Genomic DNA, 115,343 nt, shown 5'->3' on the forward strand with positions numbered 1-115,343 from the left:
ACCCGGTCGTTTGTTTCTCCGGATACAATGGTGGTTACAGAATTCCCTACTCCCAATAAGGTTACTTTTCCGTCAGTTCCTTCAATCAATGATTGAATCTCTTCCTTTGCTTCTTCAAAGTGAGATCGATTGTTCACCACTGCGTTCATAGAGGCAGAGGTGTCAAGTAAAATGACGAGATGATCTTTTTTGGCCATTTCGTTAAATGTGTAAGGCTTTACAAGGGCGATCATTAAGAAGAAAAGGATCAGTACTTGTAAAAAAAGTAAGAGATTTTTCTGTAATCTATGAAACCATGGGGAAGCTTGCCATTCCTTCATAACCTCTTCCCATAGGAGATTTGAAGGAACAACTTGATCTCTGTATTGTTTTCGAAAGAAATACATTAAAATAACGGCGGCTATAAAAAAAGATAATAAAAAAAAGATTGGATTCCCTATTCCCATCCTATCACCTCAGCGGATCCATCCATTTTCTTTGAAATCCTTAAAAAATATTTCGTTTAATGGTGGCAGACAACTTGTTTGGCTATAGCCAAACCCCCATTTATTGCATAAAGCTTCAATCTCTTTGTTGTGAATAAGTAATCGCTCCTGATAGAGCTCCACCATCCTCGGACTTATTGATACATTTGTTTCCTGGTGTTTTTCACTATCTAATAATTTGACATCACCTTGAAAGGGTGGCGTTAGTTCTTCTTCATCGAGAAGTTGGATTAAATATACCATTTCTCTTTTAATCGAAAGTTTTCTGAGAGCTTCCTCTATCACTGAGAGCGATTCGAGTCCATCAGAAAGAATAAAAGATACAGAGCTTTTTTTCCGTACTCCTTTTCCTACTTGCTCAAAAAAGGAGATTCCATCTTCCACTGTTCGGTCTATGGACAGCTCTTGAATGTCATGGAGAATCGCTTTTGCGTCCCGTGCCCCTTTTTTCATAAAACACTTTTGGTGATGAGCTCCCATGCAATGCAATGAAAGCCGATCATCATTAGAAAGAGCTAAAAATGATAGTGCTCCAGCTAATTCTTTCGCTCTCTTCCACTTTCTATCTTCTATTAACATGGAGTTTGAGCAATCAAGGTAAATATGAACCTTTATTTCTCTTTCATCCAGATACCTTTTGATATATACCTTTTCCGTTCTGGCATACACATTCCAGTCGATTTGCCTTACATCATCCCCAAGTTCATACATCTGATAATCCGAAAATTCCAGGGAACTCCCATGATGGGTTGCGAGACGGGAACCTTTATGATGACCGCTCTTTAATCGTTTACCGATGATCCTGTGTCTTTTCAATTGAGCTAGAAACTGGCTGTGCCAAAGTGTTTTCACCGACTATCACCTTTTTGAACGTAATCGATCATTTCAAGGATGAGCTCATCCGTTCCAACACTCATTGCTTCTCCTTCAAAATTCAGGATCATACGGTGCCGCAATACGAGGGGAGCCACCTTTTTCAGGTCTCCAATGGAAACATGGTACCTGCCTTGTGTCAATGCTCTCGCTTTGGCCATAAGGATGACATTTTGAAGCCCCCTTGGTCCACTCCCGAATTCAACATATTGTTTGATTCTTTTCGTTGTTCTTTCACTTTTAGGGTGTGTTGCATCAATAAGATCAATGGCAAAGTCAATCATTTCATCAGTGATCATGATTTCTCTCACCAGGTCCTGAATGCTTAATAGTTCAGCTTGATTCAGCCTTTTCTCAAGAAGGATGTCTGCGGTTCCTGTTGTACGCTGGATAATTTGTTTCAACTCTGCTTTAGTAGGATAGGAAACCAAGATTTTACACATGAACCGATCAACTTGGGCTTCAGGTAAAGGGTACGTTCCTTCCAGATCAATAGGATTCTGTGTGGCCAAGACAAAGAAGGGCTTCTCCAATGTCATCGTTTCGCCTACCACCGTGACCGTATTCTCTGCCATTGCCTCAAGAAGGGCACTTTGCGTCTTTGGGGTCGAACGGTTGATTTCATCCGCTAACACTAAGTGATGAAACAAAGGACCTTGATGGAAAACAAATGGGTGTTGATCGTCCCGTTTTTGTTTCATGACCATTGTTCCAGTGATGTCTGTAGGCATTAGATCCGGGGTAAACTGAATTCGTGAAAAACTAAGGTCCATAACATCTGCCAAGGTACGCACCAACATTGTTTTTCCTAATCCCGGTAAACCTTCCAAGAGAGTATGACCTCCCGCAAGGATGGACCAAAGCACACCCTCTACAATTTCCTCCTGCCCTACGATAAAGCGCTGAACCTCTTCCTTCACTTCTGTTATCTTTAAAGAAGCTTTCTGAAATTGTTGCTCCTTATCTTCAATGTTCACTCTACCAACTCCCCTGGATCAATTTCACTAAAATAGGATTGTACGATATTTTCTAAATCTTTTGGGATCGTGGATCGATCTGACGACTTCCGGTAAGAAGAATAGTAATCCTGATACACTTCTTCATATGGACGAAGGGTTCCCTTTTGTACCGGCCCATTGCTTTCAAACCGCTCTCCCTGTTCACCTTCACCTAATTTGCCTGTATCCCGTTCAATATGGTTTTGCCCTTCGATTTTTTCCGGGAAAGAAAGCATCTCTCTCGATCCCTGCCCCTTGCCGGCTCCGTTTCCTGCTCCAGTGGAAGAACCGTTACCAGTTCCGGCACCGTTTCCATTCCCTCCCTGTCCAGGTGAATTTGAAGTACTGTTGCCTGGCTGATTTCCATTTGCAGATGATGAAGGAGCCTGATTCCCCTTTGACTTACCGTTTGCCTGGTTGGAAGGTGCTTTACCGGAATTCTGTGACAATGAATCTGAACCAGTTGTATCACTCTGTCCGATCGCATTCTTTAGGAATTCGGCTTCATTTTGTAGTTCATCTTGAAGTTTAGAAAGTTGATCTAATTGTACTTCTGCGCTATTCGATTCTTTCATTGATTCTGATAATTCATCCAAGGAATCAATACCTTCTGATTTCAAAGCCATTAATAACTGATCTCTTTGTGCATTTGTCATCTGATTAAAAGCTCGCTGAAGTTTATCGCTATTTTTTTCCTGAAGCGCTTTGTTTACGTTCTCTACATTTATATCTGCTATCTTTTTCTTCACTTCCTGGAGCTTTTCATTCTGTTTCTCAATTGATTTATGCTGAAACTCGAGCTCTTTCACTTTTTTGATTATTTCATCATATCGTTTGGTCGCATCCTTTACTTTCTCGAGCTCTTCATTTTTCTTCAACAACTTTTGTTTAATAGATGCATTCTCTTTCTTTTTCGCCTTTTCCGCTATTCTTTTACTTGAATCCGCAATGATCTCCTTTTCTTTCTCAATCCGATTCGCTTCCTGAAAAGAGATATTCCATTGCGTGAAAATCAGAAAGGATAAAAGCATAAGAATTCCGCTTGATATCAGAAATGAGGGCTTAATTCTCTTCTTTCTATATTTCAATACTTCCGAATGAGCCCTTTTCATCTTCTTCAATGCATCATGCACAACCAATGAGGAAAGGGTATGGCCACTGTGAAGGCTACTATAAGCGGCACTTACATGATTGTCCTCTACGAACACATCATAGGTTAAGGCACTATCCTTCAAGGTGGCTCTTCTTCGATAAAACAAAATCGCAACACTCATGAAAATAGAGGCGCAGCCTACCCATAGGATTCTTTCCCAATATGGGATTACAACTAACGCTGCTATCGAAACGATGCATAGAGCAAAGACTCCTGCACAAACAAGCAGGAGCTGAGTGTAATACCATAATTGATTGATCCAGAGCTTTTTTCTAATTTGCCGAAGCAATTGAAGAAATTGTTGAGTATGTTCCATCTTCTCACCCTTTATTTAGCGCTCTTCACCTTCATGCTTGGTCGTAGCTTCATGATACTGAGGGACAGGGAAATCAATGCAAGAACAGTATAAATGATCAGGAATGAAATCCATAAAGGAAACGTCATGCCGCTGCGGGTGTATATCTCTTCAATCGCCATTGGTTCAAAATGCCCCATCATGACAATCCCCGGATTAAACATGGCGATTAGATACGGTGCTGGATTGGTCTGATTCTGGTAAGGACCGTTCCCTATTGCCATTGATAGCATAAAGAGGAATAACGTCCCCCCTGCAAGAAACAGAACCGTTGCATAGGTTGTGACCATGGACACGATTGTCTTTCGAATAATCGTTGAATATAATACTCCGACGGAACCAAATGCAAAAACCAGGAACAAACTGTACCCGAACACAAAAAGTAAATCCGTTGGGGAAACTCCCCCGAACAAGAACACAAAGCTGTATAGAGGCAAACTTGAGACGACGAGTAATAACAAATAAGAAACGGACGAGACCAGTTTACTCAGGATTATACTCATTGAGCTTTGCTCCGTCGTCAACAACATGCTTAACGTTTGTTTCTCTCTTTCTCCGCTGATGACACCGCCTGTTAACCCGGGTGTTATAAATAACACGAGAGCAAGCTGTAAGAATGAGAGAATCATAAACATTACACGGCTTTCTTCGGGACGGAAATAACCAGTATTTGAAAATCGCGTTTGCATATAGATGAAACCGATCACGACAATTCCTACGGCAATCAAGTAGCATAACATTCCGACAAATGCTTTAAAGGAACGAAAACGAAGTTTAAATTCTTTATTTAACATAGGGTTGATGAGTAACTGCTTCATGAAAGTGTCACTCCTTTCGTGATCTCCATAAAGACATCTTCTAAATTCGTTTCAGTCTCTTTGAAACTCACAATCTGGATGTCGTTTAAAACAGCTTTTCTCAATAGTTCTATTTGCTCCGTTTCTTCACCTTTATAAAGGAATTGAAACGTTCTATTCTCCTCATCCACTTCAACCTTTGAAACAAAGGGGTCGTCTTCAAAGAATGCCACAGCACTCTCCACCATTCCCCTAACCTTCACGACAATCAGTTTATCTGCCTGCAATTGAAATTGAATATCCTGAACAGAGCCATGAGCTACGAGTTTCCCATTATCAATCACGCCAATTTCATCACACATTTCTGCAAGCTCCGGAAGGATATGAGAGGAAATTAAAATCGTTTTCCCCATTTTCTTTAATTCTTTAAGAATTTCCCTCATTTCGATTCTTGCCCTCGGATCAAGCCCTGATGCCGGTTCATCGAGTATCAGCACTTCTGGATCATGGATGAGGCACCTTGCTAAACAAAGGCGCTGCTTCATCCCCCTGGATAAAAGGTCAACATAGGAATCTTTTTTATGAGATAGATTCACCAGTTCCAACAATTGTGGAATCAGTTTCTTTCTTTGCTCTGCAGGAATTTTATAGCTTGCACCATAAAAGTCCAGATACTCGTCAGCTTTTAATTGATCATACACTCCAAAGAAGTCAGGCATATAGCCGATTTGCCTCCTGACCAATTTTGGATCTTTACTTATATTGAATCCGTTCACTGTAGCCGTTCCTTCAGTAGGAGCTAAGAGAGTAGCCAAAATGGAAAATGTTGTCGATTTTCCTGCTCCATTTTGACCAACAAAGCCAAATACGGTTCCCTTTTCAATGGATAAGCTCAGATTATCAAGGGCCAGGAACGACCCATAGCGTTTAGATAAGTTTTGAATCTCGATCACGGTCGGACCTCTCCTTTCAACACAATATCAGGGAGACGAACAAACGGATCCCCTTGAGATCGTTTTTCAAACTCGAAAACGATTTCCCCATTGTCATTTATATAGTTATTCAATTTTTCTTTTACTTCTATTGAGTTCGTTGATGATTCAGAAAGCACCAGCCGTTCTTCTGTTTTTGGATCGACCAGAGAAAACTGAAGCGCTCCTCCTGTATGAAGAGTCATATTTAAAGAATGAAGCGTAACCTTCGATAATTCAATTTGATTAGGGAGGTGGATGGATAGCTCATATGTCCCGTCTTCGAGTCCCATCTCATCTGCACCATTATGTGAGTAATGCTCAATTACCTGTCCCTTAACAGGCAATACATCCAAATCAAGCTGTTCATTCCTAAGTGTAATGGCACCCTTATAATTTCCAAGTGAAGGAAAATGTTGATAGAGTAATGAGAAATTTTCAGACTTGGATTCTTTGTTCTTAATCTTCATATGGAATATCTCCGCATCTGTATATCCAAAAATGACCGGGGAATTATTGTCATTATCCGCAGAAATCATTTGGGATGCGAAGTTTTCCAACCGTTCTTTCTTTTGCTGCTTAATATTTTGCTGATTCGGTAATGGCGCTGACATATTCGGGGTCACACCAATAGGAGAAGATAAATAATTCGTTGAAAGCTTTTTATCAACTTCGAGGGTATCCCCGGCTTTCATATCCCCCAGACGATACATTCTGGACCCCGACCAAATATATACATCTGTAAAATCATATTGAAAATCATTTTGAATCGTACCGGATAAGGTTTGATCCTCTAACACTAATTCCGGTATAAACCTTCCTACTTCTTCCTTTTCGCTAGTACCGAGTAATGTCCTCGTGGACCAGTATTCTACATCCCGAAATGTAATGGATCGATTATCCTTCGTCATCTCTTCAACGGCAAACTTATACTGATTCACCCCCCCCGCACTATTCCTTACTCTTGCAGGTGTGATTTCTAAATTATGCTTATCTGAAACAAAATCATAGTCTCCCCCGGAGTTTGATAACGCGCTAAATGCTGAAATTCCGTGTACGCTCTTATCTTCCTCGACTTTTAAGACACTCATTTGATTCAAATGAGGCTTCGAGATTCTATCTTTAGCTCCGGTGATAAAGATCCCTGAGGAAACGAGGACCGAGATGGCAGGAATGATCCACCATGCTTGTTCACGCTTATCCACTTTTCTTAATAAGAAATACAGCAGAGGTACAAGGACAATCAAATAAATGATGAGAATGATGACTAAAGTACTTACTTTAAAATTGGTAGTCGGAAAGAGCTCATTGCTGTCTGCTACTTCATAATAAATCCTCTCCAGGAAACTTTGATCTCCGTTGGACTGGCCATGTAAAAAGTATGGCTCTGTTTTCGAAAGGACATTTGCAAACCATTCGTCATAGCTTTCCCATGAATTTAATACAGGGTCACCCAGTGAGAATGCTGTCTGCCACACTTCTCCTAAGCCTTCGGAACTTTTCACGACCAATGGGATCCCGTCTTGCTCAACCAGAACATCCGATTCTGGTTTAACAGTCCCTTTATAGATTGCTAATGAGGTAAAGGAAGCCTCTATATTCTTCTTCACATTAAAGGTGGAAGTGTCGGAGAGTGCCGATTCTTCCCCGAACGTAAGAGGAGCCATATCTGCTGCAGAGCCTAGAGTATCCTCCAAATGGGGACCCCCTCCTATAAATAACACACCACCTGTCTCAACCCAGCTTTTTAACGCGCTTTGTTGATCCTGGCTAAGTTCTGAAATATTGAATTGGTCAATGATAAGATAATCAAGCATTTGAAATCCGCTCTTCTCTTCAGGAATATTTTCCTTTGTGAGCGTTAACGTCTCTACCTGATTCCCTCCCATGTTAGCTCCTTTAATTCCCTTTAAACGGTCAGGGTTTTCACTCAATAAACCGATGGCCGTATAATTGCTATAGATGAAATTAGGAGTTAATCGTTTATCTCCTTTAAATTTTATTTCTTTTCCATTTTTCCAAGATCCTTGGAACAAATGAATGGTTTCCTGATTGGAATTATGCCTGATTTCATCATTGAATCCTGGAATGGATAATGAGTATGTACGTTTTGAATTTGCTGGCACATCAATGGATAAAGCTCTTGCCCCCCCGGTCTGATAGGAAGGAGCATAGTCAAACAATAGATCTCCCTTGAAATCAGGACCTGTATTTTCGACGGTTACTTTAAGGGGGAAACCTCTTCCCTCCTTCACTTTTCCATCGATTCCTTCTTCCACTGAAATTTTTATTTGCGCTTGTGCGAGTGTTGTATCTTCCATAAAAAGAAACATCAAGAACCCTAATGTCAGCACAAATATTGCTTTCGTCGATCTTTTCACATTCATTCCCCTCTTTCTTTCTCTCTACAAGATAGACGAAATCATTATGGGAAAAGTTTCTACTATTTTAAACTTTTTCCTCATTTCTCATCTTCCTTAAGTGTAATTTTACACTATTATCAACTCTTATCAAGACCGTTTTAGAAATTTATGTTAATTTCCCTTATATTAAAAGGCTCTTTTCGTAAAGATTGTTGCTTTTAACATAAGGGTCTGCTTGAGCTCTGCCAATAAGAATGTGCTGGATGGTGAGGGGAACTGCTCCGCTTGCAGCTAGCGTTCGGCCGAGCCTCCTCAGCTTCGCTTCCGGGGTCTCGGCACGCCCGTACTTCCTCAGGATTCTTCGCAGTTCCCCTCACCATCTTTTAAAAATTTTTTGTGACAGAGCTTCAACATGCGTAATTAAACCATGTAACTAGAAAGAATAATTCTTCTTTTATAAAGGGAAATAAATCTCTAATCTTAAGAAAAGGTTGTTTACTAAAATTCTTGTTTTTATTGATTTCCATTAAGGATACATGCTCAGAAAGTTGATTCTCGCTGCAGGATGATCGACTCCTGCAGGAATAGCTGGACAGTACGAAAAGCGGAGGGGCTTTGCCCAGGGGCGACAAGCATAAGACGAGTCTGCCGGAAAGGCGCTCTTTGCCTTTTTGGCAGACTCGGCTTATGACCTCGAGCCCCTAAGCCCCGTAGCTGGACAGGTGAGACCCAGGAGGCTCACCGCCAGCCCCGCGGAAAGCGAGCATCCTGGAGCGGAAATCAACTCCTACACTCTTCATTAAGATAACCACAAACTTTGCGAAAAGTGCCTATAAAAAAATCACGGAACGATATCCGAAGATAACGTTACGTGATTCACACTCATTATTATAATCCGCCAATAAAATCTGAGAGAAGGGAGATGGCAAAGTCTATCGCTTCCTCGTCAGGGTTTAATTTAGAATGATGCAGCCCATATTTAGAATTAACGCCAAGCCAAAACATGAAGCCTGGTATTTCCTCAAGCATATAACCAAAGTCTTCACCCGTCATAGCTTCTTTACAGATTACTAGGTTCCGATTCGTTTTTTGGAGGAAAGAAATGAATTGATTTGTCCACTCCGGATCATTATAGACCTGGCGATACATGCTGCCATAATCCACCTGAATATCACAATCATAACTGATTTTCATACCATCGATTAACGCTTCCAGCCGTTTTTTTACACTTTTCATCGAGTCGGCTGAAAGGGTACGGATGGTACCTTCCAATCTGGCTGTTTCAGCGATGATATTTTGCACCGTTCCACTTTCCATTTTTCCGACGGTGATGACCGCACTGTCTAGTGGGTCGACATTCCTTGATACGATTGACTGCATTTGTGTGACAAAGGAAGAGGCCACGACGATCATATCCTTGGTCTGGTGAGGATAGGCAGCATGGCCGCCTTTCCCTTTAAAATCAATAAATAACTCAGACGTATTGGCAAAAAGCAGTCCCTCTTTAACAGCCACTGTCCCCACTTCATATTCCGGTGCAATGTGAAGTGCGAATATACAATCCGGCCTCCATTCCTTCATGATTTCACTTTCAAGCATAGGCTTTGCTCCACCTGGTCCCTCCTCAGCGGGTTGAAATATGAACAGAAGATCATCTTCTATCGGGTGGTGAACGAAATGGGTTAAAACCCCCAGCTCAATCGACATATGAAAGTCATGGCCGCAGGCATGCATCCTCCCATCATGTGATGAAGGAAAATCCAATCCTGTTTCTTCCGTGATCGGCAGTCCATCAATGTCCCCACGGTAGCCAATCATTCTTGTAGGATTTGTGCCATGAACCTTAACAAAGAGCCCTGTTCTCCAGGTCTTAATCTCTAATCGGTCAGCAGGAAGGCTTGAAACATAATTTAATAGGTATTGCTGTGTTTTAAACTCTTGAAACCCAAGTTCAGGAATTTGATGAAGATCTCTCCTGATCGACTTAAAGTCTAAAGTAGACATGGGTATCCTCCTTACATGAATAATAGATGGATAGTTAGCGATAATGAGACCTTACAAGAAAAGAACAGACGCCAGCCGTCCGTTCTCTCCTTGATCATGCTATTGTTGAAATGATTACAGTTGACGTAATTCTTGTTTTATTTCGGTCTTGGATTTTGTCTTTTCATCAATATCTTTCAATTTCTTTGCAGGTGTACCTGCCACAACCGTGTATGGAGCTACATCATCCACGACAATCGCTCCAGCTGCAACGACAGCTCCTTTTCCGACTGTTACACCTTCAAGGACAACGGCATTGGCGCCAATGACTACATCGTCTTCGATGACGACGGGTTTTGCAGATGGCGGCTCAATGACCCCGGCAAGCACCGCACCAGCTCCAATATGACAATTCTTCCCTACTGTAGCACGGCCACCAAGTACAACATTCATATCGATCATCGTTCCTGCACCTACTACAGAACCGATATTGATCATTGCACCCATCATAATGACCGCATTGTCACCAATTTCCACTTGATCGCGAATGATGGCGCCTGGTTCAATACGCGCTTTAATCCCTTTTAGGTCAAGAAGAGGAATCGCAGAATTTCGGCGATCATTTTCTACTACATAGTCTTCGATTTTATCTTTATTTTCTTCAAGAATAGTAGAAAGCTCGCCCCACTCCCCGAATACGACACCGGAATTTCCTTGAAGGAAGGTTTGGGAAGATGAACCAAAGTCGATTCCCTCTATGTCACCTTTCACATAAACCTTCACAGGGGTTGACTTGGTACTATTTTGAATAAAAGATATAATTTCGTTTGCGTCCATCATTTTCATAAGAATACCCTCCGTAATTATGTATAAATTCAGAATTTGTTCCTTGAATTACTTTATCAAATGAAAGGATGTAAGACAACCCTAAACGTCAAAACTATGAATTTTCATGAATGAATTCATTTACCACTTCAACAAATGCTTCTACTTGTCTTAATTGAAAGGCGGATTCATAACCCAGTAACCACGTGTCCCTGTGTATAAGAGAATCATGTTCATCGATTAATGGGATTTTATAAATGTCTTCTTCCATCCCGTCTAATGTGATTGCGGGTAAAATGGCGTAGCCGATTCCGTTTAATGTCATCTGCTTACATGTTTCAATTTGATCTACAACGATGGTTCGCTTCGGAGTGGTCTGGAATTGCCGATGCCACCAGTCCTGAATTTCCTGATAATAATTCGAGTCACTTTTAAATTGGATAAACGGTCGATCCGTTTTCATGACTTCTTCAATCGATTGAATTTCTCTATCGACTAAATACAGTGTATCTTGAAAGAGATGGTGTTTGGGGCCCTTCCAATCGGGAGTGCCACGAATAATGCCGATATGTACTTCATTTTCATAAATCGCTTTAAGAATTTCACTGCTCCATCCTGTTATTAATGAGATTTTGGCATGAGGATAGGTTTCCACAAACCTTTTAAGTACTTTAGGAAGCCAATTCTGACCTACAATCGAGGCACATGCAATCTTCAAGGTTCCATGAACCTCGAACTCCAATGCTTGAATTCTTTCCTTCACACTTTCTTCCTTCAGCAGCATTTCTTCAGCCAACTTCACCACAAGCTCTCCGGCAGGTGTTAGGGCCAGACCTTTTTGTGAACGAAGAAATAATCTGGTCCCCCATTCCTTTTCAATCGTCTGGAGTCTTTGTGACAGTGCGGGCTGCGATACAAATAGCCGCTCTGCTGCTTTACGCATGTTCATCTCCTGAGCCAGTACGTGCAGTAATTGATATTCTGAGAACGCCATCATTTTCACCTTCATAAGTTTTTCTTATATTATATCTTAATTAATATAAAATTTCATTATTATCAAGAATGGAATAGACTGATAGTAGAAACATTGGGAGGTGCCTTAAAATGGAAGTGATTCTCTTTTTCACCGGCTTGGTGGTAGCACTCATTGGAACTTTGGCAGGAAGCGGTGGATTGATTGGTATGCCGGTGATGCTATTACTTGGTTTACCCATTCATACTGCCATCGCCACGGCCAAATTTTCAAATATTATAAGTTCTTTTTCAAGCTTTATTTATTTAATAAAAGATGGAAAGGTTACATGGAAAGAATGTTTACCTATTCTTCCAATTGCTCTTGCGGGAGGGTTGAGCGGGGCATTTTTCTCGGATAAAATACCTCCATCTTTACTTGAATGGATGGCCTTCTTCTTTCTGTTATTCGCCCTTTTTCTAAGTATCATAAAAGGATTCAAGCCCAAGAAAGTAAACCCGAAGCAATTTAGGGTTTATGGATTTTTGTACTTAATCAGTACGTATGACGGATTGTTCGGGCCGGGGCAGGCAACCATGCTCATGTACACTCATCTGTTACACGGGCTTTCATATTTAAAATCGGTAGCTCTCACCAGATTTCAGACTTTTGTAAGCTGCTTAGGAGCATTCACCGTCTATTTTTATAATGGCCACGTAGAATGGGGAGCTGCCATCCCTTTTGCACTTGGTGCACTAATCGGGGCTCAAGTGGCAGTAAGGGTAGCAGCCAACCTTTCTACGAAACATGTACAAATTTTATTAAACGTGCTTACTCTCATTCTTATATTACAGTTGGGGAAAAATCTATTTCTTTAGCGATTGGTCCCTGGGTAGAAATAAGATGCCGATGAAGCTAAACAGTGCAAAAAATAAAACGACTAGATAGACAGATTGCAAGGAACCTGTAAGTGCATTTTGTAGAAGCTCGAGCATACCGGAAGACAATTGCTCCCTCTCTTGTTGATTCAAGAGCATATTCACATCATTGATAGAATAATCATTACCGCTTGCTTCTAAGTAGCTATGCAGGCGGCTGTTCAAAATTCCTCCCAATAGCGCAGCTCCTATCGTCGTACCTAAATTCCTCATAAACATATTGGTGGCAGTCGCAATCCCTCTGACCTGCCACTCGACAGTAGACTGAATGGAAACGATAAAGGATGTAGAGCTTAGCCCCATCCCTACCCCTACAAAGAATGATCCAATTGCTGGCCATAATGGACCGTATGAGGGATCCATCAAGACAAAGATCGTTCCACCTGCTATAAGGGATATTCCCCCCATCAAGGAAGTTTTAAAGTAGCCGATCCTTAATAATAAGCGTCCGGCGATTGTAGCCGAAATCGGCCAGCCAATAGACATGGCGGTCAATGTAAACCCGGCCACAGTTGCACTCCGCTCCATGACACCTTGTACAAAAGCAGGGAGGAAGCTTGAGATGCCAATTAACATAACGCCTGTTGTTAGTGAAACAATATTGGCGACCAAAATGGAACGGACCTTCCATAGATCAAAAGGCATCATTGGTTCTGCCGTTCGTCGTTCGTGATAAAAAAACATAACAAATCCCAAGATAAAAAGGGTGATTAGAAATATCGCCTGCCAGGAGCCCCAAGGCAGGTGTACACCTCCTTCGACCAGGAGATACATTAAAGATGAGAGGGTTACAACTAATAGAAATGCACCACCATAGTCGATAACCGGTTTTTTCTTTTCAATGTTCTCGTGTAAGTACAGCCACAGTCCGATAATCGATATTATGCCGAGTGGGATATTGACCCAAAACACGTACCTCCAACTCGCATACTCAACCAACAAGCCCCCAACGAGAGGTCCGCTGACGGCGGAAATCCCCCATACACTTGATAAATACCCTTGTATTTTGGCACGTTCCTCCTTTGAATAAATATCTCCCACAATCGTAGTTGCCATAGGTAATACCGCTCCCGCACCAAGTCCCTGGATGAATCGGAATAGAATCAATTGCTCCATCGATTGGGCAAATCCGCATAAAGCGGACCCAATGAGAAAAATTATGATCCCGATTGAGATAATCGGTTTCCTGCCAAATAAATCAGATAGTTTACCGTAGATAAGAACGGTTACGGCATTCATTAAAAGATACGCTGAAAACACCCAACTATACAGAGAGAAGCCACCAAGATCACCTACGATGGCAGGCATGGCGGTAGAGACGATCGTTGCTTCAATGGCCCCCATGAACATAGCCAGCATCACAGCTATCAATACAAGCGGTTTTATCGTCCTTTTAATGGAACCCAATTCTAAACTGCTCATCTTGTTCTCCTTTGTATCGTCATCAATAAACAAAATAAAGAGGATGACAATTATGCCATCCTATATGATCTTACCGTTATGTAACCGTCATGAAGGGGTTAATCCCTTTTAAACAGTTGTCGTTGAAGTTGCTTTAACACAACTCTCCTTGTCATGATCCCTTCAAAGTATCCATCATCAGAAACCACACACAAGAATGGATGATCCACTAAAAGCTCAAGTGCTTTCTTAAAATCTGTTTCTAAGGAGACGCTGGGAAATTCAGTTGTCATGACTTCCTCTACCTTCTTTGCTTCAAGTTGTTCAAACTCAAAGCGTTCAAGACCAAGAATGGAATCTGTGATTAAACTGGAACTGATTAAGCCCTGAAAACGAAATGTCGGATCAAGCACAGGGATGGCTGAGTAACCACTCTTAGTGAGTAATAGTAACGCATGTTCCAAAGAATTACCCACTTGAACATGAGCCACCTTCTCAGAAGGAATAATGAAATCTTTAATATTCGTTTCTAATAACTCCTTGCTACTCAATGAAATCATGTATAACCCCTCATTTTTAAAAATAAGAATTTGCGTGCCAATCTATAAACAAAAGAATCAGACACTATCCATTTTAACATATTGGAAGAAAAATGTATGTTTTGACGATCGGTTTGAAGACTAAAAAAGATAACCGAATGGTTACCTCTTTAGTACATTAATCTTGTTGGGCTTCTTGTAGAAGTTCAAAAATTTCAATCGCTGTAATGTCTATGTTATCAAAAGGAAAGCTGTTTCCTTTTTCATTCATGACTTCAATTTCGAATGTATCTTGTTTTGGTAAATACTTTACCTCACAAATTTTCTTTCCATTGTATTCGAAAAATCGTTGTTGAGTTTCCCCTTGTTCACCTTGTTCTTGTAATGATTTTAATCTTTGTATAATTCCAAGAAGCTGAGACATAATCGGTCTCTCCTTTCCTGTTCTAATTCTTGGTCATAGCTTTTGCATTGTACCAGATTCTATCCTGTAAAATCTAATGTTTTGTCCTTTTTCTACATAAATTCCTTTATAATGAAAGGGTAGAAATATTTTCTCCCCGAAAGGATGGATCCGATGAGTATTTATCGTATAGATTCCCGAATATCGTTAGTTGATCTAATGGATTTGTCACTACAGGAACGTACAGGAAGTTATATTATAAACGAAGAGTCCCTTACCATTGTCGAAACATCTGCCAGTCCTTCTATACCTCATCTAAAAAAAGGTCTCTCTAAGTTAAACATTAATCTTGAAGATATTCAATACATAATTTTAACTCATATACATCTAGATCATGCTGGGGGAGCAGGTCTTTTCCTGAAAGAATGCCCCAATGCAAAGGTCATCCTACACCCGAAAGGACGTCGTCACCTTTCAGACCCTGCACGCTTGATTGCAGGAGCAAGAGCGGTATATGGAGAGAAATTCGATGACCTTTTCCACCCGATAGAGCCAATTCCAGAAGACCGGATGATTGTAATGGAGCATGAAGAAAAACTGAAACTGAGCGAAAACTGCACATTTACGTTTTACCACACCCCTGGTCATGCAAATCACCATTTAAGTATCTTTGATTCTGTGTCAAATGGGATGTTCACCGGGGACACATGCGGAATCCAGTATACGGTGGGGTCAAAGCACTTCTATATCCCTTCTACTTCCCCCAATCAATTTAGTCCTGAAAACATGAAGGATTCCATAAGCATGTATAAGGGACTGCAGCTTGATCGCTTGTATTTTGGGCACTACGGTGTCACTGAAGAAGTATCATTTGCATTAGGGGAGGTAGAAAGATGGCTTGATCTTTTCATGGAAAAAAGTAAGGAACAGTTCTCTTCCAAAAGAACAGGGGAAGAGAACGTAAAAGCGATATCTGCTGTACTCTTTGAACTTACAAAGAGTACAATGGTCCAAAAGGGGGTAGATCCAGACCACCCGATATTCAAATTAGTAACTCTGGATACGAATGTATCAGCAATGGGAATCGTAGATTATTTCGTAAAGCAAAGCAAAGGAGAAAAACCATCATGAAAAAAGTCACATTATACACTCAACCAGAATGTCCACCCTGTGAAATCGTCAAGATGTATTTGAAAGAACACAATGTGGAATACAAAGAAATCAATATCAAAGAAGATGAACAAGCGAGAGATTATCTTGTAAAAGAGCTGAAATCTTATTCCACTCCGACAATCACTGTGGACTCTGAAGTGATTTCAGGCTTCAATTTAGAAGCCCTAACGGGAGCATTAAACAAATAAACTTTAGGTTTTACAAAAAAAAGTTGGCCGATTCGCTTTTCACGGCCAACTTTTTTGTATTATTGGGATTGAATGTTTTCAGGTAACTCGTAGATAATGGATGAAACCTTCCACATACCTTCTTCTTCACTTAATACGATAGCTTCAACACCTGAAACCCGGGATACAGGACCTTCTTCCTCATCTGTACGTTCTTCCCACACGTACCACTTTCCATCTATGTATTTTACGTTGGTAGACTCATCATACTTTAAAAATGGAATATAGTGTGGTGCGAAGTCCGATCCAAATGTGATATAACCGCCTTCAACTTCATAAACATTTTCCTTTACAAAGCTTGCTGTTAGATCCTTTGTGAAATACTGTGACAACTTGTCATTAATCTGTTTCATCGATTGTGGTTTTTCACTTAATGATACTTGGGTACGAAAGGCATCTTCCACAAGAGATAATGCGTTATCTTCAGTAAATTCTGATGCCTGGGTTTGACTTACTTGTCCACATGCTGCTGTAACGAGACCTACCATAAGAAATAATAGCCATAATTTTTTCATTTCCATTTGCTTTCCCTCCCTTAAAAACTAGTTGAAATTATTGTAGCAATGGAAAATTGTCGATTGGTTATCATTTGTTCGTTAAATCCTAACAAGAACTGACATATATTTTGGTTTGGTTGTAAAATTCCCCCTATTGATGACAGTCAAACACGAAAATCAATGGTACATTTATCCAAAAAGGGTGCCGCATGATTTCATGCGGCACCCTTTTGATTATGATAAATAGCGAATGGACCAATATATAATAAACAATGTAATGAGAATGGTTGCAATTAGGATAGACAAGAAAATTGGATTTCTAATATAAGGATGCTCTTTCACAACATCCGGAATATCGGTATCATATTCACCCTTCAGCCGCTTTTCCTGCCCAGCCAGTTTAAAGGTATACACCAGCGAATAACCTGCTATCCCTATGACAATCAGGGAAAGCACGATCATATATATACTCATCATAGCCCCTCCTTACAAAATGTCCTTAAGAATAATTTGTCCCAATAGGAAAAGGCTATACAAGAAAAGCGGAAGGGCTTTGCCCAGAGGCGACAAGCATAAGAGGAAACTGACAAAAAGGCGCCTTTTGCCTTTATGTCAGTTTCCTCTTATGACCTCGAGCCTCTAAGCCCTGTAGCTGGACATCAAGAAAAGCGGAAGGGCTTAGGTAGCCTTTACACACCTCCCAAAAAGTTAATTCATAAGGAGTGGTAGGCTGAAAACAGAAACCGTTTCTTTCCGCTCCAGGCACTTGCTTTCCGCGGGGAGGAAGTCGAGCCTCCTCGACGTTCCGTCTGTGGGGTCTCGACCTTTCCTCTATCTCCCGCAGGAGTCAAGTGCCTTCCGCTACAATCCACTCTGTGCTTCTATAATATTGATTGCCTAATAACGGATGGAAAACACAAAAAAGCCCTATTGTAGATATGTAGAGCGCTTGTCTCTGAAAATAGTCTATCTACAAAGAAGTTTTAAAATCAGTTAGTACAGTTTATCGTTATTACCCACCATGGGGATTACTTGCCCTTTCCAATTAAAATTATAAAGCATTCAATTGGACATTTAATCAAAGGCTTTTGTGACAGCTAGATCGGATAAATGAGAATCGTATCCTGAGTTTGACGCCAAGATGTCCCCATTAGATTGGAGTCAACGGAACCTGTAACTGTCAACTAAATAGAAGAAAGTGAATTAGACACCACCAAAAAAATTTTAATATTGCGGGACATAGAAAACGTGAAAAATCCCTATATTTAGAAAATTAATGAGTATATGGCTTCAGTTTAAATACTTCTTTGAAATAGGTAAAAAAAAAATAAAATCATTTAGGATGAGGAAAAAGAATACTGATTTCTGGTTAGATTGATTTTAGACACCCTTTAGCTCTGTCACTAAAATCCTCTTCAAGATGGTGAGGGGAACTGCGGAGACTCCTGCGGAAGTACGGGCGTGCTGAGACCCCGGAAGCGAAGCTGAGGAGGCTCGGCCGAACGTCCGCGGAAAGCGGAGCAGTTCCCCTCACCATCCAGCATACACTAATTGACAGAGGCCAAGAAGATCATAAAATTATAAAAAATCTTTTCGAAAAAGCCTAATTAAAAGATCAAACCATCCTCCTCAAATAAAAATTCATACGAAAGATCCATAAATAAATATAATCCATTGCCAAATGGAAAGGAATAGGTCCGGATGGATTCTCCTGAATCAATATCGCTGTAAATGTCTGACAATAAACCTTTCTTATTGATTCTCATACGAATGATATTTTCCAGAAAGTACGGGCGCCAGCTCCAGTTCTTTCCTTTATACCTTGGTTCAATCTGCCACTTTTGATCCGTTTTTACTACGTTACTAGTCACTTGGAAGCCATTTTCATCACAAATGTATAAACGGAAGCATTTTTCGGTAAAATACTTCCCCAACTCAAAGAGTATGTCATCGAACTCAGTACTTTGTTTTTTTATCATCAGCAGCTTTTGACTGATTTCTTTATGTAGGACGTCTGCGAATTCATACCCTGCTTCAAGATGCTTCTTCTCATATCGAATATAGTCCTGACATTTCTCCTTCAATTTTTCTTTTAGGATATCCGGCTTCAAAAATGATTCTGACGGGTGCTGCAGGTAATACCCTTGATAATAACGGCCCCCGTTCAACCAGGCAAACTGCAGTTGAAAGTTGATTTCAATATTCTCAAATAAGAGGGATGCACCTATCTTTCTCGCAAGCATTGACAAACTGTACAATATATCTTTATAGACTTTATTCCCCGCATCATTTCTCAGTTGGTATAAATCCACCTTCAAAATATCAGGGGAAAATTGAGATAGCCGATCCAACTGACCGCTGTTACCGCCCACGTTATCAATCGCAATCTTAATTCCATAAGTTTTGTAATACAGAAGCAAATGAACAAGCTGATCGAAGTCCCCGACGAATGTTTTTTCAGAAAGCTCAATTACCGTCCGGCTCAAATCCAAACCCTTTTTTTCGTAGTCTTGAAGTAATTCCAGAAAGGATTCCCCATGGTCAAGCATCAATAGCCTTGCATCACGGTTTAAAAAGATATACCCCTCTTGCTCTTCACCTAAAAACTTACTTAGAGCCAGTCTGGTTACTCGATCATCCACTTCCATTTTATATTCATCCGGTATCTCTTCATCTCCAAAGAACGGTCCGAGACTCTCTATGACCCCTTCACCGACTTCCATTCTACCTAATACTTCGTAACCGATGATTTTATGTTCATCCGCACTGAAAATTGGTTGAAAGTACGGAATCACTTTTTCAATATTGGTCAATACTTCTAATGCGTCCATGCGCACTCCCCCACCATTACTCTTTTTTTCGCATAATTATAACACAACTATACAGTGGAATCGAAAAGACATAAACAAAAAAGCTTTCCCTGCACTGCCATTAGGACATATGCGGGAAAGCCATGATCTTTCGATCCTATTTTATCTTGTATTAGAACGGAAATTGATTTAGCCATTGCCCCCCGTCCATTGTGATGCACTCTCCGTTTATATACGCTGCTTGATCTGACGCAATAAAGTAAGCAAGCCCCGCGATCTCTTCCGGTGTTCCTAATCGTTTTAACGGGACACTATCAATCGTTCTTTTCGCTGCCTCATCAGAGATCCAAAGCTTCTCGGCCCCACCGGTTCTTTCAATTGGTCCAGGGGCGATGGCGTTTGTACGAATACCGTATTTATGGCCCCACTCTACGGCAAGTGTGCGGGTTAACGATAAGACTCCGGCTTTTGCAGCGGCAGAATGAGCCACACCTGCACCTGCATTCCAAGCGTATGTGGCAACCATATTAATAATTGACCCCTTTTGATTGTTCTCAATCCAATAATTCCCTACAGCATGTGAGCACAGAAACGTTCCATTTAGAACGATATCAATAACAGATTTCCAGCCATTAGGAGTGAGTTTTTCCGCCGGACAAATAAAATTTCCTGCCGCATTGTTTATGAGTACATCGATTTTGCCGAACTTCTCAGTCGTGAATTCAACCATGGCCTTTACGTGTTCCTGTTCCCTGACATCCATTTGAAAGACTTCAATCTTTCCATCAAGAGCTGAAAACTCTTCCTTCACCGATTGTAGTCTTTCTTCATTTCTACCTGTTACAACGACGCTTGCGCCAGACTCTACAAAGTGCTTCGCCATATACTTCCCCATACCATTCGATCCGCCTGTTACAATGACAACTTGTTTTTCTCCCATATGTATCTCCCCCTTATTCATGAATGAATGTTCACTCATAATTTTATCACATAGTGAGGCACTGCTACCATTTTAAATATAAAAAAAGACTGATTTTTAAGAAAATATCTTCTTCTTAAAAATCAGTCAAAAAATCAGCTATCTGGATTATTAACAATGGTATGGTGTAATTGTGCCAACGCTTTTATAATGGTTTTATTTCTTTTATATCCTTTTGCTTCAACAGAAACATTATTATATGAAACGACTACCTGACCTAAAGATCGAGGAGATTTAAAGCCATAGATATACGCTTTAATCGTTCCTCTATCGGTAGGGAGAAATAGGATTTCCATACGTTTTGTCTTTTTCATAATCCCTCTCCTTTATAAAGCATTCGGAACTTTGATTCACATGGATTTAAACCCTTATATGCCTATCTATGAATCTTTTACTCTCCTCACTTTAAAATAAGTCATAGGAATTACTCTGTCAAACATTTCATCGTTTTTCCAGACGTAAGTGAAAAAGAATGAATTAATACCTATCATCAAGTCTGCCACAAGAAGTGGGGGCAGGGCGTTACATCAGAACAAATTGCTGTTGCTCGATTTCCTTCGGGCAGATCGGTTTACTAAAGAAATAGCCTTGAGCTTTTTGGCAGTTCGCCTCTTTAAGAAAGTCGACTTGTCCCTCTCTTTCTACACCTTCTGCAATCACCTCAAGACCCAGACTATGTGCAAGATGGATAATGGTGGTCGTTATGGCAGAATCCTTCTGATTCATTCCAATCTCTTTTACAAACGATTGATCGATCTTCAATATGTCAATGGGGAATCGTTTCAAATAGTGTAGAGAGGAATATCCTGTTCCAAAATCATCCACAGAAATGTACACACCAAGATCTTTAAGCTTTCTCAGCATTTTTAATGTTTGTTGAGTATCCTGCATGGCTCCCTCTGTAATTTCAATTTCTATGCAGGAAGAAGGAAGATTATACGTTGATAAATAGAAATCAATGGTATCGACTAATTGCTCCTGAAGGAATTGCTTGGGAGAAATGTTGATGGCAACACGTACAGTCTTATATCCTTTCTTTAGCCACTTTTGCAGCTGCATACACACTTGCTCCAATACCCATTCACCGATTTGATGAATCAGTCCTGTTTCTTCTGCCAATGGAATGAACTGTGCAGGGGATACAAACCCAAATTTGCGGTTGTTCCAGCGGACTAACGCTTCGAAGCTATCAATGGTACCTGTAGCTAAGTTTACCTGTGGCTGATAGTGGACGTACAGCTCCCCCTTTTCTATGGCTTTTCTGAGATGAGATTCCATGATTATATAATTCGGAAAACTTGATTTCATATGCGTTTGGTAAAAACGATAATGGGCTCTTCCTTTTTCTTTCACTTCAAAGAGTGCTTGGGCAGCTTTTTGGATGAGTGAATTAGAATCATATCCATCTGCAGGATAACGGCTGATCCCAATCGAAGGAGAAATGTAAAATTCCTGCCCATCTATCGTAAAAGGATCTATGAACAAGGCCAATGTTTCCTTCGCTTTCGTCTTGGTATCATCAAAACCACTATTCTTCAACAGAAAAATAAATTCATCCCCTCCTTGTCTGTACAATAAACATTCTTCGTTCGTTAGGGTTACCAAACGCTCTGTGATTTTTTTGAGAAACCGGTCTCCACCCTTTAAACCAAGCGTATCATTTACAAATTTAAACCGATCTAGATCCAAGTATAAAAGCGAGAGCTCTATACCTCTTTCTTCCATATTATGAATGATCAAAGGGACATGATCATCCAGTGCTTTCCTGTTCCAAAGACCAGTTAATTGATCATGCAGTGCCATATAATGGATCATTTCATTCTGTTCATGATGCTTGGTTATATCCTTCACAATAATATAACAGCCGTCACACTTTTCTTTTACAACGATGGGAACCATTTTCAGCTGGGTTATTTTCTCCTCTCCGGATTCGTTAAGAAGAAGACTATAATCAATCGTAGAAGGAGTTCCCATTAGTGTTTGTATGAGTGATTCTGTCAAAAGCAACTCATTTTGAGAATGAAATAAATCATAGATTTTCATATTTACCAAGTTTTCTTTTGAATAGCCTGTTAATGAGCAGCCTGCTCCGTTAGATTCCTTGATGACACCTTGTCCGTCGAGAATGAATATGGCATCCAGATTATGCTCGATAATGGATTTATAGCGTTCTTTCGCTTTCACTAATTTCTTCTTCTCCAGAATGGACGATGTTATATCCCTCGTAATGGAAACAACGTACTCTACTTTTCCATATCCATCCTTGATGGGTGTCAGTATGGATTCGTTCACAACCCGATTTCCATTCGTATGAAAATAAGTATCCTGATAGGTAACGCTCTCACCCTTTTGAACCAGCTGGGAGTATTTCTCCTGTAAGTCAGTAGCCATCTCGAATGAAACCACTTCCTCCAATAAGCGCCCCATATCATCATGTTGAATGGATGTATACCTTTTGGCTGATTCATTTATGTATAGATACCTGAAAGAAGGTCCCTCTTCAACCTTCATAATAAAAATCATATCATGTATTTGATCTAAAATAAGTTCTTTCAATACAATGTCAAGGACCTGTTGATCTTGACCGTTGGTGTCCTTAATAGTAGTCCAGTTCATGGATTCGTCATCCTTTTAGCCTTCTGTCATTTTCTACATCATGCATCCTCCTTATATTTTACTAGTTAATCCAAGAATTTCCTACATTCTTATAAGAATATTCGTTATTTTCTTCGCTCTCCATTACTTTATACCTACATTCTACTCCTTACGTCTGCCTATTATAGGTGAGACAGGCGCGCAGTTCGAATGTGAACCATACACTAATGTGAATAGAGAGAGGAGGTTTATTGTATATGTATCAACACGCATATTACCCATATCACAGTAATCCACAGTTTAGAGGAGGAAATCAGCGCTTCTTCCCATTCTTTGGATTACCGTTTATAGCAGGTGGATTAGCCGGGTTGGCCATTAGTCCGTTCCTTTTCAACAGACCTTGCTACGGTCCTGCTTGCTATCCACCTTATCCGCCTTACGGAGGGTATCCTTACCCTGCTTACCAACAACCCTACGGTGGAAATAATATCCAATCTTCACCGTATAACTTTACAGAGAATATTAATATATACCCCCAAAGATAAACAAAAGGCTCACCTGAAAATGTAAGGTTTACATTCTTTAGGTAGAGCCTTTATGATGTTTACATTCAACAGCTTTTCAAGTCTTGGTACACCGTCTTATCCTCTTAAGGTTTACTCCTACTATAGAAATAGACCCATCAAAATATTACTAACTTTCAACAAGAAACTCCCCCGTACCTTTCCAATCCCATAAAAAGGAGGTATAATGGAGATTAATACAATGGAAAGGAGCCAATAACTTGAGGAATACTAGTAAATCTACCCCTTCTTCCACATCTGTAATCACCCTCTCTCAAGCTATTTTCACTGTCAATCGTCATGCGAAAACAGCAGGTAACCCAAAATACTTATATTCATTAAAAAAACGATCCTTAATGAAAATGATCCGGGAAGGTAAGGCGAAGAAAGTTGGACTTCACTTTTCCAACAACCCAAAGAATAGTCAACAACAATCTGATGTATTGATTGATTGCGGAGAATATACCTTTCATATCCCTCCAACAAAGGAAGATTTCAAAGAATTGCCCCATCTGGGTTCACTTGATCAATCGTTAAGAAATCCTAAATGTAAAATGGGACTTCAACAGGCTAAAGGCATTTTAGAACATTATACAGGGATGTCTGATCGTAATGAACAGCCACGTAAACCCGGGAAGAGCAGTTATCAAAAACCTGTTTTTAAAAAGTTGGGCGATAGCTTCTTTTAATGCTCAATGATTTTAGCTGATTAACGCATATATGTCATAAAGGGTTCAGACAAATGTCTGAACCCTTTATGATTATCCTCGATTTCATTGATTCTACAATATATGTTGATCGATTTTCAAAATCAGATCAGCAATTTCGGGTTTACTGATTTGATCCTCTGCTCCGACCATCTCACCTTTATGTTTTAAATCATTTGTAATCAGTGAAGAAAAAATGATGACTGGGAGTTTGTTGAGCTTGGAATGATTTTTGATTCTTTTGGTCAAATGATGCCCGTCCATTTGCGGCATTTCAATATCTGTAATGACAAGCTGAACTGACTGTTGAATATCGTGAGTTTCCTCAACAAGTGATTCCAGATAATTGAATGCATCGGCCCCATTCTCAAAAAACTCAACTTCTTCATATCCTGCTTCACTCAACGTATCGCTCAATAGCTTGCGTAGTAAAGGGGAGTCCTCTGCAGCAACAATCTTCTTATTCCTTCTCTGCCTTGGTCCTAACTTCTTCACTTGTTCCACCCGAATCCCCGTATCAGGATTGATTTCCAGCATGATACTCTCAAAATCCAATAACAATATCAGTGATTCGTTTCGCTTAATCACACCTATTATTCCGGAATGTACACCAGAATACATCTCTGAAGGTTTCTCTATTCGATTCCAGGAAATGCGATGAATTTGAGTAACGTTATGTACATGAAAAATGACTTTCTGTTGATTAAACTCAGCAACAATGTATTTTGAAGTGGATGTTTCCTCCTCTTCCACCCCCAGTACCCTTGCCATATCGATTACTGGAAGTACCTCTCCCCTCAATTGAATGAGTCCTTTCACGTGAGGATGAGAATGGGGAATAGGAATGACAGGAGTTGGTTGGATAATCTCCTTCACTTTGATCACATTAATACCAAATTTATTTTGATGAACTTCAAATTCAACAATTTCAAGTTCATTGGTCCCGCTTTCAAGAAGAATACTGTTTGATTGATTCAATTATTTTCGTCCTTCCATACAAACATGAGTATTTGCCTTACTCTTCTTATATCGAACATTTGATAAACATGTTTACAGGTAATCGTGAAAAAAGTTGTCAGATCCTTTTAAGAATCAGACTTTTTTAACCCTCATTTTTATACTATGACCGATTTGGTAATAGAAAGTGAATCCTTATACATACTAAGGGGAGGAGGTGTTTATATGACCGATCGAAGGGACTTAGAGAACCAGATCCTGCCTGACTTTGACGAAATAAGTGCCCACATCCTACCCTCACAAAACAATCTTCCCATTATTGCCATTGGGAAGAATGCTGATGGAATAGATGAACCCGATGAACTCTCTTATATCGAAGGACAAAGGAGAATAAATCAGGAGAACCGTGAAAATCCTCAGAAATAAAAGAAAAAGCGATTGAAGGCATCCCTTCAATCGCTTTTCCGTTTATACTCCTCGCTTGTTTCCCCATACTAAAGTATGCAGCTGTGGGAGCACACGCACATGGTTGAGTTCTTCCTTCTCACAAACCTTTTCAATGAGCGCTTCATAATCCAATAATAAATTTGACAAAAGCTTTGGTGTATCTTCTTCGGAAACAGTAGGGTTACCTGTCTGAATATAAAATGGAACGTCAGGATAGTGTTTATGAATCTTTGTGGCGTATTCCAGATCTTTATCATCAAACACTACAACTTTCAAGCTGAATTGTGAGCCATTTTGTATCAAACGGTGAACGATGAAATCCAACTTCTCAAAGTCCGTTTTCATTTTCGAACTTGGAGGCTTTGGCGAAAGTGTCAGGTCATCTATATCATAGAACCAATCCTGCCAGCGGCTTCCTTGAGTCTCTAAGGCCGACCTTATGCCATTCTCCTTTAAGATCTCGATAAGCTCCTTTAAATGAGCCAACAATGCAGGATTACCACCGGAAATGGTTACATGTGAGAACTTGTTTTCACCGACTTCTTTCAGCCTGTTCCACACTTCTTCAGCCGTCATAAGCTGAATATCGTCTTTCGCCGAACCATCCCACGTAAATGCAGAATCACACCATGAACAACTATAATCACATCCCGCAGTTCGGACAAACATCGTCTTTTGACCAATTACCATACCTTCCCCCTGAATGGTTGGACCAAATACTTCTAAAACGGGGATTTTCTTCATGATTGTCTCCCCTTTGGTCTGTAAATGACGTAACTTGTCGGTGTTTCTCTTAAAAATACTTGAAGGCACTTAGGTTGGTGGGGCAGTGTATCTAAATGAGCCTGAATGATTTCCCACATCACTTTCGCTACAACTTCAGTGGTCGGGAACATATTGCCGTTCTCTGCAGAAAACAATTCATCTTCGTTCATGACCTTATGATCAAAGCGCTTATGAATCAGCTTCTTGATGTGTTGGAAATTAATTAGAAACCCGGACTCATCAAGCTGATCCCCGCCAATCGTAATATTGGCAAAGTACGTATGACCATGGATATCCTGACAGCTTCCTGCATCTTCATGTGGAATATAATGGGCTGCCGCAAAATGCATATCTTTATTTAATTCAAATTCAAAAGTGTGGTCAGGAGTCGGGTAGATTTGTTGTATCATCTTCACTCTCCCCCTTTTTTTGCACTTTTATATTCTTCCAGCCCTTTTTGTCTAAGCTCACATGCAGGACACTCACCGCACCCACTGCCTTTTATCCCATTATAGCAAGTGAGTGTATTTTCCTGTACATAACGGAATGCACCTAAATCATCTGCCATTTCCCACGTTTGTGCCTTATTGATCCACATGAGAGGAGTATGGATCACAAACTGATCATCCATGGATAAATTGAGGGAAACATTCAAGGATTTGACAAAAATATCCCGGCAATCGGGATAGCCGCTAAAATCCGTTTCACATACACCTGTTACAATATGCCTCGCTCCGATTTGCTTGGCGAGTACGCCTGCAAATGACAGGAATAATAGATTTCTTCCTGGAACGAATGTAGATGGTAATTCACCATCCTGATGAGTGATTTCTTCATCTGCCCGTGTTAAAGCACTTGGTGCCAATTGATTTAATAAGCTCATATCTAATACATGGTGAGGGACTTTCAGATCCTGTGCAATCTCTTTTGCACAATCAAGCTCTGCTACATGCCTCTGACCATAGTTAAATGTCACCGCTTCTACTTCTTTAAATGCTTTCTTTGCCCAAAATAAACACGTTGTACTATCTTGACCTCCGCTGAATACGACTAACGCTTTCTCTGTGTTCATAAAAGGTTCTCCTTTCTCTTCTGCAGGCTCTTTTGCCATGAAAAGAAGAAAGAGATTCTTTGATACCCTATAACATTGGCTTTAAAGCCGTCATTAACAAAAAATAACGACACCTAAGGATGCCGTTTTCCTTAGTTTTTTATAGAGGGTTGTGCTAGAACCTCTCGAGACTTATCAATAATCCCAGTTCTTCTTCTTTTGTCCTCAACCAATATAACGTTTTTTTTCAAAAAAATCTACTGTTTAAGGGAATTTCATCGGAAATTTAATCACCATCTTGAAAGCCGATCGTTTGTCTGATACCTAGATAAAAAAGCAGAACTCCTCAATGGATTCACTGCTTTTTATGCTTAATTATTTTAAACGAAGGAGCCTCCTACGTTTTCTCCGTTTTTTCGTACTGAACCTGAGCCAACCGATTTTCATAAAGAAACCAAACATGATCAGTGCTATGATACCCATAATCCCGAGAACGATGAAATATCCGCTTCGCTCATCGAGTTCCGGCATATAGACAAAGTTCATCCCATACAGACCCGCAATAAATGTAAGAGGCATAAAAATCGTCGTAATGACGGTTAAGGTCATCATGATATTATTCATTTTATCTGAGTTAATGGATAAATAATTATCCCGGATATCTGATGAAAATTCACGATATGATTCAAGCATCTCGACAAGCTTAATTAAATGATCGTACACATCATTAAAATAGAGCTGCTCTTCTTTGAGTGCATTCAATCTGCCCGAATTGCTGATACGATATAATAAATCCCTCATGGGAACGAGGGTTCTTCTTAACTTTGACATATCATGACGGATATCGAATAGTTCATCCATCAGATCACTATCCGCCTCTTCATTCGTGTTATCCTCTATTTTATTGAGACGATCTTCTATACCATATACGAGGGGAAAATAATCGTCCACTAACCGGTCAACGATTCCATGCATGACTTTAAAAGGACTGAGCTGATCCCCTTCTTGCTGAACTTTTTCCCATACATTATTTAATTCCCTTACTGGTTGTTTATGGAAGGTAACGATAAAACTTGCGTTCACAAACATATTCACTTCGTGGGAATCCAGTGTTTTTTGATTAATGGCATGCAGAAGGACAAATATGTATTGATCATAAAAATCGAGCTTAGCCCGCTGACTGAAATCGTCCAGGCAATCCTCTATCGCAAGTGGATGGAATCGAAAATACAGCTTAAGTAACCGAATATCCTTACTGGTCGGCTCTGCAAAATCCACCCAATACCATTTAACACCCTTTTCTTTTATTCTGGATAATGGAACATTTTGTTCAATTTCTCCATTTTCCATAATAATACTCGTTCGAATCATACGGCTCTCCCTAACTGACATTTATTTATTTTATAACCTTTCCCTTTTTCTTCACCATTCAAACAAAATCACTACGTAAAAGCAGGAATTAATGATAAAATATGAAGCAAATTATTAAAGTAGGTGTACGTATTGGAACAGTATATTAACCCCCGGATCAAGGACATACAGATATCCGGTATTCGAAAGTTTTTTAATATGGTGGCAGGGATAGACGATATCATTTCCCTGACAATCGGTCAGCCGGATTTTCCTACCCCACAACATGTCAAAGACGCGGGTAAGGCTGCCATTGATGATGACTTTACTTCCTATACCCATAATGCAGGATTTCTCGAATTACGAGAAGCTGCGGCTTCGTATGTAAAAGAAAAATATAATGTACATTACAATCCTGTCAATGAGGTCATAGTCACAAACGGCGCTTCTCAGGGGATCGATGTGATCCTTCGTACTATCCTATGCGAGGGAGATGACTGCCTTATTCCGGGACCCGTTTATCCAGGTTATGAACCGATCATTAGACTATGCGGTGCTAATCCCGTACATATTGATATCACTCAAAATGAATTTAAGTTGGATGCTGCTCTTATTGAGGAGAGCTTAACTCCTTCTACAAAATGTGTCATATTGCCTTATCCATCCAATCCAACAGGCGTAAGCCTATCCAAAACAGAATTGAAAGAGATTGCCGACTTGCTTAGAAATAAAAATGTCTTTGTGTTGGCTGATGAGATTTATAGCGAGCTTACTTTCGATGATTCGCATTATTCCATTGCCGAATATTTAAGAGAACAAACCATCGTCGTCAATGGCCTGTCTAAATCACATAGTATGACCGGCTGGAGGATCGGGCTGGTATTCGCTCCAGAATCGATTTCTAAGCATCTTATAAAGGTTCACCAGTACAATGTATCCTGTGCTTCTTCCATTTCCCAGAAAGCTGCCTATGAAGCTCTTACATTCGGAAAAGATGATGCGGCAGATATGAAAAAAGAATATAAAAAACGAAGGGACTATGTATACAAACGATTACGTGAGATGGGATTTGAACGAATCGTCAAACCCGACGGAGCCTTCTACTTTTTCGTCAAAATACCAGACCGGATTCTTTTGAGTTCATTTGATTTCTCGTTAGCACTTGCCCAAGAGAAAAAGGTGGCTGTCGTGCCTGGAGATGCTTTTTCCCAGTTCGGCGAAGGATACTTCCGACTATCCTACGCCTGCTCCATGGAACAGCTTACAGAAGGGCTTGACCGTATCCAGTCCTTCATCCAAACCTGACAAGAGGGACGGACCTTGCTATGCAAGGTCCGTCCCTCTTCATGTTTACCCTTTAAATTCACCGTTATTTTTAGATGCTTTTTCTTTTTTGGCTTTGTCTTTGTGTATTTTGTTTGTTGCCGCACTTCCGATTTCGTGGGAAAATTCCGCATTGATCTTAGAAGAGTCGAATCCTTTTTTGTTCTTCTGTTGTGGATCATTCTTTTTTGTACGTTTCGCCATTGCTTTTACACCCCTTTTATCGATCATGCTTATCCTTCAATGGATCAGCATAGGATTATTATTCGCTTTCTTCTTTTTCACTATACGAATCAACTGCTGGCATAAAAAGAGCAAAAAAAAGAACCAACTCAGTTAACTGGGTTGGTTCAAAAAAAAGGAAAAGGGGGTGTTAGTGAGAAATTAATCTCCAATTTCATGCTTAATTATAGAATACCCGCTTTCCAGAATGGTAAACCACCCTTCTGAAAAAAATTCGATTTTTTTCAAAAGAAAAGTTATTTCAGTAAAACTCTTTAAAAAAGCGCTTTCATAACGTATAATAAACAAGTAAATTCTGAGGAGTGAGGTTCTGACATGTATATGAAAGAACAGTATGTTTTCAGAAACGATCAAATTCATAAAGCTGTTATCAGAAATTATTCCAAGGATGATTTCGATGACTTGATATCCGTTCAAAAAAGAGCATTCCCACCTCCCTTCCCAGCAGAATTATGGTGGAATAAAGACCAACTCGCACATCATTTGTCTCATTTCCCTCTTGGGGCCATGTGTGTGGAAGTTGATGGGAAGTTAGTTGGGAGTATGACCAGCCTAATCGTCGACTTTGATCCGATAGAGCCGCATCATACGTGGGAAGACATAACTGATGATGGATATATCCGTACTCACAATGAGAATGGAAATACATTATATGTGGTAGATCTATGTATCGACCCTGATTATAGGGGATTTAAACTTGGGAAAGTCTTGATGAATGCCATGTTTGAGATGGTCGTTCATTTAAATTTGGATCGCTTACTTGGAGGCGGTCGGATCCCTACCTATCATAAAGTGGCCAAAGATTTCAGGATTGATGATTATATACAGAAATTAACAAGTGGGGAATTCAAGGATCCCGTCATTACGTTTCTTCTGCAAACAGGGCGCACTCCATTAAAAGCGGTTAAAGGATACCTGAAGGATGAAGAATCATGTGACTATGGAGTTTTAATGGAATGGAAAAATCCTTTTAAAAGTTCAAAGTTATAGCGCATTTTGCAAAAATGTACTCCCTGAAAAATAAAAAGGGATTGAAAGAACAATACGTTCCTTCAATCCACAAGAAAGGGGGAAATGAGAATGAAAAGGCCCAAAGGGTGTGCCTTATTCTTCTCAGATATAATACCCTCATTTCCACCATCTAAACCTACATTTATTCCATTGATGTCGCTTTTTTCACAGCAGAAATAACAGCATCATTGGTGTCTAATTGTAGAGCTTGCTCTGCCAGTTCTTTCATTTCAGTACGATTCAACTGACGGATTTGAGAACGTGCGCGTAAGATCGATGTAGCACTCATAGAGAACTCATCCAAACCTAATCCCAGAAGGATTGGCACTGCAATTTCATCTCCGGCCATTTCACCACACATACCTGCCCATTTGCCTTCTTTATGAGCCGCATCAATCACCATTTTGACTAGACGTAAAATGGCAGGGTTATACGGTTGATATAAGTAGGAAACCCGCTCGTTCATGCGGTCGGCAGCCATTGTGTACTGAATCAGATCATTGGTTCCGATAGAGAAGAAATCTACTTCCTTGGCAAAAACATCCGCCATTACAGCAGTTGATGGAATTTCTACCATGATTCCTACTTCAATATGATCAGCTACGTTCGTACCATTCTCAAGAAGAGCTTTTTTCTCTTCTTCAAGGATGGCTTTCGCTTCTCTGAACTCTTGAAGATTTGAAATCATCGGGAACATGATTTTCAGATTTCCGAATGGGCTGGCCTTTAATAACGCTCTAAGCTGAGTACGGAAGATATCCTGTTCGTCCAGACAAAGTCGGATTGCACGATATCCCAGGAATGGATTCATTTCTTTTGGCAGATTTAAGTAAGGAAGCTCTTTATCTCCACCGATGTCAAGGGTACGAACCACTACAGGTTTCCCTTCCATACCTTCTAATACAGCCTTATAAGCTTCGTATTGCTCGTCTTCAGACGGTAATTCGTCACGACCCATATATAGGAATTCTGTACGATACAGACCTACACCTTCTCCGCCGTGGTTCTTCACCCCTTCAAGATCCTTTGGTGTCCCAATGTTAGCAGCAAGTTCAACATGCTCCCCATCCTTGGATACCGTTGGTTCATTGACAAGCTTTGCCCATTCAGCTTTTTGTTCTTCATATCGGGCATGCTCTTTCTTATACTCTTCGATGACTTCCGGAGTCGGATTAATATGTACTTCTCCATTTAATCCGTCAACGATGATCATGTCACCATTTTCAACAGAGGAAGTAATGGATTTCGTTCCCACTACAGCTGGAATCTCCATCGAACGGGCCATAATGGCCGAGTGAGATGTTCTTCCACCGATATCTGTTGTGAATCCTTTAACAAATTCACGGTTTAATTGTGCCGTATCAGAAGGTGTTAAATCCTCTGCGATTACAATCACTTCTTCTGTCACCATGCTTGGGTTCGCAATCTGTACGCCCAACAGGTGTGAAAGGACACGTTTCGTCACGTCACGGATATCCGCGGCACGTTCTTTCATGTATTCATTGTCCATGGATTCAAACATGGATACAAACATATCCGCTGTTTCTTTTAGGGCGAATTCAGCGTTTACATTTTCGGATTTCACTTTGTCTTCGATTGGTGTCAGTAGTTCTGGATCGCTTAGGACAAGAAGGTGCGCTTCAAAGATTTGAGCTTTATCTTCACCTAAATCAACTCTTGCTTTATCACGGATCGCTTCAAGCTCTGACTTGGACGTCGCAATGGCTTCCTGGAAGCGAGATACTTCCTGTTCAGCATTGTCTACGTTTTTCTTTTCAAAGCTTAGGTCGGGTTCAACTAAGCGATACGCTTTCGCTATGGCGATACCATTTGATGCCGCAATTCCTTTTAAAAGACTGGACATTACTCAGCTAAACCTTCTTTGTTCAACGTTTCCTGTAAGCTGTTTAACGCTTCTTCTTCGTCGCTACCTTCAGTAATGATTGTGATTTCTGCACCTTTACCAACACCTAAAGACATAACACCCATGATTGATTTCAAGTTTACTTTCTTTTCTTTGTATTCTAGATGTACATCGCTGTCGAATTTGCTTGCCGTTTGAACTAGTAGAGTTGCCGGACGAGCGTGAATTCCTGTTTCAGCTGTAACTGTAAATGTTTTTTGTGCCATGTAAATCGACTCCTTAATTTATCTTGTTTTTGGTTGCTTCATTAAAGTAATGGATTATGTAGAATACGTCAACTATTTCTAGTAAATAATCCATTCCTACTATAAAGCTGTTCAATAAAAAAGAATAGCATGCAATGAAGATATACACAATTGTAAAGCTTGATTTTTTTAGTATTTCATAAATTTGCCACTGTTATGAACCTATTTATGTAAAATCTCATGTTTATTTATCAAAAAAAAACTGACTCTTTCAATTCCCCTTCAATGTGTAAGAGGGAACCTTTAGTATGAGCCAGTTTAGGCAACATGATACTATTCTCTTTCTACCGCTTCAGATTTTGCTTTCATGATATTATAGCCGATTTTTGCTTTTATGACCGTGCCTTTCAGTGTCATTTCATGATCTTCAGAGGTGTTTGTATAAACGTTTACTAAGTCACATATGCACCGGGAGAATAATTCTGAGAGTTGTTTTAATTCCTGCACCCCATACTTTCCATCCTCTTTCATGAGTTCTTCTATGACATCGATTGCTAAACTTTTCACTCTTAGGGCCTGTTCTGTTTGGTAATTCATATAGCACTCTCCCCTTCCCTGCCATTCTTTCTCTATCATATGCAGGTGAAAACTAGATTAGAACAGGAGTGCTATATGGTATCTATACATTTAATTGGGCATCTTTCGTAAATAACTGCTTATATGCCATTAATATAAAGCTGATGACTGTTAAGGCTACACTCCCGACTATGCCTAAAAGTATGGCAATCTGATACTCGATGGCTACTAATGGACTAATCCCCGATAGGATCTGCCCTGTCATCATTCCAGGTAAAAAGATGATGCCCATCCCTAACATATTATTAAGAGTGGGAAGAATCGCTGCATCAAAGGCATTATCTACATATTTCTTGGAGGCTGCTTTAGGGGTTGCTCCAAGCATGAGGGCACCTTCTACCGTTTCTCTTTGATCCTTTAATCCCCCTAATAGGGTATTGATCCCCAAAGTAATACCCGTCATTGAATTCCCCACTATCATTCCGGCAATGGGTATGAAATATCTCGGTTCGTACCAAGGGGAGAAATGGATCACCACCATATTAAAGTAGAATAAGCTAATGAGAGTTCCAATAAGTAAAGATAAAGCCGCAATCCCTTTCAGTTTTTTATCCATTTCATATTTAACCTGTTTAAAGATATTCCTGATGGCGAAGGCTTCCATGACCAAAATGATAGCTAACGTAAGCCACGGACTTGGATTGTCAAAAATATAGGTTAGTATGTATCCTGCGATGATTAGCTGAATGGTCATTCGAAAGGAGGCCAGGATAATTTGCTTCTCCCTGGAAATCCCTCTCCACTTCACAATAACTAACAATAGAAGAACGAAGATGTATGCTGCTATAAATCTCCACAGCTCTATATCAATAATCCCTTTTTCCAATCCTACTCTCTCCTTCTTTTATTTTGATATGGTGATGATCTCTTCACCATATTGTTCGGCAATGTTGGTTGAATGGGTGACCATGATGATGGTTCCTCCATGACCCTTGGCCGTTTCGATAAAGCTTTTCATCACTTCACTTTCCGTTTCCTCATCAAGAGCTGACGTAGGCTCATCCAATAAATAGACAGGTGGTTTCATCAATAGCACCCTGCCAAGGGAAAGGCGCTGTCTTTCCCCTCCGGATAACCGTTCAGCAAGCCCATCCAAGGGTTTATCCAACTTTACGATTTCAAGTGTCTTCACGAGCTCCTCATGACTTGCAAGGGGCTTTTCTGAAAACATAAGACCCTTCTGCAAATTATCTTCTACCGTATCCCCGAACAATAAGGGGGTTTGTGAAATCATCACTACTTCTCTTCGAAGTTTTACGGAGTCAATTTCTTGTAAGGGAGTCTCGTTATAATAGACCTTTCCTTCATCTGGTATATTCATTTTATTCAGCAATTTTAGAAGAGTAGATTTTCCTGCACCGCTTTCACCCACCAAGCAGGTAGTCTTGTGTCCAGAAATGTCCATCTCCTGAATATGTAAAATATCTTTAAAGTGCACATCCTTTAATTCAAATAACATAGTCGACTCCTCCTCACATGTATCATACCCCATAGAAAAAAATTTAAAAAAGCTAGGGCAGGGGGACCACTCATGCCTGCACTAGCTTCTTTTAATAATCTTTCCTTTCTTTCAATTTAGCAATATGGACCTTTATTTGACTAGTGAAGTAATCGACTTCATCTTGACTTGGATCTTTCATTCCGTACCTGACCTTTTCATAAAGGGAAAAAAATTCCTCCTCTTCAATAATCCTCATTCTCATAAACCATGAACGAACATTTTCATTGAAATTTCTACCCAAATTAACCGTAGAAGCTTCTATTTCTAAAGTCTTCATTGACTTTCGGATGGTATTGCCTGCATCGGAATAATCAGCTTTTATGGGTTGTTTTCTTTCCTCGTTATGATTTGATGTAAATGTTGTCAAAGGTGAGATAGAATCCTCAACATCATTCGTTTCCAACGTGATCTGCCTCTTTTTCAATAAATAGCTGATTACGATTATTAGAAAAACCCCAATCAAAACCACCTTTAACCATGGTATTGTAATTCCTTCATAGAAGGCATTTTGCTGAATAGACTTCAAATCTGTCTTATCAAGCTTCATTCCCATTCCTTCCAAAGTATCACTTGAAATGAGGCTCATTACCCAATCTTTTAATTTGACTAACAGATGATAGATTGGATCAACCAAAAATGAAATGACCCAAAAAACCTTTTCCACAACCCAATAGAAACCCGTCCTCACGAATGGAATGATGAAAGACAGCACTCCTGCAGTGAAGATAACACCTAGCAAGATAACTATAGGCTTCAACAACTGCTTGTACATACCAGATTGTGAAGAGGAATCACTCATCACTCTTTGAATTGCCGTACCTAATGCAATGGAAGACAGCAGGGTAAGGAGCAGAAAGTAAATGACAGTCTCATTGCCCAAATCATTCACTAAATTGAATATTAAAGATACTGCGGAGAAAAAAATGAATGCCAGCACCACACCGCTATTAAGGTCAATATGAATCTCGTCACCCTGAAAATGGGTAACAAATCGCCAATGGAGATACAACAATATTATTGAAAAAAGCCACCAGGATACTGAAAAGATGAAGATTCCCAATATAAGGAGTGCAGACAAAAGACCATATAAAATAATTTGATTTATTTGTCCCCTCCTCACAAACATGATGATGCAAGGGAATAAGCAAACTGGCACAAGGCTGACAACCGGCAGATAATTCCCGAGGAAAGTCTCTCTTGACACGAAAAGAGTTACGACTAATAGAGAGAATAATAAGTCTATGACCAGCATCAATACCAGCTTAACGATTAGCCTCTGATAATATTTTGTTAGGAAGGAATTTTCGATGTTTGATTCCATATTGTTACAACTCCTTCTTCTTCATCAGATTTCAATATGAAGATTTCTGTTTCTTTCATGGAAATCTTCACCAACCGTTCTTTTTCCCTGGAGTTCATCATCCCCCCTACAATAAGGACAGGCGGAACAAGCTGCCTTATATGAAGGTGCTGTAAAACGATATGAAATGGAACGGTGAACTCATCCGTCGATAAAGTGGCCAACATTTCCAATCCTTTTTGCTGATGCGTTCTACCTGTTCCTGCAGGTAGGTAATAATAAGGCGTTATTCCCTGACTTCTAGAATTTAACACCAAGGAAAACGAAATATTTTTCTCTACAGCGAGATGCATCAAATAAGCTGTGTGTTTAATAATGGACTCTAACTGCCCGGTAATGGAATAACGATCTGAGAGATTAATAGCAATCATCCACTCTTTCTTTATGGATGGTGTATATACTTTTGTTTGCAACTGACCGGTTCTGGCAGAAGCCTTCCAGTTAATATCTTGAAAGCGATCTCCAGTAACATATTCTCTGGTACCTATGGGCTGGAAAACATCGAAGAATAGGGAGTGAGGGGAAGATAACTCCCCATTTCGATTCGAGTCCCTGTTTTTCAGAAGTCTCACTGGAGAAGGAGACGGAAAAACAATCATTGTCGATGGGACTGGCTTCTGTAAATCCATGATCACCTTCCCACTTCCAAACAGGTGTGGAATGACCAGTTGTATTTTCGATAAACGACAAAGACCTCTTCGTCTACCCTTAATCGGTAATCGGACCATGCCTTTCACTCCTTTTTTCATGGAGAACGGAATCGACACTTCAATCATGTTTCCATGATAGGACTCATAAGGATGAGAAGTCGGCACAACAATATCTTTAAAGGATAGTTTCAGGGTGGCTCCCCAAACCGGAAGCCCATGATTTTCAATATGAAAATCCCAGTACCCCTCCTCTTGACAATGAAGCCTCACTCGTTTTGACTTATTTACAAGTTTTACCCCCATCCCAATTTTCTCCAAATACCATTTATGAGCCCTGAAATATAGTAAACAGAAGAGAAAAACGGAAAGTCCTATATACAATTGAAAGATAAAGCATGCTCCAACGGCAATAATGAGAAGCATTTCACTCAATGAATTATAAGGATCTTCTATGATATCACGTCTCCAATCCACATCCACTACCTCGTTTCAACCGGAAGATTTACCATCTCTACTAATTGCTTCATTACTTCTTCATTCGTTTTTGTCAATGAGGCTTCTGCTGTTAATTGGACCCTGTGTTGCAATACATAGGGAGCTACTTGCATTACATCCTGAGGGCGAATAAAATCTCGCCCTTCGATAAACGCCTGTCCCTGAGATGCTTTTAGCAATGCCAAACTTGCTCTTGGACTCGCACCAGTCTCAATCCATTCGTGCTCCCGCGTCCCCCTTGTCATCTGTAAAATATATGTCTCTATGTCTGAGTCAGCATGTACTTGCTTCACTTGATTTGCCATTTCCTGTATTTCAGATAATGTAACCACTTTTTTGACTTCACTTAAAGGATGATTTATTTTAAATCGGGTTAAGATCATTCTCTCTTCTTCAAAATCAGGATATGTAAACGGAATCTTCAATAAAAACCTGTCCAGTTGTGCAGCAGGCAGTGGAAATGTCCCTTGCTGAGATTCAATGGGATTCTGAGTGGCCACCACTATAAATGGGGGCACTAATAAGACGGTTTCCCCGTCTATCGTGATTTGCTTTTCTTCCATGACTTCCAGTAAGCTCGCCTGTGTTCTCGGGGTCGCCCTGTTAATTTCATCCGCCAGTAAGACGTTCGTGACAACCGGTCCCGTTCTTATTTCGAATTCTTGTGTTTTTGGATTAAAAAATTGTATTCCTGTTACATCACTCGGTAACACGTCAGGAGTGAATTGAATTCTTTTAAATGCCCCATCAATACAATGACTGAATGTTTTGGCTAGCAGTGTTTTGCCTGTACCGGGCACACTTTCCAAAAGAACATGCCCTTCTTGAAGTAATGCAATCATTAATAGGTCTATCTCTTTGTCTTTCCCCACTAGCACTTTGTTCATTTCTCTTTTTATTGAATCTAATGGATTCATCTTATTCCCCCTCTTTACATTCAACAATATTAATTTCAGAAAAATACAACTTTTCTAATTCTACCATAATTTGTTGTTAAATTATCCCTTTCCATACATAAAGCCGACCACTTTCACCGTGTTGGTGTGTGATAGGCTCTTTTTCACCAGATTACAGTTGTTTACAAATCCTTATATTACTTTCTGAACTCATCCTATGTATTCAACATATTCTAGAATAAAAGAGAAAGGGAGTGTGAAACATGAGTTAGGAAAATCCCTTCATTTATCTGGATCAATTTAATGCTCATAGATCATCTTCCTTGTCATCCCACCATCCACCACTAAGTTTTCTCCTGTAATGAAATCATTATCAGGATGAGCAAGAAACAAGCACGCCCTTGCTATGTCTTCGGGTTTTCCGACTCTGCCAGAAGGATGCTGGTCATGGTCCCTGTCCCGTAATGAATCATAATTTTCGGTTTGAATCCAGCCAGGACTTATTGAATTCACCCGGATTCCAACATCACTCAGTGTGATGGCCATTGAATGAGTCAAACTCACAATGCCTCCTTTTGTTGCAGAGTAGGCTTCCGTATCCGGTTCAGACATGGAAGCTCTGGTAGAAGCCATGTTAATAATGCAACCACCTCGGTTCTTCATTAAAGCGGCCCCCTCCCTACTGCAATAGAAGACACTGCTTAAGTTTGACGATAGAATGCTGTCCCAGTCCTCGGCGTCCATCTCCCAAAAGGACACGAACTTGGAAACACCTGCATTGTTAATGAGTACGTCCACTACGCCATGATCTTCTTTTATCTTTGAAAAGACATCTTTTACCTGTTGATAGACTCCCACATTCACTTCATGAAACCGTGTTGAATAACCTTCTGAATTGAGCTGGAGGGATAATCCCTCCCCTTTATTCACATCCAAGTCCATAAATTCAACCACTGCGCCCTGCTTCGCAAATTCTTCAACCAACGTTTTACCGATCCCATTCGCTCCACCTGTTATGCAGACAATTTTATCTTTCAACCTTGTCATCTCCCTTTATCTCAGATATTCCCATTTGTGATTTTCTGTTCATTCTCCCTAAAAAGCATACCCTTTCCCCATACCCCTCAACCCTCACTGAGATATATAGAAAAGGATTAACCATTGGAAATGCAGGGGCAATCCAAGGTTAATCCTTTATTTATTGTATGATCTTATTTTTTGTCGTTTTATGAATATCATTACGCTGATGAATATTGATTAAAGCATCCAGCTCTTTACTAAGTTGAATGGTGGCTGGACTGCTAAGCCCAAAACGGACGCCTGACTGTATCATTTTCCATCTTACCGTTTCAATTCGAGTCACAATGGTCCCATTCACCAACATCACCTCTTTTTCTTTACTCTATTTTACTATTAATTTCACGTAGAGAAAAGTAAAAAGTATCCGAACGCTATTTTGATATTATATGAAATCCTGCTGAATGATTATTTTGCGAAGCGGTGTTTTCCAATGGTTAGCAATGTGTCTCTATTGGTAATCCAATCGCTTGTAGATGTAACTGGATTATAGAAGAAGAGGGAACCTTGTCCCTGACCTCTGAAAGCCAAAGCCTCTTGAACTGCGTCTCTCGCTTCCTGAGAAGGCGCACGGTTGATTTCTCCGTTTTGAACGGGTGAAAAGGCATAATGACCGTTTGCTACTTGGTAGATTACTTCTTTAATAGAACCGGGGAATTCAGTGGAATCCACTCGGTTTAAAACAACGGTTGCCACAGCCACTTTACCAGCATATGGCTCTCCTTTAGCTTCTGCATGAACCAGTTTTGCAAGTAACTCACGATCTTCATTCGTTACTACATTTTCTGGTATTGCTAACGTTTGACCTGGATGAATTTCATTCGATTTCAAATCGTTCTCTTTTTTTAGTTGAAGGACAGATACAGATTTCTCCTTACCTATATCCCAAAGAGATTCACCATTTTCTACAGTGTGAACTCCCTTAGCTGCAATAGTTTGAGTAGAGAATGAAACAATCGAAAGTGCTGCAATCCCCACTAGTAAGCTTTTCTTGATCATATTTCTACCTCCTAATTAGCGCTCCTCACTAAGATAACAACGAATATACTGAATTTCATCAGGTAATGGTTTCCACCGTCCGTACTTTCTAGCTTGGCCATACATTCTAAATTACCATAGTGCTGCATATATTGGATATGAACCAGAAAAAAGCGGGGGATCTCATCCCCCGCTTCTCCTAACTTCTTGGTGTATCTAAATAGTGATAAAGAATATTACCGCCATGCTGAGCCACTCCACGAAACTGTTTAAAATCCTCTTGTTTCACGAGCACAGATCGAAAGGTAAGAAAGTCTTCTTTCATCACTCTTATTTCTTCCAATTCTCTTGTACGCAATAATTGTAGTTGTTCAAGAATTTCCGTTTCACTCATATTCAAACCTCCATCCTGAATGTCTCTATTGTAGGTTTAAAAGGATGTAAACCTCAAGAATAATTTTTTTGATGAAATTTTTAGAAAACTCTTTACCTTTTCTTGAGTTTACGTCAAAATATTAGTAATTGTTTGTAGAATTTTGGCAAAAAGGGGCGACCTCTGATGAAAAAAGCAGAAATTGGAAATGTAATTGAATTTAGAGAAGGTTTAAAAGGCATTGTAGAGAAAGTAAATGAAAACTCAGTTATCGTTGATCTAACGTATATGAAAAATTATCGAGACCTTGAACTTGAAGAAAAAACAGTCGTTAATCATAAAAACTATAAAATAATTGAAGCATAGCACGATTTTTGAAAAGGTGGAGAACGAAACTCCACCTTTTTAAATTGAACTCCTAAACAAGAGAAAGGTTTACGGCAATGCCTTTAAGGATACTCTTATAGCATACTGTAGCGCAAGGTGGACCCCGTCATGAATTTAAATATTCACATTGTGAACAAAGCCAGGAAAAGTTTTTGGTTTGTACCATTTTTATTTTCAGTCATCTCATTAGTTCTTGCTCTCATCACCTTCTTTTTTGATTGGTGGTTGAGTCAGCATGATTATCCTTTGTTCCCTAAGGTACTGTTCTCCAATTTTGATTTATCCATAACCATCATCAGTACGATAGCGTCTTCGATCATGACCATGACCACGATTACCTTTTCAACGATTATGGTCGTGTTAACCACATTCTTATCCCAATATTCACCAAGGACCCTTCAGAACTTCATTAATGACCGTCCTACACAACGGGTTCTAGCCATTTTTGTGTCCGGTGTGGTGTACTGCATCACTTTGTTGGTTCTCCTTCAGGACGAGTCCGGACAAAAATTATATATTTCTTCTGCCTTTGCCGGTATAGTGGCTATTATTTGTTTATTTGTTTTTGTCTACTTTGTTCATCATGTTTCCAATTGGGTGAAGGTAAGTAATTTAATACATAATATAACAATCAAAACGAATCAAAAAATCGATAATAGTTATTTATATAGAAAGAATGCCATTAAGGAACAGCCTTCAACCTTTAATGAGGCGCTTTTTGACGATACGGAACCCATTTTGGTATATAGTGAACACTCGGGGTACTTACAACAGATTAATATTGAAGGTATGCTCAATAAAGCTACTAGTGATGAAGCAGTTATCCGCATGGTGAAAACACCTGGTGAATACTTACTTGAAGGAACTCCTGTCATGACAGCATGGACGACGAATAAAGATATAGATGTAGAAGATTACTTGGAATACCTCGTACTTGGGCCTGATAAAGAGCCGATGGAAGACATTGAACTCGGGATAAGAAAGCTGGTTGAAATTGCCTTGAGAGCCATTTCCCCCGCCATTAATGACCCAAATACAGCAAAAAACTGCATAGAAGAAATCGGGATCATTCTATCAAAGCTTGCTAAACACAAGCTGCCAAGCTCATATTTATCAGATGAAGAAAACAATGTTCGAATCATATTGGAACAACCGACCTTTGGTGATTATCTATACAAGAGCTTTTATCAATTAAGGCATTACGGGAAGCAGGACATATCTATAATTGCCGAAATTCTGCGTTCACTGAGAATGATAGGGGAAAACAATAGCGAAGAAACGAAGCGTATGGTCTGGACATTTAAAGACTATATTCTGGAAGGAATCGACTATGATAGCCTCCAAAATCTCGACATGCAGTACATCATGAGGCATCTGGATGAACTGGCTGCAGCTTGCATGCAAACAGATTGGGATAAGGATGAGGTGAGGAATAAATATTTTCCAGAACAATATAAGACAAGCGACTCTTACCATCATAAGAAAGAAGAGTAATTGGAACCAAGAAGAAACGGATGCCGGAAGCATCCGTTTTTTCTTATTCTTTTCCTTTTTTTCCTTCTGAAAGCTCCTTAAAGGATGAAACTTTGCCGTGAGGATGCTGCTCCTGTTTTCTTACATTCCACTTTCTTTCCTTTTCGTGTTTTGATTGCGTCATGTTCACCACTCCTTTTTTCATTTGTCTCTATTAACATGAGCAGCAAACCTGAATTTTACTCTCACCTTGATGATTATTTATTGGGTTTCATCCAAAGAAGAATGATGAATACCAAGCTCATATACCCAAAAAGTGGGTATAAGTACGACAAAAGTTCACTGTATTCAAAAAAGCTTAACGAATAGATCACCAAAAAGATACCCGAAAAAGTCATTAACGAAGAGCCCTTCCAGTAATTCGTTAGTTGTTTCTCAAGACCGAATACCCCTCCTATCACGGATGTGAAAATTTCACCATAAATGATGATGATATAAATAAAATAAAAGCCGGCTACAAATGATTTCATCACTACAGCCATTGGAATTTGGTATTGTGTCACATCCGGAATCAAGACCAAAGTAATATGACTGGAAATAAGGATCATTGTAAGGAAAAAACCGCCAAGGTATCCTCCATACTTAATGGTCTCCCGGTCTTTCACTTCTCCGGCAACGGGAACGAGCACAGCCTGAGCCATGGCTAGATTAAAGGCCACGTATGAAAAAGGCGCAACTACGGATTTCCATCCATCCTCTGCATGAGGTATCATAAGAAATACGTCTAAAAAAGCAGCGTTTCGAACAGAATAAACCATCAAGAAAAGATTAAAGACAATCATAAGAGGAACAACGAACGTATTGACTGCAAAAAGCCCTTTGATCCCCACCATCATCGTGATGAATCCTAGTCCGATCGTCAGCAGTATCCCTAGTTGCTTGGGTAGCAAAAGCTGCTCTTGAAAAACCGCCCCCGCTCCTGAAAGCATAACCGCAGAAACCCCGACCAGCATAATCATCATGACGATATTCATAAACTTAGAAAACCATCTTCCAAATAGATATTCATTAAATTCTTCAAAGGACTTTGCTTGAATATCATGGGACTTCAGCATAATCTTCGTTCCCATTGTAATAAATAAGTACCCGCTTAATAAAATCGCAATAAACCCTACAAAGCCAAACCGGGTGAAAAACTCTACAATTTCCCTTCCTGTTGCAAATCCGGCTCCTATAACGGTACCAACATAAACAGCAGCGATTTGAAACGACCCAGCTAATTTTTTCATCCCATCACCTCTGACAACCTTCTACTTCACCTTATGTACAAGCAGAGAAAATCAGAAGCAAAAGAACATATTTCTTCCGGAATTGTAGAAGAACCCAAACAAAAGAGGCAGCCAAAAAAATGCGGCTGCCCTTTTACTATAATGATTGATCATCTATTCCATTTAACCATTGTCTGATCGGTTCAATGACTTTCTCAACTGTCCCCTCCTGGAATGGAGAATCGAGTTTGGCTGCTTCTACAAGCCCTGTGAATGATAGGCTTCCCCCGAGTTTGCAAAGGTCAACATAGTCATTCCATGCTTCCTCACGATTGAGGTTCATTTTCTTCCAGAATTGGAATGCACAAATTTGAGCCAATGTGTAATCGATATAATAGAATGGAGAATTATAAATATGGGATTGACGCTGCCAGAATCCCCCATTTTCCAAATACGAAATATGATCGTAGTCCTTATGGGGAAGGTATACCTTTTCAATTTTTCTCCAAGCAGCATTTCGTTCAGACGGTGAAGCTTCAGGGTTCTCATACACAAAATGCTGGAACTCATCAACTGCCACGCCGTAAGGAAGAAATTGCAGTGCTTCACTTAAATGGGAAAATTGATACTTGTCTGTATCCTCTTCGAAGAAATAATTCATCCATGGCCACGTGAAGAACTCCATGCTCATGGAATGAATTTCACACGCTTCGTACGTTGGCCAAATATATTCCGGGATATCGAAGCCTCTGCTGGAGTATACCTGGAACGCATGACCTGCTTCATGAGTCAAAACATCAATATCCCCTGAGGTTCCATTGAAGTTCGAGAAAATGTATGGAGACTCATGGTTTGCAATATAGGTGCAGTAACCGCCTCCAGCTTTTCCTTTCTTTGCTTCCAGATCCATGAGATCATGCTCAATCATAAAATCAAAGAATTCCTTGGTTTCCTGAGACAGTTCTTCGTACATCTTTTTGCCATTATTAATGATCCATTGAGGACTTCCTTTAGGAACCGCGTTTCCGGAAGTGAACTTAAAGCCTTCGTCATAAAACTTCATCGAATCTATCCCAATGCGCTTTTCTTGTCTTTCTTTAAGTTCAGTAGCCAGAGGAACGATATGTTTCTTCACTTGATCGCGGAAAACCTTTACCATATCAGGCGTATAATCCGTTCTCGTCATGCGATAGTAACCCAGTTCAACAAAATTCTTATATCCTAAAGTAGTAGCAATCGTGTGACGCACCTTGACTAACTCATCAAATAGACGATCCAATTCTTCTTGATTCTCTTCAAAGAAAGCAACGGTCGCTTGAGCGGCCTCTCTTCTTGTTTCCCGATTGACTGATTGTGTGAATGGGCCCATCTGAGCCAATGTTCTTTCTTCCCCCTCAAACGGAATCTTTGCAGACGCCATCAGCTTTGTATACTGGGAAGATAGCTTATTTTCCTTCTGTAGTAGAGCCACGATGTCAGGAGAAAAAGTCTTCATTTCGCTTTCTGCCAGGGCGAATAGCTGCTTTCCCCACTTTTCTTCTAATTCTTTACGATAAGGAGAGTTTACGAGTTCCTTGTAATATTCCGTCACCATCCCGTGAACCTCAGGCATCATTTCATCGATATGATCCTGCTCTTTTTTGTAAAACTCATCATTGGTATCGATTGAATGCCGGATATAGCAAATATTTTGCATGGTATCAATGTTCAAACGTATATCATTCAGTTCCTTCATGGCATCCACCTGTTCTTGAACATTGGACGCAGACTTGAATTTTTCAAGTAATTGCTTGAAAACAGGTTTAATCTCTTCTAAATTTGGCCTTACATATGTAAACTGATCAAACTTCATACGATTGCCTCCTCTTAATATAATCCCGATTATAGTTATTCGACTTATGATAGAAAATCTCCTGTTTATTCTAATATCGATTTTCAAGAATTAGAAATAATGGAATCGATGGGAAGAGACGTGCTTTTAAGACAAAATAACCCCCCGTCTCGTGAAAGACTAACCCGTTCTTTTGAGAGAGAGAAACTAATAAATTGCAAGGTAATTCGCGGTACAATTTGCACTACCGCATAAATTTATGTGGTGTTGCAAATTGGTCTGCATTTTATATTACAAATTTGTCCGCGAGTCGTTATTGCCAGATACGAAAGATGGGAAGATAAAGAGTGAGTAACAAGTGATAGAAAAATAAGGGGAAATTTTACTGTTAGATGCAGATTAGACGTGGTTTTTGGGGAGAATAAGGGGATATTTTCCCTCTAAACAAAGCAAAGCTACCTATTTTCACGCTTATCGAGTCAAATAAGAGGAATTTCTCCCTCTATTTAAGCTATTTTCAGTACTATTTGCTAATTAAGTGGATTTTTTCCCTCTGTAAATCTCAATTAGCAGAGAACCTGGTTTCATTGTTTAAGACTGCAAAAGTTTAACGGGAAACCTGCTGTTCAACTATTCAGCGATATGGGGCTCTAATGAAATAACGCAAAATAGAAAAGAGGAGCTGCAATGTCGTTTGCAACTCCTTTTTTTTGTGCAATTTTTCATTCATCTTACACATCAAAACAGCCTGCAAAAGGCTTTGTTTTTTTCACCTGCAAAAACACCAGCAAATATGCTTTTTCTCCCTCTCAACCGAACGGGTTACGTGAAAGACGGGGGGACAGGTAGATCGATTCAATACGACAAGTCTTTAATCGATAATCCTAATTTCTTCAGCATTTCTATCGTTTCTTTCTTCTCATCAGGAGACAGAGCTGACATCAGTTCATGAATACGATTTTCATGATTGGGGAATATCTCATCAATTAACTTTCTGCCGCTTTCTGTTATTTGAGCATAGGTGACCCGACGGTCCTTAGGGCAAGCATTGCGCTTTAGGTAGCCCTTTTGTTCAAGCTTATCCACAACGTACGTTATGCTGCCGGAAGCTAATAGAATCTTACCGCCAATTTGTTGTAAAGGCTGATCTCCCTTATGATAAAGTAGCTCCAGGACGGCAAATTCAGTAGGGTTCAAACCGTTCTCCTGAATGTTTTTATTTATCTCTTCATTTAAGGCTTTGAAAGCTCTTGACAAGACAATGAAAAGCTTTAATGATTGTTTTGTATCCTGAGGTTCGTTCATGGCATTCATTCCTTTAAAAATTAAATATCTCAGTTTCAAAATATTATACAAATAAAAGCTGTTATTGTCAAACATGATAGACTCCTCAGTATTTAATAAACGAAGGACGGTTTGCATAATGCGAACCGTCCTTCGTTTATTAAATAACGACAAATTAAGTTGATTGTTTTGGTATACGTGTGGATATTGTTGGAGATTTGTTTTCTCTTGTAAACCTTGAATGGTGAGGGAAAAACTTGATGAATAGTCTCAAGAAGCAGTTCGTTTTAATAAGTTCTTAATGTATTGCCCAAATTCGTTTGATGTTTCTTGGAGGGTTAATGATACGATCTTATTTGTGCACTTTTCATAGTCGTTCAACAGCTGATCTAATTGCTGACTGCATTTGATTGTCTCCGCTGCACATAATCCTAAACTCTCTCCCAACCCAATCATTTCTGAACGTTTTTGATTAATTCTCATTAATAACCACTTCTGTTTTAATAGACGACCCATTTCTAATAAACTCCTTTTTTAGCTCCTAGCCTTTATTAAGTTAAATCGTTACTTGAGCATTATCGCAAGTATTATCAGAAAAGTAAATAGATTCGCAAAACAAGACAAAATAACTAGTAATGTTTCTTAATTAGACATTTTCCGTCAAATATCTCCCCTGATAATAACAAAAGGATAGACAATCGATTCTACTCTTTGTCTATCCCTTGAATACTATTTTAATAGATTGGTACCCAGCCCTCCTGTGTGACGAAAATACGGACGGCAACTACTTGCTTATCTTCACTTAATGTAAAATAATGGCGGATGTTTTCAGGGACTGAGATTAAGTCACCCGGGTTTAAATGCACTTCAAAAAAATCACCATCATTTCCTTGAATGACAAATACACCATGGCCGTTTACAATAAAGCGGACTTCATCATCTGTGTGATGATGCTCCTGTTGGAAATTCCTTAAAAGCTCTTCAAGATTTGGTGTGCGCTCGGAAAGGGAGATCACATCCCAAGCCTGATATCCTCTTCGCTCTGAAATATCTTCAATCTCCTCTTTAAAAGTTGACAGGATTTCCGCTTTATCATCTTCGGTTAATGCGTATTGATCCCTCAGTCCTTCTACCAACTTGTCGATATTCCAATGCTCATAAATGACTCCTTGTTCACTTAAATACTTCACTACTTCTTCCTGGTTATCAATCACTTGGTTATTCCCTTGGATTATGATTGTCGTCATAATCTTACTCCTCCTTTAGTAATTGTTCTCGTATTCGTTAAGGATAAAAGTGTGAGTTGATATTGAAATAAAAACTCACAAGCTTCCAATAGTTTCTTAGCTTCAAAACCGGTTCTTCCCCAGACCGTTATACCGTGGTTGCGAATGAGCACCGCCCCTTTGTCTGCTTTAATAAAGGATTGAAATTCCCGGGCAAGCATCGGGATATGTGCATGATTACGAATGATTGGAATGGATAAAGAATCATCTTCCCCCCATTTATCCCACGCTTTAATTAATTCTTGGTTTCTAAATGTGACGACACCCTCATCCCCATACAGTTCACTGATTACATTATTCGCCACAGTGTGGACATGTAGGCTGCATCCTGCTGAGCTTTCTGTGAAAACATGACTGTGCAGCAATGTTTCGGCCGATGGTCGTGCAGGTGTATCTTGGATGGCCTCACCTTGAGCATTTACGAGCAGGAAATCTTCATCGGTTTGCTTCCTTTTATCCTTTCCACTTGCCGTTACCAGGAAAGTAGCAGGTAATGAACTCACTCGTATGGCAAGATTCCCGCTCGTTCCCATAAACCAATCCCTCTCTGCCAATTCCCTTTTGATATCAGCTAGTTCTTCCCATTGAGATTGATAGGAATTCATATTTTCACTCCTTTTTCAATGACGTCCATGCAATCGTGAAAGGATTCAAACGGATGATAGGGGATTCCTTTTTCTTCGCATGTATGTGCCAAATAGTCTCTGGCAATCACAGTGTCTCCAAGCTTCGCCATTTCAATATCTGTGACAGAATCCCCTATCACAATGACCTCCGTATCTTCTGTTAAAGACAACAACCTCAAGATGGAAGGCTTGCAGCATCCACACCCTTTACTTTCACAGTGATCATCGCATGGATATGGCCAATGAATCGTTATGGTTGAGTCGTTAAAGCTAGCTTCATTACAATAAATCCCATTAAAAGGCCCATATTCATTTAGTAGAGGATACACAAAAAAATCAATTCCACCGCTAACGATATACAAAGGTATCTCATGTTCCTTTGTATAATCTACAAACTCCTTAAACCCTTTACGTATGACTGCTGTGTCTAATAGATACTGAATCATTTCCTCTTTCTTAGATGAAGGAATGAGTGAAAACAGCTTGCTGACTCCTTCTTTAATGGACAAAGACTGATTTAAGATGTCGTCTTTGACAGGTTCCCATTCTGCAGGAGCAAAGGTTTTCATCAATGAGATGATATTATCCGTTTCTGTAATCGTTCCATCAAAATCACAGAAAATGATCGGATGCTTCATTATACCTTTACCTCCTCTCCCCATAGGGATAGTGCTTTACGAAGCTCATCGTGGGAATCCGCTACAGCTGAGAGAGAATCTCCCCTTAAAACTCCTTCAATTGCTTGGACGAATGCCTTTCCCCCTCCAACTGCCCCATCTGGATGACCGTGAATGCCACCACCTGCATTAATGACACAATCTACACCAAAATCCTTCACCAAAAGTGGTACAAGCGCAGGGTGAATGCCTGCTGACGGTACAGGCAACGTTTTTCTTAGATGATCATCATCCTTCGTTAACTCATGGCTTACGGATAAAGCTTTGCTCTTCTCTAAGGCGACACTTCCGTATGGAGATGGAAATAAAGAAAAATCAGCTCCGGCCATTCGCAGGAATTTCCCTAACCATAAAGAATAGCTCACACCATATACAGGGGATGAGGCAACGGCACCTGCGAATGCAGGATGTGCCATAATCGGCAAACTGATCTCAGGATCCTCCCTCAATTCCTGTAGAACATCCAGTCCATAAGAAAATACATTGAATAAAAGGGCATGTGCTCCAAGATCACGTGCTTTTTTTGCTTTATCACGTAATTCTGAAGTTCTTCCTGTGAGGTTTACAGCATACAGCGTTTTCTTACCAGTCTCTTCAAACACCTCGTGTAACACTTTTTTCCCTATACTGATCCTCTCAGTGAAAGGTGTCAGTGAATTATCAAAGAGAATTTCATCGTCTTTTACTACGTCGACTCCCCCGAGAACCTGTGCCCTTAATTGGGTTTCAAGGTAGGTAAGGTTCCTGCCGATTACACCTTTAAAGATGCTCATTAACAAGGGTCTGTCGTGTACACCCGTTAGCTCCCTGATTCCTTCTATTCCAAAACGTGGTCCAGGGTAGGCTTTTTTTAAGTCGCTGGAAAACTCTACATCTACTAATTTCACTTCACCATCAAGGGAAAGCTTGCCGAATACCGTAGTAAGGATGGCTGGGATATCATTTGAATAATTATCACCGGGATAGCCAATTTGCACCTTACCTCTGGGGCCATCTTTGCCTTCCCACTCTTTCACGGAAACGACCCTCCCCTTGTACTTGCGCAATTGATCCTGTTCCAGGAGCGGTAAGTCCGTCCATGAACCGACAGTCAATCCCAAGGCGATCCCCTCTGCCTTTTTATCGAATGAACCACTCTTTCCCTTTATTTCATATGTGGCTATCACTTCACTCATTGTTGTCCTTCCTCCTTGAACATGCTATTTTTAGCCGCAAGTTATTTTAGCCTGGGCAAACAAAAAACCTCTTCCAAATAAGAAGAGGTTTAATAAAGTCACTCTTTCTTATCTGTCAGCTTTTTTAGCTGCAAGAATTAGCACCGTGCTTGAATAAGTCGGTTGCCGGGCTTCATAGGGCTGGTCCCTCCGCCTGCTCTTGATAAGAATTTCATTATTCATTATTTCAGTTGGATTATTGCACCAATTTCAATTTCTGTCAATCCCTTTTGTGGAATAATTCTAAATTTTCTATACGGGAAATCGCTTCTTTTATCCGCTCATTTGTGGTTAATAGTCCTACACGTACGTACCCTTCTCCATATTCTCCAAAGCCTACACCCGGGGCTACAGCAACTTTGATTTTTTCAAGTAAATAAGTAGAGAACTCTACAGATGTGAAACCCTCAGGTACTTTTAGCCAGGCAAAGAAGGAACCTTGTGGAGCTTTTACATCCCACCCTATTTCCTGAAGTCCGGAGATTAATAGTTTTCTTCTTTCTTCGTAGGTTGAAACCAGTGCATGTACACATTCCTGGGAACTTAAAAGGGCAGTGGCAGCCGCTTCTTGAATAGCACCGAACAGACTTACATATAAGTGATCTTGCAGGAGGTTGATCGCTTCTATGGCACTCTTATTCCCGACGGCAAACCCTACTCTCCAGCCAGCCATATTGTACGTTTTCGATAATGTATAAATCTCAATCCCGACATCCTTTGCTCCATCGGTTTCCAAAAAACTTATTGGCTTATTTCCATCAAATCCTATGGCTCCATAGGCAAAATCATGTACAACACAAATATCATGCTGATTGGCAAGAGTGACTGTTTCTTCAAAGAATGATTGTGTGGCGATTGCTCCGGTAGGGTTATTAGGGTAGTTCAGAAACATTAATTTCGCACTTTCCAGCTCATTACGGGAGTGTTCACTATAATCAGGCAGAAATCCATTCTCCTCTCGCAGTGGCATTTTAATCATACGTGCCTCTGCCAACGCTACCCCTGATAAATAATCCGGATAACCGGGATCGGGCACCAATACCCCATCACCAGGATTCAATAAACATTGAGGGATTTCAACTAACCCGGCCTTTCCTCCGAATAGCACAGCTACCTCTGTTTCCGGATCTAACTCCACACCATATTCACGCAGGTAAAAGGCAGCAATCGCCTCTTTAAAGGACGAAAACCCGCGAAATGGAGGATACTTATGATTGGACGGCGAAGCTGCTGCTTCTGTCAGTTTTTCCACAATATGTTGAGGAGTCGGTTGATCCGGATTTCCCTGGCCCAAATTAATGACATCATGTCCCTCTTTGACCACGGCATTCACTGTTTTGGCGAGGGATGCGAAAAATTGTTCAGGTAATAAATCTAATCGTTTTGCTTTACTAAAGGTTTTCATTACACTCACCCACTACATTTTTTTGAAAATTAATTACTTTCAAATTCTAGTCACAAATGATATAACGGAAAATAAAGAATGTAAAGGAATAAATTCCAAAAAGTCCTTAATGAGGTGAAAGAAATGATTCAAAAGATAGGTCTTGCACAAATCGATATTGTGTTCGGGAGTCCCGAAAAAAACAAGCAAATAGTAGAAGAATGGATTAAAAAAGCTAGTGACGACGGCTGTGATACAGTTGTGCTCCCTGAGCTGTGGACGACTGGGTATGACCTTACAAGAATGGATGAAATCGCTGATGAAGGAGCAAAAGACTCTTCCTCCTTCCTGTCTGCACTATCAAAGAAATATTCCATTCACATTGTAGGTGGTTCTGTTGCGCAGAAATCGCAGGAGGGGGTGTCCAATACTCTTCTAGTTACGAATTCAAAAGGCGAGCTGGTGAAAAAGTATTCGAAGCTCCACTTGTTTAAGCTAATGGATGAACATCATTATTTACTTCCCGGGCATGAAGATGGCATCTTCACCCTTCAAGACACAGTAATGGCCGGATTGATTTGTTACGACATCCGTTTCCCTGAATGGTTCAGAAAACAAGTTCTACTAGGTGCCAAGGTTGTTTTTGTCGTAGCAGAGTGGCCAGCAGCACGAATTGATCATTGGCAGACCCTCTTAAAGGCAAGAGCGATTGAAAACCAATGCTTCGTGATTGCCTGCAACCGGGTTGGAAATGACCCGAACAATGAATTTGGCGGTTGTTCCCTCATCATCGATCCATGGGGAGAAATTCTTTCAAAAGGAACACAAACGGAAGAATTGGTTACAGCTGAAATCAATCTACAGGAAGTAGAAAAGGTCCGAAAGAAGATTCCGATATTCCAAGATCGAAGACCTGATTTTTATTAGAAAGGTTATTATTCAAAAAAAACGTTGACATGGAAAATACTTCGATGGTACTATTCAAATCAAATGAAACATTCTGAAAGTTTAATTAAATAGTTAACGCAACTCTTATCAAGAGCTGGCTGAGGGATTTGGCCCTATGAAGCCCAGCAACCGACCATAATACCGTTGTAAAACGGGGCGCAGCATGCGCCGGATTGAATGATCCAGTAAGGCACGGTGCTAATTCCAACAGAAAGATAGTCTTTCTGAGAGATAAGAGGCGACGAAGATACCTTCTTCAAGCCTCTTTCGACCATGAAAGAGGCTTTTCTTATGCCACGGAAAAGCCTCCACAACACAGTCTTTCATAAGTCTGTACGATAAGGAGGAACGATGATGGCAATGACGAAACTCAATGTATATCAACCACTAACTGAACAGGCGGCAATTGCACTGGCGATTGGCTTAAGAATCTTTGAGGACGGCACTCTCTTAACGTGTGAAGAAATTGGAGACGGGAATTTAAATCTGGTCTTTCGAGTATTAGATCAGGAAACAGGTAAAGGAATCATCATTAAACAAGCCCTTCCATATGCAAAAGTTGTAGGCGAAAGCTGGCCATTGACAATCGAACGGGCAAGAATAGAAGCTAGTGCCCTTAAGCTTCAGCAATCATTTGTAGGGGACCTGGTTCCTGAAGTGTACTACTCTGATCCCACGCTTGCAATTACAGTCATGGAAGATTTGAGCGCGCTTACCATTGCCCGGACTGGTCTTATAAATGGGGAAACGTATCCACGGCTTTCCCATGACATTGGAACATTTTTAGCAAATACCTTATATTTCACCTCTGATTATGCCCTTCATCCTTTTAAGAAAAAGGAGTACGTGAAAGAATTTTCAAATCCTGAGTTGTGCAAAATCACTGAGGACCTTGTATTCACGGATCCTTTTTTCAACAGTGAAACCAATGAATTCGAAGAAGAGCTTTCCCGGGACGTCCAGCATTTATGGGATGATTTCACCTTGAAACTTGAAGTGGCCAAATTGAAAAAGAGCTTTCTAACTGAAGGAGAGGCACTTCTTCATGGAGATCTTCATACGGGGAGTATCTTTGTAGATAAGAAGCAAACAAAAGTGATTGATCCAGAGTTTGCCTTTTATGGACCGATTGGCTTTGATATTGGACAGTTCATTGCCAACCTTATCTTCCTGGCCGTTTCTAAACCTGAAGAGAAAGAAACGATTCTCTATCACATTGAGAATACCTGGAACGTTTTCTCCATTGCGTTCTCTAAGCATTGGAAGGAAAGCGGAGACGCCTACACGAAAGTGAACGGCTACCTTGAATATGTATTGGAGAAGAGTTTTCAAGACAGCATCGGTTTTGCAGGATGTGAATGCATCAGAAGAACGATCGGCCTCGCTCATGTAGAAGATCTGGATGGCATCCCGGATAAAGAACGAAGATTACAGGCAAAACGGACCTGCTTGACACTCGGTAAGGAACTGATAATAAAACGAAAACAGATCCATTCAATCGAAGAGCTTCTGTCCGTATTAAATTCTCATTCTGAATAACCAAAAGGAGATTATCATGACACAAACATTGACCATTCCAACTTCACTAGAGTGGCATGAAGATTATTTACTGATCCTTAACCAACAGAAACTGCCTAACATAGTGGAGTACATTAAATTGACGACCATTGAAGAGTATTATGATGCGATTATCACACTAAAAGTGAGAGGTGCACCTGCCATTGGCATCACGGCCGCTTACGGTTTAGCCCGGTCTGCAAGTCAGTATGAAGTGAAAACGCTTGAAGAATTCATCGAGCTGTTTCAACGTGACAAAAAATATCTCGCCGATTCACGACCTACAGCAGTCAACCTGGTTTGGGCTTTGATCCGGTTAGAAAAGGCACTAGAGAATGTTTCTTCTGTTAATGAAGCTAAAACCAAATTACTCCATACTGCCATCCAGCTTCATGCACAAGACGAGGCAGTGTGCCGTCAAATAGGGGAAAATGGTTTGAGTGTATTGAAGGATAAACAAGTCGTGATGACCATCTGTAATGCAGGGTCCATTGCAACGAGTAAATACGGTACCGCACTGGCCCCTTTTCATTTAGGAAGAGAAAGAGGCAAAGCGTTTCAGGTTTTTGCATGTGAGACAAGGCCCGTTCTGCAAGGAGCCCGCCTGACATCTTGGGAGTTACAGCAATCAGGAGTATATGTCACTCTCATCACAGATAGCATGGCTGCCCATACCATGAAAGAAAAAGGTGTAGAAGCCGTAATTGTCGGGGCTGACCGGATTTCTGCCAACGGGGATACTGCAAATAAAATCGGAACGTCCATGCTTGCAATATTGTGTAAACATTTCAATATACCTTTTTATGTCGCTGCTCCTTCTTCCACTTTCGATTTATCCAGCTCAAATGGAAACGATATTCCCATTGAAGAGCGAAACAGGGAAGAGATTACAACGGTCGGCGGGACGTTGATTGCTCCAGAAAACGTTTCTATTTATAACCCTGCATTTGACGTTACTTCTCATGAACTGATTACCGCCATCATCACGGAAAAAGGTGTCCTGTACCCTCGCTTCGAGGAAAGTATTCTACAAACCATAGGTATTAAACAATAGCCAAAAGAAGAGCTTCCTCCCGCTCTTTTTTTGGCTTTCACCTTATTCCCCTAATAACTTTGTCGACGCCCACATTTCCCTCGGATTCACTTCATAAATGCTATTTTCCCGGTACATGAACTGATGAATGATAAATTCTCTTCTTAAGGTTGCAAAGTCCTCATGAAACTGCTGAATATATTCATTCAATTCTTTTTCCTTATATTTTTCTCCCACCTTTAATCCTTCCACCATATGTTCCAATATAAATAACTTCTTCTTTTGTTGAGAAGGAATCGTTTTGATCCGTCCATTCTTCTCCAGGAAATTATTCATCACCTTTTGTTTTTCTTTCAATAACTTTTCTGACATCACACTTTCCCCTTCCTCTCCCTGAGCAAACTGATGAAGGACATTTCCATGATGACTCAGGACTTTTTTATTCAAATAGTAGTAAATCGTGTTCTTCTCTCTTCGTGAATAAACAAGATTGCACTCTTTGAGTTTTGTTAGGTGATGGGAAATTGTCGGAGCTGTGAGTCCCAGCTTCCCCGCAATGGCTCCTACATGCAAGCTTTCTGATGCCAGCAAGTAGACAATCTTTATCCGCGTCGGATCCCCCATCGTTTTATGGAATGCCACCTGTTTACTTAATTGCAACATGCCTCCCCCTCTCTAATTAGATTATTATCTAATTAGATAATAATCTAATTAGATGTAGGAATCAATCACTAATTAAAAAAACAGGCATCCTCCCTAGGAAGAATGCCTGTTCTTCATTTTATTTTTCTAATAACAATAAGGTTTCTTTCTTATCCACCTGCTTACCGGCATAGCCTGTAAGTGTATTATTCTTTCCAATGACACGGTGACATGGGATGATGATGGGAAATCGGTTGGCTTTATTCGCTTGCCCTACTGCCCTGACAGCTTTAGGTCTTTGAATCGCTTCGGCAACATCTTGATATGACCTGGTTTCACCAAATGGAATCTGTTGCAGGGTGTTCCATACGTCCTTCTGAAAAGACGTTCCCTCTATTTTTAGGGGGAGATCAAATTCTCTTCTCTCCCCCTTAAAGAATTCTGTGATCTGTTCTTGTGCTCTTAGTAATATTGGATTCTCGGTGTAAAAATCAGCTCGTGAATCATTTTCTAAAAACTGCACCAAAATGAGATGGCTCTGATCCGCTTGAAGTTCTAACATTCCAATCGGACTCTCCATTACAATAGAATCATATGACATTATCAGGACTCCTTTACGATTTAGGAAGATAAATGTGGAAGATGGTTCCTTCCCCGACGATACTCTCAACCTGAACGCTTCCTTTATGCTCTTTAATGATTTTAAAGCTTACCATCAATCCAAGTCCAGTTCCCCGTTCCTTTGTTGTGTAAAAAGGTTCACCAAGCTTTTTAATCTTATCCTTTGATATCCCGCCACCCTGGTCTTTTATGCAAATATGAATCATTTCATCATCCGTCTCTTGAATCCGTATAGAAATGAATCCACCGTCCGTCATGACTTCAATTGCATTCTTGATGACATTAATGAACACCTGCTTTAACTGATTGGGCTCTGCAATGATGGTTGGGAGGTTCGCTTGGTAATTCTCCTCGTACTGTACATTATGCATGACTGCCTGAGCACTTAGTAGTTCAACAGTATCTTTCATGATCCTGATTAAATTCGTTTCTTGATATTGAATCGCCTGTGGCTTTGCTAATACAAGGAATTCTGTAATAATGGATTCAATTCGCTGAAACTCAGAAGTAATCACATTAAAGTACATCTCATGATCTTGACCCACACTATTTTCCAACAATTGAATAAAGCCTTTAAGGGCGGTCATTGGATTTCTGATTTCATGTGCAATCCCTGCAGCAAGCTCCCCTACGACACTCAATGTATCTGACTTTCTCAACTGCTCCTGCATTTCAATTTGTTCTGTTATGTCACGAATGATCGTTAAATTTAAATTAGAGAGTAAATTGTATTTGGATGACAGCTCGATGTATTGAACCTTCTCCCTTTGAGAAGTCATCGTTTGTAAAAACGTCGCCTGCCCCTCTTCTTTCAATTGTTGTAAGTATTCATCGTATGATTCTTCACCGGGTTCTATATTCAATATTTCACGTACATCTTTACCGATTAAGTGATCTTTCTCGATATCAATGATCCTACTCACTTCAGGATTTGCGTCTACGACAACATAATTATGATTGGTAAGAATCAGGCCGTCCAGTGAGCCTTCAAAAATCTTCCTGAACCTCTCCTCGCTTTCCCGTAGTTCTTTTTCCATTTGATAACGCTCACTGACATTCCGGAAGATCGTCATGTTATAGCCATCAACGGAATGAAGTTTAGACGTGAATTCCAAATGTTTCAACTGATTGTTTGGCATTAGAAACAGCACTTCATCCCTTACTGCACCGCTCCTGTTTAACTGTTCCATGACTAAATCAAACTTTTGGCTTTCAAGAGGATATACAAAGTCCCGTATCCTCTTCGAAAGAAGCTCTGAAAGGGAGCATTCAAAGATCTTCAGGGCAGAAGAGTTGGCTTTAAGTACTCTCCCATCCTGATCCCATAGGACGATCGCATCAATCGCTTCTTCAAATAACCCTTTAAACAACTCTTCGTTTCGTTTTAATTGTATCTCCATCTGCCTCTTCTCTGTAACATCCCTAAGGATGGCCATATGAAGCTTGTGATGCACATACGGACTTGTCGTAAATTCCACAATCGAAATGCTGTGTGATTTTTTTATTGGAATTTCTCCACGGGCTTTTTTGTTTTGAGAAATCAGTTCTTTTATCTTTTCAACCTTATAATGCGCACTTTCAGGAATAAATGAGCTTATGTTCCTGTTTGTGATTTCATCCTTTTCCAATCCGACTTGTGAACTGAACGCCTGATTCACGTCGTTAATATTTCCTTCTATATCAAAGAGAACGATTCCTTCTGATGCATTTTGAAAAATATTCGATAACAAATGGACATTCATATGGTCTTTCCGCTCTTTTTCCTTTAGTGCCGTTACATCTTTGAAATACAAATAGGCATTAGGAGAAATGGTCGATTTTTTAAGCAATAGTTCAATATGGATGATTTTCTTATCACTAATATTCATTATGGTTTCATCTTCAAGGTTCTTTCCGGTTTCCATTACTTCCTTATAATGAGCCACAATCGGGGCAGGAACAGAAGAAAAAAAGTTACTGAACAGTGTCCCTGCAATCCTTTCTTTCGTAGTCTGCAGCGTTTCACATGCTTCTCCATTGGCAAAGACAATTTTCAACTCTTTATTGATCACGAACATCGGCATGGGTGATGCTAAGCAAATTTCCCTATCGACGGGATGACATTCTTCCTTATTCAACTCTTTCTGCAATTTACTACTATTAGTCATTTCCTCATCCCCCTACTATTTTAAAAGACAACTATTGGCTCAAATCATTATAGAGTTCGCATAGCTTCCCATACTTTTGGTGATAATTAACAGTGAAATTCATGTTTTACTCGTTGTATCCTAGGGTAAGAATGAATTAGGATAAATCTATTCTAAGAGATGGTGAAGATATGAAACAGCGTGACTATTACTTCGACAATGCCAAATTCATTTTGATCTTCCTGGTTGTATTTGGACATTTGATCCGGTCCTATATAGAAAGCGATCCATTTATCCTTTCTCTGTACAAAACGATTTACACCTTCCACATGCCAGCCTTTATTCTTGTGGCAGGGTTTTTCGCAAAAGGATTTTATAAAAAGGGATACATTCAAAAACTGGCGAAAAAATTAATACTTCCTTACATTGTGTTTCAATTGATCTACACGGTGTATTACTATTTTCTTTATCAAAAATCAACATTTGAAGTCGATCCCCTTAATCCGCACTGGTCATTATGGTTCCTCATCAGCTTATTCTGTTGGAACGCATTATTGTATGTTTTCATCAAGTGGTTTAAGTTCAAGCCCGGCATCGGATTGACCATCGCTTTTTCCATTGGGCTGCTTGTAGGATTTGCTGATGTGATTTCAAACTATCTGAGCCTGTCCAGAACATTTGTTTTCTTTCCGATATTCCTGATGGGCTATTATTTGGAGAAGGAGCACTTCGAATATTTTAAAACGAGTAAAGCACGTATAGTGGCGGGTACATTATTTATTCTCGTATTTTTAGGAATGTATTTCATCCCTGAATTCTCCGATAAATGGTTACTTGGCTCTAAGCCCTATGGAGACTTCGAAGGGAACAACGCCATAAGTTTAGCTGTCAGGGCGTTTGTTTACATGCTGAACGTAGTGATGATCTTTAGCTTCTTTACCTTTGTGCCTACGAAAAGACAGTTCTTCACTAAATGGGGCAAAAATACGCTATACGTATACTTGCTGCACGGCTTTCTTATCCGTTTATTCCGGGAAAGCCAGCTGAAGGATACAATTGATCCCACTACGAGTTTATTAATCTTGCTCGGTGTATCATTGGTCCTGACAATGATTTTCTCGACAAAGTTTTTCACAAGCATAACGCAACCGATAGTGGAGTTTAAGTCAACTAAACTACAGAAACTTCTTTCAAAAAGAGAAATGAAAACAAGATGAACCTCACTAGAAAGGGCTGACCCAATAGCAGACACGGGTCAGTCCCTTTTCATGAGTATCTATTCTCTTAAGGTATATATTGGTCATCTTCTACACAATTTTCAATAAACTATTTATTTTATTATACTATTCGTAACTTTTCCTTAAAATCCTTCTAATACTTACAATAAATTTAAATTCATTCTAGACAAACATTGAGCTTTCCCTCTTCCTTAGATAAAATGATAATCAGTACGGTTTGGATTAGATGTACGAACAACTCGTATATGTTGGAAAATATGGTTTACAATGGTTCACATGATCAAACAGGTGAGCTTAGTATAAAAGGAGCTTATTTATGAAGAAAGTCGTTTTAAGTACGTTAAATGCAAAATATATTCACACCAATCTGGCCATTCGTTGTCTGAAGGCCTTTGCAGAGCCTGATCATGAGATAGAATTGGCTGAATACACCATTAAGGATCCCACCCTTAACATCGCTAGTGACTTGTTCTCGAAAAAACCTGATATTATCGGATTCAGCTGTTACATTTGGAATATTGAAGAGACGATCAACGTGATCAAGATCCTTCGAAAAATACTGCCTGAAGTAACCATCGTCCTGGGAGGGCCAGAAGTCACATATGATGTTCCCTATTGGCTGGAGCGGCTGGAAGAGGTTGACTTTATCGTTATCGGTGAAGGGGAAGAATCCTTTAAGCAGTTATTGGATGAACTGAATGGTGATCGGGACTTTTCAAAGGTCCATGGAGTGGCTTACTTAGCAGATGGAAAGCCGGTCATCAAGCCACAGCAGAATAAAATTGATTTAAGAGAAGTACCCTCACCGTTCCGCTTTCAAGAAGACCTGCCTCAATTGGGTAAAAGGGTAACGTATATCGAGACAAGCAGAGGTTGTCCATTCCGTTGTCAATTCTGTCTCTCTTCGATCGAAGTAGGTGTTCGTTACTTTGACAGAGAAAAAGTAAAAGATGACATTCGATTCTTAATGAAAAATGGAGCAAAAACAATTAAATTCGTGGATCGTACGTTCAATATCAGCCGAAGCTATGCCATGGAAATGTTTCAATTCCTAATCGACGAACACTTGCCCGGAACTGTCTTTCAATTTGAAATCACAGCAGACATCATGAGACCGGAAGTCATTGAATTTCTGAACGAAAATGCCCCAGCAGGATTATTTCGCTTTGAAATTGGAATCCAATCAACAAATGACGAAACGAATGACCTTGTGATGAGAAAACAAAATTACTCCAAACTAACGAGAACGGTTACGATGGTTAAGGATGGAGGAAAGATCGATCAGCATCTGGATTTGATTGCCGGTCTGCCTGAAGAGGATTACAATTCATTCCGGAAAACTTTCAATGATGTATTTGAACTGCGTCCAGAGGAACTTCAATTAGGGTTTCTTAAGATGCTTCGCGGTACGGGCTTAAGGATTCGTGCCAACGACCATCAATATACGTACATGGACCATTCACCCTATGAGATCCTTGGAAACAATGTATTATCCTTTGATGATATCGTTAGAATCAAACAGGTTGAAGATGTATTAGAAAAATATTGGAACGATCATCGTATGGATCGGACGATCGAATATCTGGTCACCGAATGCTTTGAAACACCATTTGATTTCTTCCAACTATTCGGCTCCTACTGGGAAAACCGTGGTTGGTCAAGAATAGGACATCAACTGGAGGATTTGTTTAAAAGACTGCATGAGTTTTTATATACAGAGACAAGCTACAACATCTCGATTATTGAAGGTCTAATGAAACTGGATTATTTAGAGAATCAGAAGTACAAACCAAGAAAGCCTTGGTGGACACATGAACTGACGAAAGAAGAAAGGTCTGCTATCTACCAAACCTTGCTGGCACAACCATCCATTGCAGGTGAAGCTTTCGCTCGGCTTCACTTAAATGAAAAAGAATTGTATAAGCATACACTCCTTGAAACGATTCATTCGAAGGATGGACAAGATCAGTATGTATTGGCTTACTTTGAACCTGCCACAGGCCAATCTACCGTATTTGAGTTTGGCAAAAAATCTGTTTCACTATAGACAAAAAAATGTTAAGCGATTCGCTTAACATTTTTTCTTGTCATTTTTTGCTTTCGGCTGTTTTTGTGTCACTTCCAGAATCTTGGCTGCATTAACATCTCCAAATTCCTGACCAAACTCTTCACGAAAAGATTGTTTTTTATTCTTCATCAACTTCTCCCCTTCATACCTTTAGAAGAGTTTCTATTCTTTCCCTTAGCAGGATCTTCTCCTTGAGAGAATTCAGCGGAAAATTCTGCCTCTTGCTTATTCTTTAGAGGTGTTTGATTATTCTTTTCAGCAGCATTATACTGAGCTTTTCGCTTCATCATGTAACTCATCTCCTTTGTAACCTTACTTTCCCCACTCGATTCTCTTTCCATTCCAAAAGACATATGATTTTTCGCTGCGAAACGTATTCCAATACTAGAAGAAAAAGTCTGAATAAATGAAGCATTTAATCAGAAACTAAGCAAAAATGCTAAATGAGGATATGCAATGATACTTGTCTTCTTACTTTGTTATGCTCTACTTGGATGGAGATTCGGAAATTGGAAGGATTTTTACAGCTATTATCCAACATTATTATTTTTTATTATTGGGGATTTACTCTCCCAGTATCTTCTATATGACTATTCCATGTGGCAGTTCCAGACAGTTACGTCATTTGGAGACCACATCAACCTGAATCATACGGTCATCTCTTTGAGTAAAATGGTTGTTCAATACACGGCAACCATTGCGATTTTTATCGGCAGATTGCCTTCGACTTTTCGGGGGAATGTCCTCTGGGTTATGTTATGGACGGCCATTTACGGAGTGACTGAAGGCCTTTCTCATTTCTTTGGAATGATGACTTATCACAATGGCTGGCATTTTGGCTGGGACATCCTATTTAATATCATGATGTTAACTGTCCTCATCATCCATCATAAGAATCCAATTATAGGATGGATCGTATCTCTCCCCATCATTTTCTTCCTGTGGATCTATTTCGATGTTCCCTATTCTGTACTCAAATAAAAAAACGATGCGGGTTTAGCATCGTTTTTTTTTATCTATCCAATGATGACTCTTTCCTTAGGATAATGATATTTGGTAGTTTTCTCTTTTCCTCCTATCATAAACAGGAAGGAAAGAATTCCTACACGACCGATAAACATCAAGGCTATGATAACGCATTTCCCGATAGATGATAGATCTGATGTAATCCCTAAAGATAAACCTGTTGTTCCAAAGGCAGAAGCAACTTCAAAAATGATTTCCATAAGACCGTGATCTTCTGTAATCGTTAAGATAACAACTGAAACAAAGCACATAAGAACAGCCACCATCGTGACAACAAGCGATTTAATGATGTCCTGTTCGTGAACCTCTCTTCTAAAAACCTTGATCGTTTGGTTTCCTCTAGCGAAGTGAAATAAAAACAGGATATTTAATGCAAAGGTAGTAGTCCTTATTCCCCCACCTACTGAACTTGGGGATGCTCCAATGAACATCAAAGCACTCATCACCATGAGAGTAGGAGTAGAAAATTCCGCAACATTCATAGTGGCAAGCCCACCACTCCTGGTTGAAGTAGACTGAAAAAAGGAATAGAAAAATGACTCATGCCATGTCATACCAGCGAAGAATTGATCATATTCAAACAACCAAATAATCAAAGTACCAAATAGTAAGAGTAATCCAAATGTAATGGTAGTTATTTTAGTAAACAAGGAAAAATGATGTTTACTTCTTTGTTTATTCAATAAATAATCCTTTGTTTCAATTAAGACAGGAAATCCAATTGCACCCAATGTAATTAAAATGATAGTAATGAACTGAACAAAATAGTCATTCTTATAAGGAATGAGTGACTGGCCTGTAATATCAAAGCCGGCGTTTGTTGTTGCACTAACTGAGGCAAAGAGCCCATGAATGAAGGCTTCCTGCCAGCTGGGAAAATAACTAAGAAAATAAACCCCTAATATAAACGCACCAATTAATTCAATTATGATGATAAGGAATAAAATTTGTTTTAAAAGGTGAACAAGGCCGGACAGATTGGTTTGATTTTGATCCGTCATGATTAGCCGCCGTTCTTTCAAGCCTATTTTCTTACCTACTAAAAGCCAGAAAAAAGTTCCCAGGGTCATGATACCAATACCACCGAACTGTAAAACAAATATCAATAAGAAAATTCCTGCAGTGTTAAATGTATCCGCCGTACTTACAACGGTTAAACCGGTGACACTTACAGCACTAACAGAAGTAAAAATAGCATCAATGAAACTCCACTCCGCCCCCGGTTTATGGGCAAATGGTAAGCTCAAAAGAATCGTTGCCACTGTTACAGCGATAAGATAGAAGGACACAATGACTTGAGCTGGCGTCAATTTATTTAAATTTAATCTAAGTTTATACCACATATATGTATTTCCCTTTCAAGGTTATTTCCTTCTCTATCTTAATGAATATGTACAAAGAATGAAAGGAAAAATGGATAATTTCCTATATGTTTATTCTTTCTTTAAGGAAAGCAGATTAAACCACAAAGTCTCAGTGATTCATTCCCTCCCATACAAACTATACAATTTCGGCGAAATATTACCATTCATGTTCGAAAAAATAAGACAAATAATAGTACTACAGAAACATCATTGTTTCAAGTCTACTACTAAGGAGGAAACAACCATGGCTAGAAGCAGTAATAAATTGCTCGTTCCTGGTGTTGAACAATACCTTGATCAAGTGAAATATGAAATCGCTCAAGAGTTTGGTGTGACACTCGGATCAGATACAGTAGCTCGCTCTAACGGATCTGTTGGTGGCGAAATTACAAAACGTCTGGTAAAACAAGCACAATCCCAACTTACAGGACAACAAACTAAATAATATTGGCTTGGGGTAGCTGGTTTTTACCAGCTACCCCTCATAATTGAGAACGACCCATTTTGGGTAAATGGGCCGCAGTTTTTTAATCTTCTTCTTTATTATTTTTATTATCTTTTCGTTCTCGATGATCCCTTTTCTTTTCATCTTTCCTGTCGTGATGATCTTGTTTCTTTTCTTCATTCCAATCATTATGATTTTGTTTCTTTTCTTCTTTTCTGTCTTGATCTCGTTCATTTTCTTCTTTATTATTTTTAGGATTATGCCATTTTGCATTTCCTCTATAATTGTCTTTATCACGATTAGAATGATCATTGGAGTCCCGATGCTTATTATGTGAAGAATTGTTTTTCCGTTCAGGCTGCACAGACTTTTCTGGGTCCTTTTTTTGATTTGAATGGTTTTTATCATTTTTTTGAAGTTTCTCATTACCCTCTCGTTTCTGCTTCTTCTCCACAGAAGGTAATTCCACCTTTTGATTCTCCACCTTATAACTCTTCTCTTTCTTTATTCCTTCTTTGAGGACGTCTTCGTCTTTTATTTCTCTTTTTGTATCCTCGAGTGGTTTAGGTGTTTCAGCTTTTTCAGTTTCTCGTAATAAAGACCCTGCAGTCATTCCTTTATCAGAAGCTTCTTCTCTCATTTCCTGGGATGTTTCTTTCACGGTGATGTTCATGTTGTGATCTGTGCTATATTCTAGAACAAACTTATTTATTTCAGCTACCAAATCATCTTCCAGCTGATCATTTGAATCCTCAATAAATGAAGAGGTGATGAGAACAGTTTGATTCTCTTTTAAATATCCCATTTCTTCACATAAAAGGAAGATTTCCTCTGTCACTTCACTTACATCCATGTTTCCCCAGCCATCCAACTTTTCTAGAAGCACTTCGGCATCTTGATTGTAAGGTGTAATCTTTATCACCTGTTGTTTTTCATTCAATGTCAATTCCATACTTGGGTTGATATCGACAGACACATAGGCATATGCCTGATTACTCTGTAAGAAACCACTTGAAAACAAGGTAAGGATGATGATGATGGCTGTTAATATTGCACTCGATACTTTCCAATTCCATTTAAAAGATGGCTTGGTCATAGCAAGTTCATGATGCAAAGGAAAGAAAGGAATTTCTTCTCCTATTGAATAATGTTGATTGGGCTGTTTTCTTCCCGTCAGAAATTCCCCTTCTGGCGTCATCATAACGAGGATATCACGCTTGATTTCCATAATGATCCCTTTTTTCATATCTCTAACCGCCCTTTTAAGTAATCCCGTAAATACACATAATCTCCTATAAGAATAAGAGTAATGGCAATAATATATTTTCTATTTCTTTCAATTGTTTTTCTGCTAACGTTTACCTGTTTCTCTAATTTTTTTATGGGTAATCGTTTCTTTTCAAGGAGATAATCCAATAATTCTTTGGAGTTCACTACCGTTTTAGCAATGTCAATGGCATTCAGTCTGGCATCTTCATGCTTAGGTGATTGTTCGACCAACTCATGGAAGGATAATTTGAATTGAGAAAGATGTTCTTGGAATGAGATGATCTCTTCCCGCCTCTTCTTTCCTTCTTGTTGCTTCCCATATTCTTCAACAGAAACGATTTGCTCGATTGTTAAATTTGGGTTCACTTCATCATCCTCAACCAGACTCAAGTCGATGCTCACATCCTGAAATTTACCGTTTTTTCTGATGTAATCAATTACCTTCCGTTTGATGATTACTTCAGAAAAACTGATGATGGATGACCCTCGCTGATGATTATATTTAAAGATAGCGTCATGAAAGGCAATTAGACCGATGCTAAATTCATCATCACTTTCATAGATATATCGTTTACAGACTGAAGATACCGTCTTTTTAACGAATGGTTTATAGACTTCGAGGACTTCGTTCAGTAATTGCTCATCCCCGCTTTGTATTTGAATCGCCATATTCTCTAAAGTTTTTTTCTTTTTGGCTATCAAAAATAGTAATACATTTAGCATCAATCTCACTCCATCCTGCACACTATTATACTCATTAGAAGTTAATATTAAAAGATAATAGAGAGGAGGAGTACCACCAAAAGATATAAAGGTAGTATTTAAACCTGTTCAGACACCGAAATTTGGACAGCAAAAATTGTTTTAATTGATATTTGTCATATATACACCTCCGAAGTCATTTTATTGTTTGGCCGAGCGATCGCCTTATTAAAGGAGTTACGTTATAAATTCTTATTTTGAGGGGGTTTACACATATTAAAATTCAAAAAGATGATGGGGAGTCAAAATACTGTCGGAATGAACAAATCAAAAAAGCTAACGTGTGAAATCCACGTTAGCTTTACATTTATCACTATTCAGCTTTTGCTTTTGCTTCTTCTTTGGTTTCTTCTTGTTTTGCTCTTTTTCTGGATAATAAATATCCTCCTACCGATAAAAGGATTAAAACGGTCCAGAAGACGAGCTTCCATGGTTTTGATTCAGGGAAATGATGATCCAGGATCGCCACATCTGGATGAGCGAGTGTAAACACAGCAAGCTTTACCCCGACCCAACCGACGATTAAAAACGCCGCTGATTCCAATGTAGGATATTTCTCCAATAGTTTCACAAACCATGTTGCAGCAAATCGCATGATCACCAGGCCGATGACTCCACCAAGGAACATGACGATAAACTGACCGCCGTCAATTCCACCGACATCAAACCATCCGGTTGGCTGTAAAGTAACCGCTAAAGCTACCGCGGCTAACATGGAGTCCACTGCAAAGGCGATGTCTGCAAGTTCCACTTTTAATACCGTCGTCCAGAAACCTGAGCCCTTGTTAGACTCTGACTCAACAATTCCCGTGCCTTTCCTCTTTTTAACGAAATGATGAATCGACACATAGAATAAATAGATTGCACCGATGGCTTGAACCTGCCATACATTCACTAAGAAAGAGATGAGAAATAGTGCAGCAAATCTAAATACAAATGCTCCTAACAGACCATAAAAAAGTGCTTTCTTTCTTTGTTCTACCGGCAGATGTTTAACCATGACTGCCATAACAACTGCATTATCAGCAGCCAGAATTCCTTCAAGACCGACTAGGATGAGCAGTACCCAACCATATTCCAATAACATTGAAGCATCCATTAATGTAAGTCCCTCCTATTTACACAGTTAGTTTTCCAATAGGCAAGGATTTTTATAAAATAAAAAGACCCTTGCCTAAATAAGGCAAAGGTCTTGCTTAGCATAATCATTATGCCAACAAAGCCGATGGAATCATCCATGAACTGACGACTTTGTTTAGGTATGTCACCTATAGCTACTCCCCTTTGACAGGTAGAAAACGTTTAAGTTGTATAGCCATATCTTACCTCATGAATGACGTTTCGTAAAGAGATAAAACTTAGTTCCTGATGAGGATAGATCGGATGATCAGCCCAAGTACCACTCCGGGAATCACAAACAACATCGGTAAAAAGATAGGTCCGATAAATTCACCAAATAAATATACCTTCGGAGAGTACATCAAGCCAACGGTCACCATATAAGCAGACATGACAAATGGTAAAAATATATAAGGTTCTTCTTTTGTTTGAGCAAGCTTATAAGCATCCCACATGGCAAACATATAAAGACACGGATAAAACATCAACCATTGATAATCGATTACAGAAGCTGCTTTATGGGTTTCCCCTAAAAAACTATACATAATTCCTTGATTGAAGTTACTTTGGACATTGATGATGATCTCAAGAAGCACAAATAACGTTCCCTTAAACCAAAGTCCAACCAGTAATTGTGGAAAACCAGGAAGAGCAATGCTCCATAGAATTCCTTCTAATTTTGTAATAGAAGTTTTCATGGGCATCCCAGCAATTGGTGATGAAGTGAATGTACTATATGATGTATGTACCGGGTCGGCTCTTGCTTAAGGGAAAATGACATCTCGAGAATCCTCCTATTGATGCTTCTCCCATTATTTTTACCATTTCCCTCCCAATTATTACGATGATTAAAAACCCAACCTAACAATCCTCATGAAAACATCCTTAATTAATCTTCACATGTAATTTTTCGTTGGAAGAATGTTCAAGATAAAATTCGACCATTTTTTCAATTTGGCTTGAGAGCGTTGGGCATTGAATATGTGATCCTCTTAAGTCTTCTTGAGCATATTGACAATTGAACCTCCCTTCAAGTGTAAAATAATCAAGCGCTTCACGTTCAACCTTCAAATATCTGCGCACAAACCGAAAGCCCAGTGCCCAATTGGACAGAGATAGTGGAATTCTTCCCCGGGGCTGTTTCTTGTACATATGCCATAAAATCTGTTCATACACTTCCTTCACCGTCATGGCTTGTGGATCGGTAAGATGATAGGTTTTTCCTTTTCCGATCGCTTCGTGGCCGAGGTATACAGAAGCTCGGACGACATATTCAATGGGAACGATATTGATGAGGGCATTTCCTTCTCCGAGAAAGGGTATCCAAGGTAAAAACGATAATCGTTTAAACATATTCATAATAAAATACGGACCATCAAACTTAACTGTCTCACCCGTCTTTGAACTTCCTTTAACGATACCGGGACGGATGATCGTAATCGGCAGGACTTCCTTCAGTTCTTCAACGGATACCTCTGCTTCATACTTTGTCTGTTCGTAAAAATTATTAAAGCTTTCAGGATACTCAAGCTCATTTTCATACACCTCTCCTTTACGTGTACCGGCCACAAACGCAGTAGAGAAATAAACATATCTCTTTAATTGGTAAATTGTTTTACAGAAAGAATTAACGTGTCGTGTTCCCTCGACATTTACTTCATATGCAAGATTTTCAGGCACGGCAAGATCATAGATGGCAGCCAAGTGCCAGACATACTCCACTGTTTCTCGTATTTCACTTAATTTTTCTTCTGATATTCCAAGGTCAGGTTGTGTAATATCTCCCTTCACTAAAATGAAGTCGGTTCCTTTGTTTTCTGCAAGCTTCCCGGCTAATTCCTCTGCTTCTTTAGTCATAGAGTCTAAATGAAGCAAGTAGATCGATGATGCCATCTCTTGACTGATTAGTTCCTCCACAATATTAAGACTCAAAAACCCCGGAAATCCTGTAATTAAATATATCCCTTTTTTCATATCTCTCCCCCCGCCAATGACTTCATTAAAGATGGATAAAAAAAGCTAACCTGCAGTCTAAGGTACCTGCTCGATTTAAGGAGGTGACTACTTAGCTGTAAGGTTAGCTCGTTTGACTTTGACTATTCTTTATTACCGTATGCTTCACGATTTCTCTTCATTCTTCTCGTTTCTTTATCAAAGAAACTATATACAATCGGAATGACATAAATCGTTAACAGTGTACTGCTTATTAACCCACCAATGACGGCTATACCCATCGGCTGATTGATCTCTGTACCTTCGCCGAGTCCCAGGGCAAGAGGTAACAAGCCAAGTATAGTCGTCAATGCGGTCATTAATATCGGCCGTGCCCGGTCTTGAACCGCTTCAACAATACTATCAAAGCTATTGATTCCTGATTCTTTACGCTGGTTGATGTAGTCAACGATCACAATCGCATTGTTTACAACAATGCCTGCCAGTACAATGACACCTATAATCGCTGAAATGCTTATAGGTGTTTGAGTTACCGCCAGCGCTATTGCGACCCCGATGACTATGAGCGGCACTGTAAACATAATGACAAATGGATACTTAAATGATTCAAACTGTGCAGCCATGACCATATAGACAAGAACAATGGCGAGTCCAAGTGCAAGTGCCATATCGTCAATGGAGTCTTCCAGTAACTCCCTGTCACCACTGAATGAAACCAAAGTCTCATTCGGTAGTTCCAAAGATTCTATCTTCTCATCCACAGCTTTCGAGATAGCTCCGAGATTGGTGGACGATGAATACTTCAAAGTGAATTGAACTGCGTGCTGCTGATCGATTCTTTGTATACTGACAGGACCATCTTCTATCGAGAAATCTACTACAGAATTTAATTGAATATACTTTCCTTGTCCGTTAGGAATAAGTAGTTTTTTCAGAGAGTCCAGATTCTCCGTAATATTACGGTCATATTGTACAAGTACATTTATGACATCCGACGATTCTGTAACCATTTGTGTCGCCAATACTCCTCGAGTAACATCCTGTACAAGGGTGCCTATCTGAGCTGGTGCCAACCCTTGTTCGAGTGCTTTGTCACGATTCACTTTCATTTGTACTTCCTTGACCGTTTCCATTTGATCCGTCGTGACTTCTGATACGTTTTTCATACTCTTCAATGAATTGAATAATGCATCGACTGACTGATCCAACCGTTTTGGATCTGTATCCCTTAAATTGAACGTCAGGGTTTGAGGACTGGAGCCTGATGTTGACTGAAGGTTAAAAGATATTTCCGATGAATCATTTACCTTTTTCGCGGCTTTTTCTATCTCTGGTTTTACTTCATCTGCAAAAGTGAATATGGATCTCCCACGATCTTCTAAAGGCTTCATTTTTACATACACTTCAGCAATATTCCCTTTTGAGCTTCCTCTAAAGGACTCTTCCTGAGTTGTACCGACCAGGCTGACAAAAACATCAACTTCTTTTTCCTTTTCCAGCCTATCTTCAATTGCATTTACAACTTTATTCGTCTCTTCCACGGATGCTCCATTATCTAATTCGACTCTCATATTGAAAAACCCTTCATCGGTAGGAGGTAAAAACTGTGTCCCTACTGTCGTTAAGCCGAAACCGCCTGCGACGAGAGTGAGAGCTGTAATAAACAGAACGATGAATCGATGACGAAGAGCCCACTTAACAGACCTGGCAAATGTTTTTCTGCTCTTTGAGCGTCTGCGCTTCGCTTCAAGATTTCCTTTAGGCTTCTTCAATAATCTGCTTGCTAACATAGGGATGACCGTTAAGGCTACAACGAGCGATGCTAATAAGCTAAAGGAAATGGTCAGGGCAAATTCGGTAAATAATTCACCAAGCAAACCTGAAATAAAGACAACAGGTAAAAACACTGCAACTGTTGTTAAAGTAGATGCCGTAATGGCTCCACCCACTTCTTTGGCTCCGATACTCGCAGCCTCTCTAGGTGTTTTCCCAAGAGAAAGGTGACGATAAATATTTTCAATTACAACAATGGCATTATCCACAAGCATTCCAATTCCGAGGGCAAGTGCTCCGAGAGTCATGATATTCAAAGCAAAATCAGCAAAGAACATTAAGACAAATGTAACGATGACAGAGTATGGTATCGCCACACCAATGATTAACGGACTCTTTACATTCTTCAAGAATAGAAATAGAACAAGCATGGCAAAAGCCCCACCAATGATTAGGGAGTTTGCAATGTTTCCTATCGCTTGGGTAATATAGTCCCCCTGATCAAAGAGAATGTCTGCTTTGATCGATTTGTATTGGTCTTGTTGAAGTAGACGATCCAGCTCATCTTGGAATGCTTTTGAAACAGAAGCCGTATTTGCATCGGATTGTTGTAACACACTAAATAGGATGGCAGATTCCTGATTGGCTCGAGTGATCGTATTGGTGTCCTGCTGCTTCTTCTCAACAGCCGCCACTTGCCCAAGGGTAATCTTTTTACCATTTTGAGGATTCACTTGAAGCACCAATTTTTCCAGTTCATCAACTGACTTTAATTCACTCATAACCCGTGTGGTTAAGGTTTGCCCATCAGTTTCTATGGTATCCCCAGGTGATGTTACATTATTTGCTCTGATCGTGTTGATAACGTCAGATTGACTTAGACGATTATCTTTCAGCGCTTGTTGATTTAATTCAATGACCACTTCATCCTGGAGGGAACCAGAAACGTTTACATTGGCCACTCCTTCAACCCGGGTTAATTCCAATTTCAAATTCTCGGATAGCGTCTTTAACTTACTTTCCTTCCCCTCTTCACGTAACGAGAATTGAATAATTGGAAATTGGGCCGGATCGAATTTTAGAAACCTGGGGTTATCCGCCCCATCTGGAAGTGGAGTTTGATCGATTCTTTGAAGTACATCATTTTCTATTTCATCAATGGAAGTTGTCCATGAAAATTCAAGGAGAATGAAGTTTGAGCCTTCCCTGGAAGTAGATTGGATGTTTTTCATTCCTGGTAAAGTTGACAAACTTTCTTCAAGTGGCTTTGTCAACTTTTCCACCACTTCTTCAGGACTTGCGCCCGGATAATTGGTCACGACGACCCCAACTGGTGGATTTAGATCAGGAATGAGCTTTAATGGGATTCGGAGAAGGGACACTCCTCCAAGAATAAGAATGAGTAGCATTGTGACAATGGTGAATACAGGACGGCGTATGGAAAAATCACTGATTTTCAAACGGGCGCTCCCCTTTCTATATCTATATTGTTCACTACGGTTCGGAAGCAGTTCATGTTAACTATAGTCTCTTCAGGAAAATCCTTCAATATTAAAGCTTCTACAAGAGAAATTGTTCACAAATAATTCACCTTGATAAATAAATACACCTAATCTGTAAACACTATTTTTATACTGAAACGTTAGGAGCATCAGCATGGCGAATTGGGTTCCATTTGTATCCCTTAGTCTTATCAGCATTATCCTGTTGGTCATAATTGTCGTTAAGAACCGTCATATGTCTGCTCGGATTTTATTATTTTGGCTTTTCATTTCCGGTTTAGCTTATGTATTCGAATATATCATCTTTGTTTTATTTAACAGCTATGCGTATCATCCCCATATTTTATCAAATAATTACAATGACAGTGTGTTGGGATCAATTAGTTCCCAGGCCTTTTCAGTGCCAATCGCGCTCACGTATATTGTTGTTTATCATTTAAGAGCAACAAGGATTGCCTTGATCATTAGTTTATTCTTTCTCATTGAAACATGGTTCACCTATTCAAATTTGTACGATCACCATTGGTGGCAATCGTATTATACATCATTTTTCTTAATCCTTTCTGTCATACTGTCTAAAGTGTGGTGGAAGCTGCTTGAAAATGATCCTAATCACTATGTACTATTCATTACCTTGTTCTTTGCCTTGTCGACCGTCTCCCTTTCATTTGCCTGGATTCTTTCTTCCCTTTTGGAACTATATATCATCCCATTGCATCATTTCTCTAATCCTACACGTGACTTGATTGCGGGAAATGCGTTATACATTTGGTTTACAACCTACTTTTATACACTGGTGATCTTCTTTAGAAATAAGGATAAGCAATATGCACTGTTGACCATCCTTTTCCTGTTAACCATAGAAGTATTCATGGTCCAAGAAGGTGTGTTGCTATTAAAGAATCCAATCATGATGATGGTTCTTCCTCTTTTTCATTTTTCAGTGATTGCAATAGGCGGATATTATTACAATCATCATTTCCCAAATTACGTTGAAATCACACGAAAAGGACTGCCCTCAGGATAATTCATCTTTTTTAATAAAATGCGATGAATGATGAGGACAGTCCTTTTTTATGTGCTCTTTTGTTCAAGATTTGTATTTTAGATGAGTGTAGGAAGAATTATGGTCCGTTCCTTTCCGCGGGGAGGAAGTCGAGCCTCCTCGACGTTCCGTCTGTGGGGTCTCGACCTTTCCTCTATTTCCCGCAGGAGTCAAGTGCCTTCCGCTACAATCCACTCTGTGCTTCTACATTTCGAATCCTTAATAACGGATAGACAAACAAAAATCTCCAATTGCAGATAGGTTGAGCGTTTGTTCGCTAAAACAAACCTATCTACAAAGGAGTATAAAATTAACCTGATTATAATAACTGAAATTAGTTATTATTCAATGTTTATCGATATCACCCACCGAGGATTCAGCTTGTTTTTTTGACACTTTTTAGCTCTGTCACGAAAAACCTCTTAAAGATGGTGAGGGGACTGCGTAGACTCCTGCGGAAGTACGGGCGTGCCGAGACCCCGGAAGCGAAGCTGAGGAGGCTCGGCCGAACGTCCGCGGAAAGCGGAGCAGTTCCCCTCACCATCCAACTCACACTAATTGACAGAGCCCAAGCAGACCTTATGTTATTAAACAACAACCTTTGTGAAAAGAACTTCTTATAAAATATTAGCTTGAAGCAATTGGATTCGTTTCAGTTTGTTCTTTTTCAATGGTCCAGCCGGTAAATCCATAAAGAATCGTTATGACGGGAGATATGAGACAAAAGATTGCAAACGGTAAATACTCTACCGTGGCGACACCTAATACATCAGTTAAGAATATACCACATACACTCCATGGTACTAACGGGTTAATGACCGTTCCAGCATCTTCTAACGTACGTGATAAGTTCTTGGGATGTAACCCAAGTTTCTTATATTGGGATTGAAAGGCCTCTCCCGTTAATAGGATGGACAGGTACTGCTCCCCTACAACCAGATTTATACCAATGGCCGACAGAGCCGTTGAAAGAATTGTTCTTCTTCCTGATTGAAGGATCGTTGAAACTTTATGAAGCAACACAGGAATTATACCAAGTTTAAATAATAATCCACCGAGGCTTAATGAGAGAATGACAAGAGAAATCGTAAACATCATACTGTTCACTCCACCTCTAGTTAAAAGTGAGTCGATGGATTCCACCCCTGTTTTGGATTCAAATCCTGAAAATAACACTTGAAACAGTTCATTCAGCTTCAAAGATCCATGTAAGAAAGAAAGGCCGATTGAAACAACAATATTGATCGCAAGTGTTAGTAGTGCAGGGGTCTTACATACGATGAGAACAATTAGAACTATTACAGGAACGAGACTGTACCAATGAACCAGCCCTGTTTGATTCAAGCCATTCTGTAACGATTTCAGCTGTGTCAAATTGACATCACTTGTTTCCGGTGATAAAAATCCAAAAACGATGAGTGTAATAATGAATGCAGGGACAGTTGTCCAGGCCATATTACGAATATGAGTAAATAAATCTACCTTCACAATAGAAGAAGCAAGGTTTGTTGTGTCTGATAATGGTGACATCTTATCTCCAAAAAAAGCTCCTGAAACAATCGCACCTGCTGTAATACTCATTGACAGTCCCATCGCCTCACCGATTCCGATAAGTGCCACACCTATGGTTGCCGCAGTCGTCAATGAACTTCCAATCACGATGCCGCTCAAGGAAGTAAGCAAAAAGGCAATCGCATAAAAATTATTGGGGGATACAATTTCAAATCCATAAAACATCAAAGTGGGAATGGTTCCACTGAGTAACCAACTGCTCACAAGAAGTCCAATAAAGAAAAAGAGTAATATAGCTCCTAATCCTCCTTGTGCCCCAGCAATCATCCCTTGTTCAATCTCTTTGAATGTCACTTTACGACTTAGCCCATACACCATCAAAAAGAAGAGCGAAATGATGATGGGAATATGAGGGACCGATTCGAGCCCAATAATACTACCACTAATAATCCCCAGTACAGCGAGCAATATCACTGATGCTTCTATGACGTTTGGTTTGTTTACGCTTTGGATGTTTAACATAGTAACACTTCCTTCTCTAAGTTGAAATTGATGAATTGGAATAGAAAGAACAACAAAAAGAACTCTCCATCCCGACTAGGGACGAAGAGTTCTCCGCGTTACCACCCTAATTGGAATAAACCCATTGTCATACATTCCCACTATTCATTCACTGCTATTCATGAATAGTTGACAATTAGTTTATTCCCACTTCATAAAGGTTTGTCCCTGGATAAAGCCTCATTTACTTAGAGGATTTATAAGCAATGTAATTCAGTAATAGTGGACCTGGGCTTTCACCTGCCGCCTAGTCTCTGATTGCTGTCCATCTATTTCCTACTGCGTTGCTCAAGACAAAGATATTTAATCTAATCGCTAAGAGCTCAAGGGCATCAAGTTCTTTCGCTCTTAAACGCTTTTAAGCACTAAAGTAATTATAGTAGTATTTTATCATCGTATTGAAATATGTCAATGGTTTTTATTTTAAAATGACCCTCTTTGTAAGAAAAGAGGTCATTTCAGCTATACAAATAGTGATTGGGCGAATGGTTCTTTTGCTTCAAGAGCCGGCTTTCCTATGAAGTAACCTTGTGCATAATGAACGCCTATTTCTTTACAGAATAGCAATTCTTCTTTCCTCTCAATCCCTTCTGCCAATACAAGGATGTTCAACTCCGTTGCAATCTTCATGACCTGATGTAAGAACTCTTGATTTTCTGGAACACTATCACAATGATTGATAAAAGAACGGTCAATTTTCACATAGTCAGGCTTAAGAAGAGTCAGCATTTCGACAGTGGCAAAACCGGATCCAACATCATCAAGGGCGACTTTCATTCCTTCACGCTTATATACATCAAGAACGGACTTTAAATGCTCCACATCCCCTATTTTCTCTGTCTCCACCACTTCGAATACAAGATCCTCAGGATTTAAACCTAATTCGTTTACGATTTGAAAGGTATGACGTAAACAAAATTCAGGATTATAAATCGTAGAAGGAAGAAAATTTATGAAGCTTTTAATACCGGGATTCACCTGGCCTACACGGCATTCAATCGCCGATTTCCTCGCTTTCTGGTCTAACATGGAATGAAAGCCTGTGATGGCAGCAACTTCAAATAATTGTCCGGGATTAATCTTTTTTGATGATTCTTCTGTCCGTAAAAGAGATTCATAACCCAAGAGGCTATAATCGTTTAAATCAATGATCGGCTGAAGATGACTGATGAATTTCCCATTCTGAATTATTTCTACCATTTCTCTATGTTTCATTAATAAAATGAAGTTGCCTACTTCCATGAACGATCCGGGATGGTCGATACAATTAATGCTGCAAGTCCATCCATCGTCTTCCAAAAACTCTTCTACTCTAACAAGCTTTTCATATAGTGCATGCAGATTTTCATATGGAAAAACATATGTACCATCTTCTAATTGCGAAGAATATCCTTTCAACGGAACGGTTTGATGTTGATTCTTATGTAAAAAAAAGTACCCTGCATCAAGATACTCCATGGTTACTGTACAATTTGCACAAGCGATGTTCATTTTCCATTCTCTCCCCTACTATCAAAATATCCCCTATCTGTATATACTAAGACTTTTCACCTAACGAATGCCACTAATATACATTTATGCTAGGATAAATTCACTTAATAATGGTAAAAAGTTCAATTCTATGATTACACCCTTCATTCCGACTACAAAAAACACCCCTCCAAGTCCAATTCTAGAGGGGTGTTCACGTTCATTACATTAAACTATATAATCGAATATCCGGATTTTTATCGTTGAACCATCTCATGGCAAAATCATTTTCAAACAAAAATACCAGATTATCATGACGGTCTTTCACCAGCATGCTTCGGGAACTTGACATTGTTTCCTTAACATCTTCTTCGTTTTCAATCCATCTAGCTATTTTTGATCCAATCGGTTCCATTTTCACATCAACGTTGTACTCATTTTTCATTCTGTGCTCGAATACTTCAAACTGAAGCTGCCCGACTGCACCCAGGATAATATCTTCCGTGCGGGTCTTATAGTATTGGATGGCACCTTCTTGAACCAGTTGAAGAATCCCTTTTTGAAAATGCTTTTGTTTCATTACGTTCTTCGCTGTAACACGAACAAAAAGTTCAGGTGTAAATTGAGGGAGCTTTTCATATTGGAAGCTTTGCTTTCCTTGAACAAGCGTATCACCGATTTGATACGTACCCGTGTCATAAACCCCGATAATATCCCCACTTACTGCCTCGTTTACAGTGCTTCGATCGTCTGCAAGAAATTGTGTTGATTGAGCAAGCTTAATCGATTTACCTGTGCGGGAAAGATTAACCGTCATCCCTCTCTCGAATTGCCCAGAACAGATGCGGAGAAATGCAATCCGGTCACGGTGAGCTGGATTCATATTGGCTTGGATCTTGAACACGAAACCAGAAAACTCCTCTGCCGTCGGCTCAATTTCACCAGCGTCGGAATTCCTTGGCTGAGGAGATGGTGCAAATTGCAAATACGTTTCAAGAAACGTTTGAACACCGAAATTCGTTAATGCACTACCGAAGAAAACGGGAGAAAGCTCTCCATTCGCTATTCTCTCACGTGAAAACTGATTTCCCGCTTCGTTCAGGAGCAACACATCTTCAAGGGTCTGATCATATAGATTGCTTTCCTTCAGTGGGTGTTCCCCCTCGATTTCACCTTCATCGTTTAAAGGAATGAAACGATCTTCATCCTCCACGCGGAATTGCTCAATTCGATTATGGAAGCGATCATAGATGCCTAAGAATTCTTTCCCCATTCCTATCGGCCAATTCATCGGATAAGATTGAATTCCAAGTACTTCTTCAAGCTCTTCCAATAATTCCAATGGTTCACGGCCTTGACGGTCAAGCTTATTAATGAATGTGAAGATCGGTATGCCTCTCATTCGGCAAACTTTGAAAAGCTTTAAGGTTTGTGCTTCGATCCCTTTGGCAGAATCGATGATCATAACTGCACTATCAACAGCCATCAATGTTCTATAAGTATCTTCAGAAAAGTCCTGGTGGCCAGGTGTATCCAGGATATTCACCCGATAATCATCATAGTCGAAAGCCATAACAGAAGAAGTGACCGAAATCCCTCTCTGCTTCTCAATTTCCATCCAATCAGATGTAGCAAACTTTCCAGATTTCTTACCTTTTACAGTTCCAGCTGCCCGAATCGCCCCTCCAAAGAGTAGAAGTTGCTCAGTTAATGTTGTTTTCCCGGCATCTGGGTGGGAAATAATAGCGAAAGTCCGTCTTGATTGAACTTCCTGTATAAAGTCTATTTTCATTCATAAAATCCTTTCTCGTCATTCTCACTTTCTCATCATATTCGTTCTAAAGTGACAATGCAACAAAGAATCAACGCCTAGGTAAATCAGGCATGTTTCACACATCATTTCCTATTGGTATGAATGTGCATTTTGACTATCACGCAGTATTCAACAAAATGGCTCTAAGGACACTTACATTTCACTTGTCCACTGAACAATCCGGAAACTTAAAGTTTCTGCTGTTTCTTTTGAAACTCTTCCTTGTAACGACTCCTGTAATTTAGGTTGTATATTATCTTCACCATAGGTGAAAGAATAAGACCATCGAATATCCGGGATTGCAATCAATATGAACTCATCTTTCTTGTTTTCATAGATAAATACTTTTTGTTCCAAGCCTTCCAAAAAATTTTTTCTGATCTTCAAAATGTGTATCCCCTTTCATGAAAACGCTTTATTGGCGCATACTAATGACGATGTTGTCCGTACAACTTTAAGAAAATCGTGTAATTGTAGGTTGTCAGACGTCTGAAAGAATTGTAAAATAAAAAACCGAAAGCATCAAGTTACAAACTTAAATTTCGAAGAGGTGAAAGAAGTGCAATATTTATGGGGTATCATGGGTATCATTGTCGTTCTGGGAATTGCTTTTGCATTTTCTACGAACAAAAAGCGTATTAATTTCAGAACCGTCCTTGGAGGACTAGCCATACAGTTATTTTTCGCTTTTATCGTGTTGGAAACTTCTTGGGGTCAGAGTTCTCTTAAAGGGTTGACTCAAGTTGTAAACGCTATTATCAATTATTCAAATGAAGGGATCACCTTCCTTTTCGGTGGTCTTTATACGGAAGAATCCAATATAGCGTTTATTTTTGCGTTTAATGTCCTTCCTGTCGTTATTTTCTTTTCTGCTTTAATTTCAGTCCTTTACTACCTTAAAATCATGCAATTTTTCATCAAAATTTTAGGTGGCGGATTGGCAAAGCTATTAGGAACAAGAAAGGCGGAGTCACTTTCTGCAGCAGCGAATATTTTCGTCGGACAAACTGAGGCTCCGTTAGTAGTAAGACCTTATCTATCCAGAATGACTGAATCGGAACTTTTCGCAGTCATGACGGGTGGACTTGCTTCTGTAGCAGGGTCAGTATTAGTTGGATATTCCTTATTAGGGGTTCCTTTGGAATACTTACTGGCAGCAAGCTTCATGGCTGCCCCTGCAGGACTCGTTTTGGCAAAGTTATTTGTACCTGAGACTGATAATACACCTGAACCAAAAGAGCTTGATATGGAAGCGGATTCTGATTCGGCAAATGTGATCGATGCAGCTGCAAAAGGTGCCAGCGTCGGGCTTCAATTAGCTTTAAATATCGGTGCAATGCTACTCGCATTCATCGCACTTGTTGCGATGATCAATGGATTGCTTGGCTTAGTAGGCGGGTTGTTCGGTATGGACAGCCTTTCACTGGAACTTATCCTTGGTTACGCCTTTGCTCCACTTGCTTTTGCCATTGGTGTTCCTTGGAGTGAAGCAGTCATCGCCGGAAACTTCATTGGACAAAAGCTTGTCATCAACGAATTCGTTGCTTATTCGGCGTTTGCTCCTGAAATCGGGAACTTATCAGATAAAGCGGTAGCCATCATCTCCTTCGCTCTATGTGGATTTGCGAACCTTTCTTCATTAGGTATTTTACTTGGTGGACTAGGTAACCTTGCTCCTGACCGCAGAGGAGATATCGCCCGCTTAGGATTAAAAGCCGTCATTGCCGGTGCACTCGCTTCGTTACTAAGTGCCGCAATTGCAGGTATGTTCGTATAATAAAAATGATTAATAAAAGAAGCTGTCCACATATGGACAGCTTCTTTTCATTTCTAGGATACTGTTGGAATGTAAAGCTCATCATTTGCAATCGGGTCATTGGTTTCCGTTGTTCCAGCCTGTCTGAAACTCATTGAAATCTCAGTAGGTGCCAGAGTTTCCAATCTGTCATATACGTCCTATAAAAACAGACCAATACTTGTGATATTGGTCTGTTGCTTCTGAGAAGATTATTCAGTTACACCATACTTCAACTTGCTTTCTTCTATCGCAATATTCTTGTCACTATGAGGATATTTCGTATTTTCGATGATTTGATAATCCTCATGACCTTTACCGGCAAAGATGATAATATCCCCCGGTTCACTTACCTCCACTGCATGCTTAACCGCTTCGGCACGATCCCCAATTAAAGCGTATTGTTCATGTTGCATTCCTTTTTCAAGATCTTTTAGAATGCTATCGTATTCTTCATATCGCGGGTCATCTGTTGTTAAGATGACATAGTCTGCAAGTGATGCCTTTTCTGCCATGGTAGGACGTTTTGTCTTATCACGATTTCCACCTGTACCAACGAGGAAAATGATCTTGTTTTCTTTAAAAGGCAGGACGGATTGAATCGCATTTTCAATTGCATCAGGCGTATGTGCATAATCGATGTAAACGGATAGAGGTGCTTCCATTTCAACCTTCTCCATTCTCCCGCTTACAGGTGGGAGATCGCGTACAATTTCCACCAGTCTGGATACTTCCATCCCCTTCGCATACAAACATGCCATGGCTGTCAGTACATTGTAAACATTGAACTTCCCTAATAACTTCATTTCTACCTCAAAGCTCCCTTGAGGAGAAACAAGCGTAAACTTCGTTAAATCATTAAAGTATTCTACATTTTCCGCTTTGAAGTCTGCGTACCCTTCAAGTCCATAGCTGATGACTTCATGAGGAGTCATATAGCTGTAGCGCTCATACCATTCATCATCTGCATTTAGAACAGCGTACTTTGGATTTTGAAGGTCCTGACCTAATTGAGAAAACAATAATCCTTTGGCATAGCCATAGTGTTCCATCGTACCGTGGTAATCCAAATGATCATGACTTAAGTTGGTGAAAGCCACAACATCAAAGTCGATTCCCCAAAGCCTACCCAATGCGAGTCCGTGTGAAGAAACTTCAAGGGTGAAATTCTGAATATCGCGATTTATCGCTCTTTGCAGCATGTGCTGGTTCGTTAAGTTGTCACAGGTTGTGTTTTCACTCGGGAGTAACTCTCCGTCTAAATTAAAGCCGATTGTACCGGATAATGCCGAACTCCTGCTGTCTTTTTTCAGGATGGAGTGGATCAGGTTACTCACTGTAGTCTTTCCATTGGTTCCCGTTACGCCGAAAACCGTTAACTTCTTGGACGGGTAATCATAGTACTTATTGGATAATTGAGCCAAGGCCTTGAATGAGTCTTTAACTACGACTAATGCTGCTTTATTTAAATCAATGTCTAATTGTTTTTCTGCTACGATCAGGTTGGCTCCTTTTTCAACGGCCATCTGGGCATAATCATGTCCATCCACTGTGTATCCTCTTGTACACACAAACATGCTGCCTTCTGTCACTTTTCTGGAATCGACATGAATTTCATTTATTTCTGAAGGCAATTCACCGTAAATGGTTTTTAATTTAATGCTGTCTAATAGATTATATGTAATCATTTGCTTACCTCTTTTGTATTAATATTGTATCCATTTTATCTTATCATCTTCGCTTTGATAAGAGAAATACCTCCTAAAATCAAAACAAACTTTTCTCACACAAATGTCACCATACCCCCATTCACAATGATTAAAACAAAAAAGTCTTTGATCACACCCATAGCAAGGGTGACCAAAGACTTCATATTTACTCCACAACCATCTTTGATTGAACATAATGCCAAAGTAATTTTTCCGTATTGAGGATCGAGGATTCATGCGTTCGCTCATAGGCATGAGATGCATCGATTCCTGCACCGATCAGTCCATGAACAATATCAAATCCTGCACGGATCGCTGCTGATGCATCGGAACCGTAGTAAGGATAAATATCAACTTTATATTCGATTCCGTTTTCTTCAGCTAATGAGACTAAGTGTTTACGCAATTCGTAATGATAGGGACCACTCGAGTCCTTCGCACAAATAGAAACGGTGTATTCATCCGTTGATTGTCCATCACCGATTGCTCCCATATCCACCGCCAGGTATTCAATGGTTTCGTCAGGAATATTAGAATTCCCCCCGTATCCGATTTCTTCATTATTGGATATTAAGAAGTGGGTCGTATAAGGAAGAGTGATCCCTTCAGATTTGATTTGGTGAATCAAACGTAGAAGCATACCCACACTTGCCTTATCATCTAAGTGGCGGGACTTAATAAACCCGCTTTCTGTAATTTCAGCACGCGGATCAAAGGAAACAAAGTCACCAACCTCTATGCCAAGTTCCCTAACTTCCTTTGCATTTTGGACTTTTTCATCAATGCGGACTTCTATATTTGTTTCGTCCCTTTTCGCCTCACCCGCATTTTTGTATACATGTACGGATGTTTGATGCATGAGAATGGTTCCACTGTAAGTTCTGCCCGAAGAGGTTTCGATCTGACAATACTCCCCTTCGACTGCATTCCATCTGAATCCACCTATCATGGATAAACGCAAACGTCCGTCACCCTTGATTTCCTTGACCATGGCGCCAAGGGCATCCACATGGGCCGTCAGCATACGCTGCCTTTCTGCATCTTCTCCAGGCAGCGTAACGATCAGTGCCCCTTTTCGGTTTCTTTTCATTTCTACATTTAGATCTGAAAGATAATCCTCAACAAAATTCATTATCTTATTCGTGTTTCCTGAAGGACTTGGAATTTCAACAAGCTCCTTAATTATTTCAAGTGTTTTCTTCGTATCTGGATATGTATTCAATTGACTCCCTCCCTTATCGTATTATACCGTCAATTGGAAGCTTACTACAAATGTTGTTTACCGAATATTCCACCTAATACGCTTAGATTTATTAATCGCTTCTCTTTCAAAGTTCTTTCTTTTCTCTTTTTGAAACGGATGAAGATACCCACAGTTCTCACAGCAGTAAAAGCCAACATTTCCTCTAATCTTTTGTCCATGAGGCAAAATCATAAGCCCATCACTGTATTCTTCTCTCAAGAATAACTCACTTTCCGTCAAATCCGGGTGACCACAATATAAACAACCATTAAACCCCATAATTTCCACCGCCCCTTTTTGTACATGCCTATGAAGGGAAAGGGAATACTATGAATGGATTCGTAGGAAGTTTACTGTAGCCCCTAATCAGTACACATTAAAAAACATAAAAGAAACAGGAGTGATATAGTGAACTCTTCAACACTGGACAATTTACCTCAAGGTAAGAAACATCCGAAAGGGTTATATCTCTTATTCTTCACAGAATTATGGGAACGGTACAGTTACTATGGCATGAGGGCTCTTCTTGTCCTCTATCTAACAACTGCATATGTAAGCGGGGGATTGGGTGTGGACCCTGCCAAGGCATTATCCATCTATGGAATTTATACAGGAAGTGTATATTTCACACCAATATTCGGAGGATGGATGACAGACCGCTATATAGGGTTGAGAAAAGCGATTACCATTGGGGGCATCACAATGGCATGCGGAGATTTTTTAATCTTCCTTACCCACTCCCAAACTGGTCTATATGCAGGATTAGCTCTACTAGTGATCGGAAATGGATTCTTCAAACCGAATATCTCAACCCTGGTTGGTGAGCTCTATCCACGACATGATAAACGAAAGGATGCAGCCTTTACGATCTTTTATATGGGAATTAACCTGGGAGCGTTATTCGCACCGCTTATTGCAGGTTTCCTCGCAGAGGATTTATTTCTCAAAACACTTGCGGATGGTACGATGCACTATGGATTTAAATGGGCTTTCCTTGCATCCTCCATCGGAATGGTCACTGGACAGATCATCTTTAGTACATTAAATAATAAGTATCTCGGAAACGTTGGATTAAAGCCCAATAAAGCATTGGCAGAAGAAGCGAACGAGAACCAGAATGTTCCTCTGACGAAGAAAGAAAAGCAGCGGACAAGAGCCATTCTAATCCTGGCCTGCTTTGTCGTTTTCTTCTGGGCTGGCTTTGAACAGGCAGGAAGCTCGTTCACTCTGTATACGAAAAACTTCATCGATCGAGAAGTGTTCGGCTACACTATACCTGTCGCCTGGTTCCAATCTGTTAACCCCCTGTTCATTGTAATTCTGGCACCTATTCTATCAAGTGTCTGGTTAAAGCTTTCAAGATCAAATAGAGGGGACCTGAACATGACGACAAAAATGGGAATCGGAATGATTCTCCTTGGACTTGGATTTATGATCCTCGTTCCCGCAGTCATGCAAACGGGTTCGGATGAACAGAATATCACCATAAAGGCAAACTTACTGTTTATCGTCTTTACTTACCTTCTGCATACTTTGGGAGAACTCTTTTTATCGCCTGTCGGTTTGTCTCTGGTCAGTAAAGTTGCACCTGTTAAAATCGCATCCTTGCTGATGGGTGTTTGGATGGCTGCCATAGGGGTGGCGAGTCTTCTAGCCGGACAGTTAGCCTCCCTGACAGCCACACTGGGATATTTGGAAATCTTCGCTGTCATCGGTGCCACCGCCATCATCCTGGGTTTCGTCTTACTTGCCATTTCGAAAAAGCTTGTACTAATGATGAGGGAAGAAAACCAAACGTAATAGAAATAGGAAAACCGCTGGGATTAAGCCAAGCGGTTTTCCTATTTTACCTTCTTCTCAGCTGCACTCCCGTTCAGTAATCCACCAATCAATAAAATCGTGGAGGAAATGTAAAACCATACAACTAACGTAATGACGCTGCCCAGCTGACCATAAAACTGGGAATAGTCATTCAATTTAACATAGGTACCATATAACCAGGAAACCCCTTGCCAGCCAAAGGTGGCAAATAGTGCACCGGGAATGACATGTAAGAAAGAAATTCGTTTACTTGGAACAACCATATAAAGAAACAGGAAGAGTATGAACATAAAGATCGAACTTAAACCCCATTTTCCAATAACCCATGCTTGACTCCATTCTCCGTTAATCTTCCCTTCAGCGAACCTTGCATGACGGATATATTCCTCAACCACTGGTACAATAAGAGAAAATGAAATAAGGAACATAAAACCGACTGTCAATAATAGATCATACAATAACGCAACCAGAAAGGGTTTCTTCCTCTCGATTTTATACGCTTTATTCAATGATCTCACCATTGATTGAACAGCCATGGAGGAAACCCAGAAGGTAAAGAAGATGGAAATGGACAACACATCCCCCCGTTGGTCATACAAAATACGATCTATATTATTTTGAATGATGGCATACGATTTATCAGGTGCAAAAGGCTTAATCAAAAGCAATACATTGGTTTCCGAAATGGGAAGATAACTAATCAACGAAAAAACAAAAATTAAAAACGGAAAAATCGATAACAACAAATAGTACGCCAACTGTGCAGAATGATCGAAGAAACGTTCCTTGAAGAATCGAACCGTCACATTCTTAGAATGATGTAAGATATTCATGATTTTAAACTCCTAATTAGGAAAAGATACTCTTATTTTCCCCTTACATGCACAATTCAATCATTTTTGAACAGCTTTGCATTATCATATGTCCTTTCTTAGCCTCATTCTACACCCCATTTTTCCACTCATCTTTTAATAAACCAAAAAGCAGGGAGTCTCTCCACCCATTTTTCATTTTCAAGGCATGACGGATTCTTCCTTCTAACGTCATACCAATTTTTGTTAACACTTTCTGAGAGGAAATATTTTGAGGGTCACATGTCGCTGAGATCTTATGCATATTCAACTCAGAAAATCCTCTCTCCACTAACGCATTTCCAAGGAGAGTTCCGATTCCCTTCCCCCAGTAATCAGGATGTAGAATATATCCAATCTCCCCAGACTGATGAACGAAGCTTTTGATTATTATTTCACCTGCACCAATCACACGACCTTTTTTCTCATCGACCAAGGCATGGACATACCTTGTTTGTGGAACCACCTTTTCTGCTTTCAGTACATCCTCCACATACGCTAATGTTTCCACTTCCGAATTCGGGCCCCATGCCTGATACTGAGAAACAGTTTCTTGTGACGCATAAAGATGAACGTCCTTCCAATCTTCTTTCTTTAACCTGCGTAAATATAAATGAGAAGAAAGATAAATCTCTTCCATGTCATTCACCTCACATGCATTATAAATTGTTCTAATATTAACATAATTTTCTAGATTTGAAATAAATTCTTTCTAAATGAATGCCACTATTGAACGAATAGAAAAGGGAATTCAAAAACAAGAATCAAAATTCACGAAAATACCCGAAACTAATAAAGGATTTCTCCCTCCCGTTCAAGAAATCAATAATAGAAAGAAAATTTCTTGCACCACTGTATGTAGCAGACGAAAGGAAAGGGAGAATTGAAATGGTAAACAAAAAGGAAACAATGGGGAATGAAGATGTATACACCGACTTTATTAATAAAATGACCTATGGTGAATATCTTGGCCTGGATACACTACTCCATAGTCAGAAACGGTTATCCGGTCACCATGATGAAATGTTATTCATTATCATTCATCAAGTAAGCGAGTTATGGATGAAATTGATTCTGCATGAAATCAAAGCCAGTATCACTTCCATTCAAAAAGGTGAACTTTCCCCTGCATTTAAAATGTTGGCACGTGTTTCAAAGATTCAATCACAAATCATTCATGCCTGGGATGTACTATCCACACTTACACCATCAGAATACATTCAATTCAGGGACAGCCTGGGACAAGCCTCAGGATTTCAATCCTACCAATATAGAATGATCGAATTTGCCCTGGGCTACAAAACGAAACATGTATTGGAGATTTACAAGAAGGATCCAGAGTTATTAGTCCAGCTTGAAGAGGCACACGAAGCCCCTTCCCTATATGATGTTTCTATCCTTGCCCTAGCTAATACAGGGTTACCCATTCATGATGATGTACTCCTTCGGGATTATAAGAAGCCTTATACGGAAGATCAGTCTGTTTTGGATGCATGGACAGAAGTCTATAAGCATCCCGATCAGTATTGGGATTTATACGAATTAGCCGAAAAATTGATCGATATTGAGGATTGGCTTCAGCAATGGCGCTTCAGACATATGAAAACCGTGGAACGGATCATCGGTCATAAAATGGGGACGGGAGGATCAAGCGGCGTAGGCTATCTAAAAAAGGTTCTGGATCATCGGTTCTTTCCTGAATTGTGGAATGTCCGTACGAACCTCTAAACCCTTTGCATTATGTACTTTTTGAAAGGATCAAATAGTAAATGTGAAATTCACACATTTTTCTGCCTATTTTTAATTCCTTCATTTATAAGGGTTGCCTTTTAAATCGTTACCTGATATTATGTAAGAGAATTATTTTTGTTCGGAATGGAAGGATAGACAAAGTTTTTAAAGCTTTTCGCCTTGAAGTTACATGAGCAAGAATAGTAATACAATTGTGTGGAGAACACACGAGGAGGTAACATTATGTTAGAAGGTACAGTTAAATGGTTTAACGCAGAAAAAGGTTTCGGATTCATCGAGCGCGAAGGTGGAGACGACGTGTTCGTACACTTCTCAGCTATTCAAGGCGAAGGATTCAAAACTTTAGAAGAAGGTCAAAAAGTTTCTTTCGAAATCGTTCAAGGAAACCGTGGCGACCAAGCTGCTAACGTTACTAAAGCATAATCCATGCTAATTCGAAAGACTCTACTTTGTAGAGTCTTTTTTCTTTGCCATCACATAAAAAAGTGGATACAATAAGCTTACCATGCTTATTAGGAGGTTCATTTGAATGGCTAGACACTCTTTTCATATATCTACTGATTGGCCGGGGTTGCGAAATGATACAGGTACTTTAAGCTCTGAAAATTTTCATACGAAAATATCCATTCCAACTGAAATGGATGGGCCTGGAATAGGAACAAACCCTGATGAAATGCTTCTTGGAGCAGCAGCTACGTGTTACATCATCACTCTGGCAGCGATGCTTGAACGAAGCCATATTGAGAAAACGGACTTATCAATGACATCTGAAGGAATTGTGGAAGTTCAAAAAGGGATTATTACATATAAAGAAATCATTCACCGCCCTGTGCTGACATTGGCTCCCTCCACTACTGAAAAAGACATAACCCTTACGAAGAAATTGTTGACGAAAGCAGAGCAGTCTTGCATGATCACCCGTGCTATCAAAGGGAATGTCACGGTAAAGGTAGACCCGGAAATACATATGTAAAAAAAGCATAATCAAAGGGGCATCCACTCAAGATGCCCGAATTTTTTAGGATTCAGCGTGAACAAGCTTCACTAACATATGGGCAAGCATATGCTGCTCTTCCTTGTTACCTGCTTTCCATAATTCATATAATAACTTTTCTTCCCTATTCTTCGGTTCCTCATGAGCCGCAAGATAATCCCCAACCTTCTGGGCTGCCTTTGCCTGCTGCTCTTCACTCATCCCTAACTTATCCGCCAAGGAAACTTTATTACCTAAGTATTGTTTAAAATGATCAAAGTTAGATAATATATCCTCTTTTTTGTCCTGGGACATATTATCTAACGTTTTGTCCACCTTTGACTCCATTTTTTCTTCTGTAGAATGATTTGCCATGTAAAACCTCTCCTCTCATTCAATCTAGTATGTATATTCCCACCACTGGGAGAGTTAAACATTTATTTTCATATTACTGGTAACGGAAGCTCAAACTCTCTGCTTCTTGTTTAAGAGCTTTCTCCAGAGTGTAAACAATAGAGTGGACACTGAATAATGAGGAGGACTAATCATGAATACACAATTTGATAAACTGTTTATTAATGGAGAATGGGTAAAAGGAAGCAGTGAAAATATAATTCCTAATAAAAACCCATTCAATCATATAGAACTTGGTTCCATTAAAGCTGCCAGTAAGGAGGATCTCGACACCGCTTATAAATCAGCACAACAAGCTCAAGAAAGCTGGGCGAAGGAACTTCCTCAAGTAAAAAGAGAAGTGATGGAAAAAGCCGTTCGGGTAGTCGAGAACAATCAGGAATTGATCATTGATTGGCTGATTAAAGAGTCTGGCAGCACATACATGAAAGCGGCGGGTGAAGTGAAGGTCTCCATAAATAGTATGAAGGAAGCGGCTACCTACCCTTACAGAATGGAAGGGAAAATCCTGCCTTCTCAAGTGCCCGGCAAAGAAAACCGTGTCTATAGAGAACCGCTCGGAGTTGTGGGAGTAATCAGTCCCTGGAACTTCCCCTTCCATTTAGCAGTCCGATCAATTGCAACGGCTTTAGCAACGGGAAACGGTGTTGTTGTTAAACCAGCTACTCACACTCCGGTGACAGGTGGTCTATTATTTGCAAGTATCTTTGAAGAAGCCGGACTGCCGAAGGGATTGCTAAATGTAGTCGTTGGAAAGGGATCAGAAATTGGTGATGATATCGTCACTCACCCGATTCCACGTTTAATCTCCTTTACAGGTTCCACTGAGGTGGGACGCCGGATAGGTGAGCTTGCAGGTAAGAACCTAAAGAAGACAGCTCTTGAATTAGGTGGGAATAACGTCTTTATCGTCTTGGATGATGCAGATCTTGATCAGGCGGTTGAATCTGCCCTATTCGGAAAGTTCTATCATCAAGGACAAATATGCATGTCCATCAATCGGATCATGGTTCATAAAGGGATGTACGATAAATTTGTTGAAGCTTTTGTATCTCGTGTAAGAGAACTAAATACAGGAGACCCTTCAGATAAAACGACCCATATCGGACCCTTAATTGATGAAAATCAAGTAGATCGCATTCTGAAGGATATTGAAGAAAGCAAGGAACAAGGCGCGGAATTGGTAGTAGGAGGCAACGCTGATGAAAATTTATTGAACCCTACAGTAATGACTCATGTCACTAACTCAATGCCGATTGCGAAAAATGAAATCTTCGGACCTGTAGCAGCCATCATCCCGTTTGAAGATGATGATGAGGTGATCCGCTTGGCCAATGAACATCCATACGGCCTAAGTGGAGCAGTACATTCTTCCTCCATAGAGAGAGCGACAAATTTGGCTCACCAAGTAAAGACCGGGATGATTCATATTAATGATGAACCTGTGAATGATGAGCCGCATATGCCATTCGGAGGAGAAATGGATTCTGGACTTGGCCGCTTTAACGGAGAATGGGCCTTGGAAGAGTTCACAACCGTCAAATGGGTTGGTGTTCAGCATAAAAGAAGAGATTATGGACCTTTTATTAAGAAGAAATAAGTCAAAAAGCGAGTCGTGATGACTCGCTTTCCTTATGGGCTGATTGTTATGATGTCGTATAAACATATCTGGATCTCTGATCAAATGTACCACAGCCCTAATTTTTACAGTTCATCAAACCCATTAGCATCCGATGTCTTCGTATATTGCCTTGATTTCTGTTCAAAGAAATCGGTTTTCCCTCTATCCACTTCCTGATAGGCGATGATCCATTTTAATGGGTTGGTCTTATATCCCTCAAATGGTTCTTCAAAACCCAGCTGTTTGGCTCTTTTATTCGCCATGAATTTAATATAATCTTCAAGGTCGCTCATTAGCAGCCCTTCAACTTGAGACCCGATGATCTCCCTTCCCCACTCTATTTCAAGGTAAGCTGCCTGTTTGAAAGCATCTTGTCCAAAGTCACGGAGCTCATCCGTTTGATAAGCCGGATTCTCGTTAAGGACTTCTTTATATATTTTTTCAAATAAGCCTACATGCAGCTGTTCATCCCGATTGATATAATTAATCATCGTCGATGTCGCCACCATCTTTTGATTTCTGGCCAGATTGTAGAAGAAGGCAAAACCGGAGTAAAAGAATAACCCTTCCAGAATAACATCATAGATGATTGATTTTAATAGATTCTCAATGGTGGGGGATTCTACAAATCCTTTATATCCATTCGTTATAAATTCGTTCCGCTTCATCAAGATCGGATCGTTCTTCCAGAAATCAAACACTTCATCCTGCTTCTTTTTTGACACGATACTGGATAACACGTAACTGTACGAGTGGTTATGGACGACCTCCTGCTGTGCCAAGATGATCATTAGTGCATTCAGGCTGGAATCCGTGAGGTAGTCCGCCACTTTGCCCGCGTAATCTGTCTGCACACTATCTAGGAGAGCCAGAAGGCCGATGATTTTCAAAAAGGACTCCTGCTCCCTTGATGAAAGAGTAGGGAACTGCTTGATATCCTTTGCCATATTGATCTCAAAAGGCGTCCAGAAATTCCCCAGCATTCTCTTATACTTTGGATAGGCCCATGAGAACCTGACATCATCCCAGTTTAATATATTCGAACTTTGTCCATTTACAATACCAGTAGATTTATTTGGTGCCTCAGAATCTATTAAGACTCGCTGCTTTAATCCATTCATGTTATCATTTTCCTCCCAGTCAGCTATGGCAGCTTTCACATTCATCAAAATTTGATACAGATGTCGATCTTACATAGTAGGTCGTTTTCAATCCTGACTTCCATGCATCTAAATGAAGAGACAGCAACTCTATCGCCTTGATGTCATTCCGCACATACAAATTAAACGATATTCCTTGATCTATATGTCGCTGTCTTTTCTCATTCTGTTTAATACTCCAGTGTTGATCTACGTTATATGCCGTTTTGTAATACCAGGTCGTCTTTGGTGATAAATCAGGTGCTGTAACAGGAATCTTATAATCTTTCTTTTCTTCCGAGTACTCTAATCTGAATAAAGGATCAATACTTGCTGTAGAACCGGCTATGATCGAAGTGGAGGAATTTGGCGCAACGGCCATTAAATATCCGTTTCTGATTCCTCCTGAAGAAACATCATCCCTGAGCGAATCCCATCTCGATCCGGAATATCCTTTCTTTGAAAAATACTCTCCAGTCGACCAGTCGGACCCACTGAAATATGGATAGGAACCCTTTTCTATGGCTAATTCATGACTTGCTTTGATCGTGTAATAAGCAACATCCCCGTATAGTGAATCACAATATTCAACTGCTTCATCGCTCTCCCATTTCAAGCCTTTTAATGCAAGGAGGTGATGCCAGCCAAAGGTTCCTAATCCAATCCCTCTATAGCGCTTGTTTGTCAGTTGGGCTTGCAGGACTGGAAGTTTATTAATATCTATGACATTATCAAGTAATCTCACTCCTATGGACACGACTCTCTCCAACTCATCATCCATGATTGTTTTGGCTAAAGAAACAGATGCCAGATTACAGACGACATAATCACCTGGAGATTTATAGGTAATGATTTTCCCGTCCTTGATAACCTCTTCTTCCATGACGGTCGCACTCATATTCTGGGCGATTTCCGTACATAAATTACTACAGTAGATCATCCCCTTATGCCCATTGGCATTTAGCCGATTGACTGTATCACGGTAAAACATATATGGCGTTCCCGTTTCGAGCTGGGAAATCATGATCCGCTTAAAAATTTCAATTGCTGGAACCTTTTCCCTGGAAAGATCAGGACATTCTACGCACTCCCAATACTTATCCCTGAACGAACCTTCTCCATCATACTCATCATAGTAATCTTCCAGGGAATACCCCATTACCATCTTCACTTCATGAGGATCAAATAAATACCAATCCCCTCTATTTTCCACTTGTTCCATAAATAAATCCGGTAAGCTGACCCCAGTGAAAAGATCATGAGTTCGCTGCCTTTCATCTCCATTGTTCAAACGTGTATCTAGGAAAGGAAATATATCCTTATGCCATACATCCAAATAAACAGCGATCGCTCCTTGACGTTGACCTAATTGGTCAACGGATACGGCTGTGTTATTTAATTGCTTCATCCATGGGATAACACCTGAACTTACTCCCTTGAAGCCCTTAATATTACTTCCCCTGCTCCGGACCTTCCCCAGGTAGATTCCGAGACCTCCACCGTTTTTACTTAGTGTGGAAACATCTGTATTGCTGTCATAAATACTTCTTAAATCATCGGCTACCGTATCAATAAAACAGCTCGACAGCTGACCATGGCTTTTGCCGGCGTTGGCAAACGTAGGAGTTGCAACCGTCATATACAAATTAGACAGGGCCCAATAAGCTTCTTCAATAAGCGACAGTCGTTTATCACGGGGTTCGTTCATAAAGAGTGTCATGGCAATGATCAGAAATCGCTCCTGAGGTAATTCAAGGATTTCCCCATCATGGGACTTAGTTAAATACCGCTCAGACAATGTGACGATTCCTATGTACGTAAACAGATGGTCTTTAGATGCGTCCATGATCCTCCCCAAAGAGTCAATTTCATCTTTGCTATATGATTCCAATAGTGCGGGCGTATATAGCTTCCTATCAGTCAATTCTTGAATTAATTCATAAAAGGAACTGTATAGCACGCTTTCCTCAACTCTCCTTGAATAGGCGATCGTACGATAGAGTTTCATTAAATATAATTCTGCAGCCACATACGTCCAATCAGGTTCATGTGCAGAGATTCGCTCGACTGCCGCGAGTATCATGAAATGATAAAGCTTTTCTTTGCTCAATTCAGATTGACCTTCTACATACTTAAAAGTCTTTTCATCGAATTCTTGAAAATGTAGTTGTTGAAAGCGACTGTGGAGATTTGTAAGAATCGCTTTTGCTTCCATCGTGATCCTTTGATCCTGCGATACGATTGACATCATTATTCCTCCCAAATTTATACAGTGTGGGAAGGATTCAAAAAAAGCCCATCCTTCTATGCGGATGGGCTTTATGTACGAAAGATATATGAATAGAAAATGCCTATTCCAATCCTCGCTTTATCCTCCCAATTCCCGAAGAAGATAACACGTGATAAACAAGGTAGGTCTCCTGACTCGTGCTTCACCCTACTCTAAGGCCTTCCCATCGTATATGACAGTGGCAGTTCCTTATTTCGTCAGCACTTACAGTTGCGGGGACAGTTCCGGATTCACACCGGATTCCCTTTTAAGTCCATTCAGACACCTTATTCACAGGTTATAATCAATATATAGTTTAATTAATCAAACAGAACACAAAATGTTGTGTTCTGTTTCATCATAAACGATTAAAAATGAATTTACAAGTGAAACTATTTATTTTGTTTAGATGTTGAAATCTGTTAATAGTATCACTCTATTACCCTTTTAAAGTCAAGAGATCTAACATGTTGAACGTATGGAAGGAAACCCCTCCCTTTGAAATATGCTTATAATTATTATTTTCCATGAAAAGTATAGTAGAAGATTGAATACTGCCTTCAAAAGGACACTAGTCAGCTGACACCTTCCTAAATGTTAGTTGAAGAAAATATAGCCAGTCTCTATAATTCAAATAGAAGGTTGTTTGACAGTATTCTTTGGTCCCCAATATTTTTTTATAGGCTGTTTAAATGGAGGAAAAAATCTCGATTTAAACAGCCTCTTTTTTAGCAACCAGGTCCAAGTCTTCTTACATTTTCATTTCTGCCCTGCAGTTGACGGACAGATGTAATCGCATACATTATAGTGAAAGAGGGACTATATTAGTAATGCACTGTATTTCAACCTCATTACAATCTATATTTTTCAGCTTAAATACTTTCTTTTTACGGGCTTTTCCTTTAAAATGCGCATTAAGTGATTTTTTTCGAAATCACACCTTACTTCTGAAAGGAGTCTATTATGAAAAAATTATTAACGACTTTACTATTGACATTATTAACGATTGGACTAGCCGCTTGCGGTTCGAATGAGGAGAGCCAAAAACAAGCTGACGATAAAGCGAAAACAGAAGAAAAAAGTGATGGACAGGCTCAGGAAGAACAAGCGAAGCAAATGGAAGAAATGCAGAAAAAAATGGATGAACAAAAGATTGAAAAAGATAAAATCGTTGCCATTGTAAACGACGAAAAAATTAAAGGTGAAGATTTCAATAACGTATTGACTCAATCACAAATGCAATATCAACAGATGGGGCAAGACCCAACAAGTAAAGATGCAGCAAAGAAAATCAAGGAACAAACAATTGATAGCCTGGTTGGACAAACACTCCTAATGCAGCAAGCTGATCAAAAAGGATATAAGGCATCAGAAGATGAAATCAATAAGCAACTGGAAGAAGTTAAAAAGCAGTACGGTGATGAAAAGAAGTTTGAAGATGCAATGAAAAAAGCCGGATTCACGATGGATGAGTTAAAAACTCAAATCGCTGAAAACATCAAATACACAAACTACGTTGAGAAAGAAATCAAAGTAGAAGAAGTCTCTGAAGATGAAATGAAGAAATTTTACGATCAGTACGCAAGTCAGCAAGGTCAGGGTGAATCAAAGGAAGCACCAAAATTTGAAGAAGTTAAACCTCAAATCAAGACTCAATTAGAACAACAGAAAAAACAAGAAAAGCTTGTTCAACATGTAGAAGATTTAAAGAAAAATGCAAAAGTTGATATTAAAATCTAAAGCTCCACCAAAGAAAGCCACCTGCAGATCGGTGGCTTTCTTATTTTCTATCCCCAATGTTTTAGTCTGCTCACAAAGGGTATGGTACAACAACGAATCATTAAGGGAGGATGATAGATAATGACGAAGAGGACCAATGACAATCCTGAACAAATCAATAGAGATCATGACGGCATTCTCGATCAGCATGAAAGTGAACAAAACGTGGATCCAATTCCCCTCGATGACTTAAAAAAAGAGCAGCGGGACGAGAAGAATAAGCATCATACGAAAGATGACTCATCAAGCAAAGAATAATAAGGTAATCAAAAGCCCTGTGGGATTCCCACAGGGCTTTCGTTCTTCTTATTTAGATAACCAATCCGTATGGAATGTCCCTTCCTTATCCACACGCTGATACGTATGTGCTCCAAAGTAATCACGTTGGGCTTGAAGGAGGTTAGCAGGAAGTGACTCTGAGCGATAGCTGTCATAATACGCTAAAGCACTCGCAAGACCTGGTACAGGTATACCTAATTTAATGGCTGTAGCCACCACTTCTCTCGCTTCCTCCTGATAGTTTTCAACGATTTCCTTGAAATATGGATCAAGTAGTAGATTCGTCAATCCCGGTTCACGATCATAGGCTTTCTTGATTTCTTCCAGGAAGCCTGCACGGATGATGCATCCACCTCTGAAGATCATGGAAATTTCGCCGGGCTTCAGGTTCCAGTTATACTGATCCGAAGCAGATTGAAGCTGGGCGAAACCCTGTGCATATGAGCATATTTTACTTAAATATAACGCTTTACGAATCATTTCTATAAACTCTTCTTTGTTACCGGAGAACTCCTTGTTTCTCGGTCCACTTAAGATTTTACTTGCCTTCACTCTTTCTTCCTTCATGGCAGAGATGAAACGGGCAAATACAGATTCAGTAATGATCGATAAAGGTACACCTAATTCCAGTGCAGAAATACTCGTCCATTTCCCTGTTCCTTTCTGCCCTGCTGTATCAAGGATTACGTCAACAAGGGGTTTTCCTGTTTCTTCATCCACCTTTGTGAAAATATCCGCCGTGATTTCAATCAGGTAGCTGTCGAGCTCCCCAGCGTTCCATTCTTTGAATATCTCATGCAGCTCTGTTGCGCTTAAACCCAATAGATTTTTCATAAGATAATACGCTTCACAGATAAGCTGCATATCACTGTACTCAATTCCATTATGGACCATTTTCACATAATGGCCAGATCCGTCCGGACCGATATATGTACTGCATGCATCGCCCTTTACCTTTGCCGCGATTGCTGTCAGGAAAGGCTCAACTAAATCGTATGCTTCCTTCTGACCGCTCGGCATGATAGCAGGACCGTATAAAGCGCCTTCTTCTCCACCTGAGACACCTGCACCGATGAAGTTGATTCCTTTTTCACCAAGTTCCTTATTTCGGCGAATCGTATCTTCAAAGTACGTGTTTCCTCCATCAATCAGAATATCTCCCTGATCTAAATGAGGAAGCAATGATTCAATCGCTTTATCGGTTATATTACCGGCTGGAACCATAATCAATATTTTTCGTGGTGTTTCCAATGACTGGACGAACTCTTTTACATCGTGAGTGCCTACCATTTTCCTCTCTGGATGCTCGTCAAGAACTTCTCTTACCTTCTCATCAGACACATCATAAATGGAAACGGTATAACCTCTGCTTTCGAAATTCAAAGCCAGACTCTTTCCCATCACTCCGACACCAGCAACCCCTATTTGTTGTTTATTCATATATTTATCATTCCTTTCACTTCGAGTAATAATATTTTCACCGTATATATTATAATACGAAATAATTTTCCGTGGTGGAATTTTATGAAATAATATTTTTTTATTTTATGAAGTAGGTTAAAATTATTTTCATGAAGTTTTCGTTTAGAGGAGGTTTCCCTTGCATGAATGAGGAAAAAGTACAGCATTGTTTACCTCGTATCCGTTCTTATTACTCTCAATTCAGTGAAAAAGAAAAGATGATTGCAGATTTTATTATTGCTAATCCAGAAAAAATTATCCACTCCACCATCAGTGGTGTAGCAGAAGAACTGAACGTTGCAGATGCTACAGTCTTCCGATTCTGTAAACGTCTGGGCTTTAAAGGCTACCAGGCTATGAAGATTTCCCTTGCATCCGACCTGGTGACACCTATAAAAGATATTCATGAAACAATCAATGAAGAGGACTCTGAAGGCGTTATTGCCCAAAAAGTGTTCAGGTCCAATATCAGGACATTAGAGGATTCTTTAAGCATGCTAAACGAGGAAATGTTTACGAAAGCTATTCGAGGGATGATAAGTGCGAGAAGAATAGAATTTTATGGTACAGGTGGATCGGGGTTTGTTGCCATGGACGCGCATCATAAGTTCCTCAGAACAGGCATGACCACTACTGCGTACAACGATTCCCATATGCAGCTGATCTCCGCTTCACAATTGACCGATGATGATGTGATCGTCTTTATCTCTCATTCAGGATCAAACAAAGATTTATTGGAAGTATTGGACGTTGCGAAGAAAAATCGGGTAACGACCATTGCCATTACTCACTTTGCCAAATCCCCTCTAAGCAACGGGGTCGACATTCCTCTTTTTACGGTATCTCAAGAAACCGAATTTCGATCTGAAGCACTTGCTTCAAGAATCAGTCAGCTTAGTATTGTCGATGCCCTTTACGTCAACACCATGATGAAGAGAAAAGATCTATCCAAATTTTCCCTGCAAAAAATGCGTGAAGCGATTTCCATTAAGAAAATATAGTTGCATGGTAAAGCACGGCAAAAGTAAAGGGACGGACCTTATCAAGAGCTCCGTCCCTTTACTTTACTTCGGATACTTCAGTGCATTCTTTTCCAACTTCTCATATACTTCTTTTTCTAAGTCGATATCCATTTTATCAGCCAGCTGAACTAAATAAATCAGGACATCAGCCATTTCTTCTTTAATATTTTGACGTGTCGCTCCCACTGCTTCCCGGCTTGTTTTCCATTGGAAATTTTCCAGGAGTTCATTTGCCTCTAATGAAATGGAAATGGCAAGATCCTTTTCATTATGATTGGCATCCCAATTTCGTTCATCCCTGAATTCAATGACTTTATCATATATTTGTTTCATCTACTCTCTCCCATTTCCCTTTGATCATTTACCGCTACTTTACTATATCACGGGTGGAAAATGGAATGCACAGTAATCTTTTGATTTCAGTCTTTCAAGGCGGAAAGGATGTATCTCACCAAGTATGTTTCTTTCCCATTCTTACCAAGGATAAGGATGATTCACATGCAAAGAATAAGAATGTACTGAGAGCTTACAAATGGGAGGAACAACGATGACAAATAAAAATGATAATCGTGAACGAAAGAACAAATACCCAAACAACAAAAAAAGCGATACTGAATTCTCAAAAGAACTCAATATTCGCAGTGAAATGACGAAGAAAGATTTAGGAAAATAAATGATTGAGAATGTGAAAGCTGCTTTTTATTGCGGACGATTTAACTTAAATATCTCCATAAAAAAACAGACTCACGAATGAGTCTGTTTTTGGAGTTGTAAAGTTAGATTATGCTTTACGTACGTTAGCTGCTTGTGGTCCACGAGCACCTTGTTCAACGTCGAAAGATACTTCTTGACCTTCGTCAAGAGATTTGAAACCTTCACCTTGGATCGCTGAGAAGTGTACGAATACGTCGTCTCCACCTTCTACTTCGATGAATCCGAAACCTTTTTCTGCGTTAAACCATTTTACTTTACCATTTTCCATGTTTGTTGCCTCCTAAAGTGCTTTACACACAATGTATTACTATTCTTGCGATATCAGGTGAAAAATCAAATCTTGTTCTTCCCTCGTATACCGGACAAAAATAATTCTTCTATAGAATAACAGTAATGAAACAAATAAGCAAGTTCTTCAAGGAGAAGTTTTGAAAGTCAGACCTCTGACACAACCTTCCCTCATCAAATGGTCTATTGTTATGTTATGATTACTGCCTTAATGTCTGTTAAAGCGCTACCATTATTTTTATCAAGATTTATCACTAATGGGACTCTAAAATGAAGGGTAAACTGTGGTATAATGAGAGAATATGAAAGGGAGTGCCCAATGAAATCCACAAAAAATCGGTTTAGTAATGGCGCAATGGTTACGATAAAGGAAACTGGAGAAACTGTGACTATATTGAAATGGCAATACGTTAAAAATATGAAGCGGTTCTCATATATCGTAAAAGAACATCCTGGCACGTTTTATTTTGAGGAAGAATTATTAGAAGTCAATTAATAGTAGTGATCATACTTAATATGTTTTTGACAAGGACTCTTACTTGATTTCCAACGGAGTCCTTTTTACTTTTAAGGACAAGTCGGCGATGGCTGTTTAACTCTTAGAATCCTCATAAAGATTGAACTACTAATAAAAAGAAAAAAGCCTGCATCTTTTAAATAAGATGCAGGCTTTCTTTATGTATGACCTGTGAGGGATTCGAACCCACGACCCCTTCCCTGTCAAGGAAGTGCTCTCCCACTGAGCTAACAAGTCGCAATGGAAGGTATATATTATATTATAGTCATTATGAGAAAAATGTCAATCATTTTTTTATCTCCTGGTAAATCATGTATAAAAGAACGTTCGTTCGCATATACTGTGAGTACACTTCCAGGAGAGGAGCTCACAAATGAATACAGTATTACAGCGCTCATTCATGTACCAGCGCCCCATTGAAATCATCTATATGACTCCTGAGTCCATTTGTACGAAAAGAAAAATCATCGTTAAAAAAATCGATGGGGATATGATTATGGCCTATTGCTTATTACGAAAAGATTTTCGCAGATTCAGACTTCATGATATTTTGGCCGCTCATCCCCTTCTTCCTTATAAGAATCGAACCATATCCTAGTTGGAAACTAAAATACGTGAGGCTGACCTAATAAACGGTCAGCCTCACGTATCTTTGTTTATGCTGTTGCTTTCTTTGGTGTTTTGTCTTCTCTTTTGATGAAGAATTGTAAAGCCAGCATAACAGCAAATAATACTAAACCAATGATGTCTGTGCTTCCCTCCGGATAGATCAGCATTAAACCGGCTGCTACACAAAGGAAACGTTCTATCACATACACTCTTCTGTACCAATACCCGATCATCCCTGCCCCTATGGCCATCATTCCGGTTATTGCCGTAAAGACAACCCATAGTAATCTCGGGATTGTTGTATCAATCATCAGCAACTCAGGGGACAGGACGAACATATACGGAATAATAAAGGCTGCAATCGCTAATTTAGCAGAATTGACCCCGGTCCGTATCGGCTCACCCCCTGACACCCCGGCTGCGGCAAATGCTGCAAGCGCCACTGGCGGTGTGATATCTGCAATGATACCAAAGTAAAAGACAAATAAATGAGCTGCCAACTCAGGTGCACCTAACAGGATTATCGCAGGTGCAGCGATTGTGGATGTGATTACGTAGTTGGCCGTTGTTGGTGATCCCATACCTAGTACAATCGATGCAATCATTGTAAATACCAGAGTCAGGATTAATTTACCTTCTGATGAATTTGTTAAATCAGCAGCAAGATCAACTAAACCATTCGCAAGTGTCAGTCCTAACCCCGTTTTCGTCACAACGCCGACAATCATCCCTGCAGCCGCAGTTGCTACCGCTACGGAAAGCGCAGTACGTGCACCGTCTACAAGTGCGTCGACTGCATCTTTAAAGCCAATCCTTGTCTCTTTTCGAATCGCGCTAATCACGATCGTAGCAACAATTGACCAAAGTGCTGCACGCATAACACTCATACCGCTGACTAATAAAATAATGACCGTAAGAATCGGCATTAATAAGTAGATTTTCTTTAAAACTTCTTTACGATTAGGCATTTCTTCGTCCGAAAGACCGCGAAGACCGATTCGCTTCGCTTCAAAATGAGTCATAATCCAAATTCCTGTAAAATACAAAAGAGCAGGAATGGTGGCAGCCTTTGCGATATCCCAGTAAGAGATGCCACCGATGAATTCAACCATTAAGAATGCTGCAGCTCCCATGATAGGAGGCATTAACTGACCACCCGTTGAAGCTGCTGCCTCTACTCCACCTGCAAACTCTTTACGATAACCAAGTTTTTTCATCATTGGAATGGTAAAGGAACCAGATGTTACAACGTTCGCTACAGAGCTACCGCTGATCGTTCCTTGAAGGGCACTCGAGAAGATTGCAACCTTAGCAGGACCACCAGTGCGTTTTCCGGCAATGGCCACAGCTAAATCATTAAAATATTGCCCAACGCCTGTTTTGACGAGGAAGGCCCCGAACAATAAGAATAGGAAGATGAAGGTTGCTGAAACATATAGTGGAGTTCCAAGAATCCCTTCACTTGTAAAGAACATCGTCTTAACGATATCATCCCAATCATATCCCCTGTGGGCAAGGAATCCAGGCATCAATCGACCATAATACATATAGAGTATGAAAGTAGAGGCGATGATCGTGATGGGTAAACCCACTGCACGACGGGTTGCCTCTAATACTAAGATCATCGCAGCAAAACCAACATAAAAATCAAGTGATGTCATAATGCCTACTCTGCTGACAATGTCATCTTGCATAATCGGCCAGTATGCACCAATTCCTACAGATATGACAGAGAGTACGACGTCATACCATGCCACTTTATCTTTTCGCAGATTCTTTTTCCTGGCAGGAAAAAGAAGAAAGACAAGTGACAAAGCAAATCCTAGATGAATGGATAATAATAATTGTCTAGGGATAAATTGAAAGATCGATGCGACTAATTGAAATAATGAAAATGCTAATAACCCATAGAAAATCACCCATTTAAACAGTCCATGATGAAGCTTTCTTGTTGATGATTCAGGATCATATTTTTCTAATAATTCTTGTTGTTGTTCGGATGTTAATGATTCGAATTCTTTATCTTTTTCCAACAACGGTCACTCCTTTCCACTGATCATATAGTGTTTGTTTCTTCAATTGCATTCTGACGACAGACCCTTTATCGAAATATTCAGCTAAAGGATAGGCTTCACCATCCAATACGAGACGTTGATTGGCTACCACCTGTCCAATGCGAATATCAATGTATGGAAACTCTTTATTCATATTTGAAATTAAGTATTTTCCTTCTTCTGTCCTCTCGAAGGTTTCATTTCCTTCTGCATTTGCAGGCATACCAATTGCAGTATCCTCATAAAGCAACTTTGTCTGTTGAATGTGGTTTGTAGATTGGCGATAAAACTCTTCTACTTCTGAGAGATGAATAGAATGTGTATAACGAACCGAAAATGTGTGATCTTCAGGAAGTCTGAAAAGGACAGGATCACCCTCATGACTCCTCGGTTCAATTACCAGATATGTTTGAAAGGGAATAAAGATGATGAGTAAAAGACCAAGAATAATGAGAATTGTTCCTATGAATGAAATTTTCTTCATAACAAAGTTCCCACCATTCCATTTATTTCTGTTGTACTTAACATTTATTTAGCCTATACCAAAACAAAAGAATAGACCGTATTACGCGGCCTATCCCTTCGTCCATCTGTTGGTGTGGATCTATTCCATTGAAACGCCTTTTTCATCAAAGTATTTCTTTGCACCAGGATGTAATTCAATTCCCATACCCTTTAAACCATCTTCAGCCTTGATTAACTCACCTTTGGCATGAGTGATTGCATCTGTGTTTTCAAAGATGGCTTTTGTAACATCATAGATTACATCTTCGGAAATATCAGCATTTGTCACTAGCATTGCACGAACCGCAACGGTTGTAACTGCCTCATCGACTTTACTGTACGTCCCTGAAGGAATTTCATCCTCAGAATAGTATGGATATTTCTCGATAAGTTCACTGATCGTACCGGATTCAACCGGTACGATTGTGATATCTTCCGTTGCAGCCAATCCTTCAACCGCTCCGGTTGGAGTACCTGAAGTAATGAACGCCGCATCGATTGTACCATCCTGGATACCAGTAGTTGAATCATCAAATGATAGATTGCGTGCTTCTAAATCTTCTAACGTAATTCCGTGAACCTCAAGGATTTGTTTCGCGTTCAGTAAAGTTCCAGAGCCCGCTTCACCTACAGAAACAACTTTCCCTTTCAGGTCTTCAACGGACTTGATACCGGAATCTTTTGTTGTAACGATTTGAATCGTTTCAGGATATAGAGTGGCAATTCCTCTTGCATTTTCTACTTTATTATCGCTGAACATTTCAGTTCCTTCAGATGCATAAGATGCGATATCGGTTTGTGTAAAAGCGATTTCAGTTTTACCATCTTTAATGGCCGCCATATTTTCAGCAGATGCCCCTGAAGTAGAAGCCGAGGATTTGATTCCTGTTTCATCTTCAATGATCTTAGCGAATGTTCCGCCTAACGGGTAATATGTACCCCCTGTTCCACCTGTAGCAATCCCAATGAAGTCAACCTCTTTGTTACCTTCACCCTCAGATGATCCTCCACCTGATCCGCCGCCACATGCAGCGAGAATGACAGATAGAACTAGAAGTAGTGCAGTGCTTAGATAAAAACTGCGTTTTTTCATATTCTAATTCCCCCCTATTAAATTTCTACTTTACCGAAATAATTGTAACACAGTCTGTAACAATCTTGTCAAATCAAATACATAAAATTTTAACAATTTTTATAAAAAAACCATTCATCATCCATTACATACTGATTGACATCCGATATACGGCTTGTTCTTGTCATGTCAATTATTTTACAGATGTATACATAATGTATAAAGCGATTTCATCCCCCCCACCCTTTTTCTTCCCCGACGCATGTTTGTCCACAGGAAAAAGACTGAAGAGGTACTCTTCCTCTCCAGTCAATCTGTTATATATCAGATAATGATCTAGCCAATCAATTCCTCATCCTCAAATTTCATCTTATCTTCTTCTGAAATATTTTCTTCGCGGTCCCTCAGGCTATGTGCAATCCTCGAAGAAGCATTTGCCGCAATACTTGCGACGATGTCATCTAAAAAGGTATGGACACCCTTTCCATTCTTCGTATCCAGGTCACGAATGATACCGATTTTATTTTTATCCAGATGACCAAAAGTGGTTACAGCGATGCTTCCATATCCTAATGCTGCACCTAAAGCAATGGTCTCATCTACTCCAAATAACCCTTCATCTGATTCTACAATCGATTGAAGTGGTTCGGAAAGCTTCTTCTCTTCAGCAAGTTGATCCAACTCTACCCCTACAAGAATCGCATGCTGAATCTCTCTCTTTAACAATACTTTCTTCACACTTTCAATACAATCTTCCATATTTAACTCAAGATTATATGGATACTGCATTTCATAGACGATTTCAGCAATATCTTCTATTGATACGCCTCTATCTTTCAGCCTCTGTAATGCAGCTTTCGTTACATCCCTTGAATGTACAGGTTTATTCATTGAAATACCCCTTTCTGGACTGCCCATTAACTTACATGAATTATATCATTCTTTTGAATTTTCGTATTGCAATCCGCTTTAGGGAATTATCGAGAAGAATATGATACAATCTTTCTGTAAACGTTCACACTGATTATAGGAGGCTATCGTCATGACAACCGCAAGAGGAACTGTAACCGAATTAAACCTCTTTAGTAAAGAACTGAATGAAGAGATTAAGATGCTCGTATACCTTCCAGCTACTTTTTCTCCCCTTTATAAATATTCTCTACTGATCACCCAGGATGGTAAGGACTATTTCCAGCTAGGAAGGATTCCTCGCCTGGCTGATGAACTTCTCGAAAATAGGGAAATAGAAAACATGATTATCGTGGGGGTTCCATATAAAGATGTTGAGGACCGGAGAAGAAAATACCATCCACATGGTGAAGAAAATGATGCTTACATTCGCTTTTTAGCACACGAATTGGTCCCGTATCTGGACGAGCATTACCCAACTTATCATATGGGAATGGGACGTGCCCTGGTTGGTGATTCATTAGGAGCGACAGTCTCATTGATGACTGCATTAAAATACCCAAATACATTTGGCAAGGTTCTCCTGCAGTCACCTTTCGTCAACGAGAAAGTGTTGGAGGCCGTAGAAAACTTCTTACAACCTCATTTGTTAAGCATTTACCATATCATCGGTAAACAGGAAACAGAGGTGAAAACGACGGACGGCAAAGTAAAAGACTTCTTAACGCCAAACCGCAAGCTTCACGAGACATTCGATCAAAAAGGATTCTCTTCCTTTTACGATGAGTTTGACGGAGATCATACGTGGAAACATTGGCAACCGGACTTGAGACGTGCTTTGAAAATGATGTTTAACTAAACCCCGATTAGGCAAGGGACCCCCCTTGCCTCTCTTTACATGAATGCAGGGAGCTGATCGAATCACTTTTGATAAAAGGAGATCCTATCCCATCGCCCTATATTAAATTTTTGAAAAATTTGCTATACTATACATAATACAAAGATAGTTAAATAGAGGAGGATTGAAGAAAATGAATTATGGTATAGTCATTTTCCCATCGAAAAAGCTGCAAGATATCGCAAACTCTTATAGGAAACGTTATGATCCTCATTATGCATTGGTTCCACCACATTTGACATTAAAGAATGTCTTTAGTGCAGATGATGATCAAATCAAAGATATCGCTAATAAATTAAATGTTATTTCTAAGAAATACGATCCCTTCAATTTAAAAGTGTACAAAGTAAGTTCTTTTCAGCCTGTGAACAATGTAATCTATTTCAAGGTGAACTCCACTCCTGAACTGCAAGGGTTACACGATGACATGCATAGTCAAAACTTCATGGGTGACGAGCCGGAATTCGCTTTCGTTCCTCACATAACTGTCGCCCAAAAGCTTTCAAATGATGAACACTCCGATATTTTCGGATCACTGCGTATGCTAGGAATCGATCATGAAGAAACCATTGACCGATTCCACTTGTTGTATCAATTAGAAAACGGCTCTTGGACAGTTTACGAAACCTTCCGTTTAGGAAAGGAAGAGTAAGAGTTGAAAGTCGAAGTTGCTAAAACAGAAGATCAGATCCAAGAGGTATTCAACATAAGAAAGACAGTGTTTGTGGAAGAACAAAAGGTTCCACTCCAAGAAGAAATCGATGAATTCGAAAACGATTCCACTCATTTTGTCCTTTACGACCAAACTCATGCTGTAGGTGCAGGCCGTTTCCGTATTCTTGATGGACTTGGGAAAGTTGAAAGAATATGCGTTTTAGAATCCGTCAGGGGTAAAGGAGCCGGGCGTGAAATCATGCTTGCCATTGAAAAATATGCAAAGCAAGAGCACTTATCCCAATTAAAATTAAATGCACAGACATACGCAATCCCTTTTTATGAAGGCTTAGGCTACAAAGTTACATCTGATGAATTTCTGGACGCAGGAATCCCTCATAGAACTATGAAAAAAGATATTTAAAAGGAACAAGTAATTAAGCAGGACTGCTTAATTACTTGTTCTTTTTTTTGCTTCCTGCAATCCATATTATGAAGTATATTACAATATCAACTCGTCGATAATGGGAAAGTGTATGGGAAGGGGGATCCTTATGGGAATCACATCGATTGCTATCGAGTTAATAGTAGGATATTTTGCCCTATTGATTCTTACAAAAATACTTGGTAAAACTCAAATCACTCAAATATCTGCCTTTGATTTCATTTCAGCTTTAATTCTTGGTGAACTTGTAGGGAACTCCCTTTATGATGGAAAGATCACTGTACTTCCAATTCTTGCTGCCATTTTTATTTGGGGGAGTTTGATCTTTTTTACAGAGTATTTCACCCAGAAATCCCGAAGATTTCGTCATATGATGGAAGGTACGCCTGCCTTAATCATTAATAAAGGAAAGATCAACTTCGATGAGCTGAAGAAAAATCACTTAGATCTGAACCAACTGCAGCATCTGCTTCGTGCAAAAGACATTTTCTCAGTAAGGGAATGTGAATTTGCGCTTTTGGAGTCTGACGGTACGCTGAGTGTGATTCGAAAACCGCTTTATGAAATCGTACAGCGTCAAGACCTTAATATACCGGCAAAAAATGCTTCTCTCCCACTTTCTTTAATAGTGGATGGAGAAATCGTTTACGATAATTTAAAGCTGGCCGACCAAAGGGAGGATTGGCTTTTAAGTGAAATAAAAAAACAAGGCTTCCTCTCCTCCAAGGACGTTATGTATGCTGAATGGGAAGAAGGAGAAAGCCTTTTAGTGCAAGGGTATTAATGGGGTTTAATGATGAGTTCATTGTTACTGATCGTGAACGATAGGAGTTTCTTTCGTTCGAGACTGGTAAGATAAGCTGTTACCGAAGTTCTGAACAATAGCCATTGCCCCACATTTGATACAGCTATTTTGTGTAAATTCAAATACTCTTTTATGATCTTTTCAAAAGCAAAGCCTTCTTTACTACTATTTACTAGAGTCAGAAGAGAGCTCATACGTTCTTCATGAAGATCGATATTCTCCTGAACTGTTTTCACAAAGTTTTCTTCAAAGTCCCCGTGACCCGGAATCGCTCCTTTGCATGGTATGCGAAGGAGCTTTTCTAATGAATCCAATGTTTGATCCGCATCAATGATAAACGGAATCACATGCTTTTCCAACGTATCCCTGCCAAAATAACTGTCCGCTGCATATAAAACATCATCAACAAGCAGACCTACCTGACCATACGAATGACCCGGTAAGTCGATTACTTCAAAAGTGAAAGGACCAATACTATTTTCACCATTCTTCAACTCATCATCAATGACCACTGATTGTCCTTCAAGAAACTTATTTCTCAAATCATTTATGGGATTAGCTCCATTAAAAAGATAAATCGGCTCCAGGATCGAATTCTCCATGATTGCTTTTTCAAGTTTTGGAGCAAACAATGGAGTACCTTGTTTTTTCTTCACGAAGTGAGCTCCTCCAAAATGATCTGCGTGAGCGTGGGTGATGACACAAAAATCCAAGGGCAGTCCTTCATTGGATAAAGTTTTGATCACTTTCTTCATGGAAGAATCATCCAAACCACTGTCAATAAGAAGACCTTTTCCTTCTTTCATGCAGTATCCAATGGTAACGCTCCCTGTAAAAGCATAGCAATGCTCGGAAAGTTTTTGTAATTTCAAGTGATTACCTCCAGATATGTATAGAACTGATATCAACAGTTAATTAAAAGATCCCATAAGGAATGCACCTTTTGGGATCTTTCAAAGTGCCTAAAAAAAAGCCCCTTAAACTTCCTTATACATATTCGTTAAAATGCTTTCCTTTTCCTGTTAACTGAGCTAATAATGTTGTGGGGATGGATGATTTAGAGAGTACTTCATATGAAGTTTTGCGTTGGTTTGATTGAAATACATGATAGGACGATTCTGCTTCTTCAGTGTTTGCTTGAGTTTTATTCTTCATGGGCTTTACAGGTTGCACGGGGAGAAAGGTAAACGGATGTTTTTCAACTTTTATTTCTCGTTCCTGATATTGTTTATACTGATGATGAGGAATTGGAGCAATGTAACCCATTTTCATTACCTCCTTGGTATTAGTTACCCATATAGGGTTGAACCTTAAACTTTAATTGGGCTGTATAGATTCTGTTGATATATGTACCATGTCTGGATGAATAATCTCATCACTTTTACACACTGGTCAAAGAATAAATAGGAGAATTAACATAAAGTACGTATTGAAACACACCTTTATGTCCATTCTCCTTTATTTTTTATACCTTTTATTTCTTCCCCTTGTTTAACATATTTGAGATGGTCCCAAAATCTAATTGCTTTCCATCATTCACAATCGATTGTACGATCTTATTTTCCATTTCCTTGTTTACTGGTTTATTGGCAATTTTAGATACTCGTTTAATGACGCTTCTAACGGTTGCTTCATCTTTGAAGTTTGCATTTTGTAATGAGTTCGCAAGCTCTAACACTTCGTTCATGTTTACGCCTGTCTTTTTCTCTAAATTCTTAAAAAAGTTATTATTCATTTCCATCACGCCTCCTTTTAACTATAAGCATCATATGTTAAAAACCCAGGAGCGTGATTAAGAATTTCCCGAATAAAACAAAAAGACAAAATCTCTCTAATGAGGATTCTGCCTTTTGTACCCCTTTCTAACAGAAACTTGCTCCGACGATAATCAAGAGAATGAAAAGCACAACGATCAATACAAATGTTGAGCCATAACCGCCGCCGCCATATCCACAGCCACCGTATCCATATCCATACATATAATTTCACCTCTCTTTTACCTTTAGTCTCTTATAACATATGTATAGAGAGGACGATACGTATGGGCTTTTGGATAATTTATTGTGTGTTTGTCCAATTGTAGAGGTCGAAGGTGAGGTTTCCTTCGCGGTCAAGTTGGGCAAGGAAAATGGATTCAACTTGCAATTGTCTTTTGGCCAGCTCTTTTTGTAACCAGGGCAGGGGAAATCCTACTTCTCGCAGAGCCTCTTGATCTATTTCCCCATCCGAAATGACTGCTTGTGGAGGAGTGGTCTTTTGTGAAGTATTAAATACATCTTCTCGAACAAGCGGCCTTTTCTCCCTTTTGAGCAAAACACTTAGATCTCCGTTTGTATCCAATGAAGCGAATTCCACATCTGCAGCTCTGAAAACGTCTTTCTTTCTCAATTGCTCCAGCAGTTCATCAACGGAATACTGTTCCTTCTTTAAAGCCTTCTCATCAATATTTCCATCCTTTATGAAAACAGTCGGTTTCCCCTCGGCAAATCGTCTAAATCGAACGCTTTTTAGAGAAAGAAAGGAGAAAATGAGTGGAAATGAAAACCATAATAAGATGCTCATCAGTCCTTCACTTAAAGGGAGGCTAAGATCCATGGAAAGTGTCCCTGCAATGCTCCCAACCGTGATTCCTGTAATGTATTCAAAAAAAGAAAGTTTAGATAACTGTTTCTTCCCAAGTAACTTGGTTATTGCAAATAAGGAAAGTAAGATAAAAATACTGCGTAACGCCACCTCTAAGTATTCAGGCATCATTCTTCACCTCTATCATCCTTTAGGTTTAAAAAGGAGTGCCCCAATGAAACCGAATATGATTGCCGACGAGATCCCTGAGCTTGTGACTTCAAACATCCCGGTAAGGACTCCCACTATCCCATGTTCCTGTGATTCCTGCATGGCACCATTGACAAGGGCGTTACCGAAACTTGTGATGGGGATGGTCGCTCCTGCACCGGCAAAATCAATGAGAGGCTCATACAAGCCAAATCCTGAAAAAACCGCCCCTGCCACAACCAGTAAGCTTAGTGTATGGGCTGGAGTTAATTTAGCCACATCAAACAGTAATTGACCAATCACACAAATGATCCCGCCTATTGTAAAAGCCCAAAAAAACATCGCTAACACTTCGTTTCCTCCTTTCCTTCACATATATTCAATGGAAACCGCATGAGCAATACAGGGTATTGTTTCTCCTTGCTGAAATGTCAATGGTGATAACAAGGCTCCCGTCGCCACAACTAAGATGCGTTTATATGTTCCTTTTTTCATTTCATTTAATAGGTGACCGTACAGGACTGTAGCAGAACAGCCTGGTCCGCTCGCTCCGGATTGTACCGGCTGATTTTCCCCATAAATCAGTAATCCACAATCTTTAAACTGATGATCCGAGAAGTTGTATCCTTTTTCTTTCAGCATTTCAACTGCTGTCCGCCTGCCGATCTTAGCCAGATCACCTGTGATGATCAAATCGTAGTATGACGGGTCTCTCCCCAAATCTTGAAAATGACCTGCAATCGTATCAGCAGCGGCTGGTGCCATGGCCCCTCCCATGTTAAAAGGATCTTTCAACCCCATATCCATCACCTTGCCGATGGTTGCAGATGTAACTCTCGGTGCAGGGGTTGTAACTGACTTTCCTTCTCCTATTACTGCAAAACCTGCACCTGTTACAGTCCACTGAGCTGTTGGAGGCTTTTGCCCCCCGTATTCAGTCGGGTACCGGAATTGTCTCTCAGTTGCGGCATTATGGCTGGATGCCCCTGTCACCACATTCTGAGCTCCATGATAGTTAACCAAGAACGCAGATAATGCCAAACCCTCCATCGATGTTGAGCATGCTCCGAATAATCCGAAGTATGGGATTCCATTGGTCCTGGCAGCAAAACTTGATGGGGTGATTTGATTAATAAGATCTCCCGCTAAGAAAAACTGTATATCGCTTTTTTGAAGAGACTGTTTTTCCAACGCAATCTGAACCGCATCTTCAATGAGAGTTCGATTGGCTTTTTCGTATGTGTCCTGTCCCATCCACAGATCATCGTAAAACTGATCAAAATCGGCTGTTAAGTTCCCCTTTTTTTCAAAAGGGCCGCCGACCACACCGGTTGACAGGATGGCAGGATGTGTAGGAAATACCCATGACCTTGAACCCTGAAGCATTAAATCACCCCCAGTTGAATTAAGATTGTCTTGATTAATGCAACGATGAAAGCTGAAAACACTCCGAATACAATTACGGAACCTGCCAGCTTAAAAATATTACCTCCAACTCCTAAAACAAACCCTTCCGTTTTATGCTCAATGGCTGCTGCAATGACAGAGTTACCAAATCCTGTTACAGGGACTGCACTACCTGCACCTGCAAACTGACCGATATGATCATACACGCCAAATCCCGTCAGAAGCATTGATATAAATACCATCGTGGCAACAGTTGGATTTCCTGCCGTCTGTTCAGTAAAATTAAAGAAATATATAAATATATACGTGATGGCCTGACCGACTAAGCAGAAGAATCCCCCCACAAAGAAAGCCTTTAGTACATTTTTAAGTAGTGGCCTCTTTGTTTCATATTGTTTTTCCAACTGTTCGTATTTTTTCTGTTCGGGTGTTTTTGGTGATTTCCCCACAAAACATTCCTCCTACGTCTTTTCCTTTTGAA

120 protein-coding genes, 1 tRNA gene and 5 riboswitches (2 of these 126 running past the window's edge) are annotated in these 115,343 nt (G+C 39.8%); of the genes, 33 read left to right on the forward strand and 88 right to left on the reverse strand.

Translation table 11 applies throughout. From position 1 onward, the window contains the following. From ACXAF2_RS19300 to ACXAF2_RS19345, 10 genes are all read right to left on the reverse strand, one after another. Positions 1-446: the beginning of a vWA domain-containing protein gene (locus ACXAF2_RS19300; protein ID WP_475141060.1), read on the reverse strand. Its footprint begins 1,315 nt before the window's first position; the window shows 446 of its 1,761 coding nt (coding positions 1-446); it begins with the start codon at positions 444-446; its stop codon lies off the left edge, out of view. A gap of 9 nt (positions 447-455) precedes the next feature. Beyond that, positions 456-1,337 (reverse strand): DUF58 domain-containing protein, encoded by an 882-nt coding sequence (locus tag ACXAF2_RS19305; protein WP_475141062.1) that lies wholly within the window; start codon positions 1,335-1,337, stop codon positions 456-458. After that, the gene (locus tag ACXAF2_RS19310) at positions 1,334-2,335 is read right to left on the reverse strand and encodes an AAA family ATPase (protein ID WP_475141064.1); all 1,002 of its coding nucleotides are present in this window, start codon (positions 2,333-2,335) and stop codon (positions 1,334-1,336) included. Before ACXAF2_RS19310 ends, ACXAF2_RS19305 begins: the two co-directional genes overlap by 4 nt. Beyond that, positions 2,332-3,825: a hypothetical protein gene (locus ACXAF2_RS19315; RefSeq protein ID WP_475141065.1), complete on the reverse strand. Its 1,494-nt coding sequence runs from the start codon at positions 3,823-3,825 to the stop codon at positions 2,332-2,334. Before ACXAF2_RS19315 ends, ACXAF2_RS19310 begins: the two co-directional genes overlap by 4 nt. Positions 3,826-3,836: 11 nt before the next feature. Continuing rightward, positions 3,837-4,682 carry an ABC transporter permease gene (locus ACXAF2_RS19320; protein ID WP_475141067.1) on the reverse strand — a complete coding sequence of 282 codons (846 nt, stop codon included), beginning with the start codon at positions 4,680-4,682 and terminating at the stop codon, positions 3,837-3,839. Next, the gene (locus tag ACXAF2_RS19325; protein ID WP_475141068.1) at positions 4,679-5,614 is read right to left on the reverse strand and encodes an ABC transporter ATP-binding protein; all 936 of its coding nucleotides are present in this window, start codon (positions 5,612-5,614) and stop codon (positions 4,679-4,681) included. The genes ACXAF2_RS19320 and ACXAF2_RS19325 overlap by 4 nt, the downstream gene beginning before the upstream one ends. Further along, on the reverse strand, positions 5,611-8,013 hold the full coding sequence (locus ACXAF2_RS19330) for a hypothetical protein (RefSeq protein WP_475141070.1): 2,403 nt from the start codon (positions 8,011-8,013) through the stop codon (positions 5,611-5,613). The genes ACXAF2_RS19325 and ACXAF2_RS19330 overlap by 4 nt, the downstream gene beginning before the upstream one ends. 870 nt (positions 8,014-8,883) lie before the next feature. After that, positions 8,884-9,999, reverse strand: coding sequence for an N-acetyldiaminopimelate deacetylase (locus ACXAF2_RS19335; RefSeq protein ID WP_475141071.1), 1,116 nt, complete (start codon positions 9,997-9,999; stop codon positions 8,884-8,886). A gap of 114 nt (positions 10,000-10,113) precedes the next feature. Continuing rightward, the gene (gene dapD / locus ACXAF2_RS19340) at positions 10,114-10,824 is read right to left on the reverse strand and encodes a 2,3,4,5-tetrahydropyridine-2,6-dicarboxylate N-acetyltransferase (RefSeq protein ID WP_475141073.1); all 711 of its coding nucleotides are present in this window, start codon (positions 10,822-10,824) and stop codon (positions 10,114-10,116) included. Between the two features lie 94 nt (positions 10,825-10,918). Continuing rightward, positions 10,919-11,797: a LysR family transcriptional regulator gene (locus ACXAF2_RS19345; protein ID WP_475141074.1), complete on the reverse strand. Its 879-nt coding sequence runs from the start codon at positions 11,795-11,797 to the stop codon at positions 10,919-10,921. Between the two features lie 110 nt (positions 11,798-11,907). Here ACXAF2_RS19345 and ACXAF2_RS19350 point away from each other — a divergent pair, with 110 nt between their 5' ends. Next, entirely contained in the window at positions 11,908-12,633 is a 726-nt protein-coding gene (locus ACXAF2_RS19350) for a sulfite exporter TauE/SafE family protein (RefSeq protein WP_475141076.1), read from the forward strand. Here the strand turns inward: ACXAF2_RS19350 and ACXAF2_RS19355 are convergent. From ACXAF2_RS19355 to ACXAF2_RS19365, 3 genes are all read right to left on the reverse strand, one after another. Next, entirely contained in the window at positions 12,622-14,115 is a 1,494-nt protein-coding gene (locus ACXAF2_RS19355) for an MDR family MFS transporter (RefSeq protein ID WP_475141077.1), read from the reverse strand. The genes ACXAF2_RS19350 and ACXAF2_RS19355 overlap by 12 nt on opposite strands. A gap of 98 nt (positions 14,116-14,213) precedes the next feature. Next, complete coding sequence (gene cbpB / locus ACXAF2_RS19360; RefSeq protein ID WP_148968573.1) at positions 14,214-14,654, reverse strand: cyclic-di-AMP-binding protein CbpB; 441 nt, start codon at positions 14,652-14,654, stop codon at positions 14,214-14,216. A 157-nt stretch (positions 14,655-14,811) separates the two neighbouring features. After that, a complete protein-coding gene (locus tag ACXAF2_RS19365) occupies positions 14,812-15,057 on the reverse strand; it encodes a YkuJ family protein (RefSeq protein WP_034756109.1) in 246 nt (81 codons plus the stop codon). A gap of 153 nt (positions 15,058-15,210) precedes the next feature. Between ACXAF2_RS19365 and ACXAF2_RS19370 the strand changes: the two genes are divergently transcribed. Together ACXAF2_RS19370 and ACXAF2_RS19375 are read left to right on the forward strand one after the other, a co-directional pair. Continuing rightward, positions 15,211-16,167 (forward strand): MBL fold metallo-hydrolase, encoded by a 957-nt coding sequence (locus ACXAF2_RS19370; RefSeq protein WP_475141079.1) that lies wholly within the window; start codon positions 15,211-15,213, stop codon positions 16,165-16,167. Then, the gene (locus ACXAF2_RS19375; protein ID WP_475141081.1) at positions 16,164-16,397 is read left to right on the forward strand and encodes a glutaredoxin domain-containing protein; all 234 of its coding nucleotides are present in this window, start codon (positions 16,164-16,166) and stop codon (positions 16,395-16,397) included. The genes ACXAF2_RS19370 and ACXAF2_RS19375 overlap by 4 nt, the downstream gene beginning before the upstream one ends. Positions 16,398-16,456: 59 nt before the next feature. On the opposite strand, the gene ACXAF2_RS19380 is transcribed toward ACXAF2_RS19375, so the two are convergent. From ACXAF2_RS19380 to ACXAF2_RS19405, 6 genes are all read right to left on the reverse strand, one after another. After that, on the reverse strand, positions 16,457-16,957 hold the full coding sequence (locus ACXAF2_RS19380; protein ID WP_475141082.1) for a DUF3993 domain-containing protein: 501 nt from the start codon (positions 16,955-16,957) through the stop codon (positions 16,457-16,459). 210 nt (positions 16,958-17,167) lie between these two features. Next, positions 17,168-17,407 (reverse strand): hypothetical protein, encoded by a 240-nt coding sequence (locus tag ACXAF2_RS19385; protein ID WP_262371617.1) that lies wholly within the window; start codon positions 17,405-17,407, stop codon positions 17,168-17,170. A gap of 1,133 nt (positions 17,408-18,540) precedes the next feature. Continuing rightward, positions 18,541-19,764, reverse strand: coding sequence for an EAL domain-containing protein (locus ACXAF2_RS19390; RefSeq protein ID WP_475141084.1), 1,224 nt, complete (start codon positions 19,762-19,764; stop codon positions 18,541-18,543). A 151-nt stretch (positions 19,765-19,915) separates the two neighbouring features. After that, positions 19,916-20,683 carry a 2,4-dienoyl-CoA reductase gene (gene fadH / locus ACXAF2_RS19395; protein ID WP_475141085.1) on the reverse strand — a complete coding sequence of 256 codons (768 nt, stop codon included), beginning with the start codon at positions 20,681-20,683 and terminating at the stop codon, positions 19,916-19,918. 134 nt (positions 20,684-20,817) lie between these two features. Continuing rightward, positions 20,818-21,036, reverse strand: coding sequence for a hypothetical protein (locus ACXAF2_RS19400; protein ID WP_475141087.1), 219 nt, complete (start codon positions 21,034-21,036; stop codon positions 20,818-20,820). A 208-nt stretch (positions 21,037-21,244) separates the two neighbouring features. Then, on the reverse strand, positions 21,245-23,338 hold the full coding sequence (locus ACXAF2_RS19405) for a sensor domain-containing protein (RefSeq protein ID WP_475141088.1): 2,094 nt from the start codon (positions 23,336-23,338) through the stop codon (positions 21,245-21,247). A gap of 236 nt (positions 23,339-23,574) precedes the next feature. Between ACXAF2_RS19405 and ACXAF2_RS19410 the strand changes: the two genes are divergently transcribed. Together ACXAF2_RS19410 and ACXAF2_RS19415 are read left to right on the forward strand one after the other, a co-directional pair. Then, a complete protein-coding gene (locus ACXAF2_RS19410; protein ID WP_475141089.1) occupies positions 23,575-23,862 on the forward strand; it encodes a hypothetical protein in 288 nt (95 codons plus the stop codon). A gap of 239 nt (positions 23,863-24,101) precedes the next feature. Beyond that, entirely contained in the window at positions 24,102-24,569 is a 468-nt protein-coding gene (locus ACXAF2_RS19415; protein ID WP_475141091.1) for a YkyB family protein, read from the forward strand. Between the two features lie 93 nt (positions 24,570-24,662). On the opposite strand, the gene ACXAF2_RS19420 is transcribed toward ACXAF2_RS19415, so the two are convergent. Next, positions 24,663-25,565 carry a chemotaxis protein gene (locus tag ACXAF2_RS19420; RefSeq protein WP_475141092.1) on the reverse strand — a complete coding sequence of 301 codons (903 nt, stop codon included), beginning with the start codon at positions 25,563-25,565 and terminating at the stop codon, positions 24,663-24,665. A gap of 204 nt (positions 25,566-25,769) precedes the next feature. Here ACXAF2_RS19420 and ACXAF2_RS19425 point away from each other — a divergent pair, with 204 nt between their 5' ends. After that, positions 25,770-25,970 (forward strand): hypothetical protein, encoded by a 201-nt coding sequence (locus tag ACXAF2_RS19425; protein WP_148993474.1) that lies wholly within the window; start codon positions 25,770-25,772, stop codon positions 25,968-25,970. A gap of 42 nt (positions 25,971-26,012) precedes the next feature. Here ACXAF2_RS19425 and queE read toward each other — a convergent pair whose 3' ends face one another. From queE to corA, 4 genes are all read right to left on the reverse strand, one after another. Continuing rightward, on the reverse strand, positions 26,013-26,738 hold the full coding sequence (gene queE / locus ACXAF2_RS19430; RefSeq protein WP_475141301.1) for a 7-carboxy-7-deazaguanine synthase QueE: 726 nt from the start codon (positions 26,736-26,738) through the stop codon (positions 26,013-26,015). Beyond that, positions 26,732-27,166 (reverse strand): 6-carboxytetrahydropterin synthase, encoded by a 435-nt coding sequence (locus ACXAF2_RS19435; protein ID WP_475141093.1) that lies wholly within the window; start codon positions 27,164-27,166, stop codon positions 26,732-26,734. The genes queE and ACXAF2_RS19435 overlap by 7 nt, the downstream gene beginning before the upstream one ends. A gap of 2 nt (positions 27,167-27,168) precedes the next feature. Next, a complete protein-coding gene (gene queC / locus ACXAF2_RS19440) occupies positions 27,169-27,828 on the reverse strand; it encodes a 7-cyano-7-deazaguanine synthase QueC (RefSeq protein ID WP_475141095.1) in 660 nt (219 codons plus the stop codon). Between the two features lie 125 nt (positions 27,829-27,953). Beyond that, a riboswitch (PreQ1 riboswitch) is annotated at positions 27,954-27,998 on the reverse strand. 184 nt (positions 27,999-28,182) lie between these two features. Beyond that, positions 28,183-29,178 carry a magnesium/cobalt transporter CorA gene (gene corA / locus ACXAF2_RS19445; RefSeq protein WP_475141096.1) on the reverse strand — a complete coding sequence of 332 codons (996 nt, stop codon included), beginning with the start codon at positions 29,176-29,178 and terminating at the stop codon, positions 28,183-28,185. 132 nt (positions 29,179-29,310) lie between these two features. On the opposite strand from corA, the gene ACXAF2_RS19450 reads away from it, so the two are divergent. After that, a complete protein-coding gene (locus ACXAF2_RS19450) occupies positions 29,311-30,462 on the forward strand; it encodes an aminotransferase A (RefSeq protein ID WP_475141097.1) in 1,152 nt (383 codons plus the stop codon). A gap of 45 nt (positions 30,463-30,507) precedes the next feature. Here ACXAF2_RS19450 and ACXAF2_RS19455 read toward each other — a convergent pair whose 3' ends face one another. Then, positions 30,508-30,684 carry a hypothetical protein gene (locus tag ACXAF2_RS19455; protein WP_475141098.1) on the reverse strand — a complete coding sequence of 59 codons (177 nt, stop codon included), beginning with the start codon at positions 30,682-30,684 and terminating at the stop codon, positions 30,508-30,510. Positions 30,685-31,038: 354 nt separating this feature from the next. Between ACXAF2_RS19455 and ACXAF2_RS19460 the strand changes: the two genes are divergently transcribed. Then, positions 31,039-31,713, forward strand: a complete 675-nt coding sequence (locus tag ACXAF2_RS19460; RefSeq protein WP_475141100.1) for a GNAT family N-acetyltransferase — start codon at positions 31,039-31,041, stop codon at positions 31,711-31,713. Positions 31,714-31,876: 163 nt separating this feature from the next. On the opposite strand, the gene ptsP is transcribed toward ACXAF2_RS19460, so the two are convergent. From ptsP to ACXAF2_RS19520, 12 genes are all read right to left on the reverse strand, one after another. Beyond that, positions 31,877-33,598: a phosphoenolpyruvate--protein phosphotransferase gene (gene ptsP, locus ACXAF2_RS19465; protein ID WP_475141101.1), complete on the reverse strand. Its 1,722-nt coding sequence runs from the start codon at positions 33,596-33,598 to the stop codon at positions 31,877-31,879. After that, positions 33,598-33,864, reverse strand: coding sequence for a phosphocarrier protein HPr (locus ACXAF2_RS19470; protein WP_034756145.1), 267 nt, complete (start codon positions 33,862-33,864; stop codon positions 33,598-33,600). The genes ptsP and ACXAF2_RS19470 overlap by 1 nt, the downstream gene beginning before the upstream one ends. A 312-nt stretch (positions 33,865-34,176) precedes the next feature. Beyond that, positions 34,177-34,440 (reverse strand): hypothetical protein, encoded by a 264-nt coding sequence (locus ACXAF2_RS19475; RefSeq protein WP_475141102.1) that lies wholly within the window; start codon positions 34,438-34,440, stop codon positions 34,177-34,179. Between the two features lie 82 nt (positions 34,441-34,522). Next, positions 34,523-35,305, reverse strand: coding sequence for an ABC transporter permease (locus tag ACXAF2_RS19480; protein WP_475141104.1), 783 nt, complete (start codon positions 35,303-35,305; stop codon positions 34,523-34,525). An 18-nt stretch (positions 35,306-35,323) separates the two neighbouring features. Then, on the reverse strand, positions 35,324-35,938 hold the full coding sequence (locus ACXAF2_RS19485; RefSeq protein ID WP_475141106.1) for an ABC transporter ATP-binding protein: 615 nt from the start codon (positions 35,936-35,938) through the stop codon (positions 35,324-35,326). A gap of 91 nt (positions 35,939-36,029) precedes the next feature. After that, positions 36,030-37,301: a hypothetical protein gene (locus ACXAF2_RS19490; protein WP_475141107.1), complete on the reverse strand. Its 1,272-nt coding sequence runs from the start codon at positions 37,299-37,301 to the stop codon at positions 36,030-36,032. After that, the gene (locus ACXAF2_RS19495) at positions 37,271-38,464 is read right to left on the reverse strand and encodes a DUF58 domain-containing protein (protein ID WP_475141108.1); all 1,194 of its coding nucleotides are present in this window, start codon (positions 38,462-38,464) and stop codon (positions 37,271-37,273) included. Before ACXAF2_RS19495 ends, ACXAF2_RS19490 begins: the two co-directional genes overlap by 31 nt. Before the next feature lie 5 nt (positions 38,465-38,469). Further along, entirely contained in the window at positions 38,470-39,402 is a 933-nt protein-coding gene (locus tag ACXAF2_RS19500) for an AAA family ATPase (protein WP_475141110.1), read from the reverse strand. Between the two features lie 279 nt (positions 39,403-39,681). Next, positions 39,682-40,428: an SDR family NAD(P)-dependent oxidoreductase gene (locus ACXAF2_RS19505; protein WP_475141111.1), complete on the reverse strand. Its 747-nt coding sequence runs from the start codon at positions 40,426-40,428 to the stop codon at positions 39,682-39,684. A gap of 151 nt (positions 40,429-40,579) precedes the next feature. Then, the gene (locus ACXAF2_RS19510) at positions 40,580-40,759 is read right to left on the reverse strand and encodes an aspartyl-phosphate phosphatase Spo0E family protein (RefSeq protein WP_475141113.1); all 180 of its coding nucleotides are present in this window, start codon (positions 40,757-40,759) and stop codon (positions 40,580-40,582) included. 107 nt (positions 40,760-40,866) lie between these two features. After that, on the reverse strand, positions 40,867-41,457 hold the full coding sequence (locus ACXAF2_RS19515) for a cell wall hydrolase (protein WP_475141114.1): 591 nt from the start codon (positions 41,455-41,457) through the stop codon (positions 40,867-40,869). A gap of 178 nt (positions 41,458-41,635) precedes the next feature. Continuing rightward, on the reverse strand, positions 41,636-41,830 hold the full coding sequence (locus tag ACXAF2_RS19520) for a hypothetical protein (RefSeq protein ID WP_475141115.1): 195 nt from the start codon (positions 41,828-41,830) through the stop codon (positions 41,636-41,638). 165 nt (positions 41,831-41,995) lie between these two features. On the opposite strand from ACXAF2_RS19520, the gene ACXAF2_RS19525 reads away from it, so the two are divergent. Continuing rightward, complete coding sequence (locus ACXAF2_RS19525) at positions 41,996-42,175, forward strand: YkvS family protein (RefSeq protein ID WP_148968546.1); 180 nt, start codon at positions 41,996-41,998, stop codon at positions 42,173-42,175. A gap of 129 nt (positions 42,176-42,304) precedes the next feature. Further along, on the forward strand, positions 42,305-43,690 hold the full coding sequence (locus ACXAF2_RS19530) for a DUF2254 domain-containing protein (RefSeq protein WP_475141117.1): 1,386 nt from the start codon (positions 42,305-42,307) through the stop codon (positions 43,688-43,690). A 43-nt stretch (positions 43,691-43,733) separates the two neighbouring features. On the opposite strand, the gene ACXAF2_RS19535 is transcribed toward ACXAF2_RS19530, so the two are convergent. The 10 genes from ACXAF2_RS19535 to ACXAF2_RS19580 all read right to left on the reverse strand — a co-directional run bounded on the left by ACXAF2_RS19535 (position 43,734) and on the right by ACXAF2_RS19580 (position 53,260). Continuing rightward, entirely contained in the window at positions 43,734-43,853 is a 120-nt protein-coding gene (locus tag ACXAF2_RS19535; protein ID WP_475141118.1) for a DUF6254 family protein, read from the reverse strand. A 73-nt stretch (positions 43,854-43,926) separates the two neighbouring features. After that, on the reverse strand, positions 43,927-44,958 hold the full coding sequence (locus ACXAF2_RS19540) for a YkvI family membrane protein (RefSeq protein WP_475141119.1): 1,032 nt from the start codon (positions 44,956-44,958) through the stop codon (positions 43,927-43,929). A 136-nt stretch (positions 44,959-45,094) separates the two neighbouring features. Next, complete coding sequence (locus ACXAF2_RS19545) at positions 45,095-46,789, reverse strand: M3 family oligoendopeptidase (RefSeq protein ID WP_475141121.1); 1,695 nt, start codon at positions 46,787-46,789, stop codon at positions 45,095-45,097. Between the two features lie 834 nt (positions 46,790-47,623). After that, a complete protein-coding gene (locus ACXAF2_RS19550) occupies positions 47,624-48,082 on the reverse strand; it encodes a MarR family winged helix-turn-helix transcriptional regulator (RefSeq protein WP_475141302.1) in 459 nt (152 codons plus the stop codon). A gap of 240 nt (positions 48,083-48,322) precedes the next feature. After that, complete coding sequence (locus tag ACXAF2_RS19555) at positions 48,323-48,568, reverse strand: aspartyl-phosphate phosphatase Spo0E family protein (RefSeq protein ID WP_262372537.1); 246 nt, start codon at positions 48,566-48,568, stop codon at positions 48,323-48,325. Between the two features lie 218 nt (positions 48,569-48,786). Continuing rightward, positions 48,787-49,299, reverse strand: coding sequence for a 1,2-dihydroxy-3-keto-5-methylthiopentene dioxygenase (locus ACXAF2_RS19560; protein WP_475141122.1), 513 nt, complete (start codon positions 49,297-49,299; stop codon positions 48,787-48,789). Continuing rightward, on the reverse strand, positions 49,296-49,943 hold the full coding sequence (locus ACXAF2_RS19565; protein WP_475141124.1) for a methylthioribulose 1-phosphate dehydratase: 648 nt from the start codon (positions 49,941-49,943) through the stop codon (positions 49,296-49,298). Before ACXAF2_RS19565 ends, ACXAF2_RS19560 begins: the two co-directional genes overlap by 4 nt. Beyond that, the gene (locus tag ACXAF2_RS19570; RefSeq protein ID WP_475141125.1) at positions 49,940-50,602 is read right to left on the reverse strand and encodes a 2-hydroxy-3-keto-5-methylthiopentenyl-1-phosphate phosphatase; all 663 of its coding nucleotides are present in this window, start codon (positions 50,600-50,602) and stop codon (positions 49,940-49,942) included. Before ACXAF2_RS19570 ends, ACXAF2_RS19565 begins: the two co-directional genes overlap by 4 nt. Next, entirely contained in the window at positions 50,602-51,816 is a 1,215-nt protein-coding gene (locus ACXAF2_RS19575) for a 2,3-diketo-5-methylthiopentyl-1-phosphate enolase (RefSeq protein WP_475141127.1), read from the reverse strand. Before ACXAF2_RS19575 ends, ACXAF2_RS19570 begins: the two co-directional genes overlap by 1 nt. A gap of 105 nt (positions 51,817-51,921) precedes the next feature. Next, positions 51,922-52,025, reverse strand: a riboswitch (SAM riboswitch). Positions 52,026-52,075: 50 nt separating this feature from the next. Further along, complete coding sequence (locus ACXAF2_RS19580) at positions 52,076-53,260, reverse strand: aminotransferase class I/II-fold pyridoxal phosphate-dependent enzyme (RefSeq protein WP_475141128.1); 1,185 nt, start codon at positions 53,258-53,260, stop codon at positions 52,076-52,078. A gap of 123 nt (positions 53,261-53,383) precedes the next feature. Here ACXAF2_RS19580 and ACXAF2_RS19585 point away from each other — a divergent pair, with 123 nt between their 5' ends. The 3 genes from ACXAF2_RS19585 to mtnA all read left to right on the forward strand — a co-directional run bounded on the left by ACXAF2_RS19585 (position 53,384) and on the right by mtnA (position 56,798). Further along, positions 53,384-54,166: a carbon-nitrogen family hydrolase gene (locus ACXAF2_RS19585; RefSeq protein WP_475141129.1), complete on the forward strand. Its 783-nt coding sequence runs from the start codon at positions 53,384-53,386 to the stop codon at positions 54,164-54,166. Between the two features lie 102 nt (positions 54,167-54,268). Then, positions 54,269-54,425, forward strand: a riboswitch (SAM riboswitch). A 116-nt stretch (positions 54,426-54,541) separates the two neighbouring features. Next, the gene (mtnK, locus tag ACXAF2_RS19590) at positions 54,542-55,726 is read left to right on the forward strand and encodes an S-methyl-5-thioribose kinase (protein ID WP_475141131.1); all 1,185 of its coding nucleotides are present in this window, start codon (positions 54,542-54,544) and stop codon (positions 55,724-55,726) included. Positions 55,727-55,742: 16 nt separating this feature from the next. Beyond that, on the forward strand, positions 55,743-56,798 hold the full coding sequence (gene mtnA / locus ACXAF2_RS19595) for an S-methyl-5-thioribose-1-phosphate isomerase (protein ID WP_475141132.1): 1,056 nt from the start codon (positions 55,743-55,745) through the stop codon (positions 56,796-56,798). Positions 56,799-56,840: 42 nt separating this feature from the next. On the opposite strand, the gene ACXAF2_RS19600 is transcribed toward mtnA, so the two are convergent. The 3 genes from ACXAF2_RS19600 to ACXAF2_RS19610 all read right to left on the reverse strand — a co-directional run bounded on the left by ACXAF2_RS19600 (position 56,841) and on the right by ACXAF2_RS19610 (position 60,187). Further along, on the reverse strand, positions 56,841-57,437 hold the full coding sequence (locus ACXAF2_RS19600) for a DUF2087 domain-containing protein (protein ID WP_475141134.1): 597 nt from the start codon (positions 57,435-57,437) through the stop codon (positions 56,841-56,843). A gap of 121 nt (positions 57,438-57,558) precedes the next feature. Beyond that, entirely contained in the window at positions 57,559-58,020 is a 462-nt protein-coding gene (locus ACXAF2_RS19605; protein ID WP_475141135.1) for a methylated-DNA--[protein]-cysteine S-methyltransferase, read from the reverse strand. Between the two features lie 13 nt (positions 58,021-58,033). After that, entirely contained in the window at positions 58,034-60,187 is a 2,154-nt protein-coding gene (locus tag ACXAF2_RS19610; RefSeq protein WP_475141137.1) for a PAS domain S-box protein, read from the reverse strand. A 170-nt stretch (positions 60,188-60,357) separates the two neighbouring features. On the opposite strand from ACXAF2_RS19610, the gene ACXAF2_RS19615 reads away from it, so the two are divergent. After that, entirely contained in the window at positions 60,358-61,383 is a 1,026-nt protein-coding gene (locus ACXAF2_RS19615; RefSeq protein WP_475141138.1) for an acyltransferase family protein, read from the forward strand. A 337-nt stretch (positions 61,384-61,720) separates the two neighbouring features. Further along, positions 61,721-63,451 (forward strand): B12-binding domain-containing radical SAM protein, encoded by a 1,731-nt coding sequence (locus tag ACXAF2_RS19620; RefSeq protein ID WP_475141139.1) that lies wholly within the window; start codon positions 61,721-61,723, stop codon positions 63,449-63,451. Positions 63,452-63,475: 24 nt separating this feature from the next. Here ACXAF2_RS19620 and ACXAF2_RS19625 read toward each other — a convergent pair whose 3' ends face one another. Further along, complete coding sequence (locus ACXAF2_RS19625) at positions 63,476-63,601, reverse strand: hypothetical protein (RefSeq protein ID WP_475141140.1); 126 nt, start codon at positions 63,599-63,601, stop codon at positions 63,476-63,478. After that, positions 63,601-63,762 carry a hypothetical protein gene (locus tag ACXAF2_RS19630; RefSeq protein WP_324747899.1) on the reverse strand — a complete coding sequence of 54 codons (162 nt, stop codon included), beginning with the start codon at positions 63,760-63,762 and terminating at the stop codon, positions 63,601-63,603. Before ACXAF2_RS19630 ends, ACXAF2_RS19625 begins: the two co-directional genes overlap by 1 nt. Before the next feature lie 166 nt (positions 63,763-63,928). Here ACXAF2_RS19630 and ACXAF2_RS19635 point away from each other — a divergent pair, with 166 nt between their 5' ends. After that, positions 63,929-64,453, forward strand: coding sequence for a CBO0543 family protein (locus ACXAF2_RS19635; RefSeq protein ID WP_475141142.1), 525 nt, complete (start codon positions 63,929-63,931; stop codon positions 64,451-64,453). A 35-nt stretch (positions 64,454-64,488) separates the two neighbouring features. On the opposite strand, the gene ACXAF2_RS19640 is transcribed toward ACXAF2_RS19635, so the two are convergent. Then, a complete protein-coding gene (locus ACXAF2_RS19640; protein WP_475141143.1) occupies positions 64,489-65,841 on the reverse strand; it encodes a TrkH family potassium uptake protein in 1,353 nt (450 codons plus the stop codon). Positions 65,842-66,106: 265 nt separating this feature from the next. Between ACXAF2_RS19640 and ACXAF2_RS19645 the strand changes: the two genes are divergently transcribed. After that, positions 66,107-66,307, forward strand: coding sequence for an alpha/beta-type small acid-soluble spore protein (locus tag ACXAF2_RS19645; RefSeq protein WP_034763616.1), 201 nt, complete (start codon positions 66,107-66,109; stop codon positions 66,305-66,307). An 82-nt stretch (positions 66,308-66,389) separates the two neighbouring features. Here ACXAF2_RS19645 and ACXAF2_RS19650 read toward each other — a convergent pair whose 3' ends face one another. The 6 genes from ACXAF2_RS19650 to ACXAF2_RS19675 all read right to left on the reverse strand — a co-directional run bounded on the left by ACXAF2_RS19650 (position 66,390) and on the right by ACXAF2_RS19675 (position 74,643). Then, on the reverse strand, positions 66,390-67,553 hold the full coding sequence (locus tag ACXAF2_RS19650) for an anti-sigma factor domain-containing protein (protein ID WP_475141145.1): 1,164 nt from the start codon (positions 67,551-67,553) through the stop codon (positions 66,390-66,392). Further along, positions 67,550-68,299 (reverse strand): RNA polymerase sigma factor SigI, encoded by a 750-nt coding sequence (gene sigI, locus ACXAF2_RS19655; RefSeq protein WP_475141146.1) that lies wholly within the window; start codon positions 68,297-68,299, stop codon positions 67,550-67,552. The genes ACXAF2_RS19650 and sigI overlap by 4 nt, the downstream gene beginning before the upstream one ends. A gap of 352 nt (positions 68,300-68,651) precedes the next feature. Further along, on the reverse strand, positions 68,652-69,437 hold the full coding sequence (locus ACXAF2_RS19660; protein ID WP_475141147.1) for a TerC family protein: 786 nt from the start codon (positions 69,435-69,437) through the stop codon (positions 68,652-68,654). Positions 69,438-69,536: 99 nt separating this feature from the next. After that, a riboswitch (yybP-ykoY riboswitch) is annotated at positions 69,537-69,633 on the reverse strand. 63 nt (positions 69,634-69,696) lie between these two features. Continuing rightward, entirely contained in the window at positions 69,697-70,155 is a 459-nt protein-coding gene (locus ACXAF2_RS19665; RefSeq protein ID WP_475141149.1) for a hypothetical protein, read from the reverse strand. A gap of 187 nt (positions 70,156-70,342) precedes the next feature. Next, positions 70,343-71,431, reverse strand: a complete 1,089-nt coding sequence (locus tag ACXAF2_RS19670; RefSeq protein ID WP_475141151.1) for an SDR family oxidoreductase — start codon at positions 71,429-71,431, stop codon at positions 70,343-70,345. 122 nt (positions 71,432-71,553) lie between these two features. Further along, positions 71,554-74,643, reverse strand: coding sequence for an efflux RND transporter permease subunit (locus tag ACXAF2_RS19675; RefSeq protein ID WP_475141153.1), 3,090 nt, complete (start codon positions 74,641-74,643; stop codon positions 71,554-71,556). Between the two features lie 196 nt (positions 74,644-74,839). Here ACXAF2_RS19675 and ACXAF2_RS19680 point away from each other — a divergent pair, with 196 nt between their 5' ends. Then, entirely contained in the window at positions 74,840-75,712 is an 873-nt protein-coding gene (locus ACXAF2_RS19680; protein WP_475141154.1) for a hypothetical protein, read from the forward strand. A 645-nt stretch (positions 75,713-76,357) separates the two neighbouring features. Here ACXAF2_RS19680 and nhaC read toward each other — a convergent pair. From nhaC to ACXAF2_RS19700, 4 genes are all read right to left on the reverse strand, one after another. Further along, on the reverse strand, positions 76,358-77,764 hold the full coding sequence (nhaC, locus tag ACXAF2_RS19685; RefSeq protein WP_475141156.1) for a Na+/H+ antiporter NhaC: 1,407 nt from the start codon (positions 77,762-77,764) through the stop codon (positions 76,358-76,360). A 501-nt stretch (positions 77,765-78,265) separates the two neighbouring features. Beyond that, positions 78,266-79,294, reverse strand: a complete 1,029-nt coding sequence (locus tag ACXAF2_RS19690; protein WP_475141158.1) for an EAL domain-containing protein — start codon at positions 79,292-79,294, stop codon at positions 78,266-78,268. A 202-nt stretch (positions 79,295-79,496) separates the two neighbouring features. Next, a complete protein-coding gene (locus ACXAF2_RS19695; protein WP_148968519.1) occupies positions 79,497-81,065 on the reverse strand; it encodes a peptide chain release factor 3 in 1,569 nt (522 codons plus the stop codon). Positions 81,066-81,239: 174 nt separating this feature from the next. Further along, positions 81,240-81,473, reverse strand: coding sequence for a YueH family protein (locus ACXAF2_RS19700; protein ID WP_475141159.1), 234 nt, complete (start codon positions 81,471-81,473; stop codon positions 81,240-81,242). Positions 81,474-81,645: 172 nt separating this feature from the next. Between ACXAF2_RS19700 and ACXAF2_RS19705 the strand changes: the two genes are divergently transcribed. Continuing rightward, on the forward strand, positions 81,646-82,863 hold the full coding sequence (locus ACXAF2_RS19705; RefSeq protein ID WP_475141161.1) for a NupC/NupG family nucleoside CNT transporter: 1,218 nt from the start codon (positions 81,646-81,648) through the stop codon (positions 82,861-82,863). A 230-nt stretch (positions 82,864-83,093) separates the two neighbouring features. On the opposite strand, the gene ACXAF2_RS19710 is transcribed toward ACXAF2_RS19705, so the two are convergent. From ACXAF2_RS19710 to ACXAF2_RS19720, 3 genes are all read right to left on the reverse strand, one after another. Next, positions 83,094-84,569 carry a UDP-N-acetylmuramoyl-L-alanyl-D-glutamate--2,6-diaminopimelate ligase gene (locus ACXAF2_RS19710; RefSeq protein WP_475141163.1) on the reverse strand — a complete coding sequence of 492 codons (1,476 nt, stop codon included), beginning with the start codon at positions 84,567-84,569 and terminating at the stop codon, positions 83,094-83,096. A 187-nt stretch (positions 84,570-84,756) separates the two neighbouring features. Next, positions 84,757-85,812 carry a M42 family metallopeptidase gene (locus ACXAF2_RS19715; RefSeq protein ID WP_475141165.1) on the reverse strand — a complete coding sequence of 352 codons (1,056 nt, stop codon included), beginning with the start codon at positions 85,810-85,812 and terminating at the stop codon, positions 84,757-84,759. 57 nt (positions 85,813-85,869) lie between these two features. Beyond that, positions 85,870-86,112 (reverse strand): hypothetical protein, encoded by a 243-nt coding sequence (locus tag ACXAF2_RS19720; protein ID WP_475141166.1) that lies wholly within the window; start codon positions 86,110-86,112, stop codon positions 85,870-85,872. Positions 86,113-86,238: 126 nt separating this feature from the next. Here ACXAF2_RS19720 and ACXAF2_RS19725 point away from each other — a divergent pair, with 126 nt between their 5' ends. Beyond that, a complete protein-coding gene (locus ACXAF2_RS19725; RefSeq protein WP_475141303.1) occupies positions 86,239-87,633 on the forward strand; it encodes a peptide MFS transporter in 1,395 nt (464 codons plus the stop codon). A 41-nt stretch (positions 87,634-87,674) separates the two neighbouring features. Here ACXAF2_RS19725 and ACXAF2_RS19730 read toward each other — a convergent pair whose 3' ends face one another. After that, positions 87,675-88,487 carry a YihY/virulence factor BrkB family protein gene (locus ACXAF2_RS19730; protein WP_475141168.1) on the reverse strand — a complete coding sequence of 271 codons (813 nt, stop codon included), beginning with the start codon at positions 88,485-88,487 and terminating at the stop codon, positions 87,675-87,677. Positions 88,488-88,596: 109 nt separating this feature from the next. After that, the gene (locus ACXAF2_RS19735) at positions 88,597-89,145 is read right to left on the reverse strand and encodes a GNAT family N-acetyltransferase (RefSeq protein WP_475141169.1); all 549 of its coding nucleotides are present in this window, start codon (positions 89,143-89,145) and stop codon (positions 88,597-88,599) included. A 248-nt stretch (positions 89,146-89,393) separates the two neighbouring features. Here ACXAF2_RS19735 and kynA point away from each other — a divergent pair, with 248 nt between their 5' ends. From kynA to ACXAF2_RS19750, 3 genes are all read left to right on the forward strand, one after another. Then, on the forward strand, positions 89,394-90,233 hold the full coding sequence (gene kynA / locus ACXAF2_RS19740; RefSeq protein ID WP_475141171.1) for a tryptophan 2,3-dioxygenase: 840 nt from the start codon (positions 89,394-89,396) through the stop codon (positions 90,231-90,233). 246 nt (positions 90,234-90,479) lie between these two features. Continuing rightward, a complete protein-coding gene (locus ACXAF2_RS19745) occupies positions 90,480-90,680 on the forward strand; it encodes a cold-shock protein (protein ID WP_034763568.1) in 201 nt (66 codons plus the stop codon). Between the two features lie 106 nt (positions 90,681-90,786). Further along, complete coding sequence (locus tag ACXAF2_RS19750; RefSeq protein ID WP_475141172.1) at positions 90,787-91,230, forward strand: SACOL1771 family peroxiredoxin; 444 nt, start codon at positions 90,787-90,789, stop codon at positions 91,228-91,230. A gap of 45 nt (positions 91,231-91,275) precedes the next feature. On the opposite strand, the gene ACXAF2_RS19755 is transcribed toward ACXAF2_RS19750, so the two are convergent. Continuing rightward, positions 91,276-91,605 (reverse strand): DUF3243 family protein, encoded by a 330-nt coding sequence (locus ACXAF2_RS19755; RefSeq protein ID WP_475141174.1) that lies wholly within the window; start codon positions 91,603-91,605, stop codon positions 91,276-91,278. Positions 91,606-91,777: 172 nt separating this feature from the next. Here ACXAF2_RS19755 and ACXAF2_RS19760 point away from each other — a divergent pair, with 172 nt between their 5' ends. Then, positions 91,778-93,244, forward strand: a complete 1,467-nt coding sequence (locus ACXAF2_RS19760; RefSeq protein WP_475141175.1) for an aldehyde dehydrogenase family protein — start codon at positions 91,778-91,780, stop codon at positions 93,242-93,244. Positions 93,245-93,348: 104 nt separating this feature from the next. On the opposite strand, the gene ACXAF2_RS19765 is transcribed toward ACXAF2_RS19760, so the two are convergent. Beyond that, positions 93,349-94,386 carry a ribonucleotide-diphosphate reductase subunit beta gene (locus ACXAF2_RS19765; protein ID WP_475141176.1) on the reverse strand — a complete coding sequence of 346 codons (1,038 nt, stop codon included), beginning with the start codon at positions 94,384-94,386 and terminating at the stop codon, positions 93,349-93,351. Between the two features lie 19 nt (positions 94,387-94,405). Beyond that, the gene (locus ACXAF2_RS19770; RefSeq protein WP_475141178.1) at positions 94,406-96,652 is read right to left on the reverse strand and encodes a ribonucleoside-diphosphate reductase subunit alpha; all 2,247 of its coding nucleotides are present in this window, start codon (positions 96,650-96,652) and stop codon (positions 94,406-94,408) included. 145 nt (positions 96,653-96,797) lie between these two features. Then, positions 96,798-96,978: riboswitch (cobalamin riboswitch) on the reverse strand. A 658-nt stretch (positions 96,979-97,636) separates the two neighbouring features. Here ACXAF2_RS19770 and ACXAF2_RS19775 point away from each other — a divergent pair. Both ACXAF2_RS19775 and ACXAF2_RS19780 read left to right on the forward strand, forming a co-directional pair. Then, positions 97,637-98,413: a SurA N-terminal domain-containing protein gene (locus ACXAF2_RS19775; RefSeq protein WP_475141179.1), complete on the forward strand. Its 777-nt coding sequence runs from the start codon at positions 97,637-97,639 to the stop codon at positions 98,411-98,413. A 120-nt stretch (positions 98,414-98,533) separates the two neighbouring features. Next, the gene (locus ACXAF2_RS19780) at positions 98,534-98,710 is read left to right on the forward strand and encodes a hypothetical protein (protein ID WP_475141180.1); all 177 of its coding nucleotides are present in this window, start codon (positions 98,534-98,536) and stop codon (positions 98,708-98,710) included. A 48-nt stretch (positions 98,711-98,758) separates the two neighbouring features. Here the strand turns inward: ACXAF2_RS19780 and gndA are convergent, their stop codons facing one another. Beyond that, the gene (gndA, locus tag ACXAF2_RS19785; protein ID WP_475141182.1) at positions 98,759-100,171 is read right to left on the reverse strand and encodes an NADP-dependent phosphogluconate dehydrogenase; all 1,413 of its coding nucleotides are present in this window, start codon (positions 100,169-100,171) and stop codon (positions 98,759-98,761) included. 164 nt (positions 100,172-100,335) lie between these two features. On the opposite strand from gndA, the gene ACXAF2_RS19790 reads away from it, so the two are divergent. Beyond that, complete coding sequence (locus tag ACXAF2_RS19790; RefSeq protein ID WP_475141183.1) at positions 100,336-101,193, forward strand: MurR/RpiR family transcriptional regulator; 858 nt, start codon at positions 100,336-100,338, stop codon at positions 101,191-101,193. A gap of 63 nt (positions 101,194-101,256) precedes the next feature. On the opposite strand, the gene ACXAF2_RS19795 is transcribed toward ACXAF2_RS19790, so the two are convergent. After that, positions 101,257-101,547: a nucleotide pyrophosphohydrolase gene (locus tag ACXAF2_RS19795; protein WP_475141185.1), complete on the reverse strand. Its 291-nt coding sequence runs from the start codon at positions 101,545-101,547 to the stop codon at positions 101,257-101,259. Between the two features lie 214 nt (positions 101,548-101,761). On the opposite strand from ACXAF2_RS19795, the gene ACXAF2_RS19800 reads away from it, so the two are divergent. Next, positions 101,762-101,887 carry a hypothetical protein gene (locus ACXAF2_RS19800; protein ID WP_299740347.1) on the forward strand — a complete coding sequence of 42 codons (126 nt, stop codon included), beginning with the start codon at positions 101,762-101,764 and terminating at the stop codon, positions 101,885-101,887. 108 nt (positions 101,888-101,995) lie between these two features. Here the strand turns inward: ACXAF2_RS19800 and ACXAF2_RS19805 are convergent, their stop codons facing one another. Beyond that, entirely contained in the window at positions 101,996-102,196 is a 201-nt protein-coding gene (locus tag ACXAF2_RS19805) for a cold-shock protein (protein ID WP_034763533.1), read from the reverse strand. A 702-nt stretch (positions 102,197-102,898) separates the two neighbouring features. Beyond that, positions 102,899-102,970 (reverse strand) — tRNA-Val (locus ACXAF2_RS19810). 136 nt (positions 102,971-103,106) lie between these two features. Between ACXAF2_RS19810 and ACXAF2_RS19815 the strand changes: the two genes are divergently transcribed. Next, positions 103,107-103,331 carry a hypothetical protein gene (locus ACXAF2_RS19815; protein WP_475141188.1) on the forward strand — a complete coding sequence of 75 codons (225 nt, stop codon included), beginning with the start codon at positions 103,107-103,109 and terminating at the stop codon, positions 103,329-103,331. 58 nt (positions 103,332-103,389) lie between these two features. Here the strand turns inward: ACXAF2_RS19815 and ACXAF2_RS19820 are convergent, their stop codons facing one another. From ACXAF2_RS19820 to ACXAF2_RS19835, 4 genes are all read right to left on the reverse strand, one after another. Further along, positions 103,390-105,375 carry a TRAP transporter permease gene (locus ACXAF2_RS19820; RefSeq protein ID WP_324747860.1) on the reverse strand — a complete coding sequence of 662 codons (1,986 nt, stop codon included), beginning with the start codon at positions 105,373-105,375 and terminating at the stop codon, positions 103,390-103,392. Then, positions 105,362-105,880 carry a DUF1850 domain-containing protein gene (locus tag ACXAF2_RS19825; protein WP_475141190.1) on the reverse strand — a complete coding sequence of 173 codons (519 nt, stop codon included), beginning with the start codon at positions 105,878-105,880 and terminating at the stop codon, positions 105,362-105,364. The genes ACXAF2_RS19820 and ACXAF2_RS19825 overlap by 14 nt, the downstream gene beginning before the upstream one ends. Before the next feature lie 120 nt (positions 105,881-106,000). Further along, on the reverse strand, positions 106,001-106,993 hold the full coding sequence (locus tag ACXAF2_RS19830) for a TAXI family TRAP transporter solute-binding subunit (protein ID WP_475141192.1): 993 nt from the start codon (positions 106,991-106,993) through the stop codon (positions 106,001-106,003). A 315-nt stretch (positions 106,994-107,308) separates the two neighbouring features. Then, positions 107,309-107,863, reverse strand: a complete 555-nt coding sequence (locus ACXAF2_RS19835; RefSeq protein WP_475141194.1) for a phosphatidylglycerophosphatase A family protein — start codon at positions 107,861-107,863, stop codon at positions 107,309-107,311. A gap of 151 nt (positions 107,864-108,014) precedes the next feature. Here ACXAF2_RS19835 and ACXAF2_RS19840 point away from each other — a divergent pair, with 151 nt between their 5' ends. The 4 genes from ACXAF2_RS19840 to ACXAF2_RS19855 all read left to right on the forward strand — a co-directional run bounded on the left by ACXAF2_RS19840 (position 108,015) and on the right by ACXAF2_RS19855 (position 110,662). Beyond that, positions 108,015-108,740: an alpha/beta hydrolase gene (locus ACXAF2_RS19840; RefSeq protein WP_475141196.1), complete on the forward strand. Its 726-nt coding sequence runs from the start codon at positions 108,015-108,017 to the stop codon at positions 108,738-108,740. A gap of 172 nt (positions 108,741-108,912) precedes the next feature. Continuing rightward, positions 108,913-109,431, forward strand: a complete 519-nt coding sequence (locus ACXAF2_RS19845) for a YjcG family protein (RefSeq protein ID WP_148968494.1) — start codon at positions 108,913-108,915, stop codon at positions 109,429-109,431. Between the two features lie 3 nt (positions 109,432-109,434). Further along, the gene (locus ACXAF2_RS19850; RefSeq protein ID WP_475141199.1) at positions 109,435-109,857 is read left to right on the forward strand and encodes a GNAT family N-acetyltransferase; all 423 of its coding nucleotides are present in this window, start codon (positions 109,435-109,437) and stop codon (positions 109,855-109,857) included. 130 nt (positions 109,858-109,987) lie between these two features. Further along, entirely contained in the window at positions 109,988-110,662 is a 675-nt protein-coding gene (locus tag ACXAF2_RS19855) for a DUF421 domain-containing protein (RefSeq protein ID WP_475141201.1), read from the forward strand. Here ACXAF2_RS19855 and ACXAF2_RS19860 read toward each other — a convergent pair. From ACXAF2_RS19860 to ACXAF2_RS19900, 9 genes are all read right to left on the reverse strand, one after another. Further along, positions 110,659-111,555: an MBL fold metallo-hydrolase gene (locus ACXAF2_RS19860; RefSeq protein WP_475141202.1), complete on the reverse strand. Its 897-nt coding sequence runs from the start codon at positions 111,553-111,555 to the stop codon at positions 110,659-110,661. The genes ACXAF2_RS19855 and ACXAF2_RS19860 overlap by 4 nt on opposite strands. Before the next feature lie 115 nt (positions 111,556-111,670). Further along, complete coding sequence (locus ACXAF2_RS19865) at positions 111,671-111,949, reverse strand: hypothetical protein (protein ID WP_475141204.1); 279 nt, start codon at positions 111,947-111,949, stop codon at positions 111,671-111,673. Between the two features lie 208 nt (positions 111,950-112,157). Then, complete coding sequence (gene spoVIF, locus ACXAF2_RS19870) at positions 112,158-112,418, reverse strand: sporulation-specific transcription regulator SpoVIF (RefSeq protein WP_113970022.1); 261 nt, start codon at positions 112,416-112,418, stop codon at positions 112,158-112,160. A gap of 127 nt (positions 112,419-112,545) precedes the next feature. Continuing rightward, complete coding sequence (locus ACXAF2_RS19875; protein ID WP_082051146.1) at positions 112,546-112,662, reverse strand: YjcZ family sporulation protein; 117 nt, start codon at positions 112,660-112,662, stop codon at positions 112,546-112,548. 79 nt (positions 112,663-112,741) lie between these two features. Further along, positions 112,742-113,434, reverse strand: coding sequence for a DUF421 domain-containing protein (locus tag ACXAF2_RS19880; RefSeq protein ID WP_475141207.1), 693 nt, complete (start codon positions 113,432-113,434; stop codon positions 112,742-112,744). Between the two features lie 15 nt (positions 113,435-113,449). Beyond that, on the reverse strand, positions 113,450-113,806 hold the full coding sequence (spoVAE, locus tag ACXAF2_RS19885; RefSeq protein WP_044337663.1) for a stage V sporulation protein AE: 357 nt from the start codon (positions 113,804-113,806) through the stop codon (positions 113,450-113,452). A gap of 18 nt (positions 113,807-113,824) precedes the next feature. Further along, the gene (spoVAD, locus tag ACXAF2_RS19890; RefSeq protein ID WP_475141209.1) at positions 113,825-114,841 is read right to left on the reverse strand and encodes a stage V sporulation protein AD; all 1,017 of its coding nucleotides are present in this window, start codon (positions 114,839-114,841) and stop codon (positions 113,825-113,827) included. Continuing rightward, positions 114,841-115,311, reverse strand: coding sequence for a stage V sporulation protein AC (gene spoVAC, locus ACXAF2_RS19895; protein WP_475141211.1), 471 nt, complete (start codon positions 115,309-115,311; stop codon positions 114,841-114,843). Before spoVAC ends, spoVAD begins: the two co-directional genes overlap by 1 nt. Before the next feature lie 12 nt (positions 115,312-115,323). Beyond that, positions 115,324-115,343 carry the final stretch of a sporulation protein gene (locus ACXAF2_RS19900; RefSeq protein ID WP_475141213.1) on the reverse strand. The gene runs 448 nt beyond the window's last position, so the window shows 20 of its 468 coding nt (coding positions 449-468); the start codon falls outside the window, past its right edge; its stop codon occupies positions 115,324-115,326.

This window comes from Rossellomorea sp. ABR4_004, from assembly GCF_056159585.1.

Coding starts and splice junctions, on each gene's coding strand:
- ACXAF2_RS19315 (WP_475141065.1), bottom strand. CDS start 3,825: ATGGAACATACTCAACAATTTCTTCAATTGCTTCGGCAAATTAGAAAA.
- ACXAF2_RS19320 (WP_475141067.1), bottom strand. CDS start 4,682: ATGAAGCAGTTACTCATCAACCCTATGTTAAATAAAGAATTTAAACTT.
- ACXAF2_RS19335 (WP_475141071.1), bottom strand. CDS start 9,999: ATGTCTACTTTAGACTTTAAGTCGATCAGGAGAGATCTTCATCAAATT.
- dapD (WP_475141073.1), bottom strand. CDS start 10,824: ATGAAAATGATGGACGCAAACGAAATTATATCTTTTATTCAAAATAGT.
- ACXAF2_RS19345 (WP_475141074.1), bottom strand. CDS start 11,797: ATGGCGTTCTCAGAATATCAATTACTGCACGTACTGGCTCAGGAGATG.
- ACXAF2_RS19350 (WP_475141076.1), top strand. CDS start 11,908: ATGGAAGTGATTCTCTTTTTCACCGGCTTGGTGGTAGCACTCATTGGA.
- ACXAF2_RS19355 (WP_475141077.1), bottom strand. CDS start 14,115: ATGAGCAGTTTAGAATTGGGTTCCATTAAAAGGACGATAAAACCGCTT.
- cbpB (WP_148968573.1), bottom strand. CDS start 14,654: ATGATTTCATTGAGTAGCAAGGAGTTATTAGAAACGAATATTAAAGAT.
- ACXAF2_RS19365 (WP_034756109.1), bottom strand. CDS start 15,057: ATGTCTCAGCTTCTTGGAATTATACAAAGATTAAAATCATTACAAGAA.
- ACXAF2_RS19370 (WP_475141079.1), top strand. CDS start 15,211: ATGAGTATTTATCGTATAGATTCCCGAATATCGTTAGTTGATCTAATG.
- ACXAF2_RS19375 (WP_475141081.1), top strand. CDS start 16,164: ATGAAAAAAGTCACATTATACACTCAACCAGAATGTCCACCCTGTGAA.
- ACXAF2_RS19380 (WP_475141082.1), bottom strand. CDS start 16,957: ATGGAAATGAAAAAATTATGGCTATTATTTCTTATGGTAGGTCTCGTT.
- ACXAF2_RS19385 (WP_262371617.1), bottom strand. CDS start 17,407: ATGAGTATATATATGATCGTGCTTTCCCTGATTGTCATAGGGATAGCA.
- ACXAF2_RS19390 (WP_475141084.1), bottom strand. CDS start 19,764: ATGGACGCATTAGAAGTATTGACCAATATTGAAAAAGTGATTCCGTAC.
- fadH (WP_475141085.1), bottom strand. CDS start 20,683: ATGGGAGAAAAACAAGTTGTCATTGTAACAGGCGGATCGAATGGTATG.
- ACXAF2_RS19400 (WP_475141087.1), bottom strand. CDS start 21,036: ATGAAAAAGACAAAACGTATGGAAATCCTATTTCTCCCTACCGATAGA.
- ACXAF2_RS19405 (WP_475141088.1), bottom strand. CDS start 23,338: ATGAACTGGACTACTATTAAGGACACCAACGGTCAAGATCAACAGGTC.
- ACXAF2_RS19410 (WP_475141089.1), top strand. CDS start 23,575: ATGTATCAACACGCATATTACCCATATCACAGTAATCCACAGTTTAGA.
- ACXAF2_RS19425 (WP_148993474.1), top strand. CDS start 25,770: ATGACCGATCGAAGGGACTTAGAGAACCAGATCCTGCCTGACTTTGAC.
- ACXAF2_RS19435 (WP_475141093.1), bottom strand. CDS start 27,166: ATGATACAACAAATCTACCCGACTCCTGACCACACTTTTGAATTTGAA.
- queC (WP_475141095.1), bottom strand. CDS start 27,828: ATGAACACAGAGAAAGCGTTAGTCGTATTCAGCGGAGGTCAAGATAGT.
- corA (WP_475141096.1), bottom strand. CDS start 29,178: ATGATTCGAACGAGTATTATTATGGAAAATGGAGAAATTGAACAAAAT.
- ACXAF2_RS19455 (WP_475141098.1), bottom strand. CDS start 30,684: ATGGCGAAACGTACAAAAAAGAATGATCCACAACAGAAGAACAAAAAA.
- ACXAF2_RS19460 (WP_475141100.1), top strand. CDS start 31,039: ATGTATATGAAAGAACAGTATGTTTTCAGAAACGATCAAATTCATAAA.
- ptsP (WP_475141101.1), bottom strand. CDS start 33,598: ATGTCCAGTCTTTTAAAAGGAATTGCGGCATCAAATGGTATCGCCATA.
- ACXAF2_RS19470 (WP_034756145.1), bottom strand. CDS start 33,864: ATGGCACAAAAAACATTTACAGTTACAGCTGAAACAGGAATTCACGCT.
- ACXAF2_RS19475 (WP_475141102.1), bottom strand. CDS start 34,440: ATGAATTACCAAACAGAACAGGCCCTAAGAGTGAAAAGTTTAGCAATC.
- ACXAF2_RS19485 (WP_475141106.1), bottom strand. CDS start 35,938: ATGTTATTTGAATTAAAGGATGTGCACTTTAAAGATATTTTACATATT.
- ACXAF2_RS19490 (WP_475141107.1), bottom strand. CDS start 37,301: ATGGAATCAAACATCGAAAATTCCTTCCTAACAAAATATTATCAGAGG.
- ACXAF2_RS19500 (WP_475141110.1), bottom strand. CDS start 39,402: ATGAATCCATTAGATTCAATAAAAAGAGAAATGAACAAAGTGCTAGTG.
- ACXAF2_RS19505 (WP_475141111.1), bottom strand. CDS start 40,428: ATGACAAGGTTGAAAGATAAAATTGTCTGCATAACAGGTGGAGCGAAT.
- ACXAF2_RS19515 (WP_475141114.1), bottom strand. CDS start 41,457: ATGATCAAGAAAAGCTTACTAGTGGGGATTGCAGCACTTTCGATTGTT.
- ACXAF2_RS19520 (WP_475141115.1), bottom strand. CDS start 41,830: ATGAGTGAAACGGAAATTCTTGAACAACTACAATTATTGCGTACAAGA.
- ACXAF2_RS19525 (WP_148968546.1), top strand. CDS start 41,996: ATGAAAAAAGCAGAAATTGGAAATGTAATTGAATTTAGAGAAGGTTTA.
- ACXAF2_RS19530 (WP_475141117.1), top strand. CDS start 42,305: ATGAATTTAAATATTCACATTGTGAACAAAGCCAGGAAAAGTTTTTGG.
- ACXAF2_RS19535 (WP_475141118.1), bottom strand. CDS start 43,853: ATGACGCAATCAAAACACGAAAAGGAAAGAAAGTGGAATGTAAGAAAA.
- ACXAF2_RS19540 (WP_475141119.1), bottom strand. CDS start 44,958: ATGAAAAAATTAGCTGGGTCGTTTCAAATCGCTGCTGTTTATGTTGGT.
- ACXAF2_RS19545 (WP_475141121.1), bottom strand. CDS start 46,789: ATGAAGTTTGATCAGTTTACATATGTAAGGCCAAATTTAGAAGAGATT.
- ACXAF2_RS19550 (WP_475141302.1), bottom strand. CDS start 48,082: ATGAATGCCATGAACGAACCTCAGGATACAAAACAATCATTAAAGCTT.
- ACXAF2_RS19555 (WP_262372537.1), bottom strand. CDS start 48,568: ATGGGTCGTCTATTAAAACAGAAGTGGTTATTAATGAGAATTAATCAA.
- ACXAF2_RS19560 (WP_475141122.1), bottom strand. CDS start 49,299: ATGACGACAATCATAATCCAAGGGAATAACCAAGTGATTGATAACCAG.
- ACXAF2_RS19565 (WP_475141124.1), bottom strand. CDS start 49,943: ATGAATTCCTATCAATCTCAATGGGAAGAACTAGCTGATATCAAAAGG.
- ACXAF2_RS19570 (WP_475141125.1), bottom strand. CDS start 50,602: ATGAAGCATCCGATCATTTTCTGTGATTTTGATGGAACGATTACAGAA.
- ACXAF2_RS19575 (WP_475141127.1), bottom strand. CDS start 51,816: ATGAGTGAAGTGATAGCCACATATGAAATAAAGGGAAAGAGTGGTTCA.
- ACXAF2_RS19580 (WP_475141128.1), bottom strand. CDS start 53,260: ATGAAAACCTTTAGTAAAGCAAAACGATTAGATTTATTACCTGAACAA.
- ACXAF2_RS19585 (WP_475141129.1), top strand. CDS start 53,384: ATGATTCAAAAGATAGGTCTTGCACAAATCGATATTGTGTTCGGGAGT.
- mtnK (WP_475141131.1), top strand. CDS start 54,542: ATGGCAATGACGAAACTCAATGTATATCAACCACTAACTGAACAGGCG.
- mtnA (WP_475141132.1), top strand. CDS start 55,743: ATGACACAAACATTGACCATTCCAACTTCACTAGAGTGGCATGAAGAT.
- ACXAF2_RS19605 (WP_475141135.1), bottom strand. CDS start 58,020: ATGTCATATGATTCTATTGTAATGGAGAGTCCGATTGGAATGTTAGAA.
- ACXAF2_RS19610 (WP_475141137.1), bottom strand. CDS start 60,187: ATGACTAATAGTAGTAAATTGCAGAAAGAGTTGAATAAGGAAGAATGT.
- ACXAF2_RS19615 (WP_475141138.1), top strand. CDS start 60,358: ATGAAACAGCGTGACTATTACTTCGACAATGCCAAATTCATTTTGATC.
- ACXAF2_RS19620 (WP_475141139.1), top strand. CDS start 61,721: ATGAAGAAAGTCGTTTTAAGTACGTTAAATGCAAAATATATTCACACC.
- ACXAF2_RS19625 (WP_475141140.1), bottom strand. CDS start 63,601: ATGAAGAATAAAAAACAATCTTTTCGTGAAGAGTTTGGTCAGGAATTT.
- ACXAF2_RS19630 (WP_324747899.1), bottom strand. CDS start 63,762: ATGATGAAGCGAAAAGCTCAGTATAATGCTGCTGAAAAGAATAATCAA.
- ACXAF2_RS19635 (WP_475141142.1), top strand. CDS start 63,929: ATGATACTTGTCTTCTTACTTTGTTATGCTCTACTTGGATGGAGATTC.
- ACXAF2_RS19640 (WP_475141143.1), bottom strand. CDS start 65,841: ATGTGGTATAAACTTAGATTAAATTTAAATAAATTGACGCCAGCTCAA.
- ACXAF2_RS19645 (WP_034763616.1), top strand. CDS start 66,107: ATGGCTAGAAGCAGTAATAAATTGCTCGTTCCTGGTGTTGAACAATAC.
- ACXAF2_RS19650 (WP_475141145.1), bottom strand. CDS start 67,553: ATGAAAAAAGGGATCATTATGGAAATCAAGCGTGATATCCTCGTTATG.
- sigI (WP_475141146.1), bottom strand. CDS start 68,299: ATGCTAAATGTATTACTATTTTTGATAGCCAAAAAGAAAAAAACTTTA.
- ACXAF2_RS19660 (WP_475141147.1), bottom strand. CDS start 69,437: ATGGATGCTTCAATGTTATTGGAATATGGTTGGGTACTGCTCATCCTA.
- ACXAF2_RS19665 (WP_475141149.1), bottom strand. CDS start 70,155: ATGAAAACTTCTATTACAAAATTAGAAGGAATTCTATGGAGCATTGCT.
- ACXAF2_RS19670 (WP_475141151.1), bottom strand. CDS start 71,431: ATGAAAAAAGGGATATATTTAATTACAGGATTTCCGGGGTTTTTGAGT.
- ACXAF2_RS19680 (WP_475141154.1), top strand. CDS start 74,840: ATGGCGAATTGGGTTCCATTTGTATCCCTTAGTCTTATCAGCATTATC.
- nhaC (WP_475141156.1), bottom strand. CDS start 77,764: ATGTTAAACATCCAAAGCGTAAACAAACCAAACGTCATAGAAGCATCA.
- ACXAF2_RS19690 (WP_475141158.1), bottom strand. CDS start 79,294: ATGAACATCGCTTGTGCAAATTGTACAGTAACCATGGAGTATCTTGAT.
- ACXAF2_RS19695 (WP_148968519.1), bottom strand. CDS start 81,065: ATGAAAATAGACTTTATACAGGAAGTTCAATCAAGACGGACTTTCGCT.
- ACXAF2_RS19710 (WP_475141163.1), bottom strand. CDS start 84,569: ATGATTACATATAATCTATTAGACAGCATTAAATTAAAAACCATTTAC.
- ACXAF2_RS19720 (WP_475141166.1), bottom strand. CDS start 86,112: ATGGGGTTTAATGGTTGTTTATATTGTGGTCACCCGGATTTGACGGAA.
- ACXAF2_RS19730 (WP_475141168.1), bottom strand. CDS start 88,487: ATGAATATCTTACATCATTCTAAGAATGTGACGGTTCGATTCTTCAAG.
- ACXAF2_RS19735 (WP_475141169.1), bottom strand. CDS start 89,145: ATGGAAGAGATTTATCTTTCTTCTCATTTATATTTACGCAGGTTAAAG.
- kynA (WP_475141171.1), top strand. CDS start 89,394: ATGGTAAACAAAAAGGAAACAATGGGGAATGAAGATGTATACACCGAC.
- ACXAF2_RS19745 (WP_034763568.1), top strand. CDS start 90,480: ATGTTAGAAGGTACAGTTAAATGGTTTAACGCAGAAAAAGGTTTCGGA.
- ACXAF2_RS19750 (WP_475141172.1), top strand. CDS start 90,787: ATGGCTAGACACTCTTTTCATATATCTACTGATTGGCCGGGGTTGCGA.
- ACXAF2_RS19755 (WP_475141174.1), bottom strand. CDS start 91,605: ATGGCAAATCATTCTACAGAAGAAAAAATGGAGTCAAAGGTGGACAAA.
- ACXAF2_RS19760 (WP_475141175.1), top strand. CDS start 91,778: ATGAATACACAATTTGATAAACTGTTTATTAATGGAGAATGGGTAAAA.
- ACXAF2_RS19765 (WP_475141176.1), bottom strand. CDS start 94,386: ATGAATGGATTAAAGCAGCGAGTCTTAATAGATTCTGAGGCACCAAAT.
- ACXAF2_RS19770 (WP_475141178.1), bottom strand. CDS start 96,652: ATGTCAATCGTATCGCAGGATCAAAGGATCACGATGGAAGCAAAAGCG.
- ACXAF2_RS19775 (WP_475141179.1), top strand. CDS start 97,637: ATGAAAAAATTATTAACGACTTTACTATTGACATTATTAACGATTGGA.
- ACXAF2_RS19780 (WP_475141180.1), top strand. CDS start 98,534: ATGACGAAGAGGACCAATGACAATCCTGAACAAATCAATAGAGATCAT.
- gndA (WP_475141182.1), bottom strand. CDS start 100,171: ATGAATAAACAACAAATAGGGGTTGCTGGTGTCGGAGTGATGGGAAAG.
- ACXAF2_RS19790 (WP_475141183.1), top strand. CDS start 100,336: ATGAATGAGGAAAAAGTACAGCATTGTTTACCTCGTATCCGTTCTTAT.
- ACXAF2_RS19795 (WP_475141185.1), bottom strand. CDS start 101,547: ATGAAACAAATATATGATAAAGTCATTGAATTCAGGGATGAACGAAAT.
- ACXAF2_RS19800 (WP_299740347.1), top strand. CDS start 101,762: ATGACAAATAAAAATGATAATCGTGAACGAAAGAACAAATACCCAAAC.
- ACXAF2_RS19805 (WP_034763533.1), bottom strand. CDS start 102,196: ATGGAAAATGGTAAAGTAAAATGGTTTAACGCAGAAAAAGGTTTCGGA.
- ACXAF2_RS19815 (WP_475141188.1), top strand. CDS start 103,107: ATGAATACAGTATTACAGCGCTCATTCATGTACCAGCGCCCCATTGAA.
- ACXAF2_RS19825 (WP_475141190.1), bottom strand. CDS start 105,880: ATGAAGAAAATTTCATTCATAGGAACAATTCTCATTATTCTTGGTCTT.
- ACXAF2_RS19830 (WP_475141192.1), bottom strand. CDS start 106,993: ATGAAAAAACGCAGTTTTTATCTAAGCACTGCACTACTTCTAGTTCTA.
- ACXAF2_RS19835 (WP_475141194.1), bottom strand. CDS start 107,863: ATGAATAAACCTGTACATTCAAGGGATGTAACGAAAGCTGCATTACAG.
- ACXAF2_RS19840 (WP_475141196.1), top strand. CDS start 108,015: ATGACAACCGCAAGAGGAACTGTAACCGAATTAAACCTCTTTAGTAAA.
- ACXAF2_RS19845 (WP_148968494.1), top strand. CDS start 108,913: ATGAATTATGGTATAGTCATTTTCCCATCGAAAAAGCTGCAAGATATC.
- ACXAF2_RS19855 (WP_475141201.1), top strand. CDS start 109,988: ATGGGAATCACATCGATTGCTATCGAGTTAATAGTAGGATATTTTGCC.
- ACXAF2_RS19865 (WP_475141204.1), bottom strand. CDS start 111,949: ATGGGTTACATTGCTCCAATTCCTCATCATCAGTATAAACAATATCAG.
- spoVIF (WP_113970022.1), bottom strand. CDS start 112,418: ATGAATAATAACTTTTTTAAGAATTTAGAGAAAAAGACAGGCGTAAAC.
- ACXAF2_RS19875 (WP_082051146.1), bottom strand. CDS start 112,662: ATGTATGGATATGGATACGGTGGCTGTGGATATGGCGGCGGCGGTTAT.
- ACXAF2_RS19880 (WP_475141207.1), bottom strand. CDS start 113,434: ATGCCTGAATACTTAGAGGTGGCGTTACGCAGTATTTTTATCTTACTT.
- spoVAD (WP_475141209.1), bottom strand. CDS start 114,841: ATGCTTCAGGGTTCAAGGTCATGGGTATTTCCTACACATCCTGCCATC.